This window comes from Bradyrhizobium sp. T-1 (assembly GCF_053592855.1).
This window is the reverse complement of record NZ_CM132115.1, coordinates 3,050,851-3,163,831: the sequence shown is the minus strand read 5'-3', so window position 1 is coordinate 3,163,831 and position 112,981 is coordinate 3,050,851. Positions and strand designations below refer to the sequence as shown.

Annotated in this window: 99 protein-coding genes (2 of these 99 running past the window's edge); 43 read left to right on the top strand and 56 right to left on the bottom strand. The window is 64.4% G+C overall.

The window, feature by feature from the left end; genetic code table 11:
* Positions 1 to 26, top strand: the 3' end of a protein-coding gene (locus tag ACWAT4_RS15030; protein WP_212302970.1) for a hypothetical protein. Its footprint begins 205 nt before the window's first position; 26 of the gene's 231 nt are visible here — the last part of the coding sequence; its start codon lies off the left edge, out of view; its stop codon occupies positions 24 to 26.
* A 36-nt stretch (positions 27 to 62) separates the two neighbouring features.
* Positions 63 to 461, top strand: coding sequence for a hypothetical protein (locus ACWAT4_RS15025; RefSeq protein WP_212444433.1), 399 nt, complete (start codon positions 63 to 65; stop codon positions 459 to 461).
* Positions 462 to 518: 57 nt separating this feature from the next.
* Here the strand turns inward: ACWAT4_RS15025 and ACWAT4_RS15020 are convergent, their stop codons facing one another.
* Together ACWAT4_RS15020 and ACWAT4_RS15015 are read right to left on the bottom strand one after the other, a co-directional pair.
* A complete protein-coding gene (locus ACWAT4_RS15020; protein WP_212444434.1) occupies positions 519 to 1,088 on the bottom strand; it encodes an SET domain-containing protein in 570 nt (189 codons plus the stop codon).
* Between the two features lie 190 nt (positions 1,089 to 1,278).
* On the bottom strand, positions 1,279 to 2,001 hold the full coding sequence (locus tag ACWAT4_RS15015; protein WP_212444435.1) for a TetR/AcrR family transcriptional regulator: 723 nt from the start codon (positions 1,999 to 2,001) through the stop codon (positions 1,279 to 1,281).
* A 106-nt stretch (positions 2,002 to 2,107) separates the two neighbouring features.
* On the opposite strand from ACWAT4_RS15015, the gene ACWAT4_RS15010 reads away from it, so the two are divergent.
* The 6 genes from ACWAT4_RS15010 to ACWAT4_RS14985 all read left to right on the top strand — a co-directional run bounded on the left by ACWAT4_RS15010 (position 2,108) and on the right by ACWAT4_RS14985 (position 6,772).
* Entirely contained in the window at positions 2,108 to 3,505 is a 1,398-nt protein-coding gene (locus tag ACWAT4_RS15010) for a carotenoid oxygenase family protein (RefSeq protein ID WP_212444436.1), read from the top strand.
* Between the two features lie 140 nt (positions 3,506 to 3,645).
* A complete protein-coding gene (locus ACWAT4_RS15005; RefSeq protein WP_449730847.1) occupies positions 3,646 to 4,128 on the top strand; it encodes an MAPEG family protein in 483 nt (160 codons plus the stop codon).
* A gap of 75 nt (positions 4,129 to 4,203) precedes the next feature.
* Positions 4,204 to 4,779, top strand: a complete 576-nt coding sequence (locus ACWAT4_RS15000) for a hypothetical protein (RefSeq protein ID WP_212444438.1) — start codon at positions 4,204 to 4,206, stop codon at positions 4,777 to 4,779.
* Positions 4,780 to 4,792: 13 nt separating this feature from the next.
* Positions 4,793 to 5,347 (top strand): inner membrane-spanning protein YciB, encoded by a 555-nt coding sequence (locus ACWAT4_RS14995; RefSeq protein ID WP_212302963.1) that lies wholly within the window; start codon positions 4,793 to 4,795, stop codon positions 5,345 to 5,347.
* A gap of 192 nt (positions 5,348 to 5,539) precedes the next feature.
* Complete coding sequence (locus ACWAT4_RS14990) at positions 5,540 to 5,836, top strand: hypothetical protein (protein WP_212302962.1); 297 nt, start codon at positions 5,540 to 5,542, stop codon at positions 5,834 to 5,836.
* Positions 5,837 to 5,851: 15 nt separating this feature from the next.
* Positions 5,852 to 6,772, top strand: a complete 921-nt coding sequence (locus ACWAT4_RS14985; RefSeq protein ID WP_212302961.1) for an SH3 domain-containing protein — start codon at positions 5,852 to 5,854, stop codon at positions 6,770 to 6,772.
* Positions 6,773 to 6,894: 122 nt separating this feature from the next.
* Here the strand turns inward: ACWAT4_RS14985 and ACWAT4_RS14980 are convergent, their stop codons facing one another.
* Both ACWAT4_RS14980 and ACWAT4_RS14975 read right to left on the bottom strand, forming a co-directional pair.
* Entirely contained in the window at positions 6,895 to 8,046 is a 1,152-nt protein-coding gene (locus ACWAT4_RS14980) for an IS4 family transposase (RefSeq protein ID WP_449730408.1), read from the bottom strand.
* 176 nt (positions 8,047 to 8,222) lie between these two features.
* On the bottom strand, positions 8,223 to 9,893 hold the full coding sequence (locus ACWAT4_RS14975) for a fumarate hydratase (protein ID WP_212425316.1): 1,671 nt from the start codon (positions 9,891 to 9,893) through the stop codon (positions 8,223 to 8,225).
* 243 nt (positions 9,894 to 10,136) lie between these two features.
* On the opposite strand from ACWAT4_RS14975, the gene ACWAT4_RS14970 reads away from it, so the two are divergent.
* From ACWAT4_RS14970 to ACWAT4_RS14950, 5 genes are all read left to right on the top strand, one after another.
* The gene (locus ACWAT4_RS14970) at positions 10,137 to 10,616 is read left to right on the top strand and encodes a hypothetical protein (protein ID WP_212302959.1); all 480 of its coding nucleotides are present in this window, start codon (positions 10,137 to 10,139) and stop codon (positions 10,614 to 10,616) included.
* 291 nt (positions 10,617 to 10,907) lie between these two features.
* The gene (locus tag ACWAT4_RS14965; protein ID WP_165425181.1) at positions 10,908 to 11,081 is read left to right on the top strand and encodes a hypothetical protein; all 174 of its coding nucleotides are present in this window, start codon (positions 10,908 to 10,910) and stop codon (positions 11,079 to 11,081) included.
* Between the two features lie 15 nt (positions 11,082 to 11,096).
* Positions 11,097 to 11,285 (top strand): hypothetical protein, encoded by a 189-nt coding sequence (locus ACWAT4_RS14960; protein ID WP_449730846.1) that lies wholly within the window; start codon positions 11,097 to 11,099, stop codon positions 11,283 to 11,285.
* Positions 11,286 to 11,438: 153 nt separating this feature from the next.
* Entirely contained in the window at positions 11,439 to 12,554 is a 1,116-nt protein-coding gene (locus ACWAT4_RS14955; protein WP_212447571.1) for a helix-turn-helix transcriptional regulator, read from the top strand.
* Positions 12,555 to 12,632: 78 nt separating this feature from the next.
* Positions 12,633 to 13,307 (top strand): methyltransferase family protein, encoded by a 675-nt coding sequence (locus ACWAT4_RS14950; RefSeq protein ID WP_212447572.1) that lies wholly within the window; start codon positions 12,633 to 12,635, stop codon positions 13,305 to 13,307.
* Between the two features lie 318 nt (positions 13,308 to 13,625).
* Here ACWAT4_RS14950 and ACWAT4_RS14945 read toward each other — a convergent pair whose 3' ends face one another.
* The 10 genes from ACWAT4_RS14945 to flgB all read right to left on the bottom strand — a co-directional run bounded on the left by ACWAT4_RS14945 (position 13,626) and on the right by flgB (position 22,787).
* A complete protein-coding gene (locus ACWAT4_RS14945) occupies positions 13,626 to 14,333 on the bottom strand; it encodes a glutathione S-transferase (RefSeq protein WP_212447573.1) in 708 nt (235 codons plus the stop codon).
* Positions 14,334 to 14,562: 229 nt separating this feature from the next.
* On the bottom strand, positions 14,563 to 15,243 hold the full coding sequence (locus tag ACWAT4_RS14940; RefSeq protein WP_212447574.1) for a lectin: 681 nt from the start codon (positions 15,241 to 15,243) through the stop codon (positions 14,563 to 14,565).
* 143 nt (positions 15,244 to 15,386) lie between these two features.
* A complete protein-coding gene (locus ACWAT4_RS14935; RefSeq protein WP_212302954.1) occupies positions 15,387 to 16,385 on the bottom strand; it encodes a Tim44 domain-containing protein in 999 nt (332 codons plus the stop codon).
* Positions 16,386 to 16,613: 228 nt separating this feature from the next.
* A complete protein-coding gene (gene cckA / locus ACWAT4_RS14930) occupies positions 16,614 to 19,196 on the bottom strand; it encodes a cell cycle histidine kinase CckA (protein WP_212302953.1) in 2,583 nt (860 codons plus the stop codon).
* A gap of 155 nt (positions 19,197 to 19,351) precedes the next feature.
* Positions 19,352 to 20,431, bottom strand: coding sequence for a flagellar biosynthesis protein FlhB (gene flhB / locus ACWAT4_RS14925; protein ID WP_212302952.1), 1,080 nt, complete (start codon positions 20,429 to 20,431; stop codon positions 19,352 to 19,354).
* Between the two features lie 7 nt (positions 20,432 to 20,438).
* Positions 20,439 to 21,209 carry a flagellar biosynthetic protein FliR gene (gene fliR / locus ACWAT4_RS14920; protein WP_212302951.1) on the bottom strand — a complete coding sequence of 257 codons (771 nt, stop codon included), beginning with the start codon at positions 21,207 to 21,209 and terminating at the stop codon, positions 20,439 to 20,441.
* A 17-nt stretch (positions 21,210 to 21,226) separates the two neighbouring features.
* Complete coding sequence (gene fliQ / locus ACWAT4_RS14915; protein WP_027534765.1) at positions 21,227 to 21,490, bottom strand: flagellar biosynthesis protein FliQ; 264 nt, start codon at positions 21,488 to 21,490, stop codon at positions 21,227 to 21,229.
* A gap of 109 nt (positions 21,491 to 21,599) precedes the next feature.
* Positions 21,600 to 21,914: a flagellar hook-basal body complex protein FliE gene (fliE, locus tag ACWAT4_RS14910; protein WP_212302950.1), complete on the bottom strand. Its 315-nt coding sequence runs from the start codon at positions 21,912 to 21,914 to the stop codon at positions 21,600 to 21,602.
* 16 nt (positions 21,915 to 21,930) lie between these two features.
* Complete coding sequence (gene flgC / locus ACWAT4_RS14905) at positions 21,931 to 22,356, bottom strand: flagellar basal body rod protein FlgC (RefSeq protein ID WP_212302949.1); 426 nt, start codon at positions 22,354 to 22,356, stop codon at positions 21,931 to 21,933.
* 26 nt (positions 22,357 to 22,382) lie between these two features.
* Positions 22,383 to 22,787 carry a flagellar basal body rod protein FlgB gene (gene flgB / locus ACWAT4_RS14900; RefSeq protein ID WP_212302948.1) on the bottom strand — a complete coding sequence of 135 codons (405 nt, stop codon included), beginning with the start codon at positions 22,785 to 22,787 and terminating at the stop codon, positions 22,383 to 22,385.
* A gap of 362 nt (positions 22,788 to 23,149) precedes the next feature.
* On the opposite strand from flgB, the gene ACWAT4_RS14895 reads away from it, so the two are divergent.
* Both ACWAT4_RS14895 and fliP read left to right on the top strand, forming a co-directional pair.
* A complete protein-coding gene (locus ACWAT4_RS14895; RefSeq protein WP_212447576.1) occupies positions 23,150 to 24,142 on the top strand; it encodes a flagellar biosynthetic protein FliO in 993 nt (330 codons plus the stop codon).
* Complete coding sequence (fliP, locus tag ACWAT4_RS14890) at positions 24,139 to 24,897, top strand: flagellar type III secretion system pore protein FliP (RefSeq protein ID WP_212447577.1); 759 nt, start codon at positions 24,139 to 24,141, stop codon at positions 24,895 to 24,897. The genes ACWAT4_RS14895 and fliP overlap by 4 nt, the downstream gene beginning before the upstream one ends.
* A 102-nt stretch (positions 24,898 to 24,999) precedes the next feature.
* Here fliP and ACWAT4_RS14885 read toward each other — a convergent pair whose 3' ends face one another.
* The 5 genes from ACWAT4_RS14885 to fliL all read right to left on the bottom strand — a co-directional run bounded on the left by ACWAT4_RS14885 (position 25,000) and on the right by fliL (position 31,860).
* Entirely contained in the window at positions 25,000 to 28,809 is a 3,810-nt protein-coding gene (locus tag ACWAT4_RS14885) for a tetratricopeptide repeat protein (RefSeq protein ID WP_212447578.1), read from the bottom strand.
* Between the two features lie 103 nt (positions 28,810 to 28,912).
* Positions 28,913 to 29,674, bottom strand: coding sequence for a MotE family protein (locus tag ACWAT4_RS14880; RefSeq protein ID WP_212425324.1), 762 nt, complete (start codon positions 29,672 to 29,674; stop codon positions 28,913 to 28,915).
* A 9-nt stretch (positions 29,675 to 29,683) separates the two neighbouring features.
* On the bottom strand, positions 29,684 to 30,130 hold the full coding sequence (locus tag ACWAT4_RS14875) for a DUF6468 domain-containing protein (protein WP_212302943.1): 447 nt from the start codon (positions 30,128 to 30,130) through the stop codon (positions 29,684 to 29,686).
* Positions 30,127 to 31,329 (bottom strand): flagellar motor switch protein FliM, encoded by a 1,203-nt coding sequence (fliM, locus tag ACWAT4_RS14870; RefSeq protein WP_212302942.1) that lies wholly within the window; start codon positions 31,327 to 31,329, stop codon positions 30,127 to 30,129. The genes ACWAT4_RS14875 and fliM overlap by 4 nt, the downstream gene beginning before the upstream one ends.
* A 30-nt stretch (positions 31,330 to 31,359) precedes the next feature.
* On the bottom strand, positions 31,360 to 31,860 hold the full coding sequence (gene fliL, locus ACWAT4_RS14865; RefSeq protein WP_212302941.1) for a flagellar basal body-associated protein FliL: 501 nt from the start codon (positions 31,858 to 31,860) through the stop codon (positions 31,360 to 31,362).
* 385 nt (positions 31,861 to 32,245) lie between these two features.
* On the opposite strand from fliL, the gene flgF reads away from it, so the two are divergent.
* From flgF to flgH, 4 genes are read left to right on the top strand one after another with little or no spacing between them, the layout of a single operon-like run.
* A complete protein-coding gene (flgF, locus tag ACWAT4_RS14860; protein ID WP_212302940.1) occupies positions 32,246 to 33,007 on the top strand; it encodes a flagellar basal-body rod protein FlgF in 762 nt (253 codons plus the stop codon).
* 16 nt (positions 33,008 to 33,023) lie between these two features.
* The gene (flgG, locus tag ACWAT4_RS14855) at positions 33,024 to 33,812 is read left to right on the top strand and encodes a flagellar basal-body rod protein FlgG (RefSeq protein ID WP_212302939.1); all 789 of its coding nucleotides are present in this window, start codon (positions 33,024 to 33,026) and stop codon (positions 33,810 to 33,812) included.
* Between the two features lie 9 nt (positions 33,813 to 33,821).
* Positions 33,822 to 34,955 (top strand): flagellar basal body P-ring formation chaperone FlgA, encoded by a 1,134-nt coding sequence (flgA, locus tag ACWAT4_RS14850; protein ID WP_212447579.1) that lies wholly within the window; start codon positions 33,822 to 33,824, stop codon positions 34,953 to 34,955.
* 9 nt (positions 34,956 to 34,964) lie between these two features.
* Positions 34,965 to 35,732 (top strand): flagellar basal body L-ring protein FlgH, encoded by a 768-nt coding sequence (gene flgH / locus ACWAT4_RS14845; protein ID WP_212302938.1) that lies wholly within the window; start codon positions 34,965 to 34,967, stop codon positions 35,730 to 35,732.
* A gap of 235 nt (positions 35,733 to 35,967) precedes the next feature.
* On the opposite strand, the gene ACWAT4_RS14840 is transcribed toward flgH, so the two are convergent.
* From ACWAT4_RS14840 to ACWAT4_RS14825, 4 genes are all read right to left on the bottom strand, one after another.
* Positions 35,968 to 36,747, bottom strand: a complete 780-nt coding sequence (locus tag ACWAT4_RS14840) for a 2-keto-4-pentenoate hydratase (protein WP_212447580.1) — start codon at positions 36,745 to 36,747, stop codon at positions 35,968 to 35,970.
* Positions 36,748 to 37,196: 449 nt separating this feature from the next.
* Positions 37,197 to 38,006 carry a phytanoyl-CoA dioxygenase family protein gene (locus ACWAT4_RS14835; RefSeq protein WP_212447581.1) on the bottom strand — a complete coding sequence of 270 codons (810 nt, stop codon included), beginning with the start codon at positions 38,004 to 38,006 and terminating at the stop codon, positions 37,197 to 37,199.
* Positions 38,007 to 38,268: 262 nt separating this feature from the next.
* Entirely contained in the window at positions 38,269 to 38,679 is a 411-nt protein-coding gene (gene dksA / locus ACWAT4_RS14830) for an RNA polymerase-binding protein DksA (RefSeq protein ID WP_007602124.1), read from the bottom strand.
* Positions 38,680 to 38,849: 170 nt separating this feature from the next.
* A complete protein-coding gene (locus ACWAT4_RS14825; RefSeq protein WP_212447582.1) occupies positions 38,850 to 39,464 on the bottom strand; it encodes an NAD(P)-dependent oxidoreductase in 615 nt (204 codons plus the stop codon).
* A gap of 135 nt (positions 39,465 to 39,599) precedes the next feature.
* Between ACWAT4_RS14825 and ACWAT4_RS14820 the strand changes: the two genes are divergently transcribed.
* Positions 39,600 to 39,971 carry a winged helix-turn-helix transcriptional regulator gene (locus ACWAT4_RS14820; RefSeq protein ID WP_212302932.1) on the top strand — a complete coding sequence of 124 codons (372 nt, stop codon included), beginning with the start codon at positions 39,600 to 39,602 and terminating at the stop codon, positions 39,969 to 39,971.
* 36 nt (positions 39,972 to 40,007) lie between these two features.
* On the opposite strand, the gene ACWAT4_RS14815 is transcribed toward ACWAT4_RS14820, so the two are convergent.
* Positions 40,008 to 40,421 carry a flagellar assembly protein FliX gene (locus ACWAT4_RS14815; RefSeq protein ID WP_212302930.1) on the bottom strand — a complete coding sequence of 138 codons (414 nt, stop codon included), beginning with the start codon at positions 40,419 to 40,421 and terminating at the stop codon, positions 40,008 to 40,010.
* 269 nt (positions 40,422 to 40,690) lie between these two features.
* Between ACWAT4_RS14815 and ACWAT4_RS14810 the strand changes: the two genes are divergently transcribed.
* From ACWAT4_RS14810 to ACWAT4_RS14795, 4 genes are all read left to right on the top strand, one after another.
* Entirely contained in the window at positions 40,691 to 41,827 is a 1,137-nt protein-coding gene (locus ACWAT4_RS14810; protein WP_212302928.1) for a flagellar basal body P-ring protein FlgI, read from the top strand.
* Positions 41,827 to 42,213 carry a flagellar assembly peptidoglycan hydrolase FlgJ gene (gene flgJ / locus ACWAT4_RS14805; RefSeq protein ID WP_212302926.1) on the top strand — a complete coding sequence of 129 codons (387 nt, stop codon included), beginning with the start codon at positions 41,827 to 41,829 and terminating at the stop codon, positions 42,211 to 42,213. Before ACWAT4_RS14810 ends, flgJ begins: the two co-directional genes overlap by 1 nt.
* A gap of 11 nt (positions 42,214 to 42,224) precedes the next feature.
* Complete coding sequence (locus ACWAT4_RS14800) at positions 42,225 to 42,722, top strand: hypothetical protein (RefSeq protein WP_212302924.1); 498 nt, start codon at positions 42,225 to 42,227, stop codon at positions 42,720 to 42,722.
* A gap of 160 nt (positions 42,723 to 42,882) precedes the next feature.
* The gene (locus tag ACWAT4_RS14795) at positions 42,883 to 43,245 is read left to right on the top strand and encodes a hypothetical protein (RefSeq protein WP_212302922.1); all 363 of its coding nucleotides are present in this window, start codon (positions 42,883 to 42,885) and stop codon (positions 43,243 to 43,245) included.
* A gap of 13 nt (positions 43,246 to 43,258) precedes the next feature.
* Here ACWAT4_RS14795 and ACWAT4_RS14790 read toward each other — a convergent pair whose 3' ends face one another.
* The 7 genes from ACWAT4_RS14790 to ACWAT4_RS14760 form a co-directional block, all read right to left on the bottom strand.
* Entirely contained in the window at positions 43,259 to 43,627 is a 369-nt protein-coding gene (locus tag ACWAT4_RS14790) for a hypothetical protein (protein WP_212302920.1), read from the bottom strand.
* 12 nt (positions 43,628 to 43,639) lie between these two features.
* The gene (gene flaF, locus ACWAT4_RS14785; RefSeq protein WP_212302918.1) at positions 43,640 to 44,008 is read right to left on the bottom strand and encodes a flagellar biosynthesis regulator FlaF; all 369 of its coding nucleotides are present in this window, start codon (positions 44,006 to 44,008) and stop codon (positions 43,640 to 43,642) included.
* Positions 44,009 to 44,299: 291 nt separating this feature from the next.
* The gene (locus ACWAT4_RS14780) at positions 44,300 to 46,588 is read right to left on the bottom strand and encodes a DUF1522 domain-containing protein (RefSeq protein WP_212425330.1); all 2,289 of its coding nucleotides are present in this window, start codon (positions 46,586 to 46,588) and stop codon (positions 44,300 to 44,302) included.
* Between the two features lie 218 nt (positions 46,589 to 46,806).
* A complete protein-coding gene (locus ACWAT4_RS14775; protein WP_449730845.1) occupies positions 46,807 to 49,101 on the bottom strand; it encodes a DUF1522 domain-containing protein in 2,295 nt (764 codons plus the stop codon).
* 326 nt (positions 49,102 to 49,427) lie between these two features.
* A complete protein-coding gene (locus tag ACWAT4_RS14770) occupies positions 49,428 to 51,722 on the bottom strand; it encodes a DUF1522 domain-containing protein (protein WP_449730844.1) in 2,295 nt (764 codons plus the stop codon).
* A gap of 46 nt (positions 51,723 to 51,768) precedes the next feature.
* The gene (locus tag ACWAT4_RS14765; protein ID WP_449730843.1) at positions 51,769 to 51,933 is read right to left on the bottom strand and encodes a hypothetical protein; all 165 of its coding nucleotides are present in this window, start codon (positions 51,931 to 51,933) and stop codon (positions 51,769 to 51,771) included.
* Positions 51,934 to 52,081: 148 nt separating this feature from the next.
* A complete protein-coding gene (locus tag ACWAT4_RS14760; protein WP_449730842.1) occupies positions 52,082 to 54,376 on the bottom strand; it encodes a DUF1522 domain-containing protein in 2,295 nt (764 codons plus the stop codon).
* Between the two features lie 320 nt (positions 54,377 to 54,696).
* On the opposite strand from ACWAT4_RS14760, the gene flbT reads away from it, so the two are divergent.
* Positions 54,697 to 55,149, top strand: coding sequence for a flagellar biosynthesis repressor FlbT (gene flbT, locus ACWAT4_RS14755; RefSeq protein ID WP_212301136.1), 453 nt, complete (start codon positions 54,697 to 54,699; stop codon positions 55,147 to 55,149).
* A gap of 73 nt (positions 55,150 to 55,222) precedes the next feature.
* Here flbT and ACWAT4_RS14750 read toward each other — a convergent pair whose 3' ends face one another.
* The 9 genes from ACWAT4_RS14750 to ACWAT4_RS14710 all read right to left on the bottom strand — a co-directional run bounded on the left by ACWAT4_RS14750 (position 55,223) and on the right by ACWAT4_RS14710 (position 68,828).
* Positions 55,223 to 56,719, bottom strand: coding sequence for a pyridoxal phosphate-dependent decarboxylase family protein (locus tag ACWAT4_RS14750; RefSeq protein ID WP_212446548.1), 1,497 nt, complete (start codon positions 56,717 to 56,719; stop codon positions 55,223 to 55,225).
* Entirely contained in the window at positions 56,712 to 57,974 is a 1,263-nt protein-coding gene (locus tag ACWAT4_RS14745; protein ID WP_212446549.1) for an ATP-grasp domain-containing protein, read from the bottom strand. Before ACWAT4_RS14745 ends, ACWAT4_RS14750 begins: the two co-directional genes overlap by 8 nt.
* 19 nt (positions 57,975 to 57,993) lie before the next feature.
* Entirely contained in the window at positions 57,994 to 59,598 is a 1,605-nt protein-coding gene (locus ACWAT4_RS14740) for a hypothetical protein (protein ID WP_212446550.1), read from the bottom strand.
* 10 nt (positions 59,599 to 59,608) lie between these two features.
* The gene (locus ACWAT4_RS14735) at positions 59,609 to 60,394 is read right to left on the bottom strand and encodes a hypothetical protein (RefSeq protein WP_212301140.1); all 786 of its coding nucleotides are present in this window, start codon (positions 60,392 to 60,394) and stop codon (positions 59,609 to 59,611) included.
* Between the two features lie 75 nt (positions 60,395 to 60,469).
* Positions 60,470 to 62,383: a flagellar protein gene (locus tag ACWAT4_RS14730; protein ID WP_212446551.1), complete on the bottom strand. Its 1,914-nt coding sequence runs from the start codon at positions 62,381 to 62,383 to the stop codon at positions 60,470 to 60,472.
* A gap of 20 nt (positions 62,384 to 62,403) precedes the next feature.
* Positions 62,404 to 64,284 carry a flagellar hook-associated protein FlgK gene (gene flgK / locus ACWAT4_RS14725; protein WP_212301142.1) on the bottom strand — a complete coding sequence of 627 codons (1,881 nt, stop codon included), beginning with the start codon at positions 64,282 to 64,284 and terminating at the stop codon, positions 62,404 to 62,406.
* Positions 64,285 to 64,318: 34 nt separating this feature from the next.
* Entirely contained in the window at positions 64,319 to 66,574 is a 2,256-nt protein-coding gene (locus ACWAT4_RS14720; protein WP_212301143.1) for a flagellar hook-basal body complex protein, read from the bottom strand.
* Between the two features lie 191 nt (positions 66,575 to 66,765).
* Positions 66,766 to 67,278, bottom strand: a complete 513-nt coding sequence (msrB, locus tag ACWAT4_RS14715) for a peptide-methionine (R)-S-oxide reductase MsrB (protein WP_212301144.1) — start codon at positions 67,276 to 67,278, stop codon at positions 66,766 to 66,768.
* An 86-nt stretch (positions 67,279 to 67,364) separates the two neighbouring features.
* The gene (locus tag ACWAT4_RS14710) at positions 67,365 to 68,828 is read right to left on the bottom strand and encodes an NAD(P)/FAD-dependent oxidoreductase (protein WP_212301145.1); all 1,464 of its coding nucleotides are present in this window, start codon (positions 68,826 to 68,828) and stop codon (positions 67,365 to 67,367) included.
* A gap of 196 nt (positions 68,829 to 69,024) precedes the next feature.
* On the opposite strand from ACWAT4_RS14710, the gene ACWAT4_RS14705 reads away from it, so the two are divergent.
* The 4 genes from ACWAT4_RS14705 (at position 69,025) to ACWAT4_RS14690 (ending at position 72,657) form a co-directional block, all read left to right on the top strand.
* A complete protein-coding gene (locus ACWAT4_RS14705) occupies positions 69,025 to 69,561 on the top strand; it encodes a SixA phosphatase family protein (RefSeq protein WP_212301146.1) in 537 nt (178 codons plus the stop codon).
* Positions 69,562 to 69,616: 55 nt separating this feature from the next.
* Positions 69,617 to 70,042, top strand: a complete 426-nt coding sequence (locus tag ACWAT4_RS14700) for a universal stress protein (protein WP_449730841.1) — start codon at positions 69,617 to 69,619, stop codon at positions 70,040 to 70,042.
* Positions 70,043 to 70,056: 14 nt separating this feature from the next.
* The gene (locus ACWAT4_RS14695; protein WP_449730840.1) at positions 70,057 to 70,518 is read left to right on the top strand and encodes a hypothetical protein; all 462 of its coding nucleotides are present in this window, start codon (positions 70,057 to 70,059) and stop codon (positions 70,516 to 70,518) included.
* Between the two features lie 945 nt (positions 70,519 to 71,463).
* On the top strand, positions 71,464 to 72,657 hold the full coding sequence (locus tag ACWAT4_RS14690; RefSeq protein WP_449730839.1) for an OpgC domain-containing protein: 1,194 nt from the start codon (positions 71,464 to 71,466) through the stop codon (positions 72,655 to 72,657).
* A 1,411-nt stretch (positions 72,658 to 74,068) separates the two neighbouring features.
* Here the strand turns inward: ACWAT4_RS14690 and ACWAT4_RS14685 are convergent.
* The gene (locus tag ACWAT4_RS14685; protein WP_212301151.1) at positions 74,069 to 74,305 is read right to left on the bottom strand and encodes a DUF1127 domain-containing protein; all 237 of its coding nucleotides are present in this window, start codon (positions 74,303 to 74,305) and stop codon (positions 74,069 to 74,071) included.
* 186 nt (positions 74,306 to 74,491) lie between these two features.
* On the opposite strand from ACWAT4_RS14685, the gene ACWAT4_RS14680 reads away from it, so the two are divergent.
* On the top strand, positions 74,492 to 75,835 hold the full coding sequence (locus tag ACWAT4_RS14680; RefSeq protein WP_449730838.1) for an aminotransferase-like domain-containing protein: 1,344 nt from the start codon (positions 74,492 to 74,494) through the stop codon (positions 75,833 to 75,835).
* An 11-nt stretch (positions 75,836 to 75,846) separates the two neighbouring features.
* Here ACWAT4_RS14680 and ACWAT4_RS14675 read toward each other — a convergent pair whose 3' ends face one another.
* Positions 75,847 to 76,446, bottom strand: coding sequence for a YdcF family protein (locus ACWAT4_RS14675; protein WP_212446557.1), 600 nt, complete (start codon positions 76,444 to 76,446; stop codon positions 75,847 to 75,849).
* A 65-nt stretch (positions 76,447 to 76,511) separates the two neighbouring features.
* Positions 76,512 to 77,099 (bottom strand): hypothetical protein, encoded by a 588-nt coding sequence (locus tag ACWAT4_RS14670; protein WP_212446644.1) that lies wholly within the window; start codon positions 77,097 to 77,099, stop codon positions 76,512 to 76,514.
* A gap of 65 nt (positions 77,100 to 77,164) precedes the next feature.
* Between ACWAT4_RS14670 and ACWAT4_RS14665 the strand changes: the two genes are divergently transcribed.
* Positions 77,165 to 77,599: a hypothetical protein gene (locus ACWAT4_RS14665; protein WP_212446558.1), complete on the top strand. Its 435-nt coding sequence runs from the start codon at positions 77,165 to 77,167 to the stop codon at positions 77,597 to 77,599.
* Between the two features lie 4 nt (positions 77,600 to 77,603).
* Here the strand turns inward: ACWAT4_RS14665 and ACWAT4_RS14660 are convergent, their stop codons facing one another.
* From ACWAT4_RS14660 to ACWAT4_RS14650, 3 genes are all read right to left on the bottom strand, one after another.
* Complete coding sequence (locus ACWAT4_RS14660; RefSeq protein WP_212446559.1) at positions 77,604 to 80,003, bottom strand: bifunctional diguanylate cyclase/phosphodiesterase; 2,400 nt, start codon at positions 80,001 to 80,003, stop codon at positions 77,604 to 77,606.
* A 104-nt stretch (positions 80,004 to 80,107) separates the two neighbouring features.
* Positions 80,108 to 81,523, bottom strand: coding sequence for an MFS transporter (locus ACWAT4_RS14655; protein ID WP_212446560.1), 1,416 nt, complete (start codon positions 81,521 to 81,523; stop codon positions 80,108 to 80,110).
* 139 nt (positions 81,524 to 81,662) lie between these two features.
* Complete coding sequence (locus tag ACWAT4_RS14650; protein ID WP_212301157.1) at positions 81,663 to 82,169, bottom strand: YciE/YciF ferroxidase family protein; 507 nt, start codon at positions 82,167 to 82,169, stop codon at positions 81,663 to 81,665.
* Positions 82,170 to 82,595: 426 nt separating this feature from the next.
* Here ACWAT4_RS14650 and ACWAT4_RS14645 point away from each other — a divergent pair, with 426 nt between their 5' ends.
* The 9 genes from ACWAT4_RS14645 (at position 82,596) to ACWAT4_RS14605 (ending at position 94,616) form a co-directional block, all read left to right on the top strand.
* Entirely contained in the window at positions 82,596 to 83,678 is a 1,083-nt protein-coding gene (locus ACWAT4_RS14645) for a lysylphosphatidylglycerol synthase transmembrane domain-containing protein (protein ID WP_212301158.1), read from the top strand.
* A gap of 111 nt (positions 83,679 to 83,789) precedes the next feature.
* Positions 83,790 to 85,742, top strand: a complete 1,953-nt coding sequence (locus tag ACWAT4_RS14640; RefSeq protein ID WP_212446561.1) for an SGNH/GDSL hydrolase family protein — start codon at positions 83,790 to 83,792, stop codon at positions 85,740 to 85,742.
* Positions 85,743 to 86,064: 322 nt separating this feature from the next.
* Positions 86,065 to 87,417: an MFS transporter gene (locus ACWAT4_RS14635; RefSeq protein ID WP_212446562.1), complete on the top strand. Its 1,353-nt coding sequence runs from the start codon at positions 86,065 to 86,067 to the stop codon at positions 87,415 to 87,417.
* Between the two features lie 121 nt (positions 87,418 to 87,538).
* On the top strand, positions 87,539 to 88,444 hold the full coding sequence (locus ACWAT4_RS14630) for a LysR family transcriptional regulator (protein WP_212301161.1): 906 nt from the start codon (positions 87,539 to 87,541) through the stop codon (positions 88,442 to 88,444).
* A 127-nt stretch (positions 88,445 to 88,571) separates the two neighbouring features.
* The gene (gene kdgD / locus ACWAT4_RS14625; RefSeq protein WP_212426204.1) at positions 88,572 to 89,516 is read left to right on the top strand and encodes a 5-dehydro-4-deoxyglucarate dehydratase; all 945 of its coding nucleotides are present in this window, start codon (positions 88,572 to 88,574) and stop codon (positions 89,514 to 89,516) included.
* A gap of 26 nt (positions 89,517 to 89,542) precedes the next feature.
* Positions 89,543 to 90,901 carry a glucarate dehydratase gene (gene gudD, locus ACWAT4_RS14620; RefSeq protein WP_449730837.1) on the top strand — a complete coding sequence of 453 codons (1,359 nt, stop codon included), beginning with the start codon at positions 89,543 to 89,545 and terminating at the stop codon, positions 90,899 to 90,901.
* Positions 90,902 to 90,925: 24 nt separating this feature from the next.
* Positions 90,926 to 92,374, top strand: a complete 1,449-nt coding sequence (locus tag ACWAT4_RS14615; protein WP_212446564.1) for an aldehyde dehydrogenase family protein — start codon at positions 90,926 to 90,928, stop codon at positions 92,372 to 92,374.
* Between the two features lie 127 nt (positions 92,375 to 92,501).
* On the top strand, positions 92,502 to 94,043 hold the full coding sequence (garD, locus tag ACWAT4_RS14610) for a galactarate dehydratase (RefSeq protein ID WP_449730836.1): 1,542 nt from the start codon (positions 92,502 to 92,504) through the stop codon (positions 94,041 to 94,043).
* Between the two features lie 312 nt (positions 94,044 to 94,355).
* Positions 94,356 to 94,616 (top strand): hypothetical protein, encoded by a 261-nt coding sequence (locus tag ACWAT4_RS14605; protein WP_212301166.1) that lies wholly within the window; start codon positions 94,356 to 94,358, stop codon positions 94,614 to 94,616.
* Between the two features lie 70 nt (positions 94,617 to 94,686).
* Here the strand turns inward: ACWAT4_RS14605 and ACWAT4_RS14600 are convergent, their stop codons facing one another.
* The gene (locus tag ACWAT4_RS14600; RefSeq protein WP_449730835.1) at positions 94,687 to 95,391 is read right to left on the bottom strand and encodes an outer membrane protein; all 705 of its coding nucleotides are present in this window, start codon (positions 95,389 to 95,391) and stop codon (positions 94,687 to 94,689) included.
* A gap of 23 nt (positions 95,392 to 95,414) precedes the next feature.
* On the bottom strand, positions 95,415 to 97,103 hold the full coding sequence (locus ACWAT4_RS14595) for a hypothetical protein (RefSeq protein ID WP_449730834.1): 1,689 nt from the start codon (positions 97,101 to 97,103) through the stop codon (positions 95,415 to 95,417).
* A 322-nt stretch (positions 97,104 to 97,425) separates the two neighbouring features.
* Here ACWAT4_RS14595 and ACWAT4_RS14590 point away from each other — a divergent pair, with 322 nt between their 5' ends.
* Complete coding sequence (locus ACWAT4_RS14590) at positions 97,426 to 98,331, top strand: AraC family transcriptional regulator (RefSeq protein WP_249154388.1); 906 nt, start codon at positions 97,426 to 97,428, stop codon at positions 98,329 to 98,331.
* Between the two features lie 9 nt (positions 98,332 to 98,340).
* On the opposite strand, the gene ACWAT4_RS14585 is transcribed toward ACWAT4_RS14590, so the two are convergent.
* From ACWAT4_RS14585 to ACWAT4_RS14575, 3 genes are all read right to left on the bottom strand, one after another.
* Positions 98,341 to 98,697, bottom strand: coding sequence for a hypothetical protein (locus ACWAT4_RS14585; protein WP_449730833.1), 357 nt, complete (start codon positions 98,695 to 98,697; stop codon positions 98,341 to 98,343).
* 362 nt (positions 98,698 to 99,059) lie between these two features.
* A complete protein-coding gene (locus ACWAT4_RS14580; protein WP_449730832.1) occupies positions 99,060 to 99,644 on the bottom strand; it encodes a DUF2147 domain-containing protein in 585 nt (194 codons plus the stop codon).
* 106 nt (positions 99,645 to 99,750) lie between these two features.
* Entirely contained in the window at positions 99,751 to 100,779 is a 1,029-nt protein-coding gene (locus ACWAT4_RS14575; RefSeq protein WP_212446568.1) for an NAD(P)/FAD-dependent oxidoreductase, read from the bottom strand.
* 172 nt (positions 100,780 to 100,951) lie between these two features.
* Here ACWAT4_RS14575 and ACWAT4_RS14570 point away from each other — a divergent pair, with 172 nt between their 5' ends.
* On the top strand, positions 100,952 to 101,419 hold the full coding sequence (locus ACWAT4_RS14570; RefSeq protein WP_449730831.1) for an acyl-CoA thioesterase: 468 nt from the start codon (positions 100,952 to 100,954) through the stop codon (positions 101,417 to 101,419).
* A 36-nt stretch (positions 101,420 to 101,455) separates the two neighbouring features.
* Here ACWAT4_RS14570 and ACWAT4_RS14565 read toward each other — a convergent pair whose 3' ends face one another.
* Complete coding sequence (locus tag ACWAT4_RS14565) at positions 101,456 to 101,776, bottom strand: 2Fe-2S iron-sulfur cluster-binding protein (RefSeq protein WP_007602043.1); 321 nt, start codon at positions 101,774 to 101,776, stop codon at positions 101,456 to 101,458.
* Positions 101,777 to 101,886: 110 nt separating this feature from the next.
* On the bottom strand, positions 101,887 to 102,261 hold the full coding sequence (locus tag ACWAT4_RS14560; RefSeq protein WP_212301174.1) for an Hpt domain-containing protein: 375 nt from the start codon (positions 102,259 to 102,261) through the stop codon (positions 101,887 to 101,889).
* A gap of 392 nt (positions 102,262 to 102,653) precedes the next feature.
* Between ACWAT4_RS14560 and ACWAT4_RS14555 the strand changes: the two genes are divergently transcribed.
* The gene (locus ACWAT4_RS14555; RefSeq protein WP_449730830.1) at positions 102,654 to 108,401 is read left to right on the top strand and encodes an apolipoprotein A-IV repeat region-like domain-containing protein; all 5,748 of its coding nucleotides are present in this window, start codon (positions 102,654 to 102,656) and stop codon (positions 108,399 to 108,401) included.
* Between the two features lie 76 nt (positions 108,402 to 108,477).
* On the opposite strand, the gene ACWAT4_RS14550 is transcribed toward ACWAT4_RS14555, so the two are convergent.
* From ACWAT4_RS14550 to mctP, 3 genes are all read right to left on the bottom strand, one after another.
* The gene (locus ACWAT4_RS14550; protein ID WP_212446571.1) at positions 108,478 to 109,125 is read right to left on the bottom strand and encodes a response regulator; all 648 of its coding nucleotides are present in this window, start codon (positions 109,123 to 109,125) and stop codon (positions 108,478 to 108,480) included.
* A gap of 2 nt (positions 109,126 to 109,127) precedes the next feature.
* Entirely contained in the window at positions 109,128 to 112,679 is a 3,552-nt protein-coding gene (locus ACWAT4_RS14545) for a hybrid sensor histidine kinase/response regulator (protein ID WP_449730829.1), read from the bottom strand.
* A gap of 198 nt (positions 112,680 to 112,877) precedes the next feature.
* A protein-coding gene (gene mctP / locus ACWAT4_RS14540; RefSeq protein WP_212301178.1) for a monocarboxylate uptake permease MctP crosses the window boundary here: on the bottom strand, positions 112,878 to 112,981 show its end. Its footprint extends 1,387 nt past the window's final position; 104 of the gene's 1,491 nt are visible here — the last part of the coding sequence; its start codon lies beyond the right edge, outside the window; the stop codon is at positions 112,878 to 112,880.

Genomic DNA, 112,981 nt, shown 5'->3' with positions numbered 1-112,981 from the left:
GCGCCTGGTGGCGCGGAGTTCGCTGAGTTCCCCCGCGTCCACCCCAACCACGGAGACCTCCGATGATCGATGCATCCACCTTCCTTCGCCGCGCCCTGCTCGCCGACGCTGTCTTCAGCGGCGTCTCCGCACTCGGCCTTACTTTCGGGGCCGGCGCATTCGCGACGCTGTTCAACCTTCCTGAGGCGCTGTTGCGCGAAACCGGCCTGTTCCTGATCGCCTACACCGCGCTGGTCGGCTGGCTGGCCTCGCGCACAGGGGTGCCGAAACCGCTCGTTCTGCTGGTCGTGGTCGGCAACGCCGCCTGGACGGTAGGCAGCATCGCACTGCTGTTCTCGGGCGCGGTGTCACCAAACCTTGCCGGCGAACTGATGGTCGTGGCGCAGGCGATCGCAACCGGCGTGTTCGCAGAGCTGCAATATGTGGGTTTGCGGAAGAGTGTGAGCGTGGCGACTGCGTGAGGCCACGACGCCCTGCGTCAGTAGGGCATGACAGAAGAGGTCAGAGCAACGCGCGGATTACGCCCGCGCGCGGCTCTTCTTGGCAACGGCGTGGCCGTTGAGCTTCTTCGGTTTCGCGCCCTTGTTGGAACTCTTGCCGTCCGCCTTCTGGGCTTTCTGTTCCGCGCGCGCCTTCACTTTGGCGCGTTCGACACGCGCTTCGGCGCGCTGCTTCTTGCGTTTGTTTTCGCACGAGGGGCACTTGCAGCCGATCGGCTTCAGATAGGCTTTGAAATAGTCGGTGCCGTAATCATAGTTGATCTCGTCGCCCGGCTCGATGTTCTTGATGGCGCGGATGAACACCTTGCGCTCGCGCGGGCGGACGTCGGATTCCGCATTCGGGCGGCAGGAATGGTTGATGTAGCGAGCGAGGTTCTTGCGCACCGAGCCGTCAATGGTCCAGCGGCCATTGAGCTCGAACAGATATTTGTTCTCGATCTCGTCCTGCTCAGGAATGCGGCAGTCCAGGATCGGTCCGAAATAACGGATGATCCGGGTGCCTTTCTTGATCGGCATGGTGGCGAAGAGGCCAAGTCCGGTCTTGGAACGGCCGACGCGATAGGATTTGCGGGGAGCGATGGCTGGCATGATCGAGAGGAAACGTGGACGCGAACAGGGCCGAATGCCCAAGCGAGGCCGCTCTTCTAGAACGATTCCGCGCCGCTGTCAGGTCTATCCGGCCCGCGTCTGAGCCTTGCCCACAGTGAAGATGTCGATTGATGGAGTTCCGCAAGCTGCAGACACCATCACGGCGACTGTCACATCGGCCTGCCCGGCACTAGCACGGCAGTTTCCCAGCCACAGTCGACTTCAGGATCGCTTCCAGAAGCTGTTCGGCCGTAGTGCCCGTGGGCAGCCGCTGCAAAATATCCTCGAGCCGACCGTCGAGCAGCAGCATGGTGAAGCCGTGCACCATCGACCAGGCCCGTGCGATCGCAGCTCCCTGCTCGATGGTCAGCGCGTCGCCGCTGATCGGCTCCTGCCGCATCGCGCCGATGGCATTGGCAAGTCCGGCAAAAGAGGATTCTGCGGCCTCGTGCAGCGAAGGCCTGGAATAGTCGAGCCGCTCGGTGCGGAACATCAGTCCGTACATGCCGGGATGGGCCTGGGCATAGGCGACATAGGCTTTGGGCCGCGCCAGCGCCCGCTCCAGCGGCGAGGTAGCCATATCGCAAGCCGAGGACATCGCCGCATTGAACTGGCGAAAACCGATCGCGGCGAGCTCGCTGACGAGCCCGGTGAGATCGCCGAAATGATGGGTCGGCGCGGCGTGCGAGACGCCAGCCTCGCGCGCGACTGCGCGCAGCGTCAGACCGGCGAGCCCGTCGCGCTCCAGCACGCGCTCGGCGGCCTGAAGCAGCGCCTCGCGCAAGGCGCCGTGGTGATAGGGCGTCTCGGTCTTCGCGCTCGCCGGACGGCGCGCCGGGCGAGATACCGGCAGCAGCTTCCTCGGGGGGCGTGCGAAGCGCGCCGTTTCGCTCTTGGTATCGCTCTTGGCCATTTACAAGCTATATGACGCAATATTGACAGTGTAAAGATTTCACTTGACGGATACCGTGAACAGCCCTACTCGATCTTGACGATGTAAAGATAGGGAGGGATACGCCGTGCAGCAGGATGCGACCGCCGAGCGCCGCAACAATATCGCGCCGATTCCGTTCGAGGCGGACGCGCCCTTCCTGAAGATCATCGGCGAATTGCCACGCGAGCTGAACGGCACGCTCTATCGCAACGGCCCCAATCCGCAATTCGAATCCGCCGGCGCCCACTGGTTCGTCGGCGACGGGATGCTGCACGCCTTTCATCTCGAAGAGGGCCGCGCCTCCTATCGCAATCGCTGGGTCCGCACGTCGAAATGGCTCGCCGAGCACGATGCCGGCCGCGCGCTGTTCAGTGGCTTCGGCCGCAAGCTGCCGGATGCGCCGCAAAACCTCACCGACGGCGGCGTTGCCAACACCAACATCATCTTCCATGGCGGCAAGCTGCTCGCGCTGGAAGAAGCGCATCTGCCGACTGAGATCGAGCCGGGCACGCTGGCAACGCGCGGCTACCACAATTATCAGGGCCGCGTCGCCGGCAGTTTCACCGCGCATCCGAAGATCGATCCCGTGACGGGCGAGCTCGTATTCTTTGGCTACAATGCGGCGGGACCGCTTACATCAGCCCTCTCTTACGGGTCGATCGACGCGTCCGGAAAAGCCACACGCTTCGAGCGTTTCGAAGCGCCCTATGCCAGCATGGTGCACGACTTCATCGTCACCGAAAATCACGTGCTGTTTCCAATTCTGCCCCTCACTGGCAGCATGGAGCGCGCGATGAGCGGTAAGCCGCCCTATGCCTGGGAGCCGGAGAAAGGCGCCTATGTCGGCGTGATGAAGCGCAACGGCACGGCGAGGGACATCGTCTGGTTCCGTGGCGAAGCCTGCTACGTCTTCCACATCACGAATGCGTGGGAGGACGGTGGCCGCATCGTCGCCGACGTCATGCAGTTCGAGCAGGCCCCGCTATTTCCGCATCCCGACGGGCGGCCGACGGATCCGGAGAAGTCGCGTGCCCGCTATTGCCGCTGGAGCTTCGACCTCTCGGACAATACCGACCGCTTCCAGCAGACTTATCTCGACGATCTCACCGGTGAATTCCCGCGCATCGACGATCGCCGCGCCGGGTTGAAGAGCCGTCACGGCTGGTACGCCTGCGCCAATCCACGGTTGCCGATGTTCGGCGCGCTGTCCGGCATCGTCCATGTCGACGGCGCAGGAAAGCGGCTCGGCCAGTATCTGTTGCCGGCCGGTGATACCATCTCAGAGCCCGTCTTCGTCGAGCGATCGAACGATGCGCCCGAGGGCGACGGCTGGCTGCTGGCGGTGGTCTGGCGCGCGCGGGAGAACCGTAGCGACCTCGCCGTGTTCAACGCCACCGACATCGAGGCCGGCCCCGCCGCGCTGGTGCAACTCGGCCATCGCGTGCCCGACGGCTTTCACGGCAATTGGGTAGGCGCGCAGTAGCGCCCCATTCCCGGGCACGCGAAGCGTGAACAGCGATGCGCAATTGCGCGTTTGAGAATCCATTTCGCCACAGAAGTTGCCGCCCGATGGATTCCGGGCTCGACGCGTCGCCCCGGAATGACGAATAGAGGAGGCCTCGCATGCACGTCCCCACGATCACGGCCAACTATCTCGCCGTCCTCGCTCTGATCTACGCCGCGCTCGCGCTGCAAGTCGTTCGGTTGCGGCGGAGCAGCGGCGCTCCGTTCGACGACGGCGGCGATGCGAGCCTGCGCAGCGCGATCCGCGCCCATGGCAATTTCATGGAGTACGTCCCCATTATCGCGCTGATGGTCGCAATGCTTGAAATGTCGGGCGCATCGCCCTTGCGCATTCACCTGCTGATGGGCGCGCTGGTGCTGTCGCGGCTGCTGCATCCGCTCGGCATGTATGCGGTACCCGGCTCGTTCAAATTCACGATCTGCCGCGCCGGCAGCATCTTCCTGACCGTCGGCCTTCTGGTCTACTCCGCGCTGACCATCCTGTCGCGCCTGCCCTGGGCCGCATTCGCCGACGAGATATCAGATCAAGCCATTGCAACAATTGAGTTTTTACAAGTCATTCATATCATTTTGACACTGTAAAGATTTTGCTTGACCCTGTGTCGGCCCTGAACTATCAATCTTGACATCGTAAAGATTGGTTCGACCGAGGCGACCATGACGATCTTCCTGATCCTTGCCCCCTACGGCGTCTACACCTTCCTGATGTTCATGACCTCGGCCACGATCAGCGTGTTCGCGGCCTCCGCGATCTGTCTTGCCACGATCGCAATCGACGTGGCCTGCGGCCGCTCGGTGAAGATCCTTGCCGCCGGCTCCGCGATCCTGTTCGCAGGCATTGGCGCCTACCTCGCTCTCCGCGCCCCCCCATTGAGCACGCTCGGCGTCAAGCTTGCGGTCGATATCGGCATCTTCATCATCTCCCTCGGCTCGATGCTCCTGCGCCGGCCCTTCACACTGCAATATGCCATCGAGGCCGTTCCGGCCGAGACCGCGGCGATGCCCGGCTTCCTCACCGCCAACTACATCATCACCGGCGCATGGACCGTGGCCGCTCTGCTGATGATGGCCGCCAACATCGTGCTGCTCTACTTCCCTGGCCTGCCGGTCTGGCTGGGCCTCGCGGTCGCCTTCGCCGCCCGCAACAGCGCGATCTATTTCACGAAGTGGTATCCCGAATATCGCCAGATCAAGTATTGTGCGCCGGCCGGCGCTCTGCCCGAAGCCCAGTGAGACAGGACCGACAATGAAGGACGTATTCGCCCGCCTCGCCTCCGATTTCCTGTCTGCCATCGTTTTCCTCGTGATCTATCTGGTTACCGACAACGTCATCCTCGCAACGTCGGTGGCGATTGCCGGCGCGATCGCGCAAGTGATCTACGCCCGCATCAAGCAGCGCGAGCTTGGCTACATGACCTATGCGAGCGTCGCGCTCGTCGTCGTGCTCGGTACGGTTACGCTGTTGACCAACGATCCCCGCTTCATGCTGGCCAAGCCTGCGGTCGCGCATTTTGCGATCGGCGCTATCATGCTCAAACGCGGCTGGATGCTGCGCTACATGCCGCCGATGGTGGTCGAGACCGCGCCGGAATATGTCACTGCCGCGGGCTATGCCTGGGCCGCGCTGATGTTCGTCCTCGGCGCCGGCACGATCGGGGTCGCCGCCACCGGCGATCTGAAACTGTGGGCGTTCTACATCTCGGTGGTCGCGGGCGGCGCCAAGGCGCTCGCCTTTGCCGTGCAATACCTGGTGCTTCGGCTCATCGTCACCAGCCGCCGGCGCGCCGCCGCCCGCGCCTAAAGCGCGATATGATCGCGCCTTAGGTTGTTGTTTGAGCATGATCTTATCGGAAAACCGCTGCACACTTTTCCAGATCATGCTCGTATGCCCCGATCGACGGGTTAGGCAGTGGCTTCAAGTTGCGCTATAGGCTCGGATCAGGACTGGCTGCGGATCATCGCAGCCCGCCGGGACATTGTTCGGGAGACGCGAATGGCCGTGGACGGCAACTGGAATCTGACCATGACGACGCCGATGGGCGAACGCCAGGCGACGCTGAGCGTGAAGGCCGCGGGTGGCACGCTCACGGGCACGCAGGGCGCGGAAGGTAATACCGCCGAGATTTTTGAAGGCACGGTCAGCGGCGACAACGTCTCGTGGAAGGTCTCGATCACCAACCCGATGCCGCTGACGCTGGAATTCACCGGCACCGTCGCCGGCGACAGCATCAACGGCGAGATGGGCATCGGCCCGATGGGCAGCTTCCCCTTCACCGGCGCGCGCGCATAAGGTCGCGCGGCATCCATGCGTGCGCTCCGTCTCATTGCGGCAACGATCCTGTGCGTCGCAACACAAGCGGCGCGCGCGGATGACACCGAACCGGCGTGGCGCGCAAGCGCGCTCGCCATGGTGCCGGCTGGCTACGTTGCCGGCACGGCCTACCGGACCGACGGTGCGACCGGCTATCTCGCCGTCTATCCCGCGACATCGAACGATCCGAAGACGCCCGCAAGCGTGTTCACTGCGCGTCAGGCCCTCGTCGTTGCGCTGACGCCGGATGCGACCCGTGCTGTCTCGGCCGAGTTGAGGCCGCGCACCGAGCCCGATCCGGAGGGTGATGAAACCGATTTCGCGAAACTGCACGCCGACCTCGCCGCCAAGCGTGCAACGCTGCCCGAAGGGACCGAGCCCTGCGATCTCGGCGCCTGGTCGATCGACAAGGATCCAAACGGCCTCAACGTGCGCGCCGAGCCCTCGGTCAAGGCGCGCGTGCTCGGCACGCTGCCGCCGCCCTACAAGCTCAGGCTTGGCGGCGCCGAGAACACGCCCGATGGCGGCTGGCTCACCGAATTCCGCATCATCGGCTTCAAGGACGGCTGGTTTCTGATCGAAGGTGCGAAGCCCCCGGGCAAGGACTACGAGGACGAGAAGAGATATCCGCGCGGCGCGCCAAAGCCGTATGCGGGACGCGGCTGGGTCGCCTCCAACAAGGTCGGCGCGTCTTACGCCAACGGCGCGACGCGCATGGGCGGCCTGTTTCAGGCGCCTTTCGTCGATGCCGGGTGGATGCCCGCCCAGCGCGAGCTCGGCGGCCCGATCGACACCGATGGCGGGCCGAAGCGCATCTTCGCCTGCAGCGGCGTCTGGGGCCTCGTCGAGAGTAAGGACAACGTCCGCGGCTGGTGGCGCTCGCTGTGCTCCAACCAGGTCACGAATTGCAGCTAGAAGCGGCACGGCACTTAGGGCACCAACGCCTCCCGTCTTCATGTCCGGGCTTGTCCCGGCCATCCACGTCTTTCAGTGCACCAAGAACGTGGATGCCCGGGACAAGCCCACGGCTGTCCGGTTTAGGTTTGAGGAAGACCTAGGCACATCTGCCGCTGATCTTGGACGGTCGGCGGCGGGGCGAGCAAGTTGTCGATACGGCGGCGTTGCATGAGATTAGCGCGAACCAGCCTTGCGAAGACGAGCGGACTTCGAATGGCTTGCTGCGTGGCCTGAGCGAGGCGCAGCAGCAGGAAGGCGATCAGGGCAACGGCAATCTGGATTCGCACGGCGTTTTCTGAGGTGCCAACGAAGCGAGTGATCTTGAGGGTCTGCTTGACCCAGCGGAAGAACAGCTCGATGGCCCAGCGGCGGCGGTAAAGATCGGCGATGTCCTCGGCGCTGGCATCGAGATCGTTCGACAGCAGGCGCAGCACCTTTCCTGTCTCGGTGGTGATGCGCACCTCGCGCACCGCATCCTGCATCGGGTTGCGGCGGCATCTGGCTTGGCGTGCCGGGAGGAAGCCGATGCGATCGGACAGGATGTTGCTGCCCGGGGTGACCGGCAGCTCCTTGACCACATCGATCGGGGTGTTGGATTTGAACCGGCTGACAATGCGGCAGCCGACGGCATCAAGCTCGGCCCACCAGGCATAATCGTAATATCCGAGGTCGAAGACATAGGTCGCACCCGGCGTGATCGGCATCTGATGGGCTGCAGTGATGTCGTTGACGTTAGCAGCACTGACCGCGGCATAGATCGGACGATCGGCGTCGGCATCGTAGATCACGTGCACCTTGGCGCCGCAGACCCCGGACGAGAACCGGGCCCAGCCGGAGCTGTGCTCGTTCAAACGCACACTCGTGGAATCAATTAGATAGGTCGTCTCGGCGAGCTTGCGGCGCAGCCCGCGATGGGCCTGCTTCATCATGACTTCCAGCAGTTCGCCGAACACCGCAACAGGCCGCTTGGCATTGGCATCCGACATCGTCGACCGGCGGACCGGATCCGCGCCCAGATGATAGAGCCGGGCCGCGTGGCTCGAAAGCCCGGTCACGATCTCGCGCAAGCCCGAGGCGCCCGACAGCTGGCCGTAGAGCAGTGCCACAAACTGGCCCTTGGTCGAGAGCCGGCGAACCCGCGCGTCGGCATCATGATCGTCCACAAGCGCCTCGAACCGATGCCACGGCACAAGCTTCAGCAGATCGCGAAATACTGTATTGTGGTGCGGCATGGCGCTGATCTCCATTCGTGTCCCGGAACGCTTGCAGACGTCCAGGATCGAGTAGAATCAACGCCATGCGCTTCGTCCAATAAATTTAAACCGGACAGCCGTGGGACAAGCCCGGGCATGACGATCGTTCGTAAGGCGCATTCACAATCACTCGCGCGCGAATGCGGCCGAGGCAGCTAGCCCAGATTCAACTCCTTGAAGAAGTCGTTCCCCTTGTCATCGATGATGATGAACGCCGGGAAGTCGACGACCTCGATGCGCCAGATCGCCTCCATGCCGAGCTCGGGATATTCGAGCACCTCAACCTTCTTGATGCAGTGCTCGGCGAGGTTCGCCGCAGCACCGCCGATCGACCCGAGATAGAAGCCGCCATATTTCTTGCAGGCCTCGCGCACGGCAGGGGCACGGTTGCCCTTGGCCACCATCACCATCGAGCCGCCGGCGGCCTGGAACTGGTCGACGAAGGAATCCATGCGGCCCGCAGTGGTCGGACCGAACGCGCCGGAGGCGTAGCCCTCGGGCGTCTTGGCGGGGCCGGCGTAATAGACCGGATGATTCTTGAAGTAGTCCGGCAGCGGCTCGCCCTTCTCCAGCCGCTCGCGCAGCTTGGCGTGCGCGGAGTCGCGCGCGACGATCATGGTGCCGGTCATCGACACCCGCGTCTTGATCGGGTGCTTCGAGAACGTCGCCAGAATGTCCTTCATCGGCTGGTTGAGGTCGATCTTGACGACCTCGCCGCCGAGCGACTCCTCGACCTGCGGGAGATATTGCGCCGGGTTATGCTCGAGCTCCTCGAGATAGACGCCGTCCTTGGTGATCTTGCCGAGCACCTGGCGATCGGCCGAGCACGACACGCCGAGCCCGATCGGCAGCGAAGCGCCGTGACGCGGCATGCGGATGACGCGGACGTCGTGGCAGAAATATTTTCCACCGAACTGCGCGCCGACACCGAGCGACTGCGTCATCTTGTGGATTTCCTTCTCCATCTCGACGTCGCGGAAGGCGTTGCCGTCGGGCGAGCCGTGGGTCGGCAGTGCGTCGAGATAGCGGGCGGAGGCGAGCTTCACCGTCTTCATGCAGAGCTCGGCCGAGGTGCCGCCGATCACGATGGCAAGGTGATAGGGCGGGCACGCCGCGGTGCCGAGGGTGAGAATCTTTTCCTTGAGGAAGGCGAGCAACCGGTCCTTGGTCAACACCGAGGGCGTCGCCTGGAACAGAAAGCTCTTGTTGGCGGAGCCGCCGCCCTTCGCCATGAACATGAACTTGTAGGCCGAATCCACTTCTGAAGAGCCGCCCTCGGCGTAGATCTCGCACTGCGCCGGCATGTTGTTGGCGGTGTTCTTCTCCTCGTACATCGTAAGCGGCGCGACCTGCGAGTAGCGCAGATTGCGGCGCAGATAGGCATCGCGCGCACCTTCCGACAGCGCCGCCTCATCATCACCGTCGGTGATGACGTTGCAGCCCTTCTTGCCCATGATGATCGCGGTGCCGGTGTCCTGGCACATCGGCAGCACGCCGCCGGCCGCGATGTTGGCATTCTTGAGGAAGTCCAGCGCGACGAACTTGTCGTTCGGGCTGGCCTCGCCATCCTCCAGGATCGCGCGGAGCTGCTTCAGATGACCGGGCCGCAGATAATGGTTGATGTCGCCAAAAGCCGCCTCCGACAGCGCCCGCAGCGCCTCGCGCGACACGACCAGCATGTCTTTCCCCAGAACTTTTTCGACCCGGACGCCCTCGGCCGTGATCTTCTTGTAGGGCGTCTCGTCCTTGCCCAGCGGGAACAGAGGGGTGTGCTTGTAGGGCGGAACGGGCTGGGACTTATCGGGGAAGGCGGTCGGAGCGTTCATGGGGCGATCTCGGGTTTTGGAGCCCTTGCGGGCCTCTAAGCATAGAAGCGTTCTAAGCTTTTTTGCCACAAAGGGAAGGCGTTCTGGCGCGGCCGGGGCATCCGGATTTGGCGCCGCGGCGGCCATTTTGCGGCCCCTCCTTGATCAGCGGGTGGTCGCGGCTGCGCTCATCAAGCCCGATGGCACCCCTTGCGCTTCGCGCGTCGCGACGGTTGAATGCGCGCCCTCAAGGGGCTTTTCATTATGATTTCCAGACTGCACGTCCGCGGCGCGATTGTTGTCGCCGCAGCAATCATCGGCCTTGTGACCCTCGCCGCGCCGGCGCGTGCCGACCAGTGCGACGACATCGCAAAGCAGCTCGCCGGCGGCATCGACGGGCTGAAGGTCAACTTCAAGGCCGCCAACATCATCTACCTCACCCACCCCGCGGCGAAGGAGCTGTCGCTCGGCTGCCGCGCCCAGGGACAGGCCTATTCCAACGAGCTCTATGCCAAGGGCGACCGCAAGCCGACGCCGCAGTTCTACGATCTGGTGGCGTCCGCGGCGGCGATCATCTTCACGGTGACGAAGGACGACACCACGACCGGCGCGACGCGCTGCCTGAAGCGCATGGGCCTCTTGCGCGGCGACAAGGTCACGATGCGCTACAAGCGCCTCAACATGGAATGCACGCGCACAAAGACGGACGCTGCGATCGCAATCACGCGGCCGAAGGACGAGTAGGCGCGACGCTTTCTCTACGGGCGCGGCGTGCGCGCCTCGGCACGACACTTCCTCTTTGCAAGCGAAGCGACGCAATCCAGAATCCTTCCGCTGAGGGATTCTGGATTGCTTCGTCGCAAGAGCTCCTCGCAATGGCGAGGAGACGCTATCGCCGCCCTCAACGGCGCAATGTCAGGCGAGAAGAACGCCTCCCTCACCCCACCTGATCCTTCGCATTTTAACGATTGCCTTGAAGGAAATTTCGCTCCTCGCGGCGCAGTGTCAATTGTTTCCATGTGTGAGGATTTGTGGATGAGCGTTTCTACCGTTGCGCCGCCGCCGATCGCGATCGTGGTGCCGAGCTACGACACGACCAAGCAGCAGGACGACCAGACCAAGACCAAGGATACCGACCCGACCTACAAGCCGCAGCCGCCTGCGCCGCTGCCGCCGGGCCAGGGCACGCGGATCGATCAGCTCGCCTGATCCGGCTTGCCTGCGATGAATCGCCCGGTCCGGTCGACCGGGCCTTTCGCGCGCCCGGATTTGCCGGACAGCGCGGCCAAAGCGTGCGAGGCGATCCAGCAACGCCGCGCGATCGCACGCCTGGTGTTGCATGATTCGATTGCTGCTTTTTCGAAGGGCGAGCTGCGCGCGGCTGGCCTTCGGCTCGATTGTTCCCAGCCATGACCGCCGGCGCTCCGGCACCAAGCTGACCTCTTTTGGCAGTTGAAGGCGTCGCGGGCGTGCCTTCAAGTGTGATCCGCCTCATCAAATTTCCACATCCGGCGTGCTCATCTGCGAGGCCGAACAAGCCCAACCATGCGCTGATGGGACGAGCCAATGGAACTGAGTGAAGAGCTACTCTCGCTGGTGGGGGACATCTACGATGCGGCGCTCGACGATTCCCGATGGACGTCGACGCTTGGCGGCATCGTTGACCTCGCGGGCGGACAAAGCGGTGGCCTGGTCCGAATCGGGGCCGCCGGCGAGGCCGTGATCGCGCATGCTGTCGGCGTCGACCCCACCTTTGTTCAATCCTATATCGAGACTTACGAGCCGTTCGATCCGTCGCGCGCCGTGCTCCACGCACCGGTCGGACAAATCCAGACGATCGGGGATTGGATCGACGTCGACGAATTCCGGACGACCATGTTCTATAACGAATGGACACGGCCTCAGGGTCTCGAGGATGCCGCCAACATCCTGCTCGACAAGTCCAGCGCCGGTTTGTCCCGCCTCTCGATCATGAAGGCCGGCGGTCTTGTCGATCGCAGGATGTATCGGGTGATCTCCCACATCACGCCGCACATGCAGCGCGCCATGCTGATCCGACAGAAGCTGCAGCAGCAGAACGCATTGGAGACGACGTCGACCCACACGCTCGACGCCCTGCGAGCCGCGGTGCTGCTGCTTGATGCCAACGGCCACATCACGCACTCCAATGCGAGCGCGCGGGAGATTTTGGACGAGGCCGACGTTCTCCGTTCGGTCCATGGACGGCTCGCAACATCAGACCTGAATGCGGATCGCATGCTGCGCCAGGCACTGGCGGGCGCGGCCCTTGGCGAGCGCGCGACGATGGGCATCTCGCTGCATCTGACCGCCCGCGATGGTTCGCATTACGTGGGGCATCTCGTGCCGCTGACTGCAGGGCGCCGCCAAATGTTCGGGGCCAGCTACGAGGCCTGCGCCGTCCTGTTCGTCAGCAAGGCCGCGCTCGATACGATCGTCGCTCCGGACCTTATCCGGAAGCTCTTCAAATTGACGCCGGCCGAGCTGCGCGTCTTCCTCTCCATCATCGAGATCGGCGGGGTTCCTGACGTGGCCAGAAGCATGGGCGTCGCCGAAACGACGATCAAGACCCACCTCGCCAGGATCTTCACGAAGACCGGAACCAAACGGCAGGCAGATCTGGTGCGGCTCATTGCGGCCTTCACACCTCCCATCAAGATCTGACGCAAACCCTGTCGCGCCGGCCGCATGTTGGTCGGAAGCGTGCTATCAATGCATCGGCGTGATGGAGCCGGATCGAACATGATCGCACGCCTGCTGTTGCAGAACACGATCTTCACCGCCGCGATGGGCGTGCTGCTGCTCGCCGTCGCGGGCACGCTGCATTGGCCGGGCGCGTGGGTGTTTCTCGTCACCTCAGCCTTACTTGGTCCGCTCTGCGGTTGGTGGCTCTACCAGATCGATCCGGCGCTTCTGGCCGAACGTCTGCGCCCCGTTCTTCAGAAGAACCAGCCAGCCGCCGACAAGGTCTTCATGGTCGTCTTCATCGCAGGGATGCTGGGCTGGCTGGTCGCAATGGGGCTCGACCGGCGCCATCTTGCATCCGACATGAACGTCGCCTGGCAACTGCTCGGCTTCGTGCTGTTCCTCGCCTCGACGCTGTTCACATTGTGGGTCTTTCGCGAGAATTCGTTCGCCGCGCCCGTGGTGAAGCTGCAGGCCGAGCGCGCACAGCGCGTGATCTCGACCGGCCCCTACGCCCATGTTCGCCATCCCATGTACAGCGGCATGATCCTGTTCTTCGCCAGCGTACCGCTGATCCTCGGCTCGTGGTGGGGGCTTGCGATTGCGCCGCTCTTCCTGGTCTTGCTCGCGGTCCGCATCCGCATCGAGGAACGCACGCTGATCGCGGGTCTGCCGGGCTATGCCGATTATACCGCGCGGGTGCGCTATCGCCTGCTGCCCGGATTGTGGTGAGCGCGCGTCACGTTCGTGCCTTCCGAAAAGCCTTGTGGGTCCTCCGATCGACTGACGCTACAGCCGCCGGACCTCTTTAGAGAGGAACCGCACCTGCGCGCTATTCCGATCCGGATCCACAACGCGAGTCGCGATGATGTTCTGCAAGCCACCCTGCCCCGACGAGCATGACCTCTCTTCCGTTCCCGATCATGCCGACGATCAATCTGGTCCCCGACGCGCGCAGCCTGTCGGGAGCCATGACGTCTTTGGGCGATCGATCGCGCCAGATGCGACCGGTCCGGAGCGGAGGCTGCCGCCAGTCTCCGTCCGGACCGGCTAATCATCGAGCTCCCTGTATCGCCGGAAGATGCCCTGCTCGTTGAAGGGAATGCGGCGATCGCTTGCGAGATAGGCCTTGATGTTCGGCCGCGCGGCGACGCGGTCGCGCAGGCTGACGAGACCGAGAATTTTCTTCTCAAACGCCTTCATCCGCGTGGGGAAGGCGTAGCGCAGCCCATCGACGATCTGGAACAGCGAGAGATCGACATAGGTCAGCCTGCGGCCGGTGATGTAAGCGCCACCATTCTCGGTGAAGAGCTGCTCGAAATAGCCGAGATATTTCGGCACGCGCTCGTCCCAGAACTCGGCGGTGCGCTTCTTGGCCGGCAGCTTCTGATCTTCATAGTACAGCGACGGCCCGAGCGGATGATGGGTGTCGTGGATCTCGACCACGAGATCGGTGACCGTCAATTGAAGCTGGTGCACCCAGAGTTTGCCGGCCTCAGTCTTAGGCGCGAGGCCGTGACGGGCACCGAGATAGAGCAGGATGTTGGCGGTCTGGCCGATGACGAGCTTGCCGGCTTTGAGGAACGGCGGCGCGAAGGGCGGCGTGCCTTTATGGACCTCCATCATCTTCATCATGGCGGCCGAGCCACGCGAACCGCGTGCGACATCGACATAATCTGCCCCAGCCTCTTCCAGCGCCAGCCGCACATATTCACCGCGGCCCTGGATCTCGGGCCAGTAATAGAGCTCGTATTTCATGGAAGGGGTCCGTGTGCGTGGAAGCGACGGAACCAATGTAGCACGCGACCGAATGTTCCGTCAGCGTGAGGCGGAACGGCGGCGCCGCGTCCGCCGTCATTGCGAGCGTAGCGAGGTAATCCAGACTGTCGCCGCGGCGGGCCTCTGGATTGCTTCGCGGAGCCTGTCGTCAGGCCGCGCTTCGCGCGGATCCGGTGGCTCGCAATGACGCAGGAGAGAACTCAGCCCCTCAGTTCGCCGCGAAACAATACATCAGCCCATCACCACCGGTGGTTTTCAAGTCGGCCTGCGAGCAGCCGCCGTCGGGGCCGCGCGAGGGGTGGGAGCTGTTCCAGGATCTGGACGACTCGTCGTCGCGCAGGCCCTGGCGATCGGCATGGCCGAGCATCGCCGCGCCTTGCGTGCTCGACGTCCAATTCTTGCAAGTCTTGTCGTCACCCGCTGCAAAGGCGGTGCCGTCAGGTTGCGATCCCGTCAGGATGTCGTGCCGGTTCGGCGTGTCGCCGCGGCCGTTGATGACCTCGCCCTTCTCGCTGAGCGCGGTCTGCTTGGTGAGATTGTTGGCCGCGCTATGCAGGTCGGCAACGTCCTTGGCAATCACCGCACCCTTGGCGTTTTGCCACGGTCCCTTGCCGATGCGGTCTTTTGCGTTGACGGCGGGCTTGCCGTCGGCTGCTTGCGTCGAGAGATATGCGCGCCAGGTCTTGGTGCCGGCGCCACCGGCTTGTGCCAACTTCTGGCATTGCGCATCAGCTCCCTCCAGACCGCCGAGATCGGCCCCCTTGCCCGGGCCGTTGGAGGTCACGAAGAACGTCATATCGGCCGACTGCGCTTGCGCCGATGGCGCCGCAAGCAGGGCTACAGCGAGCGCGAGGCCTGACATCGTGACTGATCGCTCGATACGGATCATCTTGTCCTCCCAGTTGGTTTTTATTTGGCCGCCTGATGTCAACCCGACGCGCGCCCGCTTATTCCGATGCCGCGATGCGAGACATCCAAAGAAAAAGGCGCCGTGCGGGAAGCACGACGCCTTGATTTCTCATATTCAGGCGATCAGTTGGTCTGCTGAATCGCCGACAATTCCCAGGGGCTGCCCGGGCGGCGGGCGAACGTCCAGACTTCGGTGACTTCACCCGGCTGCTCGCTGCCGGCGACGATTGCGCCGGTGTTGCGGTCGACCGTCTTGTCGGTGAGCGCGAAGCGCATTGCCACCGTTGCGTAGTCTGTCTCGCCTTCGCGCCAGGCTTCCGCGAGGTCGCCCTGCAACAGCTTGACGTTGGTCACCTTGTTGACGGCGTTGCGTGCGCGGTTCTCGGCGAGATCCTTCTCGAAATAAGAGACCATCTCCGGCGTCGCCAGCGTATGCAGTTTTGCAACGTCCTCGTTCGACCACGCGGCCTGGATGTCGCCAAGCAGCCGCTCAAACGCCTCGTAATCATCGGGCTTAATCTCGAGCGGCGCATTGTTGGCGCCGAAGCCGAAGCCGCCACCAAGACCTGAACCGAGGCCGCTGCGATAGCTCGCCTGCGCTCCCGGCCCGGCGCCACCATCAGCACCGGCATAGGCCGCCTGCGGCGCATTGCGGCGCTGCCACCAGGACATCGCCAGCCGCACCACGAACACAACGAGCACGATCTGGATGATCAAGCCCAGGATCGACGACAGGCCGCCGAGACCGCCGAACAGGCCGCCGCCGAACAGCATGCCCAGAAGGCCCGCGCCGAGAAATCCAGCGGCAAGACCACCCAGGAAGCCGCCACCTCGGCCGAACAGGCCGCCGCGCGCGGGCGCAGCCGTGTTCATGCCGGCGCCCGGCTGACTGTAGGTGCGGTTGAATTGCGAGGTCGAGCCCGGCGCGGTCGTGGTCGACGGTGGGGCCGAGAATGTCCGCGAACCGCGCGAACCCGAAGAGACGCCGCCGCCGACGCGAGCGTCAGCGGAGGAGATCGCGAGCGCCGTCGGCAGCGCCAGCGCCAGAACGACGGCAATCGTCTTCACGAGACTGCGGGACCATTGCGAGAACTTCATGTGCGTTTCCCAAATCCCCGGCATGGGGACGTGTCAGTAAGATGGGCAGCCTTCACCAAAAGGGAAGCCGGTTTCGGAACCCGCGGCTGCGGCCCTCAGTCGCGGGGATGTGGCAAAAGCCCATATTTGCCGGGCACTTGGCTGGATGCGGACGGGAACTGTGGTCGCCGATTACCGGCGCTATTTCGATTCAGCATGAACGGCTTTCGCGGCTGACAATGATGGCGAAATGTGGGGCCGACACGCCGGCCCTCACCCCTGCTTCGTCATCGTCTCCTTCACGGCCGCCACGAGCTGGCTCAGAGTGAACGGCTTTGGCAGGAAGTCGAACTGCTGCCCCTCGGGCAGGCTCTTCTCGAAGGCGTCCTCCGCGTAGCCGGAGACGAAGATGAAGCGGATATCCGGGTTCTTCTCCCGCATCGCCTTAAGCAGGGTCGGCCCGTCCATTTCCGGCATCACGACGTCGGAGACGACGAGATCGATCGCACCGCTCTGCTCTTCCAGCGCTTCCATGGCCTCGACGCCGTTCTCGGCCTCGACCACGGTGTAGCCGCGCGAACGCAGGCCGCGAGCGTTCAATGCGCGCAGGCCCTCTTCGTCCTCGACCAGCAGGATGGTGCCCTGCCCGGTGAGATCGGTGCGGGACTTGGTCTCCACCGCTGCAGGCGCAGCTTCCTTCGCGGCGCCATTCGTCACGCTCGCCGCTACCGGCTGCTCGACCTGGACTTCAGGCTCGGCATGATGGCGCGGCAGGAAGATGTGGAACGAGGTGCCCTGCCCCGGCTCGGAATCGACGTAGATGAAGCCGCCGGTCTGCTTGACGATGCCATACACGGTCGAAAGACCGAGGCCGGTGCCCTTGCCGACTTCCTTGGTCGAGAAGAACGGCTCGAAGATCTTGTCGCGGATGTCGGCGGGAATGCCGGTACCGGTGTCGGCGACTTCGATCCGCACATAGTCCGCCGCCGGCATGCCCTTATAGGCGAGCTTGCCGGCCTCTTCCGTGGCGACATTGGCGGTGCGGATGATCAGCTTGCCGCCATCGGGCATGGCGTCGCGCGCGTTCACCGCGAGGTTGACGATGACCTGCTCGAACTGGGAGACGTCGACCTTGACCGGCCAGAGATCGCGGCCGTGTACCAGGTCGAGCTTGACCTTCTCGCCGATCAGCCGGCGCAGCAGCATGGTGAGATCGCTCAGGGCATCGCCGAGATCGAGCACCTGCGGCCGCAGCGTCTGCCGCCGCGAGAAGGCGAGCAGCTGCCGCACCAGCGTCGCAGCACGCGTCGCGTTCTGCTTGATCTGCATGATGTCCTGGAACGACGGGTCGGTCGGCTTGTGCGCGTTCAGCAGGAAGTCGTTCGCCATCATGATGGCGGAAAGCACGTTGTTGAAGTCGTGGGCAATGCCGCCGGCGAGCTGGCCGACCGTCTCCATCTTCTGCGACTGGTTGATCTGGTTCTCCAGCGCGCGCCGCTCGGTGGTCTCGAGCATGTGCACGATCGCGGCTTCAGCGTCGTTCTCGGCCGCATCGACCGGCGTGACGAAGAACTGGCCCCAGCGTTCCTTGGGTCCCTCCAGCGCGACCTCGACTGGCGCGATGTCAGCCTGGCCTTCGGCAGCCTGGTTGATCGCCGCAATCACCAGATGGCGGTCCCGCGCGTTGATGGCGCGGAAGATCGACTTGCTGGCGCTGTCGAGCCCGAGGGCTTGCGCGAGCTTGGCGTAACGCGCATTCGCTCGCACGACGTTGCCGCCGCGATCGACGGTAGCGATCGCCATCGGTGTGTGGTCGAAGAAACGCATGAAACGCACTTCGGCGGCGCGGTCAGGGTCGCTGCGCTCGTCGCGGGCACGGCTGATGACGAGCGTGCGCGACGGGCCCGGCGCGCCATCGGCGCCGAAGGCGAGCTTGTGATAGAGCCGGACCGGCATGGTCTTGCCGGTGCGCATGCGCAAGTCGATGTCGAAGACTTCGGTCTTCACCTCGCCCGGCACGGCCACAATCGCGCTCAGCAGCGAGGCGCCGTCGCCGGAGACGATGTCGGCGAGCCTCAAGCCGCCGGAGCCGATCTCGGCGAGGTCGTAGTCGAGCCAATTCGCCAGCGTCGCATTGACGTAGGCGAGCTCGCCGGCGGGATTGACCGAGAAGAAGCCGCAGGGCGCATGATCGAGATATTCGATCGCGTGCTGGAGCTCCTGGAACACGTCCTCCTGGCGCTCGCGGTCGCGGGTGATGTCGGCGATCGACCACACCGCGTATTTGGCCTCGCGCTTTCCGGTGCCGAGCGGGCGCACCCGCATGCGCAGCCAGCGCCCGTGGCTGCCGTCCTGGCCGGAAATGCGCACCTCTTCCTGCTGCCGCTTGCCCTCGCGCGCCGCCTTGAGCAGGCGGAACACGGCCTCCGAGACATCAGGATTGCCGATGAAGACACGCTCGACCGGCCGCACATCCTGCGGGCCGGATGCGCCCGTCAACGTCAGATAGGCCGCGTTGGAATAGACCACATGGCCGCGCGGATTGGTCACCGCGAGGCCGTCGAAGGCGTGGTCGGCAATGCGCCCCATCACGGGATCGTCGAGATTGCGGTCGACGAAGCGGATGATGCCAGCGGCAAAGGCGAACAGGTTGAACAGGCCGATCATCGCCAGCACGGCGAGGATGCCAAGGATATAGGGCTGCGCCTGCGCGCGCCCGAGCGTCATCAGCCCGATGGCGACCGCGACCAGGCCGGTGGCCACCAGGAGCACCAGCGCAATGCTGCCCGAGCGTGGCGACGGCTCATGCGCCGCAACGGGCTCGCGTGACAGGTCGTGGTCGGTCTCGGCAGTCATTTCACGCAGGTGTAGCCTGTCGGCAGAGAATCAACGCGCCACGGGGCACGCGGGGGTCCTCCCTGCCTGAATCGGACCCGCAGACGCAAGGGTAGCACGGGCGAAAGGTACGCTGATTCCCAGTTTACGGCCATTTCCGGTACTTTTCGGGGGTTTTATTGCCGTGCGGCACTAAAACCGCGCTTCATCCGCATGACGTAGCCGATGACTTCGGCGACCGCATGGTAGTGCTCCATGGGGATCTCCTGGTCGATCTCGACGGTGGCGTAGAGCGCGCGGGCCAGCGGCACGTTCTCGACGATCGGGATGTCGTGCTCGCGCGCAATCTCCCGGATCTTGAAGGCGAGGTTGTCGACGCCCTTGGCAACGCAGATCGGCGCCGACATGCCGCGCTCGTAGGACAGCGCCACCGAATAGTGGGTCGGGTTGGTGATGATCACCGAGGCTTTGGGAACCGCCGCCATCATGCGCTTCTTGGAGCGCTGTTGGCGCAATTGCCGGAGCTTACCCTTGATGTGCGGGTCGCCTTCGGACTGTTTGAATTCTTCCTTGATCTCCTGGAGCGACATCTTCTGCCGCTGGAACCAACTGCGGTATTGGAAGAAATAGTCACCGATGGCGATGATCGCGAGCGCCGCAACCACCGCACCGAGCAGATGGACGGTCATGCCGGTGCTGGCGCCCAGCATGGCCATCGGATCGAGCTTGACCATCGCCTCCATGCGATGCCGCTCCGGCCAGAGGATCGTGGTCATGACCGTACCGAGCACGACGAGCTTGCCGATGCCCTTCAGGAAGTTCGCTCCCGCCTGCTTACCGAAGATGCGCTTGAAGCCGGCGGCCGGCGAGAGCTTGCTGAACTTGGGCGTGAGGGATTCGGTGGACCACACCAGCCGATGCTGAAGCATGTTGCCGGCAATGGCCGCGATCACCAGCATCAACAGCGGCACGCCGACTGCAGCTAACACCGCGACCTCGATCTGCTGCATCAGCGCGAGCAGATTCCCGGGGTCGGTTTTGATCATCCAGGAATTGGCGAGCAGATTGCGCATCGGCGTCAGCAGCCCGCTGCCGACCGAGCCGGAAAAGGTCGAGACCACGAGTGTGCCGCCCGCGATCATGAACCAGGTGTTGATCTCCTGGCTTTTGGCGACGTCGCCGCGTTCGAGCGCCTCTTCGAGACGCTTTTGCGTCGGGTCTTCTGTTTGACTTTCTGGATCGTTGTCTTCCGCCATCGATCACCTACTTGAGCGGCAGCATCTGGTGCATGACACCGATGAAGTAATCGAGATAGGTGCCCATCATCGCCGTGAGCACCACGGCGAGCACCATGAAGCCCGCGAAGATCGACAGCGGCACACCGACGAAATAGACCTGCATCTGCGGCATCAGACGCGCCAGCACGCCGAGCCCGATATTGAAGACGAGGCCGAACACCAGGAACGGCCCTGACAGTTGCAAGCCGAGCAGGAACGCGGCGGCAAAGGCCCGCGTGGCCAGCGACGCAACATCGCCGCTCGACACCGTCTCGCCCGGCGCGAAGATCGCATAGCTGTCGTTCAGCGCCGCGATCACCAGATGATGGCTATCGGTGGCGAACAGCAGGGTCACGCCCAGCATGGTCAGGAAGTTGCCGACCAGAACGCCCTGCTGCCCCTGCGTCGGATCGACCGACGTCACGAAGCCGAGCCCCATCTGCTGCGCGATCACCGCGCCCGCCACCTGGAGCGCCGACAGCGTCACGCGCGCGGTTGCGCCCAGTACGATGCCGATCACGATCTCATGCAGCATCAAGACCAGCATCGGCGCGAGCGAGCCCATGTCGACCTGGTAGGCGTTGCGATGCAGCGGCAGGATGATCAGCGTGAGCAGAAGCGCGATCGACAGCTTTACGCGCGTCGGGATATTGGTCTCGCCGAGCCCCGGCAGCAGCATCACCATCGCGCCGACCCGGGCGAAGGCAAGCATGAAGGCTGCGGCAAGCGCCGGCAGCAGCGAGACGTCGATGCGCATAGCGGGCGCATTGTGCCTCAGCCGCCGATGATTCGCGACGAGATCCGCAGCATGTGGGAATGGAGCGCGTCGGCCATGAATGGTAGCGCCAGTAGCATTGTGGCAAAGATGGCCAGGATCTTCGGCACGTAGACCAGCGTCTGTTCCTGGATCTGCGTCAGCGCCTGGAACAACGACACGATCACGCCGACCACGAGCCCGACCACCATCAGTGGCGAGGACACGATCACGATGGTCCAGATCGCATCGCGGGCGACGTCGAGGGTCTCGGGTCCGGTCATTTGAATTCTCGCTTCCAGCAATTTCCGTCATTCCGGGACTCGCAAAGCGAGAACCCGGAATCTCGAAATTCCGGGTTCGGTGCTTCGCACCGCCCCGGAATGACAACCGTCAGATCGGCATCTTCATGATGTCTTCGTACGCCGCGATCACGCGGTCGCGGACCGAGACCAGCGTGGACACCGCGACGTCGGTGTCGGCGACCGCCGTCACGACGTCCATCACATTGGCCTTGCCGTTGGCCATCGCCACGGTCTGCGCGTCGGACTTGCGGCCGGACTCCACGACGCTGCCGACGGCGTCCTTCAGCAGCGAGGCAAAGGATTGCCCGCTCGCTTCGCTGCCCTTGCCGGCACCGGCGCCGGTATTTTCCAGCACCCGGGCGAGGTTGGCATAAGCATTGGCGGCGACTGACGGTGATGCCATGGCTCAATTGTCCTGTTCAGCTCTTGAGGATGTCGAGCGTGCGCTGGATCATCCGGCGCGTCGCACTGATGATGTTGACATTGGCCTCGTAGGACCGCTGCGCGTCGCGCATATCGGTCATCTCGACCACCGAATTCACGTTGGGATATTTGACGTTGCCGGTGGCGTCGGCCGCCGGATTGTTCGGCTCGTATTTGACGCGGAAGCTGGACTGGTCGGGCTTGATCCTGCCGAGCGTGACGACCTGCGCATCGAGCGTGCGGTCGAGCGCCGAGGAGAACGTCGGCACCTTGCGCCGATAGGGATCGCCGCCTGCAGACTGCGAGGTCGAGTCCGCATTCGCGATATTTTCCGAGATCACCCGCATCCGCCCGGCCTGCGCCCGCAACCCGGAGGTCGCGATCGCCATCGAGCGGGCAAAGTCGCTGCTGTCATTCGCCATGATGAGGCTCCTCTAGCTCTGCTGCTCTAGCCCTTGCCGATCGCCGTCTTCAGAAGATGCAGGCTCTTCGAATAGAGCGAGGTCACCGCCGCATAATCCATCTGGTTGTTGGCGGACTTCATCATCTCATCTTCGAGATTGACGGCATTGCCCGCAGGGCGGGTCTCGAAACCCGCATTCTTGTTCTGGTCGAAGATCGAGGCCGCGCCGGAGGCCGTCATGTGCGAGGCGCTGGTGACCGTCATGGCCAGGGGCCCCATCGAGCTCGCGACAGTGCCGGTCTTGTCGAATTTCGGCTCGACCAGCTCCCGCGGCCGGAAATTGGGCGTGTCGGAATTGGAAACGTTCTCGGACAGGACGCGCTGGCGCTCCTGGTGCCATTGCATCTTGGTGCGAAGCGCCGACAGCACCGGGAGATCGTTGATGGACATCGTCGCGGCTCCTTCAGCCTGGCCGGGCCCAAGTGCGGACTTGGCCCGAAGCTAGGCAGAATTTGCCGCGTGTATGGTTAACAGGTGGTTAAGGCGGGGCGGATGCGTGTTTCTGATTGAAACATGCAAGGCTCCCCCCCGTGATTCTACGCATTCCAAAAGCCGTATTAACCCAACCGCTTGGCGGCGCATGCATCGGCCAAGAAGTCGTTTTGGATCGGGCGATTCATAGGTTATTAAGAGTTGAGGACGGCAAAACTTGCCGCGAGACGTTAAGAGATCACAGTTTTGGGGCATCGCACGCCCGCGGTCGGCGCATCCGACCATAGGCACGAAAGAAGCGCCATTTACCGGGGACAGGTATGAACGGTAGCCCTATCACCTTCATCGTCGCGTTCATCGTCGTTCTGGCGTTGATCGGCGTCGCGGCGTGGCTGGTCCGCCGATTCGCGACCACCCGGCTCGGCGCCAACACCCAGCGTGGCAGGATGCCCCGGCTCGCGGTGATCGACGCAGCTGCGGTCGATGGCCGCCGGCGCTTAGTGCTGGTCCGCCGTGACAATGTCGAACATCTCCTGATGATCGGCGGCCCGACCGACATCGTCGTCGAACCGAACATCGTGCGCGCCGCCGCCGGCCGCGATCAGATTCCGCAGCGTCCCAGCGCCGCCGAGCCGCCGCGCCTCGCCCCGATGCCCGATGCCGGCAGCTGGGCCGATGAAGCCCCGCGGCCCGAAGTGCTCGACCATCCCGAACCGCAGATGCCGGAGCCACCGCCTCGGCCCGCACGTCCCTCTTTCGCCGACGAGGTCCGTCGGCCGGCACCCGCCCTGGCCGAACGCCGCGGCGAGCCGCAGCTCGGCGGCTTCGCACCTGAACCGATGCCGCCGCGTCTCGAGCGTGAGCCCCGTTCCGAGCCGATGCCGCCGCGCATTGCGCGCAGCGAGCCGCCGCTGATGCCGCGGCCGCCGCGCCAAAGCGAGCCGCCGAAAATGCCGCCGGTGCGTGCCGAGCGCGCGGCCGCGCCGCCTCCTCCTCCGCCCGTACCGCAGGCTCCGCCGGGACCACAAGCTCCGCTCGTTCCGCCGCCAGCCGCTGCCGGCGCACCGTCGAGTGCCGAGCAAAATCTCGCCGAGATGGCCCAGCGTCTCGAGGCGGCGCTCCGTCGTCCGGCCGGCGAGACCATCGCCCCGCCGGTTGCGCCGGATCCGCCAGCGGCTCCGCCGCGCGCCGCACGCGCCGAACCGCCGCCCTCTGCGGCGCCGTCGGCCAAGCCGGCAGCGGAGAAGACCAGCTTTGAAAATCTCGAAGACGAGATGGCCTCGCTGCTCGGCCGTCCGAAGCCGTCTTCGTGAGGCTGCCGTCCTTCCCGCGTAGAGTATTCTTTTTTTCCATCCTGATCGCCGCGACGTCGCTCGCGATGCCTACGCATGCGCAGGACATCAGCATCAATCTCGGTGGCCAGGGCGGCGGCGGCGTCACCGAGCGCGCGATTCAGCTGATCGCACTGCTGACGGTGCTGTCGATTGCGCCGTCCATCCTGATCATGATGACGTCGTTCACGCGCATCGTGGTCGTGCTGTCGCTGTTGCGCACCGCCATGGGCACGGCGACCGCGCCGCCCAACTCGGTGATCCTGGCGCTGGCGATGTTCCTCACCTTCTTCGTGATGGGACCGGTGCTGCAGAAATCCTACGACGACGGCATCCGCCCCCTCGTCGCCAACCAGATCGGCGTCGAGGACGCGCTGCAGCGTGCCTCCGTCCCCTTGCGCGGCTTCATGCAGAAGAATGTGCGTGAGAAAGACCTGAAGCTGTTCCTGGATCTCTCCGGCGAGCCGCCGCCGGCGACGCCCGACGAACTCGCGCTGCGCATCCTCGTTCCCGCCTTCATGATCTCCGAACTGAAGCGTGCGTTCGAGATCGGCTTCCTCCTGTTCCTCCCCTTCCTGATCATCGATCTCGTCGTCGCCTCGGTGCTGATGTCGATGGGCATGATGATGCTCCCGCCTGCGACGATCTCGCTGCCGTTCAAGCTGATCTTCTTCGTGCTGGTCGATGGCTGGTCGCTGGTGGCGGGAAGTCTGGTGCAGAGTTACGGGGGTAGTTGACCTCGACGTCGCTCTTACGCCCCAAGAAGACGGGACATCCTCCACCTCAGCGATAGCCTCCGGCCCCTCCCCCGTCATTACGAGCAGGGCGAGCCCGCCTCGCTACCGCGTCATTTTGATCTGTCGCACGACCGGGATCGTCGGCAGCGAGCCGGTATGCTCGGTCTCGTCCTTGGCCTGCGGGGCGGCGGGCGCGCGCGCGGTGGCGTCGGGGAAGCGCTGCTTCATCTCACGGAGGAAACCGTCGAGCGTGTCGACGCTTGCTGCGAGTTTTGCGATCTCGGCGAACTCGGCGCTGGAGGCCGCAGCCGGCTTGCTGGCGATGTCGAAAGCCAGCCGATCGGCGCTCTCGCTCATCAGGGGGGCATATTTCTCGCGGAAGCGCGACAGCCCGATCGAGTCGTCGGCGAGCGCATAGCCGACGGCGGCGCGGATGATGTCGCTCTTCTCCACCGCATTGAGCGGCTTGAAGTCGCGGAAGCGCTCGCCGTAATAGAGCTCGATCTGCTCGGCGGACTCGCGCCAGCGCCGCGCCGCCCAGAAGATGTCGGACCGCAGCCGCAACACCTCGCGTCCCGTGACGTTGGAAACGATGTCGAGCGCGAGATCATGGCGGCCGACGTCGCTCTGCGCGCGCGCCTCCAGCAGCAGGCGCTGCTGCCGCAGCTCGCCGGAGAGGTCACTGATGCGGCTTGCCCGCAGCGCCGTGATCGCCATGTCGGGCTTGCGGTTGGCAAGATAGATCATGGCAAGGCGCGCCGCGACCTGCGCCCGCGCGGCGCCTTCGAGGCGATGGTCGACCTGGTATTGCAGAAGTTCGGCAGCCTGGTCGAGCAGGTCGATCGAGGCGAGACGATCGGCCAGCCGGCGGATCAGCTCGTCACCGCGGCGGCCGATCGGCGTCAACTCGCGAAACTCGTAGAACATCCCGAGTGCCTCGACCGGCGGCAGTTCGTCGCCCTTGGGCCCCAGGAAGATCTGCGTGAACAGATCAGACGCCAGGTCCTGCGCCTGGCGCGAGGCGTCCGCGTTCGGCTGCAGCCTGGTCGCGGTGCGCGCTGCGGTGAGCGCGTCGCGGTAGCGTCCGTTCTCGGAATAGAGCTGCGACAGCATCTGCAGCGTCTTGACCTCGATCGCATCGCCGCGCCACGTCATCGACAGCGTCTCGAGCTCGCGCAGCGCCTCGTCCTTGCCGATCTCGTCACGCTTCTGCCGCAGCGCGACCTCGAGCTGCTTGGCTTCGGCGGCCGCCAGCCGGTCGTTGGAGGCGACGGCGAATTTGTAGTCGTCGAGCGCGTCCTTGTCGTGGCCGAGCGCTTCGGCGAGCCGGCCGCGCAGCACGGCAAAGCCCGGCGCCGCCTCCGGCGAGACGCCGACGACCTCGATCTCGCTGCGGCGCTTGGAGGCGCCGGCATAGTCCTTGACCTCGAGCGAAGCGCGCATCGCATCCATCGTCACGATGCGCTGGATGTCGAGCGGCAGCGAGGCGATGGCGAATTCGACGTTCTTGAATTTTTCGCGGGCATCTGCCCATTTGCCCTGGCGCGCATAGGCGAGCGCCTTCCAGAGCTGGGAATCGTGGCTGTTGCCGATCACGGGATTGGCGAGATCCTTCAGGCCCTGTGCCGGCCGCCCGATCAGGATGCTCGCGATCGCGTGGATGATCAGCGCACTGCTCTCCTCTTTGTTGAGAGGATCGGACAGCATCAAGTCGGTCACGGACTTGGCTTCGTGATACATCGCGCGCGACATGTAGAACTGGGCGAGATCGAGCCGCGGCAGCGAGCGCTGCGCCGGCTCGACGGCCGAGATCGCAGTGATCAGTTCGCTCTGACGCGTCCAGAAATCTTCCGACTGGCCCTTGCGCCAGCCCTCGGGACTGAAGACCGGCCGCACCGCGGTCGGTGCCCGCTCGGCCGAGACGTCGACCGGCGACAGCGTCAGGCCGCCCTTCTTGCCGAGAATGACCTTGTCCGATCCGACCTCGACGCCGACCTCGTCGGAGTTCGGCCGGATCGCGATGCCGTGGGCGGATTCCAGCAGCGAGAGATCGACGAGGTCCTGCCGCTTGATGAAGCCGCGAACCGGCCGCTGCGCGGTGACGACATAGAGCATGTCGCCGGCATCGGGATCGGTGAGCTTGTGCAGCAGGCCCGGATTGGCGAAGGGGATCGCGATGTTGGCAAGCGCGGGATCGGTGATGTTGCGCGACATCATCAGCGGCAGCGGCGTCGCCTGGATCTTGTCCGCAAGCGTGAGCAGCCAGTTGGTCTCCTTGCCGACCTCCTCACTGGTCAGCGAATAAACCAGCGGACGGGTGAGACGAATGCGCACCGCCTGCCCCTTTTCGAGCGGCATGCGGCCGACCTCGCCGATCATCGCACCGCCCCGGGCGCGGATCGCTTCGACATCAATCGGCTTCGGCGAGTCGAACACCAGCCACACCGTGTCGCCGCGGCGGAACGCTGCGGCAGGCGTTGCAACTGAAAACGGGAACGTCACGCGCAAACCGTCGCTGTCGCGCCGCGCATCGACGCTGACAACAGGAGGCGGCGGGGCTTGAGCCTCTATGGGTGCAGCTTTGGCAGGCGCAGGTTTGACATCGGCCTTCATGGCCTCTTTCGGAACATCCTTGACCGGGTCCTTGGTTGCTTCCGCCACAACCTCTTTGGGCGCTTCCGCAACCGCAGGCGCCGCCGGCTTGACGGGCACGGCCGGTGCGGCCGCTTCCTTGGCGGGCGCTGCGGGCGTCGTGGCTTCCTTGGGCGCCTCCTTCGGCGCATCGGCGGCGTGCGGCGCTTCAGTCGCGGGGCCCGCCGGCGCCGGCTTCGGCGCCTCGGTGAGCGGCATCGTGGCTGGCGCTTCAGGCTTCGCCTCCGACTTGACCTCGGGCTTGACGTCGATCTTGGCTTCGTGCGCGATCGTCTCAGACGTCGGCTGCGTGATCTCGCGATGGGCGTCTTTCGGTTTCGCAGCCGCCGGCTTTTCCGCGGCCGGTCCGTGACCGCCAGCACCGGCTTGCGCAATCGCGGCCTCAGGCGTTGCTGCCGCCTTGTTCCTGTCGGGCTGGAAGGCGACGTCGACGACATAATTCTTGTCGTCGCGGAAGGAATGCACGTCGGAATCGCCAATCAGCGCGATCTCGATGCTGGTCTGGTCGATGTCAGCCTTCTGCTTGATCGAGGCAACGTTCGGCGGTGCCGCGACGACGGCGTCCGCAAGATCGAAATTGAGGTTGGCGTTGAAGGCGAGCGTCAGTTTCTGCTCGTTGAGCACCGAGGAGACGCCGACGCCGTCGGGCATCTCGAACACGAAGCGTACGAAGGTCGGCTGCACCGAGGCACGCACGCGAATCGGCGGACGTTTCTTGCTCTCGGCCGCGGCACGCTGGGCGCGTAGCGCGCGCTCGGCCGCGCGGGCGCGCTCGGCGAGTTCCTTCACCACGTCCATCGGCAGGCTCGGCGGCGGGCCCTTCCAGCCCTCCGGCAGCAAGTCGATGAAGGTGCGCTCGCCGGCATTCATGGTGTTGACGGTGACGCGGCGGGCCAGCGACAGCCTGATCGCGCTGCCGTCGGGGTCGCGACGGGCGGAGTTGACGTAATCGGGCGCGCCCTCCGGCACGCGATCGACGGGAACGTCGACGGGGCGGTCGAAACGAATGATGAGGATCGAGCCGGCGGTCGTCACCTCGGAGGGAACATCCTCGCCGAGCTTGATCACGAGGCGGGCAAAGCCGCCGCCGGCCGAAAAGCTTGCCTCGCCCCTGACTGCATCGGCCGCGTGGGCAACAATGGTGTTTAAGCCGACCAGAGCGCAGGCCGACAACAAGACGGCCCGGCGGACATGACGCGACAACCCGTGCGCCAAAGCGCGGGCTCGCGACACAAATCCAGCGGCAGCCTCTCGCGCCATTGGCGGCATTTCTTCCGGTTCGGCGGGTCCACGCCGGCACTGGTGCCGGCCCATGCCCTCGAATGTAGGTTTTGCCAATTAAGGACTTCTTAAGTATGAACCCTCAATTCGGCTTTTGCGTCGGCTTGCCGTCGATCTTCGGCAGGTCGCCGGCGGCAGCGGACTGTTCCCCGCCCCCGTTGGCGCGGCGTGCCATCTCGACGGTCAGGCGCTCGGCGGCCTCGGGCGACATCAGCCCCATGATGTCGGACATCTTGCGCGGAGCGATCGCCGAGGCGATCTCGATCAGCACGCCCATCTCCAGCCGGTCGAACACCCGTGCGGCGTCTTTGGGCTTCATGCCTTCATACATGGTGACGAGGCCCTTCATGCGCGCGGCCTCGGCGGCCTTCTGCTCGGCCTGGGTCGCGGAGATGCGGGATTCCACCGCTTTCATCTCCTCGACCTTGTTCTCGATGCGCTTCTCGGCCGACTTCAAGAGGCTCTCGCGGATATCGATCTCGCGCTGGCGGGATTCGATCTCCTGGCGGCGCGACTGCAGGCGTTCCAGGATCGCGCGCTCCGAGGCCGAGACCTGCGGCTGCGCCTCCTCCATCTTGACCGGGGTGCCCTCGGGCTTGCTCTCGGGCGCGGCCGGCTTCGGCGCTTCCTTCGGCTCGCCATGCGTCGAGCCGGTGATGTCAGGATCCTCTCGCCCGGTCGGGAAGTTCAGATTTTCCTGCGCCCAGGACTTCTTCACGCTGTTCGGCTTGTAGTCGAAGACATAGCCGCCATTGATCACGAGCCCCGCCACCTTCAACGTGGCGAGACCTGCGACCGCAACTAGGACGACCGGAATGACGCGGATGTTACGAAAGGACTTCATACCCTGACTTTATGCGGCGAGACCGTTGGACCTTCGGCGCTCGGAGAAGGCTTCGGCAGCCGCCGCCACCGCCTTCGCAGGCGACGGCTTGGCCACCGGCGCGGCGGCGACTTCCGGATTCGTCACGGGGCGCGCGGCGATCGCAATCTTGGAGAGACGACGCACCACGTTGTCGGCTTCGCCGAGCTGCTTGTAGAGCTGGTCGGACATCTGCGTCGCGGCAGCGAGCTGACTGCCGAGATTCTCGTTGACGTCGCGCACGGCGAGCTTCAGCCCGCCGATCGCGCGCTCGGCGATCTCGGTCGCGGTGATCAGCTCGCCGATGACGGCCTTCAGCGAATGCTCATCCGCCTTCAGCCGCGTCAGCCGCTTGTTCAGCAGGATGCAGTAGCCGATCGTGAGCATCAGCAGGATAGCCACCAGCGTCTCGATCGCCATTCCTAGGGAGTGGTTCATGGGGCCTCCATCAGCTTGTTCTGTTCGTCCACCTTCTCGAACATCGCAAGTGTCGTACTTGGCTTGCGCAAGGGTTTCGTCACGCGGATCGCAACGCGCTCCCCGACCCGACCCATCCGTCCTTCGGTGATGGTGACGTCGCCGCAGCGCACGGTGACGTTGGCATCCGCGCGCATGTCGAGCGGCAGCGTGTCACCGACCTTCAGCCGCATCAGCTGCTTGAGCGGAATGTCGGCCTCATAGAGCACGGCATCGACGGAAATCTCGGCCTGCACGATCTCGGTGGCGAAATGGCCTTCCCAGATCGGGTCGCGGCCGAACTTTTCGCCCATGAACATCTGGAGCAGAACTGCCCGGATCGGTTCGATGGTCGCGTAGGGAAGCAGGAGCTCGATGTTGCCGCCGCGATCCTCCATGTCGATGCGCAGGCGCACCAGGATCGCGGCGTTGGCGGGACGGCTGATCGCGGCGAAACGCGGATTGGTCTCGAGCCGGTCGATCGTGAATGTCACCGGCGACAGCGGCCGGAACGCCTGCTCGGCATCGGCCAGCACCACCTCGACCAGGCGCTTGACGAGCTCGGTCTCGATCGTGGTGTAGGGCCGACCCTCGATGCGCAGCTGGCTCGAGCCGCGGCGGCCACCGAGCAGCACGTCGATCATCGAGTAGATCAGGTTGGAATCGACCGTCGCCATGCCGAAATTGTCCCACTCCTCGGCCTTGAACACCGAGAGCACGGCGGGCAGCGGGATCGAGTTCATGTAGTCGCCGAAGCGCACCGAGGTGATGCGGTCGAGCGAGACTTCGACGTTGTCGGAGGTGAAATTGCGCAACGAGGTCGTCAGCAACCGCACCAGGCGGTCGAAGACGATTTCGAGCATCGGCAGACGCTCGTAGGAGACCATCGCCGAATCGATGATCGCGCGGATGCCGGAATGGTCGTCGAGCGTGACGTCGCCGACGGTGAAGCCGAGGAGATTGTCGATCTCCTCCTGCGACAGCACCCGCTCGCCGGAATTCTTGCCGTTACCGAGATCACGGCTGCCGTCCTCGACCATGGCCGCCCATTGCAGGGCCATGGTCTCCGATAGTTCGTTTTCGGCAGCAGCCTTCGCGGCCTCCGCGGGATCCTCGGAATCGAGCGACGCCTCCCATTGGGCGGCAATCGCATCCTGGTCCATCTGCTCGTTGCCGGCCATGGCGCTAGCCCGTACCCTTCCGCAGCATCCTCACTGGAGCACGACTTCCTTGAACAGCACCGCACTGACCTGGACCGGTGCGACCGCGGCGTTGACGCGCTTGGTCAGCTCTTCCCTGAGGCGGAAGATGCCGGCGGAGCCGTTGAGGTCCGAAGAACGGAGCTCACGCACGTAGGTCTGGAAGATGTCGGTGACCCGCGGCATCGACGGCTTGATCGCCTCGATCTGCTTCTCTTCCTTCAGCTCGAGCACGATCTTGAGCTTGAGATATTGCACGCGCTCGCCGGGCGCACCGGCGAGGTTGACCATCATGTCGGGCACGTCCACGAAGGCCGGCGGCTTCGGCGGCGGCGCGGTCTCGGCATGATGCTCCTCATCGCCATGACGGAAGAAAAAGAACCAGGTCGCAGCACCGCCGCCGAGGACGGCAAGCAGGCCGACGGCCATGATGATGAGCTTGAGCTTGTTCTTCGGCGGAGCCGCTTCTGCGCCTTCGGCGGCTGCGCCGCCTTCCGCTTCATTCTCTGCCATGGTCGTCCGGGCTCGCTCATCTCAAACGGAATAGAAAGAGCGAAGCCTCCTGGCAGACAGTGACGCGATACAAATGTCCCAGCGCGATGCGCTCCTCTTAAGCGCAAACGCTACGGTAATAATGGTTAACGGAACCTTTCGATTGGGCCTCCGCTAGGAAAAATCTGCCGGGCAAACATGGCTAACAGAACCTTTCTGCCGCCCGCTGCGAACGCCGAAGATTAGCCAACCGACTGTATTTACACATATTTCTGAGTTGGCACGGCTTTCGCTGAGAGAGGGCCGAGATCGAACGGTTTGGGAGAACCCGACGGCCTCGTTCACGGGATCGGCCAAAGCGCTTGGGAGAGCGAAATGGCGGATCTCACGCAGGGGAGATTGACCGATGCAGAATGCGCTTCTGATCGGCTTGTCACGGCAGATGACGTTGGAACGGCAGATGGATGTCATCGCCAACAACGTCGCCAACGTCAACACCAACGGCTTCAAGGCCGACCATTCGCTGTTCGAGGAGTATCTCAACTCGAACGCGCATGAGGACAATTTCGTCGGCTCCGACCGCCGGGTCTCCTATGTGCAGGACCGCGGCACCTATCGCGACGTCGGCCAGGGGCCGATGGAGGCGACCAACAACCCGCTCGACATGGCGATCAGCGGCAACGCCTTTTTCGCCGTGCAGGCCAATGGTGCCGAGCGTTACACCCGCGACGGCAAGTTCGCGCTCAGCAGCACTGGCCAGCTCATGACGTCGGACGGCAACCTCGTGCTCGGCACCGGCGGTCCGATCGTGTTCCAGCCGACCGACCACGACATCAACGTCGCCCCCGACGGCACCGTGACGGTGCTGGAAGGCACGGCCAAGACCGACTCCATCCGCGGCAAGATCCGCATGGTGACGTTCGACGATCCCGCCAAGCTGATCAAGCTCGGCGCCAATCTCTACGACACCGGCTCCGCCACCCAGCAGACCGACACCAAGTCCACGCTGCAGCAGGGCTACGTCGAGAAGTCGAACGTGAACTCGGTCGGCGAAATGAGCCGCATGGTCGAGGTGATGCGCAGCTACACCGCCATCGCCAACCTGCTCCAGCAGCAGAGCGACCTCCACAAATCGGCGATCGAAAAGCTCGCCGACGTTCCGGCCTGATTGAGGGAGAACTGACATGCAGGCGCTTCACACTGCAGCGACCGGAATGGCGGCACAGGAACTGAACGTTCAGGTGATCTCCAACAACATCGCCAACCTCCGCACCACCGGCTTCAAGAAGCAGACCGCGGCGTTCCAGGACCTGATCTACGAGCACATCCGCCGCGTCGGCGCCCAGGCTTCGGACCAGGGCACCATCCTGCCGGTCGGCGTCGACATCGGCGGCGGCGTCAAGACCGTCGGCACGCCGCGCAGCATGACCCAGGGCACGCTGTCGCAGACCGGCAACGACCTCGACCTTGCGATCTCGGGCGAAGGCTTCTTCAAGATCCTGATGCCTGACGGCACCTACCAGTACACCCGCGACGGCACGTTCCAGATGGACAACCAGGGTCGCGTCGTCACCGCGCAGGGCAACCCGGTGCAGCCGACCATCACGATCCCGAACAACGCCTCGGGCATCACCGTCAACGAGCAGGGCCAGGTGACCGTGACGCTGCCGGGCTCGTCGAGCAACACCGTCCTCGGCCAGATCGGCGTGACCCGCTTCATCAACAAGGCGGGCCTGCAGCCGGTCGGCAGCAACCAGTTCACCGAGACGACGTCGTCAGGCGCACCGCAGGACGGCACCGCCAACTCCGAAGGCTACGGCAAGATCACCCAGGGCAGCCTCGAGCAGGCCAATGTCGATGTCGTCTCGGAGATGAGCGACCTGATCGCCGCGCAGCGCGCCTATGAGATGAACGCCAAGGTGATCAGCGCCGCCGACCAGATGATGCAATCGACCACGGCGCTGTTCCGCTGAGTGATGACCATGATCCGCACCACGCTCGCCACCCTCTCGGTCGTCCTCGCGCTGGCGCTGCCGGCGCAGGCCGCCGACGACGGCATCGCCACGCCGACGCTGCGCGCCAACGTCACCGTCTCCTCGGATGTGGTGCGGGTCGGCGACCTCATCGATAATGCCGGCTCGGCCGCGCTGATCCCGGTCTATCGCTCGCCCGATCTCGGCACCACCGGCGCGCTGCCGGTCGCCCAGGTCCTGAGCGTGCTCCGCGCCAAGCAGGTGATCGGCGTGATGACCGGCGACATCAAGGAAGTCCAGGTCACCCGCCTTGCCCGCACGATCGCCAACAAGGATCTCGAAAACGCGGTCGCCTCCGCGCTCGAGCGTCGCTTCGGCCTTGGCGATGCCGCCAACATCACCGTCACCTTCGACCGCGGCGTCTCCGACATGCGCCTCGATGCCTCCAATACCGGCGCGCTGCAGGCGGTCGCGACCCGTTACGATGCCCGCGGCGGCCGATTCGACATCGCCTTCGAAATCAACAACGACAGCAATCCGGTTCCGACCAAGCTGCGCTTGACCGGTACTGCGATCGAGACCGTCGAAGTCGCCGTCCTGACCCGCGACATCGACCGCAGCGAGATGCTGAAGTCCTCCGACGTCGCGCAGGAGCGCCGGCCGAAGGCGGAAGTGACCGGCGAGCCCGCTCTGCGCGAGCGCGCGGTCGGCATGCAGCTGCGCCGGCCGATGCGCGCCGGCACACCGATCCGCGTCGCCGACATTGCCAAGCCCGAATTCGTCTCGCGCGACCAGAGCGTCACGGTCATCTACCAGGTCCCCGGGATCTATCTCACCACCCGCGGCAAGGCGATCGAGAGCGGCGCCGAAGGTGACACCGTGAGCGTCCTCAATCTGCAGACCAAGCGCACGCTGACCGGCGTCGTTACCGGCCGCGGCCAGGTGACGGTGCAGGGCGCCAGCCAGTCCGCGCCGATGGCCCCTGCGGTCGAGCAGACCTCCTCGCTCAAGCGCGACGAAGCGCCCGCCCCCGTCGACACCGCAGCCCTACTCCGGAACCTGGTCCAGGCTCCGGCGTCGCCGGCCCAGATCGCAGAAGCCCAGATCCCGCAAGCTCGCGTCTCGCAAGCTCAAGCAAAGTAAGAGTTAGTCATGTCCGCTTTCAGTTCGGCTTCCCGTCTCCGTCGCGTCGTGCTCTCCGGCCTGCTGCTCGCAACCTGCGCGCTCGCAAGCGGCTGCTCGTCGATCGACCGCCTGTCGCAGATCGGCGAGCAACCCAAACTGTCCGCGATCGAAAATCCGACGGCGCAGCCCGGCTACAAGCCGGTGCAGATGCCGATGCCGAAGCCGGAAGTCGCCTCCTACAATCCAAACTCGCTGTGGCGCAACGGCAGCCGCGCCTTCTTCAAGGACCAGCGCGCCACGCATGTCGGCGACCTCCTAACGGTGACCGTGAACATCACCGACAAGGCGAACCTCTCCAACGAGACCCAGCGCAGCCGCACCAACTCGGAAGATTCGGGTATCACCGATTTCATCGGCTCGAAGACGCTCGGCGTCCAGGCGCAGAAGGTGCTGCCCGGCCGCATCCTCACCGCCGACTCCACCGCCTCCAGCGACGGCAAGGGCAGCGTGCAGCGCACGGAAGCGTTGCAGACCAACGTCGCGGCAGTCGTGACCCAGGTACTGCCGAACGGCAACCTCGTGGTCGAAGGCAAGCAGGAGATCCGCGTCAACTACGAGATCCGCGAGCTCGTGGTCGCCGGCATCGTCCGCCCCGAAGACATCCAGAGCGACAACACCATCGATTCCAGCAAGATCGCGCAGGCCCGCATCGCCTATGGCGGCCGCGGCCAGATCACGGACGTGCAGCAGCCGCGCTACGGCCAGCAAGTCATGGACGTGCTGCTGCCCTTCTAACTCTCTCCCGAGCTCCCACATCGTGTTCGCGAACCTAGGCGCGAACGACGATGTACTACGCGGCCCTCGCTAGCTCCCCTGGCGAGGGCCGCATGTATTTTTGGCGATTCAGCTGTCATCGCCCGCGAAGGCGGACGATCCGGTAGTCCGAGGCCTTCGTTGCTGAACCGATGCAGCGCGGCGTACTGGATTCCCCACCTTCGCGGGGAATGACGGCGGAGCAAGCCGCACCGTGTTACTTAAACTCGGCCTCCACCGTCCCCAGCCCGTCCAGTTCCATCCGCACCTTGTCACCGGCTTTCAGCCACAGTGTCTTCACCAGGCTGCCCGTCAGCACGAGCTGCCCTGCATGAAGGCCCTTGCCTTCAGCGGCGAGATGATTGGCGAGCCAGGCGAGGGCGTTGTGGGGGTGGCCGAGCACGTCGGCGCCGGTGCCGTGGCTGACCTCCTCGTCATTGACGATGGCGCGGCCCTTGATTGCCTTCAGGTCCGGCACGGACGAGCGCGGCACCGCTTCGCCCAGCACACAGCCGGCGGCGAAGAAATCGTCGGCGATCAGTGTCGGCGCGCCCATCGTCTCCCACTTCACGTAGCGGTCGTCGACGATCTCGATGGCGGGATGGTAGGCCTCGACGGCCTCGCCGACCCATTCGGCCGTGAACGGCGCCTCGCCGGCGGCAAGGTTGCGCTTCAGCCGCACCGCGATCTCGCATTCGACGCCGACACGGACATAGCCGGAGGCCGCGAGTTTCACGCCGCTGTCGTGCACGCCCTTCTGGAACACGCCGCCACCGCAGGGATGGGGGATACCGATATAGTCTTGCATCACCTGGCTGGTGCAGCCGATCTTGTAGCCGACCAGTGGCCCGACGTGTGGCAGCAAGAGATCATGCAGCGCGCGCTGGGCCTGATAACCCTCGGCCTCGTCGGCGGGAGGGTGTTCCAGGGGCGCGAGCGGCGCGTGGTTGCGGCGCGCCAGCGCGATCGCCTTTGCGGCTTCGAGAATTTTGTCCATCAGCGCCGCCTCCCACGCTACGCGATCGCAATCAAGAGCAGCACTTCAGCATCCCCGCCCGGGCCTGACAAGCTCTGCTCACCCCCTTGACCGGGACGAATACGGGACGCCGCCGACGTTTAAGGAAATATTGAGTTGGTCTGGGCCTTATGGAGAAGCGCGCCCTGCCGTCCCACCGGCGCCCCGCTAGGCCCAATTGCAGCGAAACATGATGCTGCTTGATCAGCCTCTCAGCATCCGAGCAGATCTCGTTGATGCGACTCGCAAAACTTCCCGCATCTGAAGTGAAGGCTGTTTCTCATGTGAACTCACGTGAGCTTGCAGGAATTGACTCTACCTCATTGATCTCGATTCATTTTTTGCGATCACCAACATGAGCGCCATGTCGCGGCGCCTGAGTTGGCGCCTGCGACATGACCTACGACGTTGCGAGATCCCAGCTGTTCGCCTCAGGCGCCGCCGAGCGCCAACCGGATTGCGATCTCGACCGGCGAGTAGGCGCCGTCCTCGCGTTCGAGCCGATACGGCTCGGCCGGAGGGAGATCCGGCTGTGCCATGAAGCGCGGTGTCTTTCCGCGGTGCTTTTGCGCCGCATGCACCAGGAAAGGATGGCAGAGATAGACGGTGCCCGCCTCGCCGGTTGCGAGCGCAACCTCGCAATCAGCACCCATGTCATCAAGCACCATGCGCGCCCGGCCCGCTTCGCCCGCCGGCGCCAGATAGCGCGCCATCGGCATATGCGAGCCGACCCTGATCCGCGTCGGCGCGTCATTCTCGCCGACATCGGAGAACAGGAACAGCATCAGCAGCGCGCGGCCACGCGAGACGATGTTGGCTCGCCACGCCGAATGACCGTGCCGCTCGTTGGGGTCGCCGTCTTCACCGGGGAAGCTGAGATCGATATGCCAGCCGGCATCGCCGGGATCGTCCGGATGCGGAAAGCGCATCGGAAAAGTGCCACCGATGTCCTTGCGCGCCCGCCAGCGACCGACGCCGACCAGTTGATCGAAAGCGCGATGCAGCACCGGCGTGTTGGCGATCTCGCGAAATAGCGGACCACCATAGCCGGACAGCCGGATCACCGGGCGCGTCCAAGTCGACGGATCGTGCTCGCTACAGGGCAGATCGCGCCACAAGATGGCGCGGCCCAGCTCGGCAAGTTCGCGCGGAAAGGCGTTGTCGATGCGGACAAAGCCCTGTTCGATGAATTGCTGAATTTGCGCGGGCTCAAGCGCACGCGCGTCGTCTCGGTCGGTCATGATGATCTCTCAAATGCTCGCCAGCCCTTGTCGTCCGCTCGCTGCGGAACCGGCTGGCTCAATCGGCTTGGGATTCCGCAAGTCAAGCTCGCGGGACGCAATGCCTCCGCGGCGGAGGCGCCTGCGCTCAGCCCAGGAAGAAAACCGAAGCGATGTTGAGAGTGCAAATCATCATGGCGGCGCGAATCTACGCGCCGCGCCGGCGGCGTTCAAGCGGCGCCGCGAGCCAAAAACAAAGAGCCGCATCTCTGCGGCTCGGGCTTTATTCGTCGCGATAGACCTTCTCGCGTTTCTCGTGGCGCTCCTGCGCTTCCACCGAGAGTGTCGCGATGGGCCGGGCTTCGAGCCGCTTCAAAGAGATCGGCTCGCCGGTGTCCTCGCAATACCCGTAGGTGTTGTCCTCGATACGCTGGAGCGCGGCGTCGATCTTGGCGATCAACTTACGCTGGCGGTCGCGGGCGCGGAGTTCGATGGCGCGGTCGGTTTCGGACGATGCCCGATCGGCAAGATCGGGGTGGTTCACATTCTCCTCCTGCAGGGCTTGCAGGGTGAGCTTGGACTCTTTGAGGATCTCATCCTTCCAGGCGAGGAGCTTCAAACGGAAGTACTCCTTCTGCCGGTCGTTCATGAAAGGCTCTTTTTCGGTCGGTCGGTAGTTTTTCAACTTTTCCAAGGGCGGCCTATCTTCTTAAGCAACGACTCGCGAACGGAACGGGGTCCGTTGAGCCGGGGCTTATATAGCTACCCCTTGTGACAGACAATATTTCCTTAAGGGCGCAGCTACCGCCCCCAAGCCCTTGCACAGGAAGGTTTATCCTGCAGGGCCCGGGGGCAGCCAAAAGCCTAGTAACCGACCGTAAAGCGCTGCCGCAAGTGGGCCGGCTTCTCGATCTCATCGGCAAGGGCGATGGCGTAGTCGGCGAAGCTGATCCAGCTCTTGCCGTTCGCATCTGCGAGAAGCTGGTCGGTCCCCAGCCGGAACTTGCCCGTCCGCGCCTCCTCGACGAACAGCGCCGACGGCGAGATGAAGGTCCAGTTCAGCTCCTTTTCCTGCCGCAACAGGTCGAGGAAGACCCCGCCCGCCTCCGCCTCGGCCTTGTACTGGGCTGGAAAACCGGGGGTTGTGACCAATTTGACGCCGGGAGCGACCTCCAGACTTCCGGCGCCCCCGACCACCAGATAGCGACCAACCTTCGAATCCTTGGCCGCGCCGATCAGCTTGTGCGGGTCGCTCGCCAGGAAATGCACGGAACTGACGGCAACGTCATGCCCGGCCCAGAGCTTGGCCAGACCGGCCTGATCGAGCACATCTCCCTTGGTCGGCGTGACGTTTGGCAGTGCGGCAATCTTCTTCTCGGGGTTCCGGGCAATGGCGGTAACCGCGTGGCCGCGGCGGGACAGTTCCTTGGTGATCTCCGAACCGGCCCGGCCCGAGGCTCCGGCAATTGCGATTTTCATGGAAGGCTCCTTTGCTTCTATAGTAACCAATGGTGACTAGATATCGCAAAGAATGCTGGTGTTAAGAGAGCACTTTGTGCTTACCTGATTACATAGGAGTAACCCGGTGAGCGCAAGCAAGCGCGAGGAATTGAGATGAAACCCAACGTCTATGCAGCCGAATGCCCGACGCGACAAATCCTCGATCGCGTCGGCGACAAATGGGCCGTGCTGATCCTGTTGCTGCTGCGCGAGGAGGCGATGCGCTTCAATCAGTTGCGTCGCACGATTGAAGGCATTTCGCAGAAGATGTTGAGCCAAGTTCTCAAGTCGCTCGAACGCGACGGCCTGCTCAAGCGCCGCGCCATCGCGACCGTGCCGGTGACGGTTGAATATTCGATCACGCAGCTCGGCGTGACGCTCGCAGCCGCGGTCGATCCGTTGCGCGATTGGGCCGAGGAGAATCTGAAAGACGTGCTCGCCGCCCAGCGCCGCTACGACGCGCAACAGAAGGAGGAAGCGGCGTAAGGCCATTCCCAAGCACTTAAGATCGCGGGTGGTGGTTCAGCCCTGCCCGGCCTTCGCCAGCTCGACCTCGACGCGCAGCTCGATCTCAGACAGCACGGAATCCAGGCCGGGATCGCCGGAGGACGATTTCAGGTTCGCCGCCGCATCGCGCAGCCGCATCACGGTCGATGCGTCGAGATTACCGGAGAGCAGTCCCATCTTCAGATCATCGAGCACATCGAGCGCGGTCTTGCCGCGTGCGACCGAGCGCTTGCGGCGTTCGACCGGATCTTCCTCGATGCCTTGCAGCGCGAGCAATCCGTCGATGTTGGCGGTGGCTTTCGGTGCGGCAGCGCTCCGCGTCTCCTGCGTCGACGAGGTGTCCGGCAGCACGAAGGTGCCGGAGCTCGTTCGCCTGGCCTGGCTGGCCGGCGTTCCAAGCGTGGTGCCATTCGGTCCGTAGATGCGCATCGGAGCAATCCGGGTGATCGATGCGCCACATTCGCCGCTTTATGGTTAACGCGGCGTAAACGGCCCGGCAAAAACTGCCGGGAGGCGGCAGTTTCGCTCCTCAAGGCGAACGCCGGTTAGCGCCGATCGAAAGAGATTTATTCAACCTATTCAATCGCCTACCCCCGCCGCCCCACGTTGGCACAGCCCTCGCAAGGAAAGCGTCGGACCAGCTCGTCATGGGAGTGTCGCAGACGGTCCGAGATGTGAGGAGCCTCGGGGAGCAGAGGATGCCAGGCGTTCGTTGGGTGAGGATTCTTAGCGGGGCTTTTGGAGTGGCCTGTGCCGCGCTGTCAGCGCTGGCGCTCTCGGTCGCGCCCGCAAGCGCGACCTCGCGCATCAAGGATCTCGCCAATATCGAAGGCGTGCGGCAGAACCAGCTCATCGGCTATGGCCTCGTCGTCGGTCTCAACGGCACCGGCGACACCCTCAACAACATCCCCTTCACCAAGCAGTCGCTGCAAGCGATGCTCGAGCGCATGGGCGTCAACATCCGCGGCGCCACCATCCGTACCGGCAACGTCGCCGCCGTGATGGTGACCGGCAATCTGCCGGCCTTCGCCACCCAAGGTACGCGCATGGACGTGACCGTCTCCGCTCTTGGCGATGCCAAGGATCTGCGCGGCGGCACCCTGCTCGTCACCCCCCTCCTCGGCGCCGACGGCAACGTCTATGCCGTGGCGCAGGGCTCGCTCGCGATCTCGGGCTTCCAGGCCGAGGGCGAAGCGGCGAAAATCGTGCGCGGCGTTCCGACCGTGGGCCGCATCGCCAACGGCGCCATCATCGAGCGCGAGATCGAGTTCGCGTTGAACCGCCTGCCGAACGTGCGGCTCGCCCTGCGCAATGCCGACTTCACCACCGCCAAGCGCATTGCGGCCGCCATCAACGACTATCTTGGCGTCAAGAGCGCCGAACCGATCGATCCTTCGACGGTACAGCTGACGATCCCGCCGGAGTTCAAGGGCAACGTCGTCGCGTTCCTGACCGAGATCGAGCAGCTTCAGGTCGATCCGGATCTCGCCGCCAAGATCATCATCGACGAACGTTCCGGCATCATCGTGATGGGCCGCGACGTCCGCGTCGCGACGGTTGCGGTCGCGCAGGGCAATCTCACGGTCACGATCTCCGAGAGCCCGCAGGTGAGCCAGCCCAACCCCCTGTCGCGGGGCCGCACCGTGGTCACACCGCGCTCCAGCGTCGGTGTCACCGAGGACGGCAAGAAATTCGCAGTCGTCAAGGACGGCGTCTCGCTCCAGCAGCTTGTCGACGGCCTCAACGGCCTCGGCATCGGCCCGCGCGATCTGATCAGCATCCTTCAGGCGATCAAGGCGGCGGGTGCGATCGAAGCCGACATCGAGGTGATGTGATGCAGACCGGGATGCTCAACACCGCGCGCGTCGTCTCCGCGGCCCTCTCCTCAAATCCTGCTTTCTCCGTGGAAAGCCGCAACGGCCGGCCCGACTTTGAGCTCGCCGCGGCACTTCAGAAGGTCTCGCCGCAGCAACAAGCCAAGGCGCAGAAGACCGCCACCGACTTCGAGGGCATGTTCCTCAACAGCATGTTCGCGCAGATGACCTCGGGCCTGAAGGGCGAAGGCCCGTTCGGCGATACGCCGGGCACCGGCGTGTGGCGCTCGATGCTGACCGAGCAATATTCCAAGAATTTCGCCAGCGCCGGCGGCGTCGGTGTCGCCCGCGACGTCTACCGTACCCTGATCATGCAGCAGGCCAAAACCACTCTCCGGACGGCATAAGGTCAAACGAGATGAACCACTTCAACGCGTCACGTCAGCCGATGCCTGCGCAACGCACGAACAACACGCCGGCCAGCGCCGAGGCGCGCAAGCTTGCCGAAGACCTGATGGACGCGATGAGCGCTCTGCTCGGCCTGATCGAGCGCGAGACCGAGCTGGTCCGCGCCGGCAAGGTCCGCGAGGCGATGACGCTCGAGAGCCAGAAGCAGGAGCTATCGCGGCGCTATGTCGCCGCCGTCAGCCAGTTGAAGGCAAACCAGGACAAGCTCGCGAAATCCGCACCCGAGCTGCTCTCGACGCTGCATCGCCATCACGACGCCTTTCGCGCCATGCTCCAGGTCAATCTCACCGTGCTCGCGACCGCGCATGCGGTCTCCGAAAGCGTCGTGCGCGGCGTCAATGCCGAGATCCAAAAGCGCAACGTGCCGAACACCTACACCGCGGCGGGACGCCGTGCGACTCCCGGCCCGCGCCACATTACCCCGCTCGCGGTCAGCCGTTCGCTCTGAGCGCTTAACGAATACTGCCTCCAATTTTACGAAAAACCGCGCGGCGAAAGCGTCGCGCGGTTAGGCACGTTTCCTTACCGGGTGTTCAATCCTGGTGTTCCATGGTTGCGTATTGAGAGGGGTTGGGATTTGACTCACGTAAGGCAACCAGGAGGCTGCCATGAGTACAGATTTCAGCATCAGGCCGGTGGGGATACCGGCCCCCGTACAGATCGTCACGACGTCGAATTCGGCGGCGAACGATGCGGTGCAAACCGATTTGCCGGTGAGCCAGACGGTCGCCGCCAGCGATACGGCTGCGCCCGTGCGCAACGATCTGCAGAGCAGCAACGAGAGCATCTCGCGCCAAGTCGTGTTCGACCAGGCGGCTGCATCCATGGTCTTCCAGGTCGTCAACGACAAGACCGACGCGGTCGTCAATCAGTTCCCGGACGAAGCGATGCTGCGCCGGCGAGCCTATTTCCACGCACTGGATTTGAAGTCGGAGCCCTCGCGGCCGCTCAACACGGACCTCAGCGCTTAAAGACGCCAGCCGATCAGCTGTCGAGCGTGGCTTGGGCGGTGTCGAGATAGCTCGAGCCGGTCGCGGGATCCGTGACGACGTTCTTGACCTGCGCCTTGCCGGTATCGGTCAACGTGAACTTCGTGTTGCCGAAGCGGAACGACGAATCCTTGATCAGCACCTGTTGGTACTGCGACGTCCCGCCGCTCTGATAGTGGATCTGCGCGCGGAAGCCGCTGACCTGCGAGATGTTGAGCGAGAACGTCTTGCCGTCGGCGTAGGTGCCGCTCCAGTTGCCCTGGTACAGCGACGAGTCCACCGCAACATATTTGGATGAGCCCGACGTGCTCGAGAGGACGTTGGACTTATAAGCGGTGGACAGGATGCTCATGATGTCGGACATCACGAGTCTCCGTCACGGCCGGCCGGACAGACCAGCGGCAATGTTGCGGTTGATCTCGATCAGCGGACGGAAGTGATCGAACTGCGGGCTCATCTGCAGCGCCGCCGTCTGGCTCAGCACGAACACGCTGATGTTGGCAATCTTCTGCCGGACGTCGATCGGCTGCGGGTTGTTTTCGCGCATCGCTTCGCTGAGGAAGATGGTCCAGAGCTTGCGATTGAACATCAGCGCCTGCGTGGTCTGCTCGCTGAATGGGTCAGCGTTGTTGACCGCGTCCTGGAGCTTGTTGGCGGCCTTCAGCAGAGTCTGCGCCTCGATGTCGCGAGGAGATGCGGTGGTCGTTGCAACACGCGCGTAGGCCGAGGCAGCAGAATTCGACATCAATCACACCTTGGAAGCTTCCTAGCCCGTTGAACGGACTTAAGGATTTCTTTCCCAACCCTATGCATCACCGCTTAAGATTTGCTTACGTGTGCGCTTGGAAGCACTCCGCATTATTACGGGTCGGAGTCTTCATGAGCGCGAGGCTAAATGCGCGGACGCAAGCTGTAAACTTGCACTGCATCATGCGCATCGATCTCAGCTAATCTTGTCTTAGCGAACTCCCTCAAAAGAACGGCGGAGCATTAGCCCCGCCACTCCGACTCAAGATTTGGTTCTGCGCTTTCCGAATTAGCGGAGCAGCTGCAACACGCTCTGCTGCGACTGGTTGGCCAGCGACAGCGCGGAGACCGCGATCGACTGGCGGGTCGACAGCGCCTGGCTGTTGGCCGCTTCCTCGTTGGTATCGGCAAGTGTCAGGTTGGACGAGCCCGTCTGCAGCACGTTGATCAGGTTCTTCGAGAAGTCCTGGCGCACCTGCACGATCGAGAGGTTCGAACCGAGCGAAGAGCCTTCCGAGCGCAGCGTGCTCGAAGCAGCGTTCAGGCTCTGGAGGACCTTGTTGGTCGCGCCATTGTCGATGAAGTCCGTGCCGGGCACGAGATTGCTGAGCCCGAGACCCGCCGCATTGAACACCACACCGTTGATGCCGAGCGTGGAGCTGCCGGTCTCGTTGAAGACCAGCTTCAGCGTGTCGCCGTTCAGCAGATTGACGCCGTTGAACGAGGAGTCCTGCGAGGTCGTGTCGATCTGCGCCAGGATGTTGTTGAACTGGCTGACCAGGCTCGAACGCGCGGTCTGCGCGACGGGATCCTGAACCGGCGGCTGCGCGGTGGTGAAGGCGAGCACGCTGGTGAGCGTGCCGCCGACCGCGCCGCCTGCAGTGGACGAGCCGAGCGTCGAGGACGCGTATTCGTTGACGGTGGTGACCGTCAGCACGCCGTTGGCATCGATCGTCGCGGTCAGGTGGTTGGCCTGAAGCTGGACGTTGAGCTGGTCGAGGGTCTTGACCGTACCGTTGGTACCGTCGCCGAAGGTGACGTTGACCGGCGTGCCGCCGTTGAAGGAGGTGAAGGTCAGGGTCTTGCCGCTGACGCCGCCGACGCCCGAGGTGCGCGCCGCGCTGAACGCCGTCGCCGTTCCGGTGTTGCCGCTGAGACCGAATGCGCTGAGCGCGTTGCCGGTGCCGGTGATCGAGAGGTCGGCGTTGATGCCGGTCGAGATCGAGAGCTGGCCGCTCGAATTCACCGACGACGGGATCTGGCCCGACGTGGTGGAGAGCGTGGCGGCGCCGTTGAAGAGGCTGGCGGTCTTGACGCCGGTGGCCAGGTCGATCGAATTGAGCAGGTCGGTCAGGTTCGCGCTCTGCAGGTAGACCGTCGAGTTGCCGTTGCCGTCGGTGACGACGTTGCCGCTGACACCATAGCCGGTGGCTACGCTGGATGCCGACTGCGGGGTCTGCGCGTTCTTGAAGGTGATGGTATGGCCGTCGACGTTCAGGGTCGAGCCATCCTGGACGAGGGTGCCCAGCGAGCCGGCGGTCGTCGACCGGTTCGCGGTGACACTGGCATTGCCCGCGCCGGTCGCGTTGGTCAAGCCGAGCTTGTTGAGGAAGTCGGCCTTGCCCGTCACGCTCAGATCGGCGCCGGTCGAGCTCTTCAGCGTGATTGCGCCGCCTGCACCGATGGAAGATGGCGTCTGGACCGTACCGACTGTCGCGCCGCTGGTCGCGATCGTGGCAGCACCGGCGCTGATCGTCGCAGTCTTGACGCCGCTGGCAAGGTCGATCGCGCTGAGCACGTCGTTGACGGTTGCCTTTGGCGCAGCCGCCGTTCCTTCATAAACGATCGAGTTGCCGTTGCCGTCGGTGGCAATGCTTCCGCTGGCATTGAGGCCCCAACCGGTCGGCTGTGTCGTCGGAGCGGGACCGGTACGGAAGGTGATGGTCTTGCCGTTCACGGTTATGGTGTCCCCATCCGCGGGCGGCGCGCTGAACGTGCTGGACGTGGTGGTGCCGAGCAGCGTGGCCGTGCCGCTGAGCGCGGTGCTGCCGTCGGCAGCAGTCGTGGTGCCACCGACCAGCGTACCGGCGGTCGAACCCAGCGAGGCGCCAAGCGCCGCCGCCGCCGTCACCGGTGTGACACCGCCGGCCGCGCCGGTATAGAGCACGTTGCTGTTGGCGGTCGCGCTCGCATAAGAGGTCGTGCCGCGCAGATCCGCCGGTGTCGCACCTGGGATCGTGGTCGAGACGTTGGACTTGGTGGAGTAGCCGACCGTGGTCTGGAGCGCCTGGTTGGCAATCGATTTCGCGGAGTCGATCAGCTTCTGGAGCGAGGTGATGCCGGTATTGGCCGCCTGCAGCACCTGCACACCGTTGTTGATGCCGTCCAGGAGGTTGCTGATGTCGCTCGCCCGGTTGTCCAGCCCCTGCGCCGTGAAGAAGTTGGTGGGATTGTCGAGCGCCGTGTTGACCTTCTTGCCGGTCGACAGCCTCTCCTGCGTCGTGGCCAGCAAGTCGGCCGTCGACTGCAGCGACAACAGGTTCTGGCGAACGGACGCCGAGAGAACGATGTTGGACATTGGCGAGTCTTCCTCTTGAACCGGATACGAATCGGCCGCGCGGGTCTGGAAGCGGGCTTTGGTCCAGTTTTAGGGGCTGTCCTTTAAAGTATGGTTAACGCCGGTTTAAGGGATACGGTTAATGGCTGGTGTACGCCCTTCCCTGCCTCCGAACGCAAAAAAGAGCGGCGGGGCAAAAGCCCCGCCACCCGGTTTTATTGAGGTATTTCAGTGTATTATTAGCGGAGCAGCTGGAGCACGCTCTGCTGCGAGGTGTTGGCCAGTGACAGCGCGGAGACCGCGATCGACTGGCGGGTCGACAGCGCCTGGCTGTTGGCCGCCTCGACGTTGGTGTCGGCCAAGGTCAGGTTCGACGAGCCGGTCTGCAGCACGTTGATCAGGTTCTTGTTGAAGTCCTGGCGGATCTGCACGACCGAGAGGTTCGAACCGAGGCTCGAAGCCTCCGAGCGCAGCGTGCTCGACGCGGCGTTCAGGTTGGTCAGCACCTTGTTGGACGCGGCGTTGTCGATGAAGTCGACACCGACGGTCAGCGCGGCAAGGCCCAGACCCTTGGAGTTGTAGGTCACGCCGGTGATGTTCAGGCTCGACTTGCCGGTCTCGTCGAACACCAGCTTGAGCTGATCGCCGTTCAGCAGGTTGACGCCGTTGAACGAGGAGTCCTGCGAGGTCGTGTCGATCTGGTTCAGGATGTTGTTGTACTGAGACACCAGGTTGGCACGGGCCGTCTGCGCAACAGCATCCTGGACGGGAGTGGAAGCCGTCGAGAACGTCAGCGCCGTGGTGAGCGTGCCGCCGATCGCACCGCCCGCAGCGGTCGAGCCGATCGTCGAGGACGCGTAGTCGTTGGAGGCGGTGATGGTCAGCAAGCCGTTGGCATCGATCGTCGCCGCCAGGTTGTTGGCCTGAAGCTGCGTGTTGAGCTGATCGAGCGTCTTGACCGTACCGTTGGTGCCGTCGCCGAAGGTGACGTTGACCGCCGTGCCGCCGTTGAAGGAGGTGAAGGTCAAGGTCTTGCCGGCAATGCCGCCGATGCCGGAGGTGCGCGCCGCAGTGAAGGCGGTCGCGTTGCCGGTGTTGCCGGCCAGGCCGAGCGCGGACAAGGCATTGCCCGTGCCGGTGATCGACAGGTCGGCGTTGATGCCGGTGGACAGCTTGAGCTGGCCGGAGGTGTTGATCGTCGACGGAGCCTGGCCGACCGCGGTCGCGAGCGTGCCACCGCCACTGCCGTTCAGCGTGAAGGTCTGCACGCCCGTCGCGAAGTCGATCGCCTTCAGCACGTCGGCGACCGTACCGGCCTGCAGATAGACCGTCGAGTTGCCGTTGCCGTCGGTGAGGACGTTACCGGTGGCACCGAAGCCGCTCGGAACCGCCGGCGCATTGGTCGAGCCCGGGATCGGCGCGTTCTTGAACGTGATCACGTGACCGTCGACGTTGAGGGACGAGCCGTCCTGGATCAGCGAACCCAGCGAGCCGGACGTCGTTGTGCGCGTCACCGTGAAGACCGCATTGCCGCCACCCGTCGCACTGGTGAGACCCAGCGACTTCAGGAAGTCGGCCTTGCCGGTGATGCTGAGGTCAGCACCCGTCGAGCTCTTGATCGTCGCGACACCGGCAGCGATGGACGACGGGGTCGCGGTGCCGGAAGCCACGCCGATAGTGGCAACGCCGGTGCTGCTGATCGAGGCGGTCTGCACGCCGCTGGCGAGGTCGATCGCACTCAAGAGGTCGTTGACGGTTGCGACCGGCGCACCCGTGGTGCCGAGATAGACGGTCGAGTTGCCGTTGCCGTCGGTGAGGATGCTGCTGTCGCCGGCCGAGTTGACACCCGAGCCGGTCGGGATCGAGGTGCCGGTCGGCGCGCTGCCGGCACGGAACGTGATGGTGTGGCCGTTGACGGTGAGCACATCGCCGTCCGCCGGCGAGGAGCCGATCACGGTCGCAGCACCGCCGGTGCCGATCAGGGTCGCCGTACCCGACAGGTTGGTCGAGCCGTCGGCGGCCTTCACCGCCGCAGCAGCCGTGAAGCTGCCCTGCGCGGCGCTGCCCAGCGTGGAGCCGGAGGTGGCAGCGGTCGTACCGCCCGCCGCACCCGTGTAGAGCACGTTGCTGGCTGCGGTGGCGCTGGCATAGGAGGTCGTGCCGCGCAAATCAGCCGCCGTCGCACCGGAGATCGTGGTGGAGACGTTGGACTTGGTGGAGTAACCGACGGTGGTCTGCAGCGCCTGGTTGGCGATCGACTTCGCGCTGTCGATCAGCTTCTGCAGCGAGGTCAGGCCGGTGTTGGCAGCCTGCAGCACCTGCACGCCGTTGGCGATGCCATCGAGGAGGTTGTTGATGTCGCTGGCGCGGTTGTCGAGCGACTGGGCGGTGAAGAAGTTGGTCGGATTGTCCAGGGCCGAGTTGACGCTCTTGCCGGTCGACAGACGGTTCTGTGTGGTGGCGAGAAGATCGGCGGTGGACTGGAGAGAGAGGAGGTTCTGACGAACCGACGCAGAGAGAACAATACCGGACATGACTCTTACCCTTCTGGCTTACGCGTCTTCGTTCGATCGCTTCTGGATCGAGTGACGGCCACAGGGTGCGCGGACATGGCTAACAAAGGGTGAAACGAACGTCACTCTCATAAGCGCCGGTTCACCATAAAGCATTGCGGCGCGCTAGACGGTGTCGCAATCAGTCTGAAATCATTGGCGATTCCGCGCGCTTACGCTCCATTAACCATAACCGCTGGTTACTTTTTCGATCGCTCTCCGCCTCCTCGAATACCGATTGGCGAACAAAACAAAGCGGCGGGGCCGAAGCCCCGCCGCCAGATCTTGCTTGCGATGTCTGCCGCTTGTTAGCGGAGCAGCTGGAGCACGCTCTGCTGCGACTGGTTGGCCAGCGACAGCGCGGAGACCGCGATCGACTGGCGGGTCGACAGCGCCTGGCTGTTGGCCGCCTCGACGTTGGTGTCGGCCAAGGTCAGGTTCGACGAGCCGGTCTGCAGCACGTTGATCAGGTTCTTGTTGAAGTCCTGACGCACCTGCACGATCGTCAGGTTCGAACCCAGAGCCGAAGCTTCCGAGCGCAGCGTGCTCGACGCCGCGTTCAGGTTGGTCAGCACCTTGTTGGTCGCGGAGTTGTCGATGAAGTCGACACCGCTGGTCAACGAGGCAAGGCCCAGACCCTTGGAATTGTAGGTCACGCCGGTGATGCTGAGGCTCGACTTGCCGGTCTCGTCGAACACCAGCTTGAGCTGGTCGCCGTTCAGCAGGTTGACGCCGTTGAACGAGGAGTCCTGCGCAGTCGAGTCGATCTGCTGGAGGATGTTGTTGTACTGGTTGACCAGGTTGGCGCGGGCCGTCTGGGCAACCGTGTCCTGGACGGGGCTGGAAGCCGTCGAGAACGTCAGTGCCGTGGTGAGCGTGCCGCCGATCGAACCACCTGCGCTGCTCGAACCGATGGTCGAGGACGCATAGTCGTTCGTCGTCGAGACCGTCAGCAGGCCGTTGGCGTCGATCGTCGCCGTCAGGTTGTTGGCCTGGAGCGAGCTATTGAGCTGATCGAGCGTCTTGACCGTGCCGTTGGTGCCGTCGCCGAAGGTGACGTTGACCGCCGTGCCGCCGTTGAAGGAGGAGAAGGTCAAGGTCTTGCCGCTGATGCCGCCGACGCCGGAGGTGCGGGCCGCGGTGAACGCGGTCGCGCTGCCGGTGTTGCCGGCCAGGCCGAGCGCGGACAGGGCGTTGCCCGTGCCGGTGACCGACAGGTCGGCGTTGACGCCGGTGGACAGCTTGAGCTGGCCGGAGGCGTTGATCGACGAGGCGATCTGGCCCGAGGCGGTCGCGAGCGTACCACCGCCGCTGCCGTTCAGCGTGAAGGTCTGCACGCCCGTCGCGAAGTCAATCGCCTTCAGCACGTCGGCGACCGAGCCGGCCTGCAGATAGACCGTCGAGTTGCCGTTGCCGTCGGTGAGGACGTTGCCGCTGGCACCGAAGCCGCTCGGGACCGCCGGCGCATTGGTCGAGCCCGGGATCGGCGCGTTCTTGAACGTGATCACGTGACCGTCGACGTTGAGGGTCGAACCGTCCTGGACCAGCGAACCCAGCGAGCCGGACGTCGTCGTGCGCGTCACCGTGAAGACGGCGTTGCCGCTGCCCGTCGCACTGGAGAGGCCCAGCGACTTCAGGAAGTCGGCCTTGCCGGTGATGCTGAGGTCAGCACCCGTCGAGCTCTTGATCGTCGCGACACCGGCAGCGATGGACGACGCGGTCGCGGTGCCGGAAGCTACGCCGATAGTGGCAACACCGGTGCTGCTGATCGAGGCGGTCTGCACCCCGCTGGCGAGGTCGATCGCACTCAAGAGGTCGTTGACGGTTGCGACCGGAGCACCCGTGGTGCCGAGATAGACGGTCGAGTTGCCGTTGCCGTCGGTGAGGATGCTGCTGTCGCCGGCCGAGTTGACACCCGAGCCGGTCGGGATCGAGGTGCCGGTCGGCGCGCTGCCGGCACGGAACGTGATGGTGTGGCCGTTGACGGTGAGCACATCGCCGTCCGCCGGCGAGGAGCCGATCACGGTCGCAGCACCGCCGGTGCCGATCAGGGTCGCCGTACCCGACAGGTTGGTCGAGCCGTCGGCGGCCTTCACCGCCGCAGCAGCCGTGAAGCTGCCCTGCGCGGCGCTGCCCAGCGTGGAGCTCGAGGTCGCAGCGGTCGTACCGCCGGCCGCACCGCTGTACAGCACGTTGCTGAGCGCGGTCGCGCTGGCAAAGGACGTGGTGCCGCGCAAGTCAGCCGCCGTCGCACCTGAGATCGTGGTGGAGACGTTGGACTTGGTGGAGTAACCGACGGTGGTCTGCAGCGCCTGGTTGGCGATCGACTTCGCGCTGTCGATCAGCTTCTGGAGCGAGGTGATGCCGGTGTTGGCAGCCTGCAGCACCTGCACGCCGTTGGCGATGCCATCGAGCAGGTTGTTGATGTCGCTGGCGCGGTTGTCGAGCGACTGGGCGGTGAAGAAGTTGGTCGGATTGTCCAGGGCCGAGTTGACGCTCTTGCCGGTCGACAAGCGGCTCTGTGTGGTGGCGAGAAGATCAGCGGTGGACTGGAGAGACAACAGGTTCTGACGAACCGAAGACGAAAGAACGATACCGGACATTGAGTGTTACCCTTCTGGTACGCAACGCAACAAACTTCGATTAGGATTAATCGATGCCGGGACGGTGAACGTAGACGGCTAACAAAGCATGAAGCGTGTCGCGCGGGTCCTTGCGCGGATTCACCATGTGAGCGATCGCCGCGGGATCGAGCCCATTTGTATCGTCATGATCGGATGATGCTTTTTGGTACAGCGGCAAGGCGTTTGCCACTTGTCAACCATAACTCACAGTGGGCAATTCGAAGCATTTGAAAGCCATCTTCCCCATCAGGGCGAGTGGCACTCCGATGCCGACGCAAAAAGAAAGCGGCGGGGCCGAAGCCCCGCCGCCAGATCTTGCTTGCGATGTCTGCCGCTTGTTAGCGGAGCAGCTGGAGCACGCTCTGCTGCGACTGGTTGGCCAGCGACAGCGCGGAGACCGCGATCGACTGGCGGGTCGACAGCGCCTGGCTGTTGGCCGCCTCGACGTTGGTGTCGGCCAAGGTCAGGTTCGACGAGCCGGTCTGCAGCACGTTGATCAGGTTCTTGTTGAAGTCCTGACGCACCTGCACGACCGAGAGGTTCGAACCGAGGGTCGAAGCTTCCGAGCGCAGCGTGCTCGACGCGGCGTTCAGGTTGGACAGCACCTTGTTGGTCGCGGAGTTGTCGATGAAGTCGACACCGCTGGTCAACGAGGCAAGGCCCAGACCCTTGGAGTTGTAGGTCACGCCGGTGATGTTCAGGCTCGACTTGCCGGTCTCGTCGAACGTCAGCTTGAGCTGGTCGCCGTTCAGCAGGTTGACGCCGTTGAACGAGGAGTCCTGCGAGGTCGAGTCGATCTGGCTCAGGATGTTGTTGTACTGAGACACCAGGTTGGCGCGGGCCGTCTGGGCAACCGTGTCCTGGACGGGGCTGGAAGCCGTCGAGAACGTCAGCGCCGTTGTGAGCGTGCCGCCGATCGAACCACCTGCGCTGCTCGAACCGATGGTCGAGGACGCATAGTCGTTCGTCGTCGAGACCGTCAGCAGGCCGTTGGCGTCGATCGTCGCCGTCAGGTTGTTGGCCTGGAGCGAGCTATTGAGCTGATCGAGCGTCTTGACCGTACCGTTGGTGCCGTCGCCGAAGGTGACGTTGACCGCCGTGCCGCCGTTGAAGGAGGAGAAGGTCAAGGTCTTGCCGCTGATGCCGCCGACGCCGGAGGTGCGGGCCGCGGTGAACGCGGTCGCGCTGCCGGTGTTGCCGGCCAGGCCGAGCGCGGACAGGGCGTTGCCCGTGCCGGTGACCGACAGGTCGGCGTTGACGCCGGTGGACAGCTTGAGCTGGCCGGAGGCGTTGATCGACGAGGCGATCTGGCCCGAGGCGGTCGCGAGCGTACCACCGCCGCTGCCGTTCAGCGTGAAGGTCTGCACGCCCGTCGCGAAGTCAATCGCCTTCAGCACGTCGGCGACCGAGCCGGCCTGCAGATAGACCGTCGAGTTGCCGTTGCCGTCGGTGAGGACGTTGCCGCTGGCACCGAAGCCGCTCGGGACCGCCGGCGCATTGGTCGAGCCCGGGATCGGCGCGTTCTTGAACGTGATCACGTGACCGTCGACGTTGAGGGTCGAACCGTCCTGGACCAGCGAACCCAGCGAGCCGGACGTCGTCGTGCGCGTCACCGTGAAGACGGCGTTGCCGCTGCCCGTCGCACTGGAGAGGCCCAGCGACTTCAGGAAGTCGGCCTTGCCGGTGATGCTGAGGTCAGCACCCGTCGAGCTCTTGATCGTCGCGACACCGGCAGCGATGGACGACGCGGTCGCGGTGCCGGAAGCTACGCCGATAGTGGCAACACCGGTGCTGCTGATCGAGGCGGTCTGCACCCCGCTGGCGAGGTCGATCGCACTCAAGAGGTCGTTGACGGTTGCGACCGGAGCACCCGTGGTGCCGAGATAGACGGTCGAGTTGCCGTTGCCGTCGGTGAGGATGCTGCTGTCGCCGGCCGAGTTGACACCCGAGCCGGTCGGGATCGAGGTGCCGGTCGGCGCGCTGCCGGCACGGAACGTGATGGTGTGGCCGTTGACGGTGAGCACATCGCCGTCCGCCGGCGAGGAGCCGATCACGGTCGCAGCACCGCCGGTGCCGATCAGGGTCGCCGTACCCGACAGGTTGGTCGAGCCGTCGGCGGCCTTCACCGCCGCAGCAGCCGTGAAGCTGCCCTGCGCAGCGCTGCCCAGCGTGGAGCTCGAGGTCGCAGCGGTCGTACCGCCGGCCGCACCGCTGTACAGCACGTTGCTGAGCGCGGTCGCGCTGGCAAAGGACGTGGTGCCGCGCAAGTCAGCCGCCGTCGCACCTGAGATCGTGGTGGAGACGTTGGACTTGGTGGAGTAACCGACGGTGGTCTGCAGCGCCTGGTTGGCGATCGACTTGGCGCTGTCGACGAGCTTCTGCAGCGAGGTGATGCCAGTGTTGGCAGCCTGCAGCACCTGAACGCCGTTGCCGATGTTGTCGAGCAGGTTGTTGATGTCGCTGGCGCGGTTGTCGAGCGACTGGGCGGTGAAGAAGTTGGTCGGATTGTCCAGGGCCGAGTTGACGCTCTTGCCGGTCGACAGACGGTTCTGCGTGGTGGCGAGAAGATCAGCGGTGGACTGGAGGGAGAGGAGGTTCTGACGAACCGACGCGGAGAGAACGATACCGGACATTGGGTGTTACCTTTCTGGTAAACGACGCTACTGTTACGCGTCCTGGGATCTTGATTGACCCAGCGACCGGCGGACCGTGGCTCCGAGAATCTAACGAAGCATGAAATGAAACCGGCGCTTTCGCTGAGTCGCAGCGTGATTCGGCTCAGCGACGCAGCGGCGGCGATGCCCCGCGGGGCAACTTCGAGATTGAAAAGATTGAGTTTTTCTCTGGCGGGGGCCTGGATTTAGAACTCGTTAACTAATGTTGAGGGAGTATTGCGCCCTGATCCGCCACAACTCACGCTCGGTTACGAAAGCGTTGATGGAGAACAGGCAAAATGGCCCTCAAGGTCGAGCTCAGGCCGCACGAACGCATCATTGTCGGGAACTGCGTCATCACCAACACCGACCAGCGCGCCCGTCTTCTGATCGACGGCGACAACGTGCCGATCCTGCGTGAGCGCGACATCCTCACGCCCGAGACCGCCGATACGCCGGCCAAGCTCGTCTATCTGGCCGTCCAGCTGATGTACATCTCGCCGGATCCGCAGAGCCAGCACGGCACCTATTTCAACCTGGTGCGCGACATCATCACTGCCGTGCCCAGCGCCTGGCCGATCATCGAAAGCATCAACAACAACATCATGAGCGGCGATCTCTACCGGGCCCTGAAGGACGCCCGCAAGCTGATTGCCTACGAGGACAAGCTGCGTGAGCAGTTCGAGTCCACTCATCCCAAGAATGATGCCAAGACTGAGCCGGGCAAGACCGACGTCAGCACCGCGGCCTGATCGAAGCGCTTTCGCCTGAACGACGACGGCCCCGGATCATCTCCGGGGCCGTCGTTGTTTCAGCCGATGACGATCACTGCGTCGCGAGCGGCGGCGCCTCGACCTCGATCACTCCGCCGGTTCGCTTCGCACCGAACTTGATCACCGCCGACACCAGCGCGTCGATGTCCGTCTCCGCGGTGCGATGATTGACAATCGCGGCGCGGATCGCGAACTTGCCATCCAGCGTCGTACCCGACGGCGCGGCGATGCCGGACTCCTGGACATCGGCGACAACTTCCCGATTCACCGCATCGCCAGCGCGATAGCGGAAGCAGACGATGTTGAGATTGACCGGCGCGAGCAGCTCGAGCCGCGGCTCGGCGAGCACGCGCGTCTCCAGGTATTTTGCCAGCGCGCAGCTCCGCGCGATAACCGCCCCCAGCCGATCGGTGCCGAATGTCTTCAGCGTGAACCACGTCTTCAGCGCGCGGAAACCGCGCGACAGATCCGGACCGAGATCGCATGGCCATACGGCGCCGGCTGCAAGCCCCCTCGCCTCGCGGCTCAGATAGGCCGCCGGCTGCGCAAAGGCCTGCCGATGACGTTCGCCGTCGCGCACCAGCAGGAACCCGGCGTCATAAGGTACCTGCCCCCACTTGTGAAAGTCGAGCGCGATCGAATCCGCAAGCTCAATGCCGTCGAGCAGCGGCGCAAGCTCGGGCGAGAGGATCGCGAGCGCGCCGAAGGCGCCGTCAACGTGAAACCAGATCCCCTCCTCGCGGCACAAATCGGCGATTGCCTTGAGATGATCGATTGCACCAATGTCGACGGTACCGGCAGACGCTGTGACGAGGAACGGCCTGAAGCCGACCTCGCGATCGATCGCAATCTGCGCTCGCAGCGCGGCGACGTCGATGCGATGATCGGAATCGACATCGATCTTGCGCAGCGCATCGGTGCCGAACCCGGCGATGTCCATCGCGCGGGAGATGCAGCCGTGCGCGGCTTTCGACGCGTAGGCCGTAAGCAGCGTGCCGTCGTTGCCGATGCCGTGTTGACGCGCCAACGCGCCGAGCGCGCTCGTACGCGCCACCAGCACCGCCATCAGATTGGCCATCGACGTGCCGGTGACGAAGATGCCGCTTGCGCCCTGTGGAAAGCCGAACAGGCCGCGCATCCACTCGACGATCTGGCGCTCGACCTCGATCGGCATGTGATCACGTCCGCCGAGATTGGCATTGAGACCCGCCGCAAGCATCTCTGCGATCATGCCGACCGCTGTGCCACCGCCATGCACCCAGCCCATGAAGCCGGGATGAACATTGCCGGTCGCGTAAGGCGCAATATGCTCGGAAAATTCACGATAGACCTCGGCGAGATCGGCTGCCTCGCGCGGCACGCCGGTTCGAACCGCCGCGCGAACCTCATCGGGGATCGGCTGCCACACCGGACGCCCGCGAACATTAGCGATGCCGTCGATCGCCTCGTCCAGCATGCGATGGGCAAGCGTACGAAACTCGCTCCAGTCCTGCGGATCGAGCGATCCGTTCGTGGCGGAGGTCTGCGTATTACGGACGATCTCATTCATGCTGCACTCCCCACGCCCGCCTGTCGGCCGTCTTGTCAGTCGTCTTGGCATGCCGTGATAGCATCGCGGTGAACGCGGCAAAGATCTTGCGCATCTGCGGCGGCTTGTATGGAAACACGACCGGCGAATCCATGTTGTGCACGACTGCGGTGTTGTCCGCCTCGAACACCAGAAGATCGCCATTCTGGTTCTCGGCGCAATCGACGATGAAATAATCGAGACCGACGCGCCGGCTCATTTCGTCGAGCGCGTGTCTATGGCGCGCGGCAAAGGCACGATCGAAGTCCTGCATGAAAACAGCTTCTTCAGCGCGCTTCTCTTCGCTGAACGCCATGTAGGCGTTGAGATACCAGATGTCCCAGCGATCGGCGATCGCCATGTGGCAGGCATACGGCTTGCCGTCGACCATGGTGAGCCGGAACTTGCGATAGAGTCCGTCCGGGCTCGCGTAGTCGACGAAACGCGCGACGAAAAAATCCTGCTCCTGGCGTTCGGCGAGATAGGCCGCGAGCGCGGGAGCATCGTCGAGTTTAGCAAGTCCGACACCGGCATGCGTACCGCGTGGCCGCGCGATCATCGGAAAATGCAGTTCGCCCGTGATCTCGGCGCAGGCAATCCGTCCTTCCGCGAGAGCCGACAATTGCGCGCGCGTCGCGTGAGCGGTCACGGGAATGTCGAGGCCGGGGATACCGGCCAACAATCGGAACAATTTGTCGCGATCGAGATTGCCGATCAGCTCGGGGCGATTGAGAAGCCGCCGCGGCCAGCGCGGCGCGGCCTTTTCGATCAACGCGAGCGCTTCGCGGCATTCCTCGGAATCGGATGCGACCACGATGGCAACGTCGTGCTCGGGCAGCGTTTCCGGCAGACCTTTGTCCTTGGTCACATAGAGTGTCAGGAGCTCGATGTCGGAGCCCTCGAGCAGGAATTCGATCGGCGTGTTGCCGCCCATGTCGATGTCGGCCGCAAGTGCAAGCACGCGCAAGCCAGGCTTTGGTCCTGCGGCGGGTGTGCGAAACAGTTGATGGAAGGAGAGCACTTCGGACTGAATCACGAGCCCGGCTTCCTTCTCGCCCATCAGCTGGGCAATCAACGACAGATCCAGCCCCTCGCCCGCTTGCGCCGTTCCATCCGCAATCCGCGCCAGCAGCTGATCGCGCAACGGATGCAGATCGACGCCTTCGAACGCCTGGCGCGTCAACTGCGCAAAGCCGATACGGTCGGCATAATTCGGCGCGGCAAGCGGATGCAACATCTCACACCTCGAATACGGGCTACGCCGGCGCGGCGGCGGTACGGTCAACCAGCAGCTCGATCTTCACCAGGACATGGGCGATGCGATCGAGGATGTGCTGTATATTAGCTTGCGCTTGCACGCTGTCGACCGACCAGGCGTCGGTGACGAGCCGCGCGCCGACGCACAGCCGCAATGCGGCTTGCGGCGCACCGTCCGGCTGCATCAGCCGGACCGGTTGGCCGACGAGACAGCGCTGCGCGGCAACCTGGCGGTCCGCGGCACCGCCAACAATGGCATCGTTCATGTCGCGCGCAAGCGCGCGGTGCACGGCGCTGGTGTCGGCGACGGACACTGGCTTGCCGTTGCGCAGCAGCGTGAACGGAAAGATCGAAGGCTGCACAAATTCTTCATCATCGGCATCAGTAGCGTCGACGGGCGCCGGTACGGCACGCAGCGACGGCGACAATGTGATCATGCTGTCGATGCCCGATGCAAGCTCGGCAAGCGCCCTGGCGCGGAACGCGCCGGGCACGGCGTAGTAGCTGCCGATTTCGGCCAACGCGGCTTCCCAGCGCAGCCATTGACCGAAATTCGGCCGGCGCTCGAAACGCGAGCGCAGCGCCGTCCACGCCATCGGCCAATCGCAGCGGCCGGCATAGTCGAAGAAGCCCGGTGCGATCCCTTCGATCCGGTCGAGCGCCCGCGACAGACCCTTCGGAACCAGCAGCGCGCCGCTGAAGGCAGGCCCGCCGAAGAACTTCGAACCCGTCATCAGCACCATGTAGCCGCGATCGAGATACGAGCGCAGCCGCCGGCGGCCGAGCCGCGCCTGGCAGGCATCGACGACGACCTGAACCTTGCGCGGCCAGCGCCGCGCGATCTCATCGAGACAGGCGGCACTCGGCGCGCGCCAGCCGAGCTTTGACGAATCCATGATGTGCAACAGAACGCGCCGGCCTTGCGCGAGGCTGTCCTCGATTGCGCGCATGACCGCCGCATCTGCGTCAGTACGCATCCCAAGGCCGGATGTGGCGTCCAGCAGAGGCACCGCGAGACTGTCACCGGCGAGGCCCGCGATCGCGGCGTCCTTGCGCACGGCAATGCCGCTCGCCGTCATCGAGCTGAAATGGTGCCCGCGCGCGGACTGCACCGTACCGCTGCCGGTCTGGTCGGCGCCGACCACGATCGTCACCGGCGGCGCGCCGAGTACGGCGCGGGCCAGGAACAAGGCATGAAGCTGGGAGTCTGTACCCGATGGCGAGAACACGATTTCGACGCGCGGCGGCAGCTGGAAGTGACTGCGCAGCTCATCGCGCATGTCCTCGCAGCGCCGGTCGAAGGCGATCTCGACCTCATCAAACAGCGATTTGTGGACCAGTTCCTCGCGCGCCAGCGCAGCGCGCTCATAGGCGGCTTGCGAGATCGTCGATGCGGTCGAGGAGGCGAAATTCCAGATCTCCGGCTCGGGCGACGGCGCGCAGCCATAGGCGTTGACGCGTTCTTCCGGGTCGAGCGCGAGGCGCTGATCTCCGCCGGAGGCGAGCAGCGTATCCAACGGCGTGAAGAGATCGCGCAGGCGATAGCGCGCCCCCCCTTCGGACGCTCGCTCGATGTCCGACAGACGGGATGCGCCGATGCTCATCCCGACTGGCTCACGCCGCGTCAGCTGCCGCAGCCGCGGGCACGGCTGCGAATTGCGAGGCAATGTCGCCGTGGAAGACCGACGGGCCGACATGGTCGAGCGAGCTCTGGATATCGGCCCAGATCTCGCCGCCGATATCAGTCCAGCGCTTGCAGAAGGCGAAGTCTTCGGAGAGATAGGTCCCGGTTGCGGGATCGATCATGCATTCGAACAAGGCGAAGCGGTTCGGGCTCGTGACGAGCGAGTCATGCGAATGCTCGCGGAAGAACTGCAGATTGGCATAGTCCGGATGGCGGCACATCGCCTCCAGCGCCTGGCGGCGGATCATCAGGAAACCGGTGCCGGCATAGCGCACGCGGGTGAAGCCGTTGACCACCACGATGCGATCGGGATCCTCGATCTCGAGCACGTAGTCGAGCGAAGCCGCCGTCACATCGGTCCGCCCCGCCTTGATCGCGCGCGTCGCCTTGTCCCAGTTCACCCGCTTGATCGGATAGCAGCCGGCGACAACGTCGGCGCCGCACTCGATCAGCCGGAACACCTGCTCCGGCTTGAAGCCGATGTCGGCATCGATGAACAGGAAATGCGTCGCATCGGGATCATCCAGGAACATCGCGACCAGATTGGCCCGGGCGCGCGTGATCAGCGCATCGCCGTCCCGCAACAGCACCTTGAGCCCGAGGTTGGACATGCCGTGCACCGCGCGCTGGAGCGCGAAGATGGAGCTCGCGTAAATGCTCGACACCTGCCCGCCGAAGCAGGGCGTCGCCACCACCAATTGCATCTTGTCCGACATCGACGGCTCCGCGTGCCCCGCTCAAATCCTCACCAAGAGGTAAAGAGGCATGGTTAACGACGCCTTAATGCGTCCTTACAGGAACTTGACCAGCGAGAGCTGCGCGAGATTGGCGGTAGTCTGGTAGGACGCCTGCAGCGCGTTCTGGAGCGAGAGGATTTCGCTGGCGACCTGGTCGGGCGATGCCGACTCCGCCTGGTCGACGATGGTCTGGAGCTGCGCCTTGGCCTGGGTCTGGCGCGTGGTCGCATCCTTCATCGTGTTCTGCGCCATCGCGATGTCGGTCTGGATGTCCTCGATCTTCTGCTGCCCGGGCTGCGGCGTCAGCGCCTGCGTCGTGCGCAGGCTCAGCGCCGCAACCTGCCCGCCCGCATACTGCCCGGTCGGCGAGGTCGAGAACGTGCCGAATACGGCGATCGCCTGCAACTGCTTGCGGATCGCGTCCTCGTCGGCCTGCGCGCCGTATTGCACCGTAACGGAATCATCCACCCGCGCCACCGCGGTCGAGCGCGCCGAGCCCGGCCCGTCATTGCCGGTGTACCATTTCACGGTCGTGGCCGTGCCGTTCACCAGGCTCGTCGCCGAGCTTGCCGGCGAGCTGCTGGTGTCGACGCGCAGCGGCGGCTGCGTGGCCGTAATCGGCGTAGAGGCGAAGCCGAGCGCGCCGAGCGCGGCGGTGGCGCCTGCAGTCCCGCCCGAAATGTTCAGGCTTGCGGCGTCGTCGGTATTGATCGTGATCGAGCCGCCATGGATGGTCGACGGCTTCGAGGTGCCCGTGATGGCGTCGATCTTGCTCATCAGGGTCTGGATACTGTCGGTGACGTTGAGCTGGTTACCGGTCGCGCCCGAGGCTACGAAACTCAGCGTCGTGCCGTTGACGGTGATGGTATCGCCCGGCGAGAAGCCGGGCGCAATCGAGTCCGAGGGCGAGGTGCCTGACAGCGCGGTGGTTCCGCCGATCGGCGTGGACGCTTGACTGGTCTTGGCAGCGCCGATCGCCGAGCTGTCCGTATTGAAGAAATTATCGCCGGCCTCGACCGCGGACGCCGCCACCAGCGAGGTGCCGGCGAGCTTCTTGATCGCGGTGTTCAGCGCGGTGTTGAGGTTCGCCGATGTGATGGCCGGGTTCGGGGGAACCGCCGGAATGATATTGGGATTGCCGGGATCTATCGCAAAGCTGCCGACCGGCGTCGGCGTCGCGCTGGACGCCGTCAGATCGATCTGCTCGGTCGAACCGTCAGGCAGCGTGAACTGCACGCTGAGCTTGTCGCCGTTGTTCGGATTGACGCCGTTGAGATTGACCGAGAACGACACCGGTGAACCGCTCGGACCGGTGATGGTCGCGCCCGTCAGCGTCGAGGAGACGGCCGCGATCTTGAGCCCGAACGGCGACGTCGCCGAATCCTCCTGCACCTGGATCGCGCCTGACGGCAGCGTCGACTGCACCAGCCGCCCCATGCCGTTGGCGCCGAGATCGGCGGCCTGACGCTCCGCCATGACGGTCTTCAGGCCCGCCTGCGTCGTGGTGCCGTTGATGATGTCGCCGGCGTTGGCGACCGACTGCGTGTTGAACGCGGTCCCTGAGAACAGGTAGCGATTGCCCGACTGCGTGTTGAGCACGCCGACCATCGAGCCGAACTGCGCGGCGGCGGTGTTCTGCGCCACCGTCTGGCCGTTGACGTTGAGATCCTGCGCCGTGGTGGCCGAGCCCGTCTGCACCGTATTGCGGATCGTCGTCAGGGACTGCAGCGCGGTATTGGCGAGATTGATGTTGACGTTGACGTTGGTGATCGTGTCGGTATAGGCGGCGATGTTCGAAAGCTGCGCGCGCGAGGCGATCGCAAAGCCTTCGTTGGTTCCCATGCCGGAATAGTTCTGCGACAGCTTGCCGGTCGAGAGCTGCGTCGACAAGTCGGTGAGCTGCTGGTTGATGTTACGGATCTGCGCGCCGAGGACTGACGAGCCGTAGTTGATGCTGCTGATCGACATGTTTCAGAGCCCTGTACTGATTACCCTTGAGCCTGGATCAATGTATTCATCATGCTCTGCACCACCGACATGACATGGGCGTTGGCGGCGTAGGCATTCTGGAGCTGGATCAGGTTCGACATCTCCGAGTCCAGATTGACGCTGGAGGTCGAGTTGAACTTGGCCTGCAGCGTCGAGACCACGACGCTCTGGCCCTGCTGCAGCTGGGTCGCCTGAGTCGAGGCGTTGGCCTGCACGCTCAGGAACTGCTGGAGATAGTTCGAGACGCTGCCGGTGAACGGCTGGCTCGCCGAACCGAGACCGGTCTGCGGCGAATAGGAATACACAGCCGTGGTGAGCTGCGAGTAGAGATAGTCCGAGCGCGTGGTGTCGCCGGCGGGCGTCACCGGCGACGTGCTGTAAACCGACAACCTGGTCGGATCGGTGCTGAGCTGCGTGTTCACGGCGATGCGGCCGGCAAGGCCGGTCATCTGCGAGCCCGATGCCGTGATCGCGCCGGTATAGAGCGCCTGGCCGCCGTCGGTGAACAGCGGCAGCTGCGGACCGCCCGAGGTCAGCGACGAGACCGTCTTGGTGCTCGACGCCGAAGTGATCTTGGCGAGGCCGCTGTTGTCGTCGGTGACGCGCAGCGTCGTTGCGGTCGCCGGCGACGGGGCGGCGGAGAACGTCAGGTGCGAACCCGACAGCGCGGTGTTGAGCGCGGAGGCAATCGCGCCCATGCCGCCGGAAAAATTGACGCCGACCTGCATCGGATTGGCGTTGGTGGCGTTCGGCAGCGGCAGCGCCGCGGGATCGGTCACGTTCACCAGCGTGACCTGGCGCTGCGTGTTGGTGGAGTCGGTATAGGTGATGTTGACGGTATTGCCCGGCTGCGCGCCGGCAAGATCGATGTCGAAGCCGGCGGGCGGGCCGGAGACAGCGGTGCCCGCCGTGGTCTTGTCCGACAGCGCGCTCGACATCGTCGCGGCGAGCTGGTCGACCTGGTTCTGCGCCTGCACCAGCGTCTGGTCGCGCAGCTTGAGATCGGCCGCGATCTGGCCGGAGGAGACAACGTTGTTGCCGGCGACGTCGATCGACGAGCCGTTCGGCAGCTTGATGGTGAGCGCACCGACCCCGGACTTGGCCGGATCGACGTTGTAGAGCGACGTCGCCCCCAGCGTCCCGGCTGACGTGAAGGAGAATTGCGAGGCGAGCCCCGCGCCGACCAGCTGGATGCCGGTGGTGGTGTAGATGTTGGCCTGGTTCGACCCGTCGGTGGTGACGCGGACGTCGACATATTTGGACAGCGAGTTGATGGCCTGGTCGCGCTGGTCCATCAGCGTCGCCGCGGACGGATCGGTCGGTGCCAAGCCCTGGAGCTTGGTGTTGATGTCGGCGATCTGGTTCAGCGCCGCGTTGGCGGCTTGCGACGAGGTGCCGAGATCCTGCTCGACATTGGAGCGCAGCGACTGGATGCCCTTGGTGGTGACGTTGAGCTGCGTCGCCAGCGCCTGCGCCGCACCGAGCGCAACCGTCTGCGCCGACGACGAGCCCGCGCTGGTCGAGAGCGCCTGGAGCGAAGAGGTGAAATTGTTCAGCGCGGTTTCGAGCGTGCCGCTGTTGCCGGGCGTGCCATAGACACTCTGAAGCTGCTTCAGAATGTTGGCCATCTGGTCGGCATAGCCGCTGCCGCCGGTCTCGGTGCGCAGCTGGTTCTGCACGTAGCTGTCGATATCGCGGCTGACGCCGGTCGTCTTCGCCGTCGAGCCGAAATCACCGGTGGTGACTTCGATCTGGTTCGGCGTCTGGGCAACGTAACCCGGCGTCTGCGAGTTTGCGACGTTCGAGGAGACGATCGAGAGCGCGGCCTGGTTGGCCCGCAGACCGCTCATCGCACTGGCAAGGGCTGAACTCAAACCCATCTTACTTGCCGCCTTTGGTTACGTTACGCGCCAATCAGCGCAACACGTTGAGGAGGTCCTGAACCATCGAGTTCGCCGTCGTGATGACCTTGGTGTTGGCCGAATAGGCCTGCTGGGTCACGATCAGCTTGGTGAACTCGTCGGCGATGTCGGTGTTGGATCCCTCCAGCGACGAACCGCTGATAGTGCCCGAGGCACCGGCGATCGCAGGACCCGACTGGTCGGTCACGGCATAGGCGCCGCCGTCCATCGCCTTGAGATAGTTGGTGCCGTTGAAGTGCGACAGCGTCACCTGCGCGAGGTCGAGGTTCTGGCCGTTGGAGAAGGTGCCGACCACCAGACCGTTGTTGCTGACGGCGACCGAACGGAGCTGACCGGCCGCGTAGCCGTTCTGCGTGATGGTGTTGATGGTCACCGCGCCGCTGGTGCTCGCGTATTGCGTCAGGCCGCCCGAGGAAATGTTGAGAGCAACCGAGCCGAGCGATTGCCCGCTGACGGTGACGTTGCTGAGGGTGATGCCCGAGCCGGCCGGCGAGGAAAGCGATCCGTCGGCGGCAAAGGTGAAGGACTGCCCCGCGTTCACCCAGCCGACCGTCGTGCCGGTCGCATTCGGATCGGTCTGGTAGAACAAATTCCAGGTGTCGGTATGACCCGTGCCCAGCGACGCGCTGTCGGTCTTGGCCCAGCGCAATTGCAGGTTCACCGGGGTGCCGGCCGCATTGTAGGCGGTCACCGCGCCGCCGCTGATCGATTCCTTGGTGAAGGTGGCAATGTCGTTGCCGATCACGGTGCCCGTACCGGAGGTGCCGCCGCCGCCGCGCGCCTTGGTGACGGTTGACGTGAAGCCCAGCGCGGCAAACGCGCTGCTGTTGCTGCTGGTCACCGTCAGCGTGGGGTTGGCAATACCGGTTTGCAGTGTGATCACGCCGTTGGAGATCGAAGAGCCAGTCGCGCCGCTCAGACCGTCGATCTTGCCAAGCAGCGTCGTGATGTCATCGGTGATGTTGATCTGGTTCGCGCCGGACGCACCCGAAGCCATGAAGGTCAGCGTCTGACCGTTCACAGTGATGGTATTGTTGACGGCGAAGCCCGATGAGAGGACTTCCGCACCGCCAGCCGTCGCAGAGCCGCCCAACACGGTCGAGCCGGTGATCGCCGGTGTCGACAGCACGTTGCCGCCGCGCGTCACACTGCTGATGCCGAGCAGGCCAGCCGCTGCGCCGGAAACCGTGATATCGCTCGTGGTGTTGGTTGTGATCTGGATGTTGCCGCTGGATGTCATCGACGCGGCAGCGGGAGCGCCGCCGGCGCCTGTCACGATCGCATTCAGGATGTCGGACATCTTTGAGGTGGTGCCGCCCAGCAGACCGATCGTGGTCACGTTGCTGGCTGTCGAGGTGCCGGAAACGGTGGCGTCAAACTTGATCGTCTGGGTGCCGACAATCATCTGCGTGCCAGCGAGGCTGGTCAGCAGCGTGTTGTTCAGATGCGGGCTCGTGCCGGAATCAAGCGACGTGCCGCTGGTGACCGCGGCTGAAGAGCTGTCCAGCAGCGCCACCGAGCCCGTTGCGGTTGTCGCCGTATAGGCCGAGCGCAGATTGCCCGTGGCCGCCGCGCCGGAGACCCCTGCACTGACATAGGGCGGGGGCGGCGTGCCAATGATCAGCGGATTGGATGCGAAATCGGACGGGTTGAGGCCGCCGGCTGCGAGTAGCGTGCCGCTGACTGCCGTCGAGCTTGCCACCGTATTCGGCTGGGACGGCAGGTTCGCTGCATATTGGATCGAGGTCGTCGCCTGCGCCGGGACGAAGTTGTTCTGGAATTGCAGCACGGTCGGCACGCTGCCGGTCGGATTGCCGGTCTTCGGGTCAACCGCGACGCCCATCAGGTAATAGCCGGCGCCGTTGACGAGGTTGCCGTTGGCGTTGACCTGGAAGTCGCCGCGGCGGGTGTAATAGGAGACGCCGTCGAACACCGGCACGTTGTCGACGACGCCGCTCGCCTTCTGAACCGAGAAGAAGCCGTCGCCGGTGATCGCCATGTTGGTGGCGACGCTGGAGGACGAGATCGTGCCCTGGGTGGTGATGGTTGCCTGTGCGTGCGCAGTGACGCCGCCGGCGACCTGCTTGCTCGGCACGGACGCGTCCGGGATGAGATCCTCGAAGCTGGTCCCGATGCCCTTGTAACCGGTGGTGGACGAGTTCGCGATGTTGCCCGAGATGTTCTGAAGCGCGTAGGACTGCGCCTGCAGGCCACCCACCGAGGTGTTCATTGCATCGAAGATACCCATAACTTTGTCTCCAAATCCGATCTCGGCGGCCGGCAGACCCGTGGCCGCAGTCGGAGGAGACGTCGCAAGGCCTATGCCAATGCGGGTATTTTCATGAAATCAATGACTTAAATGGAGATGCCCCGGTCGGACGACCGGGGCATAATTGCCGGACCGGCAACAATTGCCGGGAAAACACGTCAAATGGCGCCTTAGGTCGCCGACGGCGTCGCCGGGTGGAACACCAGCCCGAAACCGTCGATGCAGTAGCGCAATCCGGTCGGCTTCGGACCGTCATCGAAGACGTGACCGAGATGGCCGCCGCAGCGCCGGCAATGCACCTCGGTGCGCACCATGCCGAAGGTGCGGTCCTCGGTCTTGCCGACATTGCCCTCGATCGGCTGGTAGAAGCTCGGCCAACCCGTGCCGCTCTCGAACTTGGTCTCGGACGCGAACAGCGGCAGGTCGCAGCCGGCGCAGGCGAAGACGCCCTTGCGGTGCTCCTTCAGCAGCGGGCTGGAGCCCGGCCGCTCGGTGCCTTCCTTGCGAAGAATCTCATATTGCTGCGGGGTGAGCTGGGCCCGCCACTCCGCATCGGTCTTCTCGATCTCGAACTTTTGCGCGGCTTTCTCTCCAGCCTGGGCCGGCGTTGCTCTCAGCCAGCGGAAGGCCGAAAGGCCAAACAGGCCGGCGACAGTCGATAGCAGGATGCGGCGGTCAAACATCTCATTCTCCGTGCGCGGGGACCACGCCCTGAGATACGGGCTCTAACGGCTGATGTTACACTTCCAGGCGAAGTTTTTCTTCCCGCTTAATGCGGGACGCCCTGCTCCTGGGAGGCGGGTTCCGCCTCCTCCGTCACAGCCGGCTGCGGCCGCGCCGGGGCCACCCGCGGCCGAACCCCGGGCGGCTGATGACGCGGACCGGTGCCGGCGGCCCGGTTGGCCTCGGCCAGCCGCGCCTCGCGCTCCCTGTCCTTCATCCGCACCCGCTCGCGATAGCGCGCGAGAGACCCCGCGGCAGCGGAACTCGCCCTGGCCCAGATGCCGACCAATTGGCCCGCGACGCGTCCGGTGGTGCCGCCCGCCCAGACCAGCTCAAACGGCGAGAACAGCTTCCAGCGCTCGTCACCCCACAGGATGCTGCGCGCGATCAGCTGTCCGGCCATGGCGGAGGTGTTCATGCCCTGGCGGCCGAGGCCGCTCGCCACCCACAGGCCTTTGCGCAACTGGCCGATCTGCGGCATGCCGTGCACGGTCTGGCCGGTGGCTCCGCCGAACGTCTCGGAGATCTCGACATTGCCAAGCTCAGGGAAGATCGACCGGATCCGCCGCTTGATGCTACCTGCAAAGCGCTGCGGCCGCGCCGCCCAGGTGGTCTCCGGGCTCTCCCACATCAGGCGGTCGCCGTCGACGATGCGGAAATGATCGACGCCATCGGAATCCATCACTGATCCCTTGAAGCTGATGATCTCGTGCAGGCGCTCGCCAAGCGGCGCTGTGATCCCTGCGTATCTCCAGACCGGCAGCAGCGTCTCCGACAGGCGCCGCAAGGGTGCGCCGAGATGGATGTTGCCGGCGAGCACGATGTGGGAGGCGCGCAGCCGCGCCGAGGGCGTCACGATGCGCTTGCGGATGCCGGAATGATCGATGCTGACGACCGGCGTATCCTCGAAGATGCGGGCGCCCGCGCGCCGCGCCAGCGCCGCAAGGCCATGCACATATTTGCGGCCATCGACCTGGAACGCTTTGGGATAATAAACGCCGTGGAAGTAACGATCAGTCTTGAGCGCCTCGCGCACCCGATCAACCTGCCAGCCTTCGGCCTCGGTATCGAAATCCTCGTTCAGCATCTGGAGCCGGCTGATCAGCCGGTCGCCGGCATCGACATTGGAGACCTCCAGCACGCCACCGGTGAGGCCTATGCCCGGCATATTCTCTTCGGTCGCGTTGGCGCGGACGAACTCGGCGCCCTCCTTCGAGAGCGTCCACAATTCACGGGCGTCCTCGAAACCGATGCGCTCGATCAGTTCGGTGAGCGGCAGCGCAAAACCCGGCGTCACCGTACCGAGTTGGTTGCCCGAGGCATTCCAGCCGATATGGCGCCCCTCGAGCACCGCGACGCTGGCCCCGAGCCGGGCCGCCTCCAGCGCAATGGAGAGTCCCGCCAATCCGGCTCCTATCACGCAGATATCGGCGTCGAGGTCGAACGACAGCCGCGTACGTTCACGAAAGCCGGCTTCGTCCTGGGACACGCTTGTGAAAGTCTCGCTCATGTCGTTTTCTTAGAGCATGATCCGGAAAAGTGTGCAGCGGTTTTCCGAAAAGATCATGCTCAAAACAACAATTTAAAGCGTGATGACGCTTTGTCCTGATCTCATCGCGCTTTAAAGGACCCATCGGGCGCTTGTGACCTTGTCCCTCAACGCCCGCCTGTAGATTATTCTGGACGTGGAACGATTCGAGAATGCCATGCGCCGTTTGATGCTGCTGCGTCACGCCAAGACCGAGACCGACGCGCCGAGCGGCCGCGACCAGGACCGCCGGCTCGACGCGCGCGGCCAGCGGGACGCCGCGGAGATGGGCGACTGGATCGCCACCCATGCGCCTGCCCCCGAGGCCGTGCTGGTGTCGCACGCCGTCCGTGCCCGGCAGACCTGGGACATCGCCTGGCAGGCGATGAAGGACCGCGTCGCAGCGCCGCAGGTCGAGATCCTGCCGGAACTCTACGGCGCCGATCCCGCGCAGATTCTCGAAACCATTCGCACTGCAACGATACCGGCCAACCCCAAGCAGCTGTTGTTGGTCGGGCACAATCCCGGCATGCACGAGGCCGGCTTGATGCTGATGGGCAGCGGCGATCCGGCCAGCGCCAAGGCGCTCGCTGACAATCTACCCACGGCGGGGCTTGCGATCCTGGACTTTGACGTCAAGGATTGGGGTGACGTGGCCTACCGCCGCGGCAAACTGGTGCTGTTCGTCAGCCCCAAGTTGCTTCGACTGGGGTGAGACGCGCGGGCGCCGTCTCGACCGGTTGATCCAGCTTGGTCAATAGGAGGCGCAGATGTTCAAGTCCATTCTCGTGCCCATCGACCTCGCCGACACCGATCTGGCGAAGCCTGCGATTGAAACCGCTGCAACGCTGTCGCAGAACTGGAGCGGATCGATCCGGCTGCTCAACGTACTGCCGATGACGCCGGTGATGCTGGCCGAATACGTGCCGGCCGATTTCGACGAGCAGCAGCGACAAACCTCTGAAGAGGCACTCGCCATCGTCGCCCGTGAATCCGGGATCGACGCCGCCCACATCTCCGGCGTGGTGCGGCAGGGCGGCATCTATCACGAGATCCTCGAAGAAGCCGCGCACATGAAGGCCGATCTGATCGTCATGACCTCGCACCGGCCCGCGATGCGCACCTACTTTCTCGGCTCGAATGCCGGACACGTGGTGCGCTATGCGAAGTGTTCGGTTCTGGTCGTGCGGCACTAACTCGGAGCAATGACGTGAAGCAATGGTGGCGGAGATGGACCTACGAGGTCCCGCTCGCGATCGGCGATGCGCTGTGGGACGTGCTGGTCGTGCAGCTGGCCGCGCTGCTGGACAGGCTGACGGTACGGAAGGTCATCGCCTTCATTCCCGTCGTTATCCTGATAGGCGCCTACTATCACAGCATCCCGATTCCGCCGGAGCTGATGCTGATCGGCGATTTCCTTGCCTATATCGACATCTTCTCGGCGCTGTTCCTGCTCGGCGTGCTGAGCCGCATCACGACGATCCTGTTCGTCGTCAAACAGGCGGCTGCCCGCATCGCATCGCTCGGCGGCGACGTCGTTGCGCGGATGCAGCGTTTCGATGTCCGGCATCGGCGCCAGCGCGGCGCTCCGGTGCGGCCTCGCCGCAAGTCTGAGAGTTCCGAGGACGATCGAGCCTGTGGCGGTGTGTGGGGCCAGGTCGCGTTGGCTTGATCCGACCTCAGTTGGTGGCCCGGATTACGCTTCGCTCCATCCGGGCGACAAGGCCCAACACCTTGCGTTGCCCAGCGGACAAAACACGCTAGTCCTGGGGCAATACCCGCCACCGAAGATATTCCACTTTACCGAAATTCGGAAATGACGCATGGGTTGCGCAACCCGGCCCAAGGAAGAGGGACGTATCGCGATCGTCACGAACGCGGGCCGGACTGCGGTGGGCGTGGGTCACATCGGGCGAAGGGTTTTGCAGGGCGGGCAATCGTGAGCGAGGCCGTCGCCCACACGACGGTGTGACCCGCGTACGGCAAAATCGTGTGGTCCTGGCGCCCGGAGTCTGTGCGCCAAGGCTCGTGGTGATGCGTGTGGTTCAACCGGGCTCACGCATCAGTCATCTGCGAGACGACGGGGGCAATAGTGCATCGCTCCCCGGGGAGAGCGCGACATAAACCGTAAAGCCACTGCGCAGGAAGAGTTCACCCGCAAAAATTCACGATATATCAATATGATGCGATTTTTGTATCCCCATTTGTGTCGCGATCCGCTAACGGGCTCCTCAGTTGTGCATATCTGCGATGTTCCCCTCGATGCTGACATTACGTGCATTCTGTCTGGGCCCGTCGCAGTGCTTGCATTTCGCTCGCCTCTCGTCGCGGGGACGTGCGCTGGTGCGTTCGCGGGGTGGGGCATGAACTGACGGGGGATGGCTCAAACGCCCGCCTGGGCGTCTCTGGCGGGGTTTGCCGACACGTCTCATTCAATCGATGAGGTGACGCGACACGCTCCAGCAACCGCTAGCCTTGGCCAGTCGCCGCTGGGTTCTCTGAGAGACGTAGAAACGATGCCTGCGGTCGGACTGCTTTGCCATCTTGAGATGGATCAACCGCGTCCATTGCCCGAAACCGCAGTTTGTATCCTGAGCCATTCTTCGGAGGGTCAGGCATGGATGCAAGTACGGAGCCTCGCAACATCCCCCTCTTGCAGCCACCCAAACGCGACCTGCGGCTCGATTTCCTGCGTGGCATCGGGCAGTGGATAATCTTCCTCGACCATATCCCGAATAACTTCCTCAACTGGTTCACGCCTCGCAACTACGGCTTCAGCGACGCAGCGGAATTCTTCGTCTACATTTCCGGCTATTCGATCGGATTTGCTTACGGACCAGCCGTTCAGAACGGACAGCTTTTGGCCGCAGCGAAGCGGCTTTGGGCGCGAGCGTCGCAGCTTTATGTCGCGCACATCTTTCTGTTTCTATTTTTTGTCGCCCAGATCGCCCGGACCGCGGCCCGCTTTGACAACCCAATGTACAAGGACGCGTTCAACGTGGCGCAATTTCTAGACCGTCCCGACATCATGATCGGGCAGGCACTCATGCTCAAATATAAGCCGGTCAACCTCGATGTCCTTCCTCTGTACATCGTGCTGGTTCTCGCCGCGCCAGCACTATTGTGGTGCCTGCTGCGCCGACCGAACGTGACCTTGCTCGGCTCTGCAATCCTCTATTTTTCTGCCCGATATTTCGATTGGAATTTGCCCTCGTTCCCGGGAGGCAAATGGTATTTCAACCCGTTCGCATGGCAGTTCTTGTTTGTATTTGGCGTCTGGTGCGGCTTTGGCGGTGGGCCGAGGATAAGGTCAACGGCGCTCTCTCGCCCGATCACCATTATCGCGGGGGCGTGGCTCGCCTTCTCGTTCCTGATCGTCATGACATGGCATGTGCCGAGCTTGGAGCGATTTGTACCAGAGGCTCTACGTCGCGCGATTTATCCAATCGACAAGTCCAATCTCGATCCCTTGCGTCTCACCCATTTCGTGGCCGCGCTGATCGTGTTGCTGCACTTCCTCCCACAGGGTACGCCGTGGCTCGGCTCCAGACGACTGCGTCCGCTGATCCTGTGTGGTCAGCGCTCGCTTCCTGTGTTCTGCTTTGGCGTCTTCCTTTCCTTTGCTGCTCACTGGATCCTTGTGCAGGTCAGTGGCGGCGTCTTCGCCCAGATGCTCGTCAGCATCATAGGCATCTCCCTGTTGGTGGGCACAGCATGGCTCGCGACTTGGTATCGTAGCCTTCCGACCCTATTCGCGGCCCCAGAGCACTACGCGCCAGTCGGAAACGCTGAAACCGATCAGCCTCCGTAGTCGAGGCCAAGTTACTTTGGGAGGGGCAGGTAAAGGGGGGTACGGGCGACGGCAGCCTTTCAAGCTAATTTCTGCGCGCTGCGCGGTACTGGACGGTGTAGCGGCGGAGCTACGGCGGATCATCGTTCAGCCGGGTGACTACCGTGACTAAAGGAAGATTTGCGGCTCACGGCCTAGTCGCCGCAAATCCCCAAACTTTATGAATTTTGAACCAGCGCTCACCCAAAAAGTGGGACGGACGGCCATCTTCTGACGGGCCTCCGCATTCAATCGTCGAGAATTGTCAGATTGTCGCAGACAATTCTCGATTTCAAAGAAATTCAAGGCCTGAAGCCGGCCTTTCTTGCGCATTCCATGTACATGGCCCTCCGCCGTTCCGAGAGGCCGTTTCCCTGTGACGGGGTTCCGGGCAACGCCTCGAGTGTTTGGGAGACGCACTTTTCCATCGCGTTGTAGTGGGCTTCGCTTATCGATGGCTGATGCTTCGATGCCGCATAAGTTGTTGTTGTCAGCAGCGTCGAGAGAAGGGCGGTCAGCACGAGGGCGGAACGTGAGTGCTTCATTGCTGTCTCCAAGAGGTTTGAAACTTCACGACAGCCAACGTGGTTGGCTCCGAAGTTCGCTTGCTTGAGCTAGATCAAGGTGCGCTGCGCCAATTTGAAGTGAGTGATGCTGCGCCTGCGAAACGACCTGTCTGCGCCCGATGACGGGAGCAACGAGAAAGCCGATGCTGCACTGGAGTAACTCCGAGGGCAAATTCCTAGCGCATGCTCAAAGCGGCATACTCGAAAAAGACCAAGCAAATTGGAATGTACAGAGACGACTGGTTGGAAGATGCATCGTTGCACGCAGATCAATTTGATAAGTCGGACGTGACGTCAATTTTGAAATAGCTTGCCGTGCAACAGCGATGGTCGCGGATGCGCGAATTGTGCATGTCGTCGAGCCATCTACGAAACGTCACCCTGAGCGCCAGATACCATCCTTAATTAACTTTGGCGTGGCGTCCGCGCCGTTGCATTCGGCGCGCGCATCCCGCCGCCGATCCCAGGGCGATTGGAGGCAAATTTGGGGACCGACAGCGAGACTGCGCAGCGCTATCCAAGGATGCAAGTCCTACAAGTGATCGGGATTGATTTGATCAACGGGTCGATGGGTAGCCCGCCGGGAAGTCATCTTCCCTGCGCCCTTTTAGATGAGGGTGAGGCGACGGGCAAAGCTCGGGCGATATGAGCCGCGAGAGGGAAAAGGTGTGTCTGTTTGCTCAGTCATTGCCCGAAGCTGTTGCGACGAAGCAATCCAGAGTCTTCAGCCGTGCGCTGCAGAGCCGGGGCCCATGTATCAGCGCACCGTGTAGTCTCCTGTGTCCCGGCTCCGCGCAACAGCGCGTCCGGGACACAGGCGAGCAAGCTCACAGATACCGTGTCAGTTCGGCCTTGAACTGCCCGTAGACGGCGTCCTCGATCTGGCTGCGCGTGATCCCGATATCGCGCAAGGCGCGGTCGTCAAGCTCGTTCAGCGTCTTGACGGCGGTGCGGCGCTCCAGGCGGTCGAACAGGGCATAGGCGGCGTTGACGAGCGTGGCAAAAAATCCGCTCGACGAGGATGGGCGTAAACTCCGCCCGGCAGTTTGCGAGATCGTGGTCATGTTTCTTCTCCGGCCTTACGTCCCGCACGGCGAAGCAGGTGCCGTTGGCGCAAACGCTGGCAGCGCCTGCACCTCATTTGCCATCGGATTGCTCTCGCTCACCTCGGCTCAATCGCGGAACTTGATGGAACTTAAATGCTCCAGTACACTGCTCGGAGCAAGGAAAACATTGCTCTCGGTGCAATAATGTCAAAGTTCGAGTACGTGAAGCTTGCGGATGCCATTGCCGCAGATATCTCTAAAGGCACGTTAAGGCCCGGCGACCGGCTGCCGCCGCAACGGAATTTTGCCTATGACCGCGGCATTGCGGTCTCGACCGCGAGCCGTGTTTATACGGAGCTTTTGCGCCGCGGCCTCGTGGTCGGCGAAGTCGGCCGCGGCACTTTCATTTCCGGCGACATCAGGCGCGAGGTCGAGAGCATCGCCGAGCCGCGCGACGCGCGCATCGATTTCGAGGTCAATTATCCGCTGCTGCCGCAGCAATGGGCGATGATCGCCAAGAGTCTTGCCGGGCTCGAACGCGTCGATGCGCTCGAATCCGCGCTGCGCGTCTCGACCAGCACCGGCACCAAGAGCGCGCGCAACGCCGCCGCGGCCTATCTCGCGCGCAAGGATTTTGCGCCACAGGCCGAGCAGATCGTCTTCACCGCCAACGGCAAGCAATCGCTCGCGGCCGCGCTCGCTGCGCTCGTGCCGACCGGCGGCCGCTGCGGCGTCGAGGCCCTCACCTATCCTTACGTCAAGAGCATCGCCGCGCGGCTCGGCATCACGCTGGTGCCGATCCCGATGGACGAATATGGCGCGCGGCCCGACGCGATCCAGAAGGCGCATCGCGAAGCGCATCTGTCGGCGCTGTATCTCCAGCCCATCATCCAGAATCCGCTCGGCGTCACCATGAACGCGACGCGACGCGCCGACATCATGCGCGTTGCCGAGAAGCTTGATCTCACCATCATCGAGGACGCGGTCTACGGCTTCCTCGCCGACGACACGCCGCTCGCGGCACTCGGGCCGGATCGCTGCATCGTGCTCGACAGCCTCTCCAAGAAGGTCGCGCCGGGTCTTGCGCTCGGCATCCTCGTCGCGCCGCCTCATTTGCGCGAGAGCGTGATGAGCGCAGTCCGCACCGGCGGCTGGATCGCCTCGGGCCACGCGCTCGCATCCGGACAGCGATTGATGGCCGACGGCACTGTCGCCGAGTTGACGCGGCTGAAACGCATCGACGCCGGGCGGCGCCAGCAGACCGCGTCACGGCTGCTCGCCGGTCACCAGCTCTCGGCCGATCCGCGCTCCTATCATCTCTGGCTGACACTGCCGCCGCACTGGCGCTCGCAGACCTTCGTTGCCGCAGCCGCCCGGCGCGGCATCGCGCTGACGCCGTCCTCGACCTTCGCGGTCGCGCATGGCCATGCCCCGAATGCCGTGCGGCTCGCGCTCGCTCCACCCTCGTTCGAACAGCTCGATTCCGGCCTGCGCACGATCGTATCGCTGCTCGGCACCAAGGAGGAGGATTTCGACTCGACGGAGTAATCCCCTGGCCGTCAGCGCACCGGCCATTCGGCGATGAACCCCCTCGCCTTGTAGGGCTCGATCTTGTCCCATTCGTGCAGCACACGACGACGAAATTCCGGGTCGGTGTACCAAAGCGCGCGCGGCGTCGCAAAACTGTCGACGGTGAGCAGCAGCTTGGTCACCTCGGGCCAATGCCGATGCAGCGTCATCGGATAGCGTCGCGCGGTCCAGGTGTTGCCAAGACAGATCACGCTGCGGATGTTGTGCAGTCCCAGCGCCGCATCGATCACAGGCAGCGAGAGGATCACGTTCTCGCCGGTGTTCATCGCGCGATGCTCCTCGAGGATTCGATCTGCCGGAATGCCCGCGGCGACCATTGCCGCCTTGATGATCATGCACTCGGATTGCTCCGAGCCCGGCGTCACGCCGCCGCTGACAATCGACCAGCGGAAAAGACCCTCGCGCCACAGATGCGCGGCGGTCTCGGCACGGAGGACAACGTCCTCGCGGGTGCCGAACAGAAACAGCAGGTCGGCCGGCCGGAGCGGCGTATCGATCAGATGGGTGCGATTGATCTCGGCGATCTCGTCCGCCGTCGGCAGGCGCGTGCTGCGGTGGGTGACTGTCATCGGAGCAAGATGCGCGACCCGTGCGCGGCTGCGAAGTCACGTTTGATTGCGTCCGGTTGCAAGCGCTACGGCAGCAAGGACCGAGGCAGTTGGTCGAAACTGTAGCTGCGCGGCTGATTGCGCCGGACGAAGCCGCCGACCTGCCAGGCGAACAGCACGGCAAAGCCGAGGATAAACAACACGCCGGCGAATTCGCCAATCATCAGCGCGCGAATCAACAGTCCCGCCATCGCCACGGCCAGCAGCGCCAGGAACGCCAGCACCGCCGCATAGGTCTTGCGGCCGAGGCCGGCGGTCAGCTCGGCGCGGCTACCGGCCTTCGCCATCCGCGCATGCAGCTCGACGAGAAAATCGCGAAAGCCGCTGTCCTGCGGCGCCATCAGCGCGGCGGTCTGCCAGCTCGTCGACAGGATCGCGATGCGGCCGCCACTGGCGCGGCTGATATCGGCGCGAAAGCGGTGCTGCTGCATCGAGACCGGGCGGAACGACAGCCTGACAGCACTGATCTCGTCATAGCGCCAGACGCCGGAGCGACCGGCGATGTGCCAGGACAATCCCGCCTCGGTCAGCTCAAAGCGATGCGCCGAGCCGATCAGCGACGCCTTGTAGGCATAGTTCGTGGCTGGGGCGCCTTGCGCATCCGAAACCTGCATCTCGATCATCAATCCCGTCTGCGATCCGCTTGCGCAATCGCCCTCCCCCATCCTACAAGCGAGACATGGCTGAGACGATCTATTTTCCGCGCCGCCTGATTCTCGGGGCTGCCATGATCGCGGGCGTGCTGCTCGCACTCGCGGTGCACATGCTCGGCGCGCGCTACGGGCTCGACCTCGGCGGTCTCTGGCGCGCCGACACGCATGAGTTCATGCCGACCGGCGCGGCGATCGCCTGGTGGCTGATCGCAACCGTCGGATTCTCCGGCGGCTATTTCACCGCGACGTTGATGCAAAGCGCCGTCTCCGGCCAGATCCCGCAAAGGATGCGGCAATTCCTGATCGCGCTCGGCGTGCTCCTGCTCGCGGGCGCCGGACAGGCGGCCTCGGCGCCGAGCCCGATCCCGACCATTTCCGGCGTGCTCGCGGGTCTCGCAGCGCTGTGTCTCGGCGCCGTGATGGCATTTTGCGGCGCGCATTTCGCGCTGCGCCGCGCCTAGCCGATCAGGCCGAAGCGCGCAGCCGCGGCCGGTCAAGCATCATCGCGACATCGGAGGCCGGCCGCGGCTGGCTGAACAGATAGCCCTGCGCCTGCGTGCAGCCCTCGCGCCTTAGCAACTCGAGCTGCGCGTCGTTCTCGACGCCCTCCGCCGTGGTGACGATGCCGAGGCTGCGGCCAAGACCGGTCACGGCGCGGATGATCGCCACCGAATCCTCGCGCGTGGCGAGCTCGGACACGAAGGAACGGTCGATCTTGATCTTGTCGAACGGGAAGCTGCGCAGATAGCTCAGCGACGAATAGCCTGTGCCGAAATCGTCGAGCGAAATCCGCACGCCCATCGCGCGCAGGTCGTGCAGCGTGGTTAGCGTCGCCTCGCTGTTCTGGAGCAGCACGGATTCGGTGATCTCGAGCTCGAGGCGCCGCGCCGCGAGGCCCGATTTCTCCAGCGCCTCGGTCACGGATGCGATCAGGTTCGGATTCTTGAACTGTACCGGCGAGAGGTTGACGGCGACGCCGATATCGTTCGGCCATGTCGCGGCATCCATGCACGCGCTCTGCAGCACGAGCTCTCCAAGCTGGACGATGAGTCCGGTCTCCTCGGCAAGCGGAATAAAGTTGAGGGGCGCGATCAGGCCGCGCTGCGGGTGATTCCAGCGCAGCAGCGCCTCGAAGGCGACGACGCGATCGCTGACGACGTCGCGGATCGGTTGATAGTACGGCTGAAACTCATTGCGCTGGAGTGCCGCCCGCAGATCCATTTCCAAGAGGCGCCGCGCCTGCGCGCGCGCATCCATGCCGGTCTCGAAGAAACGATAGGTGCCGCGACCATCGGCCTTGGCGCGGTACAGCGCCAGGTCTGCGTTCTTCAACAGCTCGTCGGGATTGCTGCCATCCTGCGGCGACAGCGAGATGCCGATCGAGACGCCGATCACGATCTGATGGTCGTCGATCTCGTAAGGCGCGGAGATCACCTCGACGAGACGGCCGGCGAGCGCCCGCGCGGCAGCCTCCTCCGAGCGGCCAATCTGGACCACGGCGAACTCGTCGCCGCCGAGACGGGCCACGGTGTCGTGCTCGCCGACAGTGGTCTTCAGCCTGCGGCCGACTTCCTTCAGCAGCGCATCGCCGATGGGATGACCGAGCGAGTCGTTGATGTCCTTGAAATGGTCAAGGTCGAGACAGAGCACCGCGAGCTGGTCGTTCGCCCCTGCACGGCGCAATCCCTGTTCCAGCTGCTCGTGAAACAGCACGCGGTTCGGCAAATTTGTCAGCGCGTCATGGCGCGCCATGTGCGAGATCTTGGCCTGCGCCTCTAGCCACTCGGTGATGTCCTCGAAGGTCGCGACCCAGCCGCCGCCGTCCATCGGTTGATTGACGACGCGGATCGATCGGTCGAACCTGGTCACGACGTCGGTCGTGGTGCGGCCTTCGCGGGCGTCGGCCACGAGACGCGCGAAGAATTCGTCCGCATCGCCCTTCCACTGGCCCCTGGCCTGCTCCTCCCTGAGCACGTCGACCAGCAGGCGACCGTTGAGCGGCATGTCGGTGCGACGGAGCATGGCCGCATAGCGTTCGTTGAACAGGATGATTTTTCCCTCTGCATCGAACATGCACAGCCCCTGCGACATGTTCTCCAGCGCGGTGTCCAGCACGATCTGCTGACGCCCCAGTTCACCCTTGGCGCGGCGGTCGAGCAGCGCCGCGACCAGCGCGATTGCGATGATCGCCGCCGCGGCGCTGGCGGTGAGAAAGGACATCGAGGCTGGTGGGATCGACAGCCCGCTGATTGCGAGCGAAGGATCGGGAGTCAACTCCAGTGCGCCCATCGCTGTGAAATGGTGTGAGACGATGGCGACCGTCAGCAGGATCGTCGCGGCAAGGGCATTGGACAGACTATCGCCTCGTCCTGCGACGAACAGGGCGCAAGATCCAAAGACGATTCCAAGCAAGATCGATACCGCCACGGTTGCAGTGGTCCAACCGACATGGGCCGGAATCTCGAACGCCATCATGCCGGTGTAATGCATCGCAGCCACACCGCCGCCAACAACACCCCCACCAAGCGCGACCAGAGCTCCGCGCCTCGTCGAAACCGAAATGCTGAGACCGATGAAGGTGACCGCGATCGCAAAGATCAGCGACAGGATCGTTACCGGGATATTGTAGGCGCCACCAGCCCCCGGCCCGTAGGCCTGCATCGCAATGAAATGGGTTGCCCAGATGCCGGAGCCGGCCACGATGGCATCCAGCGTGATCCACACCAGGCGGGCACCGCCGAGCGCTGCTCGCGCGCGGTGAAACAGGCTGATTGCCGCAGCGCTCGCCAGCAGGCATACGGCGCCGCCGAGTGCGACCAGGCGCCAGTCATGCTGCTCCGTGAGACAAAACAGAACTTGATACATCGCCGGCCCCTCTTCCAATCGCACTAGAGCCGGCAGAGATGGACAGTCGGTAACTGGCTATGCGCCGGCTCCCGGAATGGTGAACAGAGAATGTGTGCAGCTGCTCACATTGCACGCGTTGTCGCTCTCGCACCTAGGCCGATCACGGCAGCCGCGATCAGCAGGACGGCTGCCGATATGATGAGTGCCTGGTGAAGGCCGGTCATGAAGGTACGGTCGGAAGCGATCAGCGAGCCGAACAGCGCGACGCCAAGGACACTGCCCGTCTGCCGCGTTGCATTGAGGACGCCCGCAGCGACCCCTGAGCGCGCCTTCTCGACACTGCCAAGCAAGGTCGAGGTCAGCGGCGGCACCAGCAGGCCAAGTCCGCCACTGATGGCGATCATCTGGGCAAAGATGGCCCAATAGCTGGTCCCGGCCTCGATCCGGACCAAGCCGAGACAGCCGAACGCCGAGATACAAGCGCCGGCCGCGATGGTCGGGCACGGTCCGATACGCTCGGCAAGTCGCGGGGCCAGCAGATTGACCGGCAATACCGCACCCATCATCGGCACGAAGGCAAGCCCGGTCCACCACGCCGATAGCCCGTTGATCCGCTGGAAGTAGAGGCTCAGCACAAAGATCAGGCCGTAGATCGCGATGTTGACGAGAAGGCCGACGATCGTGGTCAAGGTAAACAGCCGGTGGCTAAACAGAGACAGCGGCAGCATCGGCTGCGCCGTGCGGCTCTCGCGCCAGACGAACAGCGCCGCGAGGACGGCCGAGGCCGCAAATGCCGCGATCACCGCTGGATGGTTCCATCCGAGCGCGCCGGCTTCGATGATCGCGCCGGCGAGCAACCCCAGCGCGCCGATCGCGGCAAGCTGGCCGGGCAGATCGATCTCTCGCGAGCGTGCTCGTGTGGTCTCGCTGGCATGGCGCCAACTCAACCAAAGACCGGCGAGGCCGATCGGAAGGTTGACCAGGAAGATCGCGCGCCAGCCCACCAGCGTGATCAACGCACCGCCGACAAAGGGACCGGCGGTCAGCGCCAGGCTCGCGCCTGCGGCCCAGACGGCGACGGCGCGGCCACGCGCGCGATCTTCGGCATAAGCGTGGTTCAGCAGCGCAAGCGAATTCGGCACCAGGATCGCCGCCGCGAGCCCCTGCACCAGCCGCGCGCCGATCAGCACGGTAGCATTGGGAGACAGCGCACAGGCCAGCGAAGCCGCCGTGAAGATCGCAAATCCCGCCATGAAGATGCGCTTGGCGCCGATACGGTCGCCGAGCGCCCCGGCCGTCAGGATGAAGGCGGCGAAGGCGATGGTGTATGCGCTCACCACCCATTGCAGCTCGGCAACGCCACCACCGAGAGTCCGGCCCATGGTGTCGAGCGCGGTGTTGACGATGGTGACGTCGAGCTGCACCACGCCGTAGCCGAGGCTCATCGCGGTCAGCGTCAGCGAGGTTGCGAGGCGCGATCCGATGCGTGAGGAACCGTTCGCCTCGAAGGTTTCGTATCTGATGGTATTGGCGCGCATGATGCCACCTCGATTGCAGCCGCACACGACATATACGCCGTCGGCCTACCTCATGCTTCGACAATGACCGAATGATGGATATCCGATATGAGAGCGCCGCGCGGGATGGCCGCGCGGCGCTCCTTGATATCAGCCTGACCTAGCTCGCCGCTCGCAAGTTCACCTTGCTCTCGGCAAGCGTCGTCAGCTTCTTGTCCGTCGCTTTCTCTTCCTCAAGCGTCTTGGCGAGCACGGCGGCGCAGTCGCTGCGGCCGAGCTGCTTGGCCCAGGCAATCAGGCTACCGTAGCGGACGATCTCGTAATGCTCGGCGGCCTGCGCCGCGTTGATCAGCGCCGCATCGAGCACCGCCTTGTCCGCGACCTCGCCTGCAGTTTCCTCGGCCTCCTCGATGATGCCGTCGATCGCCGGGCAGTCGACCGCCTTCACCTTGGCGCCGTGCATCTTGAAAACCTCCTCGAGCCGCGCGACGTGCTGCTTGGTTTCTTCAAGGTGCGTCAAAAAGCCCTGCTTCAGCTGCGGATCGGTCGCCTTATCTGCCATTTTCGGCAGCGCCTTGGTCAGCTGCTGCTCTGCGTAATAGATGTCCTGTAGCTGATGCACAAACAGGTCGTTCATAGTCTTGATGTCTTTCGTGAACAGTCCCATCGTTCCGGTCCTCGGAGGTTTCGGGAACACAGCAGTACCGGCTTGTACGAAAAGCCTGTCGTTTCGCCGTGTTCGATTGCTGATGGGGCGCTAACCTGCGCGCAGCACCGTCGTTCCAAAAAAGCCTCATGTGGTTTGCGCCGGAACAAGGCTTGCCGCGCCAAGATTTGAGACCATGTCAATCTTGGGACGCGCGATCCGGGCTGCCCCCCCGACTCACATGCTTAACGCGCGTGTCATGTGAACCACGTATGACAAAACGGCCGGTCCGGCCCAGAACCTGTTCTTGTCAAGGGCTGCACAAGTCGCTGTTTTTGCCTTAATGATCTAGAAGATGCCTAGCGATCGACGCCTATTTTTGACAACGATCGCACCCGACCGGCCCATGGCCCGATCGGGTTGGTCTTGCCCCCGCCGGGAGGATGAATGCACGGACTGCTGCCCGCGCTAAAACGCGGCTTCAAGAGATGGATCGGCTGGCGACGGCTGGGTGTTGCTGCGAGTGTGATGATCATCGCCTTCGCGGTTACCACGCTGCTGCGAACCCTCAAGGGCATCGATACCGGCGTCATTCTGACCGCGTTAACCGAGATTCCCCGCGGGCATATCGGGCTTGCCGCGGTTTGCGTGTTCTTCGCGTTCTGTACGCTGACCTTCTACGATTTTTTTGCACTGCGAACGATCGGCAAGAAGCACGTGCCCTATCGCATCGCGGCGCTCTCGAGCTTCACATCCTATTCGATCGGCCACAACATCGGCGCCACGGTCTTCACCGGGGGAGCGATCCGCTTCCGGATCTACTCGGATTATGGGCTGAACGCGATCGACGTCGCCAAGATCTGCTTCCTCTCCGGGCTCACTTTCTGGCTCGGTAACATCTTCGTGCTGTCGATCGGCATGGCGATCCATCCGGATGCGGCCTCCTATATGGACCAGCTGCCGTCGTCGATTAACCGGTTGATCGCATTCGGCGGCCTCGCCTCCATTGCCGCCTATCTGGTCTGGCTCAGCATGGGAGAGAAGCGCCGCGAGCTCGGCCAGAAGGGCTGGAAGGTGGTGCTGCCGTCGGCGCCGCTGACGCTGGTGCAGATCCTGATCGGAGTGGTCGATCTCGGCTTCTGCGCCTTCGCGATGTACCTGCTGATACCAGCCGATCCGCCGATGGATTTCCTGTCGCTTGCGGTGGTGTTCATCCTGGCGACGCTATTGGGTTTCGCCAGCCACGCCCCCGGCTCGATTGGCGTGTTCGACGCCGCCATGCTGGTCGCGCTGCCAGAATTCGGCCGCGAGCAGCTGCTGGCGACCCTGCTCGTCTTTCGCATCCTCTATTTCGTGATCCCGTTCGGCCTCGCCATCTCCATCATGGGGACCCGCGAGCTCTGGATGAACGTGGTCCGTCCGTGGCAGGAGCGGCGGCGGCTGGCGGAAGCCTGCGCGCAGGCCAACCTGCCCAGGCAGGTGACTGCGATTGAGCACGAGCGGTCACTGCGCCAAGCCAACAAACGTTGAGGCCGGCCAGCGATCACGCCTGCAGCCCGCAAAAGCGGCAGACGAAGGTTGCAGGCAAGGGCGCGATGCCCTCTTATTTCCGCCTCAACTTTGCCGTTGAAGACGCGGGCCATGATCGCCGTTTCCCTTCACCGATTTCTCGCGGGCGCCCTGCTGCTGGCCGGGCTCCTCACCGTCTTGCCGCTTCAGCCCGCCGCCGCGCAGGATGCCGGCGCAATGCAAATCAACTGGGAAGTCCGCAACCGCTTTCGCCTGTTCCGCGAGGAGCGCGACTTCCAGCTGCATGTCGAGAATGCGCGTAACCGCAGCATCCTCGCCGCCGAGCAGTCGCTGGAGCTCCAGAGCGAGGGCCGCGGCTGGGCCCGCAACATGGTCAACCGGCTCTGTATCGACCTCCAGGGCCGGGTCAACCAGCCCTGCACGCGCGACAACGTCAAAGAGAACTACATCACCCCGATCGACCACCCCATCACCGTGCGCCTGACCGGCGCAGTGCCGGTCGGCGCCACCTGCGCATGGTCGTTCGACGACGGCGACGGACCGCAGACCTCGACCTTCGACTGCGCCGAGCCCATCAATCTGCGGGTCCGCTACGGCAAGCAGACGGTAGCTAGCGTCGACGTCTCCTCCGGCTCCGATCCGAGCCAGCGCGTTCAAACCGAGATCCAGGTCCGCGACATCTTCGTCGCCGGCCTTGGCGATAGCATCGCCTCCGGCGAAGGCAATCCGGACCGACCGCTGGCGCTATCGGACGAGGGCTTTTGCTTCCGCTCCTATCTCGGCACCTCCGGCGGACAGTATTACCGGCCGAGCCGCGCCGGCTTCAAGGGTGGCCGCGCCTGCGAGGCGCCGGATACGCTCGCCAACTGGCAGCGTTACGGCGCGCTCTGGTTCAATTCACCCTGCCACCGTTCGCTCTACAGCTACCAGGCTCGCACCGCACTCGCGCTCGCGGTGCGCTACACCCATATCGCCGTCACCTATCTGCCGCTCGCCTGCACCGGCGCCAGCATCAGCGACGGGTTGCTCGGTTCGCAGCGCGCCCGCGAATGCCCGCCCGGCAAATCCGGCGTCTGCAACACCAGCGTGAACGCACAGGTCGCCGAGCTGCGCGAAGCGGTCGCCGCGGCAAAGAAGCGCCAGCCGGATCGCAACCTCGATCTCGTGCTGCTCTCGATCGGGGCCAACGACGTCTACTTCTCCGGCCTCGTCGCCGACGTCATCGTCGAAACCGCGACCGAACGCGCACTGTTCCGGCGCTCCGGCGTGATGGCGAGCGTCGACGAATCCCGCGATGCGCTCCAGCGCGAGCTGCCGCAGAATTTCGTCAAGCTGCGCGAGGCGCTGAAGCCGCTGGTCGGCGGCGACCTCTCGCACGTGGTCTACGTCTCCTACGCCAATCCGGCGCTGGCCGACGGCGGCGTACCCTGCCGCGGCGGCCGCGCCGGCTTCGACGTCCATCCCGCCTTCAACGCCGATCCGCAGCGCCTCGCCCGCGTCTCGACCTTCGTCGACACCGAGTTCCTGCCGCAGCTGAAAGGGCTCGCGACCTGCACGCACGGCGCGCTGTGCCGCGATCCCGAGGCTGACCGCATGACCTTCGTCGACACGCATCAGGCGGCTTTCGCCGATCACGGCTTCTGCGCTCATTCCGGCAATGATCCGGAATTCGATCGCACCTGCTTTGCCGAGAACGGCCAGAGCTTCAATCCCGATATCGTGAGCGGGGCGAGCCAACCGATGCTGTGCGGCCGCGGCGCCTCGGAATATCGCGCGTACCTGCCGCGCGCACGCTGGATCCGCGATGCCAATGACAGCTATTTCGCGGCGATGACCTATCCGCAAGGCCTGCCGGCGGCGAGCCAGCCGACCGACATCCACGACGCGACCTGGGGTGTGCTCTCGGCCGTCTATGGCGGCGCCGTGCATCCGAGCGCCGAAGGCCACGCCGCGATGGCGGATGCGACGCTGCCCGCCGCGAGCGCAGTGCTCGGCCTCGATGCGGTGCCGCCGGGCGTTACCCGCGGACTCCTGGCGCCGCTCCTGCCGGGCGTGCGGCAGTAGTGAGGACGCTGCTTCCACACGGTCGGTGTCATCGCCCGACTTGATCGGGCGATCCGGTACGCCGTAACGGCAGTGATTGAATCGCGAGGCCGCGGCGTGCTGGATTCCCCGCCTTCGCGGGGAATGACAGCGGAGTGCGCGGCATAACCTCGCGCATCAACAATGCTCGCATTTTCTCGTCACCTCACAATCCGTTCCAACGACCTGCCGTTCCATCAATTCAAAAACGGCATCAATCGATACTGCCTTGAACTTGGACACTTTCCGGCGTGCGCCTCTAGGAGTCGCCTTGAGGAAACATTCGAGTTCTAAGGAGGCGCCCATGAGCGCAGTGGTGTCCGCAACGGACGTGAGGAGGTCTCGCGTCAGGCTGTTCATCGTGACCATGCTGTTCCTGGTCACCACCGTCAATTATGCCGATCGCGCCACGCTGTCGATCGCCGGCCCCGCGCTCTCCAAGGAACTCCATCTCGACCCCGTCGCAATGGGCTGGATCTTCTCGGCCTTCGGCTGGTCCTATGTCGTGGCCCAAGTGCCGGGCGGCTGGCTGCTCGACCGTTACGGCTCGCGCCTCGTCTATGCGTTCAGCATCATCGTCTGGTCGCTGTTCACGGTGATGCAGGGCTGGGTCGGCTTCTTCAGCGCCGGCGCCGCGGTTACCGTACTGTTCGCGCTCCGCCTGCTGGTCGGCGTCGCGGAGGCACCGTCCTTCCCCGCCAACGCTCGCATCGTCGCGGCCTGGTTTCCCGGCAATGAGCGCGGCACGGCATCGGCCTTCTTCAATTCGGGACAGTATTTCGCCACGGTGATCTTCGCGCCCCTGATGGGCTGGATCGCCCATGATTACGGCTGGCGCTACGTGTTCTTCGTGATGGGCGGGCTCGGAATCATCATGGGCCTCGTCTGGATCAAGACCGTCTACGGGCCGAAGGAGCACCCCTCGATCAACGAGGCCGAGTTCGACTACATCAAGGACGGCGGCGCGCTGGTTGATCTCGACGCACCCAAGAACGATCTGAAGGACGAACGCGCGCCGGATTCGGGGCCGAAGTGGGACCATATCCGCCAGTTGCTCTCCAACCGCATGATGCTCGGCGTCTATCTCGGCCAGTACTGCATCAACACGCTGACCTATTTCTTCCTGACCTGGTTCCCGGTGTACCTGGTCAAGGAACGAGGCCTCTCGATCCTGCAAGCCGGCTTCGTCGCAACGCTGCCAGCGCTCTGCGGCTTCATCGGCGGCGTGCTGGGCGGCGTCATTTCCGATGCCATCCTGCGCAAGACCGGCTCGCTCACCATGGCGCGCAAAATCCCGATCGTCGGCGGCATGCTGCTGTCGATGTCGATCATCGCCTGCAACTATGTCGATGGCCAGGCGCTGGTGGTCGGCTTCATGGCGCTCGCCTTCTTCGGCAAGGGCATCGGCGCGCTCGGCTGGGCGGTCGTCTCCGACACCTCGCCCAAGGAAGCCGGCGGCGTCTCCGGCGGCCTGTTCAATTCCTTCGGTAACCTTTCCTCGATCACCACGCCGATCGTGATCGGCTACATCGTGGCCGCGACGGGCTCCTTCAACGGCGCGTTGGTGTTCGTCGGCATCAACGCATTGGTGGCGGCGTTCGCCTATCTGGTGGTGGTCGGCAAGATCGAGCGCGTGGCGCTCAAACGTTCCTCCTGAGGGCTCCTATCGGAGCTGACCAGGCAACTCAACGGCGGCTTCACGGCCGCCGTCTTTGTTTTGGGAGAGATCGATGCTAGAAGTGCCGGGGAAACGCCTTATTCATCTAAGGCATGTATCGATGTTCGACCTCAACCAGCTCCGCTGTTTCGTCACGGTGGCGGAGGAACTGCATTTCGGCCGCGCCGCCGCGCGACTGAACATGACTCAGCCGCCGCTATCCCGGCAGATCCAGGTGCTCGAGCACATCATCGACGCGCCGCTGCTGGAGCGCACCAGCCGCTCTGTGCGCCTGACCCCGGCCGGGCGCAGCTTCCTGCCCGAGGCCCGGCGCATCCTCAAACTCGCGGAGAGCGCCTCGCAGGTGGCCCGCCGCATCGCGCTCGGCAAGACCGGCTCGCTGAAGATCGGCTTTACGGCTGCGGCGGCCTACGGCTTCCTGCCCGAGCTGGTCGCGGCCTGCCGCGCCAAATTGCCGGAGGTCGACTTCTCGCTGAAAGAGATGGTCTCCGGCGACCAGTTCGAGGCGCTAACCTCGGGCCAGATCGATGCCGGACTGCTGCGGCCGCCGATCGCACGACCGGAGCTGACCAGCCGCCGCGTCGTCGCCGAGCCCCTGCTCGCCGCGATCCCGAAAAAGCATCCGCTCGCGAATGCCGACAGCATCACAATCAAGGACTTCGACGACCAGCCCTTCGTGATGTATTCGCCCTACGAGAGCCGCTACTTCCATGACCTCCTGGTGGCATTGTTCACCCGCGCTGACATCCTGCCGCGCTATGTCCAGCACCTCAGCCAGATCCACTCGATCCTCGCGATGGTCCGCGCGGGCCTTGGCCTCGCCATCGTGCCGGCTGCGGCGGCCGGCCTGAAAATCTCCGACGTCCGCCTGCGTCCCCTGAAGCTGCGCACGCGGGTTCCCGTCGAACTCTTCATGGTGTGGCGCCGGGACGACGAGAATCCTCTGCTGTCCGCCCTGGTCAAAATCGCCAGCGAATTGTCCTCGGCCGAGCTGGTGGAAGATTGATGCTCAATCCGCATCGGTCGATATAGGCTTTGGCTTGGACGCGCATCGAACGGTTGCCTAAACAACGGCGCATGGACGCGCGACCGCGTTGCGTCCCCGACAAACACGAGAGCAGGGAGCAGCGCCCATGAGCAAGATGACCCCGCAGGAAATGGCCCAGAAGATTGGATCCGGCCTCCTGTCCTTCCCCGTTACGCCGTTCAAGGCGGATTACTCCTTCGACGAGGCGACCTACCGCGCCAACATGGATTGGCTGTGCGGCTATGACGTCGCCGGCCTGTTCGCCGCCGGTGGCACCGGCGAGTTCTTCTCGCTGACCCCGACCGAGGTTCCGAAGGTGGTCAAGGCTGCCGTCGACGAGACCAAGGGCCGCGTGCCCGTGCTCGCCGGCACCGGCTATGGCACCGCAATCGCCCGCGAGATCGCAATCGGCGCAGAAAAGGCGGGCGCGGACGGCCTGCTGCTGCTGCCGCCCTACCTCACCCATTCCGAGCAGGAAGGCCTTGCCGCCCACGTCGAGGCCGTCTGCGCCGCCGTGAAGATCGGCGTCATCGTTTACAACCGCGACAACGCCATTCTCCAGCCCGATACGCTCGCCCGCCTCGCCGAGCGCTGCCCGAACCTCGTCGGCTACAAGGACGGCATCGGTGACATCGAGCTGATGACCCGCGTCTACACCAAGCTCGGCGACCGCCTCACCTATGTCGGCGGCCTGCCGACCGCCGAGACCTTCGCACTGCCCTATCTCGACATGGGCGTGACGACCTACTCTTCGGCCGTGTTCAACTTCGTCCCGGAATTCGCCACCAATTTCTACGCCGCCGTGCGCAAGCGCGACCATGCGACGATCCACGCCGGCCTGAAGGATTTCATCCTGCCGCTGATTGCGATCCGCAACCGCAAGAAGGGCTATGCGGTCTCGATCATCAAGGCCGGCATGAAGGTGATCGGCCGCGATTCCGGACCGGTCCGCCCGCCGCTGACCGATCTCACCGAGCAGGAGATTGCGGAACTGACTGCGCTGGTGAAGAATCTGCCCGCCGCAGGATCGACACAACAGGCGGCAGAATAAAGCAAGACAACAGGGAGGAGCATGCGATGGCCCAGGCTGATATCTCCGGCGCGCCAGTCGCTGGCGCACCGGTCGTCACGGCGATGCAGGTGATCCCGGTCGCGGGCCGCGACAGCATGCTCCTCAATTTGAGCGGCGCGCACGCGCCGTTCTTCACCCGCAACATCGTCATCCTCACCGACAATGCCGGTCACACCGGCATCGGCGAGGTGCCGGGCGGGCAAAAGATCTGGCAGACGTTGCAGGACGCCCGCGACCTCGTGATCGGCAAGACGGTCGGCGCGATGAACAACATCCTCGCGGACGTTCGCACCGCCTTCGCCGACCGCGACGCCGGCGGCCGCGGCAAGCAGACCTTCGACCTGCGCGTGATGATCCACGCGGTCACCGCAATCGAATCCGCCCTGCTCGACCTGCTCGGCCAGCATCTCAATCTGCCGGTCGCGGCGCTGCTCGGCGAAGGCCAGCAGCGCAAGAGCGTCGAGACGCTCGGCTATCTCTTCTTCGTCGGCGATCGTCGCAAATCGAAGCTCGACTATGTTAGCGGCGAGACCGGCAAGCCGGACTGGTTCAACCTCCGCCATCAGGAAGCGATGACGCCGGAGACGGTGGTGCGGCTCGCGGAAGCCACTCACGATCATTACGGCTTCGCCGATTTCAAGCTCAAGGGCGGCGTGCTCCGCGGCGAGCAGGAGATCGAGGCTGTCACGGCGATCGCCAAGCGCTTTCCCAATGCCCGGGTCACGCTGGACCCGAACGGCGCCTGGTCGCTCGATGAGGCCATCAGTCTCTGCAAGGACATGCACGGCATCCTCGCCTATGCCGAGGACCCCTGCGGCGCCGAGGCTGGCTTCTCCGGCCGCGAGATCATGGCCGAGTTCCGCCGAGCCACGGGCCTGCCGACCGCAACCAACATGATCGCCACCGACTGGCGGCAGCTCTCCCATGCGCTGCGCTTGGGTGCGGTGGACATTCCGCTGGCCGATCCCCATTTCTGGACCATGCAAGGCTCGGTGCGTGTGGCCCAGACCTGCCGTGACAACGGCCTGACCTGGGGCTCGCACTCCAACAACCACTTTGACATTTCGCTCGCGATGTTCACCCATGTCGGCGCTGCGGCCCCCGGCAAGGTCACCGCGATCGACACCCACTGGATCTGGCAGGACGGCCAGGCGCTCACCAGGGAGCCGCTCCAGATCAAGGGCGGCAAGATCGCGGTCCCGGATCGTCCGGGCCTCGGCATCGAGATCGACCGTGCGGCCATCGAGGCCGCGCATGAGCTGTACAAGAAGCATGGACTTGGCGCCCGCGATGACGCTACAGCCATGCAGGACCTGATCCCCGGCTGGACCTTCGACGACAAGCGTCCCTGCCTCGTGCGTTGAGAACACTTCCCCTGGAGGAATGAGATGACTGCGATCCTGAAGAACTTCATCGGCGGCGAATGGGTCGACGGCTCCGGCGTCACCAAGAACATCAACCCCTCCAACACCAACGATCTCGTCGGTGAATACGCCAAGGCCGACAAGGCGCAGACCGAGAAGGCCATTGCCGCCGCCAAGGCCGCCTTCCCCGCCTGGGCGCAGTCGACGCCGCAGGTGCGCTACGACGCGCTGAACAAGATCTCCACTGAGATCCTCGCCCGCAAGGAAGAGCTCGGCCGCCTGCTCGCCCGCGAGGAAGGCAAGACGCTCCCGGAGGGTATCGGCGAGGTCGCCCGCGCCGGCCAGATCTTTGCGTTCTTTGCCGGCGAAGCGCTGCGGCTGATCGGCGAGAAGGGCGCCTCGGTGCGTCCTGGCCTTGACGTCGAGCTCACCCGCGAGCCGGTCGGCGTCGTCGGCATGATCACGCCCTGGAATTTCCCGATCGCGATCCCGGCCTGGAAGATCGCGCCTGCCCTCTGCTACGGCAACACGGTGGTGTTCAAGCCGGCCGAGCTTGTGCCGGGCTCGGGGCATGCGCTGTCCGAAATCATCACCCGTTCCGGCATTCCGGCTGGCGTGTTCAACCTCGTGGTCGGCTCCGGCTCGGTGGTCGGCCAGACGCTCCTCGATCACCCGGATGTCGCCGCGATCTCCTTCACCGGTTCGGTGCAAACCGGCCGCAAGATCGCGCAGGCCTGCGTGCTGTCGAACCCGATGAAGAAGTTCCAGCTCGAGATGGGCGGCAAGAACCCGCTGGTCGTGCTGGACGATGCCGACCTCAAGACCGCCGTCGAGGTCGCCGTCAACGGCGCCTATTTCTCGACCGGTCAGCGCTGCACCGCCTCGTCCCGCCTGATCGTCACCGAAGGCATCCATGACCGCTTCGTCGCGGCGGTGGCCGAACGCCTAAACGGCCTGTCGGTGGACGACGCGCTCAAGGCCGGCGTGCATATCGGCCCGGTCGTCGACCAGAGCCAGCTCGACCAGGACCTCCGCTACATCAAGATCGGCCAAGACGAGGGCGCCAAGCTCGCCTTCGGCGGCGAGCTGCTCAAGCGCGAGAACCCCGGCCACTACCTCCAGCCGGCGCTGTTCACCGAGGCCAACAACAACATGCGCATCGCGCGTGAGGAGATCTTCGGACCCGTTGCCGCCGTCATCCGCGCCAAGAACTACGAGGAAGCGCTGGCGATCTCCAACGACACCGAGTTCGGCCTCGCCTCCGGCATCTGCACCACCAGCCTGAAATACGCCTCGCACTACAAGCGCAACAGCGAGTCCGGCATGGTGATGGTCAATCTGCCGACCGCCGGCGTCGATTATCATGTTCCGTTCGGCGGCCGGAAGGGCTCGAGCTACGGCGCCCGCGAGCAGGGCTCCTATGCGCGCGAGTTCTACACGACCGTGAAGACGGCCTATACCTATCCGGGTTGATAGGCCGATATCGTAGGCATCGTAGGGTGGGTTAGCGCAGCGTAACCCACCTCTTTCTGCTTCCGCGGACAGAGACATTGGTGGGTTACGCTGCGCTAACCCACCCACAAATCCCCGGAGTCCTCCCATGGACCAGGACGTCGCAGCGAAAGAACAGCCCCGCTATATCAAGCTCAACGCGCGCGACAATGTCGCGATCGTGGTCAATGATTTCGGGCTTCCGCCTGGCTCCCGCTTTGCCTGCGGACTGACGCTGCGCGCCTTCGTGCCACAAGGGCACAAGACGGCGCTGGTCGACATCGCGCAAAATGAGCCGATCGTGCGTTATGGCGAGGTGATCGGCTACGCGCTCTCGCCGATCCTGGCCGGCGAATGGGTCGACGAGGCGCGCATCCGCATGCCGGAGGCCCCTGCCCTCGACAAGCTCGAAATCTCCACCGCCGTGCCCGCACCGCTGCCGCCGCTCGAAGGCTTCAGCTTCGAAGGCTATCGCAATCCAGACGGATCGGTCGGCACCAAGAACATCCTCGGCATCTCCTCCTCCGTACAATGCGTCAAGGGGACGATGGAATATGCGGTGAAGCGCATTCGCACCGAGCTGCTGCCGAAATACCCGAACGTCGACGACGTCGTTCCCCTCACGCACGCCTATGGTTGCGGCGTCGCCATCACAGCGCCCGATGCCGTCGTGCCGATCCGCACGCTGCAGAATCTCGCACTCAACCCGAATTTCGGCGGCGAGATCCTCGTCGTCGGCCTCGGCTGCGAAAAGCTCGCGCCTGAGCGGCTGGTGCCGGAAGGCGTCAGCGATGCCATCGTGCGCATGCAAGATGAAGCCTTCGACGGCTTTGGCGCGATCGTCGATGCGATCATGACCCAGGCCGAGGCGCGGCTGAAGGTGCTCAACCAGCGTACCCGCGAGACCTGCCCGGCCTCCGATCTCGTCATCGGCCTGCAATGCGGTGGCAGCGATGCCTTTTCGGGCGTCACCGCCAACCCGGCCGTCGGCTTCGCCGCCGACCTGCTGGTGCGCGCCGGCGCCACCGTGATGTTCTCCGAAGTCACGGAAGTGCGCGACGCGATCCAGCTGCTCACCCGCCGCGCCATCAACGAGGACGTCGGCCGCGCGCTGGTGCGCGAGATGGCCTGGTACGATTCTTATCTGGCTCGCGGCGGTGCTGATCGCAGCGCCAACACCACGCCGGGCAACAAGAAGGGCGGCCTCGCCAATATCGTCGAGAAGTCTCTCGGCTCAATCGTCAAGTCCGGCTCATCAGCCATCACCGGCGTGCTCTCGCCCGGCGAGAAGGCGACGCAAAAGGGCATGCTGTTCGCGGCAACGCCGGCGAGCGACTTCATCTGCGGTACGCTCCAGCTGGCCTCCGGCATGACCCTGCAGGTGTTCACCACCGGCCGCGGCACGCCTTACGGCCTTGCGGCAGCGCCCGTGATCAAGGTCGCGACCCGCACCGAGCTGGCCCGTCGCTGGAAGGATTTGATCGATTTCGACGCAGGCGGCATCGCCACCGGCGCCAAGACCATCGAGGAAACCGGCTGGGATCTGTTCCGCCTGATCCTCGACGTCGCCTCCGGCCGCACCAAGCCGTGGTCGGATCGCTGGGGCATCCACAACGACCTCACGCTGTTCAATCCGGCGCCGGTGACCTGAGGCCAGCCAGATCGTCTTCATGCGCGATGCCGGGGGGCTCGCCGGTCCTCAATTCGGATCTGCCGCGGCGCGCGGATGCGGTGGCACGAAAGTCCGGGCTCGGCGCTTGAGGCACGCTCGGCGGCGTATCGCGACCATCAAATGAAACCGTCCTGAAACAAAGGCTCGAGAAGTTTCCTCTTCGTTTCATCGCGGTCGCGTCACGCAACCAAATATTCCCCCGTTGCGAGCCGAATGTTCGCACACAAGCGAACCTGTCACGGCAGTGCCGCGACCAAACCTCCGATTGATATCTTCAACGGAGATTTTGAAATGCGTATTCTCTCGATGATTGCCGTCGCCGGCGCATTGATTTCAGGCACGGCCGGTGCATTTGCCGGCGAGCTCCCCTCTTACGAAGTGAAGTCGTTTCCGGTTTCGGCGGTGCAGGTGCAGGTGCTCGGTGCCACCGGCGTCGAGCAGCAATCGACGGCGCCCGCGATGATCGTCGCCGGCATGCCGGCCTCGCCTGCCCAGATGTCGGTGCTGTCGCCGCGCGTGAAGCGGCTCGCCAGCGCGAGCTCCGAGCACTGACATCACTCGGTCAAGATAAATGCCGGAAGCAGAGCCCTGCTTCCGGCATTCGTTCGTACGTGCTCGCTGATCAATATCGCGCCGTCACGGGCGTATCCCCGAAATGGTAGTTCACGCCGAACCGCGCCAGGCTGACATTGCGTTCGGTCAGCTTGCCGAACATGTCGCTCGGTGTCGCCGTCCCGAACGAAGGGATGAAGAGATACTCCGCCTTCGCCGACCATTGCGGCAAGAACATCCATTCCAGTCCGCCGCCGATGACCCCGCCCCACATACCGTTCGGCTGGGAATTCTCTGTGTTGAAGTTCGTGGCCTTGAGCCCGGCGAATGCGACGCCGCCGGTGATGTAGGGCATGAATTGGCCGAACGCGACACCCACGCGGCCGCGGCCGGTATGGAGCCAGGTGATCTTCGTCCGGCAGGGAACGGGGCCGGCGCAGCCGCCATTCGAAGTATTGCCGTCGATATCGGCGGCCGAGAGGTCCCCCTCGACACCGACGGTGAACATGCCGAACTGCCAGTCGTAACCGACCGTCGCGCCGGCGATCCATCCAGTCTGGGGGAAATCCCCAGAATCACCTACGCCGAACGTGGTGCCGGTCTGATCCTGGCGCGAGATTCCGCGCCCCCAGCCGCCGGCAACGCCGAGATGGAATCCGGTCCATGGAGCTGCGCTCGTCACCTGCGCATAGGGCACCGCCGCAAGATCCGCCGCCAAGGTCTGGCCTGCGACAAGCCCCAACAGCGAAGCGAGGGCAATTGCATGCTTGATCATTGGTCTCATCCTTCGCGTGTCGCTCAATTGCCGGGGAGCTGATAGCGCAGCTCGGTGAAGAACAGGTGCGTGTGCGCATCAGGCGGCGCGCCAGCGGCCACGAACCAAGGTTCACGCCGCAGATATGAGTATTGTGCGAGGCCCGCGATGGCGCCGTATTGTGGGTCGGCCCAGAACGTATGCTTGAGGTCGACCGTCCACTGCTCGATCTGCTTGTTCGCCGCGTTCGACGAATTCGGATAGCCGAAGCCGGCATACCGGTTCGGAACCGGATTGGTCGGATCCAGCGCGTAGTTGCTGTCGAAGAACGCCTGACCGTAATAGGCCGCCAGGATCGTCGGCTGGAGCACGCGCCACTCGAAGCCGGCAAGATAGCCGTGCGAGCGAACCGTCGAGAGCGCGATGTCATACGCGCCCGCACTGCCAGTCACCCTAGGCACGACATCGGGCCCGAGTGCTCCGAGATAGCGGCCGCCGCCGTCGCTCCAGAACGCATTGCCGACGAGGGTGAACGTGTTGAAGAATTCGAGGTTCGCTCCAACCGTCGTCGCCCAGCCATTCGCATCATGCCAGACGAAGTTGGCCCCGATGACCTGGGGCAAATCGGTGGAGCGGAAATGCCGCCACATGCCGGCTGCCTCGAGGTGCAGCCGTGTCCCGGACCACACGTCGCTGTCGTAGGCGGCTTTGGCGACCACGTCAGGCATCCGGTTCGGCGTGCCGGGGACCGATCCTGTGTCGAACTGCGAGGCGAGTTGCGCATTGAAGGCGAACGGATACGTCACCTCGCCGGTACCGACATATTGCTGCGGGTTTTCGATGCCGGCGCCGACGGTGAAATTCGGCGTCGCATGCCAGGCGAAATGCGCGGCCGCCTGGCGCGCCCAGGGCAAACCGACCTGGAAGCTCTGGTCGATGTTGTTCGTCAGGAAAATGTCGGAGGGGTCGGGGCCCATGCCATGGCGGTTCGGCGTCAACCAGCTATAGGTCTGGCCAAAGCTCGTCTCGAACTGGCCAGCCTTCACGTCGGCATAGGCGAGACGCATGCGAAAGGTGTGGCTGTTCGAATTGACGTAGGCGTTGGCGGGATCGTTGCCGTTGAAGTCGCCTTCGAAATAGCCGGTGAGATCGACGCCCCTGATGTTGCCGTGCGCGCGCAGGCCGAGCACCGAATTCTGCGCCGACAAGCGCGTCTCGGTCATCTGGCCCTGGACGGTATTGGAGAACGGGATCGCGCCAAAATTGGTCGTGGTCGCATTCCCGGTGTTGGTGTTTCGGCTCACGCCCGTCAGCGCAAGATAGCCGACTGGCGCAATCTCGAAGCCGCCGATCTCGACGGAAGCCGCCTTGCGCGGCATCGGCAAGGGGCCGGCAGACGCGGCCGCCGCGGGCACCACGACGGACGCCGGGGCTGGACGGGCGTCCGTCGTGGCCACGCTCGCCGGCCGCGACTTCGATTTCAGCGCCTGCATGTCACCGTCGGCAAGCACCCCCTTCTTGCGCAGAATCGCGACCAGACGATCGCCCTGCTCGGCCGGCGGCACTGACGTGACCGCACGGGCTTCGCTGGACGAGATCACGCCCTTGCTGGCAAGCAGCGAAAGCAGAGCCTCGGTATCTCCGGCCAAGACGGATGTGCCGCCACAAGCGGCCAACGCGACGACCGCCGTCGTCGTGAGCAGCACCTGTCGAATCCCGAGCCCCAACTTCATTCCAACTCCTCCAGGAATCATCTTCGGTCGCGCCAAGACCGGCGCGAGAGCGAACACCTATCCGCGCGAGGCCGGGCTGCGCTCGGACTGGAAAGAACCGGATGGGACTGACGCGAACTCGCCGGACGCTTTGCCGGCAGGCGATGTATCGCGGCCACACCGGACCAACGCGATTGAAATCTCGCCGGAATGCGCTATCAACGGCCAAGCCATCGAACTGCCGGACGGTGGATCACGACCATGCAGCATGATTACACCTCCACCGCCATTCTCTCCCGCTCAAGCATCGACTGACGCATTTCCGGCTCGCCAGCGCCTCGCAATGTGGCGCGAGCTCTACGGGCGCAACATCGCCAACGTCGACATCGATCCGATCGGCGATGAGCCGTTCCATGCCAGCGTGACCTTCCAGGGACTGCCCGGCGTCGGGCTGGTCTCGGGATCGCGATCGCCCGCGCACTATCACTCCACGCGACAACATCTTGCCCGCGCGAGGGACCGCTTCGGGTTGTCGATGCTGATGAGCGGAGCCGCCACCACGCGACAGCTCGGCCGTGAAATCATCTGCCGGCCCGGCGCTGCCTCGGTGATATCGGGGACCGATCCCTCGGTGAGCACGATGCACAGCTTTGGCAGCTTCATCACCATCGTGCTGCCGCGACCGGAAGTCTCGGCGCTCGTCCCGGATCTCGGTGCTGCCTATGCGCGGCAAATCCCTGCCGAGAACAGCGCGTTGCGACTGCTGATCCGTTATGTGCAGACCTTGCACGAGAACGGCCCGCTCGAAGCACTACCGGCAAAGTCCGCTGCAAACCATATCGTGGATCTCGCGGCACTTGCGATCGGCGCCACCGCCGAAGTGGCGCACGAGGCGCAGCGACGCGGCGTTGCCGCCGCACGGCTGCAATCGATCAAGGCGGAGATCCGCGAGCGCGCCGGCGACGGCGAGCTCTCTGCCGCGACGATTGCCTTGCGGCACGGCGTGACACCGCGCTACGTCCAGAAGCTGTTCGAGCGTGACGGCACGACCTTCTCCGAGTTCGTCCTCGCCCGCCGGCTCGAACGTGCCTTGCAAATGCTGCGCGATCCGGATTTTGCAACGCTGACGATCAGCGCAATCGCATTCGAGTGCGGTTTCAGCGAGCTTTCCTATTTCAACCGCACGTTCCGACGCGCCTATAACGCCACGCCGTCGGACATCCGGCATGCGGCCTTGCGCCTGCGCTGATTTCGCGCCTTACGTCATGCTGCCCGGCATGAAGCACCGCACACGCGGGTGGCCGTCGATGTAGTGCTTCCACACCATGGTGCGACCGATCTTGTTCGGCTCGGTGATGACAGCTCCGTCGGGAACGACGACCCACTCCTGGTCGAGATGCACGCGGTAGTGTCCTTTGTCGGATTCCCAGTCGACATCGGCGACGATGTAGCCGTCGGCGTCCGAGCAGCACTGCCCGTACTCGCTGCGCAGGCTCTCGAACCAGGGTTTGAGCGGCGAGTTGGCATAGCGCCCGTCATCACGCGCCAGCGCCGATGTCGCCAACGGCAGCGTCAGCCCCAGCAATATTGCTGCACATGGCCCTGCAAATCTCATCGTTGTCTCACGAAATCAAATCGGTGCCATGAGGAACAAGGAGGGTCCCTCACGCCCTGAAATGGCGCGAAAGCAACGACTCGCTCCTCCAGCAGCTTTGCCGAATGCTACGCAAATCCGGCGCCAATGCGCATTCCGGGCAACTACTGGCGCAGGCGTTGCCGGCATTCGCCTTTCGACGAATGCGTCGTCGGGCAGGACAGGCCACGCAACAGCCATCCACGTCATCGAAATGACGAGAGCAACAAAGCGTTCCAGAGGTGATGCAGGAGTAAGAAGAAATATTGCTTACAAAATTCCCCGCCCTTGCGGGGAGTGACAGCGGCGTGTGTGGCAGAAGCCGTGACGGCTCAGCAGTGCGCCTACTTCTTCGCTGCCGGCGCCATCATTGCGCCGCCCTTCTTGGCCGCGGGCGCTGCCTTCGGCGCGGCCGCCTGCGCGGGGAGATATTTGGCGATGATCGCGGGATCGACTTCGGCCATGCTGGAATCCGGCAGGCGTTGCCAGGTCTCGTCCTTGCCGAACAGGGAAATGCCGAGGAAGCCGCGCATGGTCAGGACCTGCCCGTCCGGGCTTACACTCATCTTGGCCTTCCAGATGTTGCCGTCGCGCGGATTGACCACGTTGCCGCCCTCGTACTTCAACCCGTCACGCTTCATGTCGCGGATGAAGGAGAGCCCGAGCACCGGCTGATTTTTGCGATCGTCCGTGCACTTCGCGCAGACCTCGTTTGGATCGTCGCCGGGACGCGGGAAGGTCTTGGCAATGACGCCTTCGAAGATGCCGTTGTGGTCGATGAAGAGGAACCAGCCCACCGGCTTGCCATCCTCAACCTTCCGCCAGAGGCCCGCAGCGGTCGGCTGCTGCGCTTGCGCCGCAGCCGAGCCGAGCGTCAGCACGAGCGCCAGGAACGGGAGCAGCCGGAAGCTGCAAAAGAGATTCCGCATTATGATCACCTTGCTAAGCCACCACTGCAATGGCCGCAGACTACGGCGATTTCGCGAACGGTTCCAGCACCAGAAACATGGGATGTCGGAGCTAGTGGCGCCGTGGTCAGTTGACACCCAGTTTCTTTTGCAGGCTGGAGGATGACGTCGTGTACTGGAACACGAGCCGCTTCTCCGGATAGACGTAACGATGGGCTTTTTGCGACATCAGTGCACCCTCATGGAAGCCGCACAGGATCAGCTTGATCTTGCCGGGATAGGTGTTGATGTCGCCGATGGCGAAGATACCTGATATGTTGGTCTCGAACGCTGATGTCTCGACCGGCACCAGATTGTTTTCCAGTGCAATGCCCCAGTTCGCAACCGGACCGAGCTTCATGGTCAGTCCGAAGAACGGCAGCATGGTGTCGCAGGCAATTTCGCCGACATTGTTGTCGTTGCCCTTGACGGTGGCACCGGTCAGCTGGCCGTCGGCGCCGGAGAGCGCGGTGACTTGGCCGAGCCGCAGATCCATCTTGCCGTCGGCGACCAGCGCGCGCATCTGCTCGACGCTGTGGGGCGCGGCACGAAAATCGTCGCGACGGTGCAACAGCGTGATGCGCTTGGCGAGCGGATGCAGATTGAGCGTCCAGTCGAGTGCGGAATCGCCGCCGCCGACGATCAGCACGTTCTTGTCGCGGAACGTCTCCATCTTGCGCACGGCGTAGTGCACCGAGGTGCCTTCATAGGCTTCGATCCCCGGCACCGGCGGACGCTTGGGCTGGAACGAGCCGCCTCCGGCCGCGATCACCACGACCTTGCATTCGAACACCTTGCCGGCATCGGTGGTGCAGCGGAAGGCGGGATCGCCGATCTTCTCCACGGTCTCGACCATCTCGCCGAGATGGAAGGTCGGGTGAAACGGCTTGATCTGCTCCATCAGCGCCTCGGTGAGGCCCTGCCCCGAAACCTGCGGGATGCCGGGAATGTCGTAGATCGGCTTTTCCGGATAGAGCTCGGCGCACTGACCGCCGACCTTGTCGAGGATGTCGACGAAATGCGCCTTCATGTCGAGAAGGCCAAGCTCGAAGGCGGCGAACAGACCGCAAGGGCCAGCGCCAATAATCAGCACATCGGTTTTGATCACGTCGCTCATGTCGTCTCTTTATCGGTTGGACGGCGCCCGGCGGGCAGAGGTGACCCTGCCTGTCTAGCCAACGGGGATGGATCAGGGAAGGCATAAAAGCAGGAGCGCCCCGCAGCCGCGCCCACTTGCCGGGTCAAAATAACTGAGCTGTAACGAGGTTGGATATGACGGAGATCAATCGGTGAACGCACCAAGCCGCCTCGATACGACGCCGCGCCTGGAGGACTTCCCCTTTCGCCTCAGCGACAACGTCCGCTTCGGTGATCTCGACCCGAACCAGCACGTCAACAACGCGGTCTACGCCACCTATTTCGAGACGGGACGCGTCACTCTGATGAAGAGCCCGGAATATGGGCTGACGCCCCCGGGCCTCGCGTGGATCATGGTGCGGCTCGACATCCATTTCCGCGCGGAGCTGCACTGGCCGAACACGATCGAGCTCGGCCTCGGCGTCGTGAAGCTCGGGCGCACGTCCGTGACCTTCGAGCAGGTCGTGTTCTCGAACGGGAAATGCATCGCATCGGCGAGGTCAGTCGGTGTCTTGCTCGACGAGGCGACGCGCCGGCCGGCCCCGCTGACTGCAGAGGTGGTCGAAAAATTCAAGCCCTGGCACAAGCGCGGGATCGAGGTCGCGCCGCCGAGCACATAGCAAAGAGATCACGCCTGGAAGACCAGGCCTTGAGGATCAGGCCTGACGTTCCGGCGTCGCCACCACGAGACCGTCGAGATCGTCGCTCACCTTGATCTGGCAGGACAGGCGCGAGTTCGGGCGCACGTCGAAGCCGAAGTCGAGCATGTCTTCTTCCATCGGCGTCGGGCTGCCGACCTTCTCGCGCCAGGCTTCGTCGACATAGACATGGCAGGTCGCGCAGGCGCAGGCCCCGCCGCACTCGGCCTCGATGCCGGGAATGCTGTTGCGGATGGCGGCTTCCATCACGGTCGCGCCGTTCTCGACATCCACCGTGCGGGTTTCGCCCTTGTGGTCGACAAAGTGAATTTTGGCCATGGGTGCTCGTGCTGCCGCGATCTGGGGAAAAAGGAGGGTCCGGGCTGTCCTATAACGGGTCGGTCAGGGCAGCGCTAGTGCGCAGTCCACCCGCATCTGTGGGCGCCGGCCTAGTGCTTGAGAATCACCGCAATGGCGGCGCGAGCCTCGGCGACCGCCTCTTTCAGCGCTGCAAAAGCGTGGGGCTGGTTATGCCCGATCCGGATCGCAGTCTCCAGGCTGGCAGCGGCATCCGCGACCGCGAAGGCGCCGATTCCACGCGCCGAACCCTTGAGCTTGTGCGCGAGGGCACCGGTCTCGGCGGGCCGCGCCGTCATGGCCGCCAGCAGCCGGACCGCCTGCTCGGCAAACATCGCAAGCACTTCCTGCTCCAGCTCGGCATCGCCGAGCGTCATGCGGGAGAGGTGGTCAAGGTCGAGCGGGCTGTCGATGGGCGCAAGCGGGGGCGAGGGCATCCAGTCCATCCGTTGCAGTTCAGGTGTCATGGCGCAGGCCCCGGCATCGCGCGATGGTCCGCCGGTCCGGCGGTTCCTTCCACCGAAGCATGGAAATGGTTAACGAAGTGTTCGGGTCTCTTTACGCAAAGCCGCCCGATTATTGACGAAAAGTTGCCGCAATCGGCCGAGTCCGGTGGAGAATTTCATTTGGGCCTAAGGTGTTAGGGCGCGATCCTGTTAACGATGATTAAGATTGTCTTAATCGCGGGCATTTCATTCGCGACGCTCTGCCAATAGGATGTTGCGGAAATTGGCGGACAAGCCGTCCGGGTGGGGATGGCTCGGAGATCCGCGCAAGCGGCATGATCCGGACTGTGGGCTTGCGTAGCGCGCAGGGCTCGCGGGGGGACGCGTACAAGTAACGAGGGCTCGGACTGAACATGGCCAATACTCCCAAGAAGGTCAAAGACCCCACAGAAGTTGCGCTTTCTGCGATCCAGGAAGCCCTCAACATCAGCGATACGGCGGCAGATACCAGCCGCAACGCATCGATGCGCAACGAAACGGCGCCCCCGGTCGCGCCGCCGGCACCTCCCGTGTTCGACGAGCCCGGGTTCGAGCCGCGCCCAGCCGCCAACGAGCGCGCCGTGTTCGATCCGATCGAGGAACCACGTTCGTCGCGCCGCGCCGCCAACGACGACCGCGCCACCATCGGGCAATTGCTTCAGGCGCTGCAGACCGGCCGCCCTGCCCGCAACATCTATACGGGCGCGACCATCTTCACCGTCGTCTGGCTTGCAGCCTGCGCCGCGCTGACGGTCGGTTTCCTGCCTTCGATCCGGGCCGCCATGGGCGAGAGCGGCGGCGTGCTGGCCATCGCCGGCCTCGCCACGATGTTCTTCGCGCCCATCATGCTGTTCTACTTCCTCGCCAGCTTGGTCTGGCGCGGCCAGCAGATGAGCCAGGTCGCGCAGGCGATGGCACAGGTCGCGATCCGCTTCTCCGAGCCGGAAGGCTCGGCGTCCGATTCCATGGTCACCGTCGGCCAGGCCATCCGTCGCGAGGTTGCGGCGATGGGCGATGGCATCGAGCGTGCGATCGCGCGCGCAGGCGAGCTCGAGACGCTGGTCGCCAACGAGGTCGCAGCGCTGGAGCGCGCCTATTCCGACAACGAAGTCCGCATCCGCGCCCTGCTCCAGGACATCGCACATCAGCGCGACAACCTGGTCGGCCAGGCCGAGCAGGTCCGCAGCGCCATTTCCGGCGTGCAGATCGACCTTCGCCACGACATCGCGCTGATCTCGGACGCGATCGCCTCGCGCGTCGACGAGGTCGCGAAATCCATCACCGGCGCGCTGGAAGAGCGTGGCGCCCACATCACGGGCGCACTGAGCCATGCCGGCGACAACATGATCCTGGCGCTCGGCGAGCGCGGTGGCGATCTGCTCGACCGCCTCGAGGAGGCCAGCGCCGAGACCACCCGCGCGGTGCTCGACGCCAGCGAGCGGCTGACCACCAGCCTCAACTTCAAGACCGGCCACGTCCACGACGAGTTCGTCGATCTCGCCGACCGCGTCCACGAGATGCTGAATGAACGCATCGACCGCATCACCGGCGAGTTCGAGCAGCGTTCCGCCGCGATCGTCGACGGCATCTCCGAGCGCACCGAGCAGGTGCACGATAGCCTGAAGAACTCGTCGGACTCGCTGCTGCTCGAGCTCGAGCTGCGCTCCAACGACCTCTCTGCCAAGATCGACGACGCCGGCAACCGCCTCGCCGGCCAGATCATGACCTCCGGCGACAAGGCCAGCGAAGCGCTCGACGCCACCGTCAACACCCTCGTCGCCAAGGTCGTCAGCCAGACCGAGACCGCGCACGACTCGCTGTCGCTGCAGATGAGCGCGTTCGACGAGCTGGTGAAGAACCAGGGTTCCGAGCTGGTCGAGAAATTCGCCCGCGATTCCGGCACGCTGGGCGCCCTGATCACACGCCACATCTCCGAGTTCGACCGCACCGTGAAGACCTTCGGCGGTGAGATCGTCGAGCGCATGGGCCAGCGAACCCACGATATCCATGAGTCGCTGAAAACCTATGTCGACAATTTCGACACTCGCTTCACCTCCAACGGCGGCGAGATCACGGCCATTCTTGACCAGCGCCTGCTGCAGTTCGAGACCACGATCGGCGAACGCGTTTCCCACTTCGACGCCTCGTTGAACGGCAAGATCGCCAGCCTCGATGGCACGATCGAAGGCCACATCAAGACCTTCGACGAGCAGCTCGGCGGCCGCGTCGGCGCGCTCGAGCAGTCGTTCGACGCCCGTGCGAAATCCGTCACCGAGACCATCGACGGGCGCCTCAATGCGCTCAGCACGACGCTGACCGATGGTGCGGCGCAGGCTATCCAGTCGATCGATACGCGGTTGACGCACCTCACGACGACGCTCACCGGCGGCGCGGCGCAGGCGCTCGAATCCGTCGACTCCCGCCTGACCAACCTGACGATGACGCTGACCGACGGCGCCTCGCAGACGATCCAGTCGATCGATACCCGCCTGACCCACCTCACCACCACCCTGACCGGCGGTGCGACGCAGGCGCTCGAATCCATCGACTCCCGCCTGACCTATCTGACAAGTGCGCTGACCAACGGCGCCTCGCAGGCCGTGCAGTCGATCGACACCCGCCTCACCCTCCTGACCTCGACGCTCACGGACGGCACGGCGCAGGCGATCGAGGCGGTCGACCGCCGTATCACCAGCGTCGGCGAACTGATCGACGGTCGCAGCATGCTCCTGACCGACACGGTCACGGCGCGCTTCCAGGACATCCACCAGACGCTCGAGACCAAGGTCGGATCGGTGGCCAACGACATCGATGTCCGCGTGGCTCAGTTCGAAGACCTGCTCGGCTCCCGTGTCGAGGCCGTCGCTGGCCGCATCGAGAGCAGCGGCCGCCAGGCCAGCGAGGACATGATGTCGCGCGCCGAGATGATCTCGACCGCGATCCGCTCGCATGTCGAGGACGCCGAGCGCTCGCTGACCAACCTCGTGGTCAACACCAGCGAGACGATCCAGACCGGTGCGCGCACGGCGCAGCAGTCGCTGATGACGGTTTCCTCGGACGTCAACGCTCAGCTCAAGACGACTGCCTCCGATGTCAACGCCCAGCTCAAGATGACCTCCTCCGAGGTCGAGCGTGCGCTGACTGCGGTCGGCACCGGTGCTGCGAACTCGATCCTGACCAGCGCCCGCGAGGCGCAGTCGTCCCTGGTCGCGGCCTCAGGCGATGCTTCCAATCAGATCAAGGGGCTCGCGGCCGACGTCGAGCGCACGCTGTCCGCAGCCGGCTCGGCCACCGCGGCCTCAATCCTGGCCGGCGCCCGCGAGGTGCAGACCACGCTCGTGACCGCCTCTTCGGACGCAGCCAACCACGTCAAGACGCTCACCGCCGACGTGCAGCGCTCGCTGTCGCTGGCCGGCACCTCCACGGCGGAATCGATCACCGCCGGCGCCCGGGATGCGCAGGGCACGCTGATCGCGGCCTCGACCGAGACCGCCAACCAGATCAAGGCGCTGTCCTCCGACGTGCAGCGTTCGCTCTCGATGGCGGGCACCTCGACGGCCGAGACCATCATGACCGGCGCGCGCGAGGCCCAGAGCACACTGGTCAACGCGTCCTCGGATGCGGCGAGCCAGGTCAAGTCGCTCGCGGCCGAAGTGCATCGCTCGCTGTCGCAGGTCGGGCAGACCACCGCCGAGACGATCACGGCGAGTGCCCGCGACGCCCAGAGCACCCTGCTCGCGGTTTCGGCCGAGCAGACCGGCCAGGTCCGTTCGCTCGCAGCCGAGATGCAGCGCGCGCTGGCGACCGCCGGCGGCGCCACCATCGAGGCGCTCACCAGCGGCGTGCGCGAGGCGCAGGGCACGTTGATCACCGCGTCGACCGATGCGGCGAGCCAGATCAAGTCGCTGACGACGGACATCGAGCGCACGCTGACCGCGGTCGGCGCCGACACCGCCTCGACCATCCTCAACAGCGCCCGCGAGGCCCAGACCTCGCTGACCTCCACCTCGGCGGACGCCGCGAGCCAGATCCGCACGATCTCGACCGAGATCGAGCGCGCGCTGAGCACGGCCACGTCGAACGCGACCAACGACATCCAGACCAGCGCGCTCAACGCCCAGAACGCGCTGATCTCCGCCTCCAACGAGGCGAGCTCGCGGGTCAAGTCGAGCTCCGCCGATGTCGAGCGTTCGGTGCTCGCCGCCAGCTCGAGCTTCGGCCAGGCCATGACCGGCAAGACCGACGAGATCGTCACCTACGTGCAGCAGCAGGCCGACCGTCTCTCGAACATGATCGACGCCAAGCGCGGCTCGCTCGTGGATGCGATCGGCTCGAAGACCAGCCAGCTCACGCTCGACATCGACCGCGTCACCTCCGACGCGCTGAAGTCGATCGAGACGCGCGGCACGGCCTTCTCGCAGACCATGATGGGCAACGGGAACGAGGTCGCCCGCACCATCAACGCGGCGAGCGAGGTCGCGACCAGCGCGGTCGGCAGATCGCTCAAGGACCTCGAGCAGGCCTCGCGCGCGGCGATCGACCAGTCTCGTCAGGTCTCGATCGCGGCCGTCACCGAGATGCAGGAAACCAGCAAGATCCTGCGCACCGACACGGTCGCCCTGTTCGAGCGCCTGCGCGAAGGCAACATCCTCCTCCAGGAGGTGCTGACCGGTGCGCACGACAACCTCAACTCGCTCGAGCGGGCGCTGGTGACGCGCGTCGCCGACTTCGTCTCGGCGATGAACGATGTCACCTCGCGCAACGGCGCTGCGACGCAGAACCTGGAAGACCAGCTCAACGTGTTCAATTCCAAGACCACGAAGGCGCTGCAGGATCTCGGCGAGCTGTCGACCCAGTTCGATGCGCACGGCAAGGCGCTGGTCGATGCCGCACAGGTGGTCGAGCAGAGCAACAAGAACACCACCGCCTCGCTTGCCGAACGCAAGGCGGCGCTGGAATCGCTCGTCACCACCATCGATCTGCGCACCACCGATCTCGATCAGCGCCTGTCGCGCTTCACCGGGTTGCTCGATGAGTCGCTCGCTGCGGCCGAAGAGCGTGCCCGCGACATCGCTCGCGTGGTCGCGGAGACCGCCGGCGCAGGTTCTGCCGCCATCACCCGCCAGTTCGAGGCGGTGCGGTCGGCCTCCGAAGAGGAGCACCGTCAGACCATCGAGGCCATGCACGACATCTACCGCCAGACGACCGACGAGGCGGATGCGATGTTCAAGCAATCGACTGAGAAGTTCGGTAACCTCGTCTCCAGCATGAAGCAGATGGCGTTCGAGATGCACAACGAGCTCGAGGCCACCCGCAACGAGCTGCGCCGCGGCGTGCTCGAGATGCCGCAGGAGGCCGCCGAAAGCACCGCGCAAATGCGCAAGGTGATCGTCGACCAGATCGAGGCGCTCGCCGAGCTCAACCGCATCGTGGCCCAGCACGGCCGCGGCCTCGACGTCACCACGACGGGCCGCGCTTCTGTCGCCGTCCAGCGCCAGGAAGAGCCGATGATGGCGACCGCGGGCAGTCGTGGCACCGAGACCCGCATGCGCGACACCGGCAGCGCCTCGACGCTGCCGCCGCCGGACCTCGGCATGCCCGCCTCCTCGCGCCGCACCGAGGCTCCGCCAGTCGCACCCGGCGGCAACGACCAGGGCCGTGACGGCTGGCTGTCGGATCTGTTGAACCGCACCGACGCCAACCAGGCTGCTCCGGCCGGACGTGAGGCCCCGCGCGGCCGCCAGGCGGCACCCGCTCCGCAGCCACAGACCCCACAGGCTGGCAGCAATCCGCTGGAATCGCTGTCGCTCGACATCGGCCGGCTGATGGACCGCAACCTCGCCGCCGAGATGTGGGACCGCTACCAGCGCGGCGAGAACAAGGCCTTCACCAAGCGCCTGTACACACCCGCCGGCCAGAAGGCCTTCGACGAGGTCGCCCGCAAGTATCGCGCCGACCGCAACTTCAAGGGCACGGTCGACCGTTACATCGGCGAGTTCGAGCGCCTGCTCGACGAAGTCGCCCGCGACGGCCGCGGCCCGCAGGAGCTGCGCAGCCACCTGACCTCGGAGACGGGTCTGGTCTACACCCTGCTCGCTCATGCGGCGGGACGGCTGGGATAAGACAGGGCTCGCGAATAGCGACTGCAAATGAAAGCGGAGGCCTCACGGCCTCCGCTTTGTTTTTGACGGTGCGACCTCAGGTCCCGCCGGGCTGTCCGAACGACAGCCGCTCGGCCAGGACGGCGGCCTGGGTGCGTGAGCCGACGCCGAGCTTGCGCAGGATGGTCGAGACATGCCCCTTCACTGTCTGCTCGGCGATGTCGAGTTCACCCGCGATCTGCTTGTTGAGCTTGCCCTCGACGATCATCGCGAGAATGCGCAGCTGCTGCGCCGACAGCGAGGCCATGCGTGCGGCGAGCTCGACATCGGCACTGTGGATCGAGCCGCGGCCGCCGACATTGGGCGGCATCCAGATCTCGCCGGCGAGGATCTTGGTGATCGCATCCGCCATCTCGGGCAGGCTGAGCGATTTCGGGATGTAGCCGGATGCGCCATAGGCGATGGCGCGGCGGATCGTGGCGGCGTCCTGCCGCGCCGAGATGATCGCAACCGGCACCGTCGGGAATTGCGCCGACAGAATGAACAGCGCGGCAAACCCCTGGATGCCCGGCATCGTCAGGTCCCACAGGATGAGGTCGATCTCGTCCGACTGGGCCGAGAGCACGCTCACGGCCTCGTCGAGGGACTGACAGGCGACGATGTCGAGATCGGGCAGCACGCTCGACAGCGCACTGCGCAAGGCGGCCTGCACCAGCGGATGATCGTCGCCGATAAGGATGCGCATGGTTACGCCGAAGAGGCTCCCTGTTTCGTCCCGTACTGCCGGGTCAAGGCTTCGCCGCCGAGGAAACGCCGCAGCGCTGCCGGCTTGACCGGCTTCGACAGGACCTCGCAACCGCGCGCCCGCGCCTCCGTGCGTACCGGCTCGCTGCGATCTCCGGTGACGACGAGTGCGCGGACGCTGCGTCCCGACTTCTGCCTGAGATCGTCGAGGAAGTCCAAGCCGGTGCCTTCCCCAACGAGATGGTAGTCGAGCAGCACGACGTCGGGCGGGTCCGCCGCAGCCACAGCCATCGCGCTGGCGGCCTCCGTTGCTGCCAGCACGCGATGGCCCCAGGTGCCGAGCAGCGCCGTCAGGCCGTCCAGGATCGTCGCATCATTGTCCAGGCACAGGATCGTCAGGGGCTGCTCCGTCGCGGCCGGAGCCGCTACCGCCGCCTTGCGCTGGAGCGGCGTTCCGGGTCCATGCGCGAGCGGCACCGTGACGGCAAAGCATGAGCCGTGTCCCGGGCGCGAACGGACATCGACGGGATGCCCCAGCAGCCGCGAGACGCGATCGACGATCGCGAGCCCGAGACCCAGCCCCTTTTCGGATCCGGGCGCCAGGCGCTGGAACTCCTCGAAGATCCGCTTCTGGTCTGCCGCGGCGATGCCGATACCGGTATCCCGAACCTCGATCCGCAGATCGCCTCCGCGCCGCCGGCAGCCGAGCAGAATGCGTCCCTTGGGCGTGTAGCGGAGTGCATTCGACAGCAGGTTCTGCAGAATGCGGCGCAACAGATGCGGGTCGCTGTGCACCGCGAGTCGGCAATCGACGACGCGGAGCACGAGCCCCCGCTCACGCGCCATCGCGGAGAATTCCACGTTCAACTGCACGAGAAGATCCGCAATCGGAAAATCGAACGGCTCGGCACGAACCGCGCCGGCATCATAGGAGGAGATATCGAGCAGTCTGTCGAGCACATGCTCGGTCGAGCGCAGAGCGGTGATGGCGCTGCCCGCCAGGGTCCGCTCCTTCTCCGCCGCGCCGGCTTGCGGCAACGCATGCAAGCTCTCGTCGAGCGCCGACAGGAACAAGCGCGCCGCGTTCAGCGGTTGCAGCAGATCGTGGCTCGCTGCCGCCAGGAAGCGGGTCTTGCCGAGATTGGCCTGCTCGGCCTCTGCCTTGGCCTGCTCGAGCGCCTCGGTCCGCTCGCGGACACGCAGCTCCAGATCCTCGTTGGCGCGCCGCAAGGCTTCCGCGGCGCGGTGACGCTCGGTCACGTCGGTGTAGGTCGAGACATAGCCGCCTTCGGCGACGCGATCGTAGACGATCTCGAGCACCGTGCCGTCCGGCCGCTTGCGCTCGTACAGATAGGGCCAGCTTTGGGCTGCGACATCGCGATTGACCAGGAGCGCCGCGAATTCGGACGCGGCGTATTCGCCGCGCTCGACGTTGAAAGCAATGAGCTCCGCGAGCGGAAGGCCGACGCGTACGAAATCCGGCGGCAGGTCGAGCAGCGCGATGAACCGCCCGTTCCATGCCGTGATGTTGAAATCGGCATCAAAAGCGCAGATGCCCTGCGGCACGCTCTCGAGCGTGCTTTGCAGCAGGCTGCGATTGAAGCGCAGGGCTTCCGAAGCCTCGTCCAGCATCGCCATCGCCGCCCGCCGCGACAGCGAGTGCCCTTCCAGCGACGACGCGATCACCACGCGCGCCGATGCTGCGCCGATCGCGCCGGCGAGAAGATTTTCGGTGAAGCGGATCGAGTCGAGATCGACCAGGCCCGATGGGTCGAGGCGCGGCCCGGTGCCCGACATGCGCGCTGCAAGATAGCCGTCGAAGGCCGCCTCCCCGCGCTCCGCGCCGACAAAGCGCCGGGCAAGCGCGCGGAGATCGTCGAGCCGGACGACCACGCGAGAGGATAGTTTCGGCACGGTGTCGCGGACGACGCCATCGGCAAATGCCGCAGCCTGATTGCGCTCGACGGTGGTTTGCCGTCCCAGCACCGAGAGCGCGAGGAAGCAGACGAGGTTGGCGCCAAGGCTCCACAGCGTCGCATGCGAGATCGGATCGAGTCCTTCGAGCCCGAACAGCGCGTTTGGCTTGAGGAGAGCGAGCTGCCACGGGCCGTGGCGAACGATCTCCTCGAAGGCCGGCCATAGCGGTGCGGCCGAAGGCAGCAGCAGCGTATAGGCCCAGATGAAGAATCCGGCCGCGATCCCGACCGAGGCGCCGATCTTGTTGGCGCGCTGCCAGAACAGGCCTCCGACGAACGCCGGTCCGAATTGCGCGACTGCGACGAACGACAACAGGCCGATCACGGTGAGCGGATAGGCCTGGTTGACCAGGCGGTGCATCAGATAGGCCAGCAGCAGGATGCCGAGGATCGAGAGCCTGCGCACCGTCATCAGCACCGAGGTCACCGGCCGGCTATGCGCACGCAGACCGAAAAAGCGCGAACGTAGCAGCAGCGGCATGATGACGTCGTTGCAGAGCATGGTGCTCAGCGCGACCGAGGTCATGATCACCATGCCGGTGGCGGCCGACAGCCCGCCCAGGAAGGCGATCAGGCTGATGGTCCCCGCATTGGCCGCAATCGGCAGCGAGATGACGTAGGTGTCGGGGTCCATCATCGCACCGAACCTCGAAAGTCCGGCGGCCGCGATCGGCAGGATCAGCAGGCTGAACAGCGCAAGATAGGTCGGGTAGAGCCACGCCGCGGCGCGCGTGTGACCGGGGCTCTCGTTCTCGACGACCGCGACATGGAACGCCTGCGGCAGGCACAGGAAAGCGATCGCCGAGATGATGATCGTCGAGGGCCAGACCGGCTGCGTGGGGTCGAAGGTCAGGATCCCGGCCAATTGCGGATCCGAATGAAACTGCGACAGCAGAGTGGCCGGACCGCCGGACAGGCCGAACAGCACGAACAGCGCCACGATCAGGAATGCGACCAGCTTGACCACGCTCTCGAAGGCGATCGCCAGCATCAAGCCGCGATGATGCTCGCTGGCGTGGACATGGCGGACGCCGAATACGATCGCAAACAGCGCCATCGACGCGGCGACGCCGAATGCCGAGTCCTGCCAGAACCGCAATGCCTCGCCGCCGGCGCGCTCAGGCTGAAGGATCAGATAGTCAAAACTCTTGCCGACGGCCTTGAGCTGAAGCGCGATATAGGGAAGCACGCCAAGCAGCGAGGCCAGCGTGACGAAGGCCGCAAGCACCTGGCTCTTGCCATAACGCGCGGCGATGAAATCGGCGATCGAGGTGACGTTCTGGGCTTTCGCGATCGCGATCACCTTGGACAGCAGCGGCTGGCCGAACAGCAGCACCAGCGTCGGGCCGATATAGATCGTGGCGAAGTCCAGCCCGCTCGTGGCGGCGCGGCCAACCGATCCGTAGAAGCTCCACGAGGTGTTGTAGACCGCCAGCGTCAGGCAGTAGCTGACCGCCGCCGCCCAGGATTTCGGCGAGACCAGCGGTCCATCCACGCTCCGCCGATCGCCCCACCAGGCAATCAGGAACAGCATGGTCACATAGCCGGCTGCGACCGCGAGAACGAACCACGCCTGCAAGACATCCTCACTCGAGATCGATCCGCCCGCCCATCAACAGGTCCGGAACGCGGGCGAATAGTAGAGCGTTTTCCAGCGAAGTGGAGACCGGTTCGCGTAAAGAAAACGCGTCAGAACAAGAATCTAGAGCTTTCGATCGCGCGGAAGGCAAGTTCGGGATCGGCGGCCAGATGTCCGGCCGCCGATCGATGCTTGACGTCAGGCCGCCTCGCGCGACAGGCGGGCCTGCGGCAGGCCCTTGAGCACGAGGTTGACCACAACGGCGACCACGATGTTGAGCGCGAGCGCCAGCAAGCCGGTGT

What these genes read in the sequence shown, in the direction of transcription:
- cckA (WP_212302953.1), bottom strand. Translation starts at nt 19,196, where the DNA reads ATGACTGCCGAGACCGACCACGACCTGTCACGCGAGCCCGTTGCGGCG.
- ACWAT4_RS14935 (WP_212302954.1), bottom strand. Translation starts at nt 16,385, where the DNA reads ATGCCGGGGATTTGGGAAACGCACATGAAGTTCTCGCAATGGTCCCGC.
- ACWAT4_RS14745 (WP_212446549.1), bottom strand. Translation starts at nt 57,974, where the DNA reads ATGTTGCATCCGCTTGCCGCGCCGAATTATGCCGACCGTATCGGCTTT.
- ACWAT4_RS14640 (WP_212446561.1), top strand. Translation starts at nt 83,790, where the DNA reads ATGATCGCCGTTTCCCTTCACCGATTTCTCGCGGGCGCCCTGCTGCTG.
- flgG (WP_212302939.1), top strand. Translation starts at nt 33,024, where the DNA reads ATGCAGGCGCTTCACACTGCAGCGACCGGAATGGCGGCACAGGAACTG.
- ACWAT4_RS14955 (WP_212447571.1), top strand. Translation starts at nt 11,439, where the DNA reads ATGGAACTGAGTGAAGAGCTACTCTCGCTGGTGGGGGACATCTACGAT.
- ACWAT4_RS14605 (WP_212301166.1), top strand. Translation starts at nt 94,356, where the DNA reads ATGCGTATTCTCTCGATGATTGCCGTCGCCGGCGCATTGATTTCAGGC.
- flhB (WP_212302952.1), bottom strand. Translation starts at nt 20,431, where the DNA reads ATGGCGGAAGACAACGATCCAGAAAGTCAAACAGAAGACCCGACGCAA.
- ACWAT4_RS14740 (WP_212446550.1), bottom strand. Translation starts at nt 59,598, where the DNA reads ATGAGCATCGGCGCATCCCGTCTGTCGGACATCGAGCGAGCGTCCGAA.
- ACWAT4_RS14580 (WP_449730832.1), bottom strand. Translation starts at nt 99,644, where the DNA reads ATGCGGAATCTCTTTTGCAGCTTCCGGCTGCTCCCGTTCCTGGCGCTC.
- ACWAT4_RS14560 (WP_212301174.1), bottom strand. Translation starts at nt 102,261, where the DNA reads ATGACACCTGAACTGCAACGGATGGACTGGATGCCCTCGCCCCCGCTT.
- ACWAT4_RS14975 (WP_212425316.1), bottom strand. Translation starts at nt 9,893, where the DNA reads ATGAACGCTCCGACCGCCTTCCCCGATAAGTCCCAGCCCGTTCCGCCC.
- ACWAT4_RS14670 (WP_212446644.1), bottom strand. Translation starts at nt 77,099, where the DNA reads ATGCAGGTTTCGGATGCGCAAGGCGCCCCAGCCACGAACTATGCCTAC.
- ACWAT4_RS14810 (WP_212302928.1), top strand. Translation starts at nt 40,691, where the DNA reads ATGCCAGGCGTTCGTTGGGTGAGGATTCTTAGCGGGGCTTTTGGAGTG.
- ACWAT4_RS14705 (WP_212301146.1), top strand. Translation starts at nt 69,025, where the DNA reads ATGCGCCGTTTGATGCTGCTGCGTCACGCCAAGACCGAGACCGACGCG.
- flgK (WP_212301142.1), bottom strand. Translation starts at nt 64,284, where the DNA reads ATGGGTTTGAGTTCAGCCCTTGCCAGTGCGATGAGCGGTCTGCGGGCC.
- flgH (WP_212302938.1), top strand. Translation starts at nt 34,965, where the DNA reads ATGTCCGCTTTCAGTTCGGCTTCCCGTCTCCGTCGCGTCGTGCTCTCC.
- ACWAT4_RS14820 (WP_212302932.1), top strand. Translation starts at nt 39,600, where the DNA reads ATGAAACCCAACGTCTATGCAGCCGAATGCCCGACGCGACAAATCCTC.
- fliR (WP_212302951.1), bottom strand. Translation starts at nt 21,209, where the DNA reads ATGCGCATCGACGTCTCGCTGCTGCCGGCGCTTGCCGCAGCCTTCATG.
- ACWAT4_RS14645 (WP_212301158.1), top strand. Translation starts at nt 82,596, where the DNA reads ATGCACGGACTGCTGCCCGCGCTAAAACGCGGCTTCAAGAGATGGATC.
- ACWAT4_RS14720 (WP_212301143.1), bottom strand. Translation starts at nt 66,574, where the DNA reads ATGGGTATCTTCGATGCAATGAACACCTCGGTGGGTGGCCTGCAGGCG.
- ACWAT4_RS14985 (WP_212302961.1), top strand. Translation starts at nt 5,852, where the DNA reads ATGCGTGCGCTCCGTCTCATTGCGGCAACGATCCTGTGCGTCGCAACA.
- ACWAT4_RS14960 (WP_449730846.1), top strand. Translation starts at nt 11,097, where the DNA reads ATGAATCGCCCGGTCCGGTCGACCGGGCCTTTCGCGCGCCCGGATTTG.
- ACWAT4_RS14875 (WP_212302943.1), bottom strand. Translation starts at nt 30,130, where the DNA reads ATGAACCACTCCCTAGGAATGGCGATCGAGACGCTGGTGGCTATCCTG.
- ACWAT4_RS14630 (WP_212301161.1), top strand. Translation starts at nt 87,539, where the DNA reads ATGTTCGACCTCAACCAGCTCCGCTGTTTCGTCACGGTGGCGGAGGAA.
- flgF (WP_212302940.1), top strand. Translation starts at nt 32,246, where the DNA reads ATGCAGAATGCGCTTCTGATCGGCTTGTCACGGCAGATGACGTTGGAA.
- ACWAT4_RS14950 (WP_212447572.1), top strand. Translation starts at nt 12,633, where the DNA reads ATGATCGCACGCCTGCTGTTGCAGAACACGATCTTCACCGCCGCGATG.
- flbT (WP_212301136.1), top strand. Translation starts at nt 54,697, where the DNA reads ATGGCCCTCAAGGTCGAGCTCAGGCCGCACGAACGCATCATTGTCGGG.
- fliM (WP_212302942.1), bottom strand. Translation starts at nt 31,329, where the DNA reads ATGGCCGGCAACGAGCAGATGGACCAGGATGCGATTGCCGCCCAATGG.
- garD (WP_449730836.1), top strand. Translation starts at nt 92,502, where the DNA reads ATGGACCAGGACGTCGCAGCGAAAGAACAGCCCCGCTATATCAAGCTC.
- ACWAT4_RS14750 (WP_212446548.1), bottom strand. Translation starts at nt 56,719, where the DNA reads ATGAATGAGATCGTCCGTAATACGCAGACCTCCGCCACGAACGGATCG.
- ACWAT4_RS14835 (WP_212447581.1), bottom strand. Translation starts at nt 38,006, where the DNA reads ATGACCGACCGAGACGACGCGCGTGCGCTTGAGCCCGCGCAAATTCAG.
- ACWAT4_RS14965 (WP_165425181.1), top strand. Translation starts at nt 10,908, where the DNA reads ATGAGCGTTTCTACCGTTGCGCCGCCGCCGATCGCGATCGTGGTGCCG.
- ACWAT4_RS14700 (WP_449730841.1), top strand. Translation starts at nt 69,617, where the DNA reads ATGTTCAAGTCCATTCTCGTGCCCATCGACCTCGCCGACACCGATCTG.
- flgJ (WP_212302926.1), top strand. Translation starts at nt 41,827, where the DNA reads ATGCAGACCGGGATGCTCAACACCGCGCGCGTCGTCTCCGCGGCCCTC.
- ACWAT4_RS14790 (WP_212302920.1), bottom strand. Translation starts at nt 43,627, where the DNA reads ATGTCCGACATCATGAGCATCCTGTCCACCGCTTATAAGTCCAACGTC.
- ACWAT4_RS14615 (WP_212446564.1), top strand. Translation starts at nt 90,926, where the DNA reads ATGACTGCGATCCTGAAGAACTTCATCGGCGGCGAATGGGTCGACGGC.
- ACWAT4_RS14795 (WP_212302922.1), top strand. Translation starts at nt 42,883, where the DNA reads ATGAGTACAGATTTCAGCATCAGGCCGGTGGGGATACCGGCCCCCGTA.
- ACWAT4_RS15025 (WP_212444433.1), top strand. Translation starts at nt 63, where the DNA reads ATGATCGATGCATCCACCTTCCTTCGCCGCGCCCTGCTCGCCGACGCT.
- ACWAT4_RS14840 (WP_212447580.1), bottom strand. Translation starts at nt 36,747, where the DNA reads ATGGACAAAATTCTCGAAGCCGCAAAGGCGATCGCGCTGGCGCGCCGC.
- flaF (WP_212302918.1), bottom strand. Translation starts at nt 44,008, where the DNA reads ATGTCGAATTCTGCTGCCTCGGCCTACGCGCGTGTTGCAACGACCACC.
- ACWAT4_RS14800 (WP_212302924.1), top strand. Translation starts at nt 42,225, where the DNA reads ATGAACCACTTCAACGCGTCACGTCAGCCGATGCCTGCGCAACGCACG.
- ACWAT4_RS14730 (WP_212446551.1), bottom strand. Translation starts at nt 62,383, where the DNA reads ATGTCGATCAGCAGCATCAACTACGGCTCGTCAGTCCTCGGCGCGCAG.
- ACWAT4_RS14880 (WP_212425324.1), bottom strand. Translation starts at nt 29,674, where the DNA reads ATGAAGTCCTTTCGTAACATCCGCGTCATTCCGGTCGTCCTAGTTGCG.
- flgB (WP_212302948.1), bottom strand. Translation starts at nt 22,787, where the DNA reads ATGTCCATCAACGATCTCCCGGTGCTGTCGGCGCTTCGCACCAAGATG.
- ACWAT4_RS14970 (WP_212302959.1), top strand. Translation starts at nt 10,137, where the DNA reads ATGATTTCCAGACTGCACGTCCGCGGCGCGATTGTTGTCGCCGCAGCA.
- fliL (WP_212302941.1), bottom strand. Translation starts at nt 31,860, where the DNA reads ATGGCAGAGAATGAAGCGGAAGGCGGCGCAGCCGCCGAAGGCGCAGAA.
- ACWAT4_RS15015 (WP_212444435.1), bottom strand. Translation starts at nt 2,001, where the DNA reads ATGGCCAAGAGCGATACCAAGAGCGAAACGGCGCGCTTCGCACGCCCC.
- ACWAT4_RS14945 (WP_212447573.1), bottom strand. Translation starts at nt 14,333, where the DNA reads ATGAAATACGAGCTCTATTACTGGCCCGAGATCCAGGGCCGCGGTGAA.
- ACWAT4_RS14980 (WP_449730408.1), bottom strand. Translation starts at nt 8,046, where the DNA reads ATGCCGCACCACAATACAGTATTTCGCGATCTGCTGAAGCTTGTGCCG.
- ACWAT4_RS14895 (WP_212447576.1), top strand. Translation starts at nt 23,150, where the DNA reads ATGAACGGTAGCCCTATCACCTTCATCGTCGCGTTCATCGTCGTTCTG.
- msrB (WP_212301144.1), bottom strand. Translation starts at nt 67,278, where the DNA reads ATGTTTGACCGCCGCATCCTGCTATCGACTGTCGCCGGCCTGTTTGGC.
- ACWAT4_RS14735 (WP_212301140.1), bottom strand. Translation starts at nt 60,394, where the DNA reads ATGTCGGACAAGATGCAATTGGTGGTGGCGACGCCCTGCTTCGGCGGG.
- ACWAT4_RS14650 (WP_212301157.1), bottom strand. Translation starts at nt 82,169, where the DNA reads ATGGGACTGTTCACGAAAGACATCAAGACTATGAACGACCTGTTTGTG.
- ACWAT4_RS14780 (WP_212425330.1), bottom strand. Translation starts at nt 46,588, where the DNA reads ATGTCCAACATCGTTCTCTCGGCGTCCGTTCGCCAGAACCTGTTGTCG.
- ACWAT4_RS14815 (WP_212302930.1), bottom strand. Translation starts at nt 40,421, where the DNA reads ATGCGCATCTACGGACCGAATGGCACCACGCTTGGAACGCCGGCCAGC.
- ACWAT4_RS14665 (WP_212446558.1), top strand. Translation starts at nt 77,165, where the DNA reads ATGGCTGAGACGATCTATTTTCCGCGCCGCCTGATTCTCGGGGCTGCC.
- ACWAT4_RS14885 (WP_212447578.1), bottom strand. Translation starts at nt 28,809, where the DNA reads ATGGCGCGAGAGGCTGCCGCTGGATTTGTGTCGCGAGCCCGCGCTTTG.
- ACWAT4_RS14680 (WP_449730838.1), top strand. Translation starts at nt 74,492, where the DNA reads ATGTCAAAGTTCGAGTACGTGAAGCTTGCGGATGCCATTGCCGCAGAT.
- flgA (WP_212447579.1), top strand. Translation starts at nt 33,822, where the DNA reads ATGATCCGCACCACGCTCGCCACCCTCTCGGTCGTCCTCGCGCTGGCG.
- fliQ (WP_027534765.1), bottom strand. Translation starts at nt 21,490, where the DNA reads ATGACCGGACCCGAGACCCTCGACGTCGCCCGCGATGCGATCTGGACC.
- flgC (WP_212302949.1), bottom strand. Translation starts at nt 22,356, where the DNA reads ATGGCGAATGACAGCAGCGACTTTGCCCGCTCGATGGCGATCGCGACC.
- kdgD (WP_212426204.1), top strand. Translation starts at nt 88,572, where the DNA reads ATGAGCAAGATGACCCCGCAGGAAATGGCCCAGAAGATTGGATCCGGC.
- ACWAT4_RS15020 (WP_212444434.1), bottom strand. Translation starts at nt 1,088, where the DNA reads ATGCCAGCCATCGCTCCCCGCAAATCCTATCGCGTCGGCCGTTCCAAG.
- ACWAT4_RS14995 (WP_212302963.1), top strand. Translation starts at nt 4,793, where the DNA reads ATGAAGGACGTATTCGCCCGCCTCGCCTCCGATTTCCTGTCTGCCATC.
- ACWAT4_RS14590 (WP_249154388.1), top strand. Translation starts at nt 97,426, where the DNA reads ATGTGGCGCGAGCTCTACGGGCGCAACATCGCCAACGTCGACATCGAT.
- ACWAT4_RS14685 (WP_212301151.1), bottom strand. Translation starts at nt 74,305, where the DNA reads ATGACCACGATCTCGCAAACTGCCGGGCGGAGTTTACGCCCATCCTCG.
- ACWAT4_RS14585 (WP_449730833.1), bottom strand. Translation starts at nt 98,697, where the DNA reads ATGAGATTTGCAGGGCCATGTGCAGCAATATTGCTGGGGCTGACGCTG.
- ACWAT4_RS14775 (WP_449730845.1), bottom strand. Translation starts at nt 49,101, where the DNA reads ATGTCCGGTATTGTTCTCTCTGCGTCGGTTCGTCAGAACCTCCTCTCT.
- ACWAT4_RS14940 (WP_212447574.1), bottom strand. Translation starts at nt 15,243, where the DNA reads ATGATCCGTATCGAGCGATCAGTCACGATGTCAGGCCTCGCGCTCGCT.
- ACWAT4_RS14990 (WP_212302962.1), top strand. Translation starts at nt 5,540, where the DNA reads ATGGCCGTGGACGGCAACTGGAATCTGACCATGACGACGCCGATGGGC.
- ACWAT4_RS14660 (WP_212446559.1), bottom strand. Translation starts at nt 80,003, where the DNA reads ATGTATCAAGTTCTGTTTTGTCTCACGGAGCAGCATGACTGGCGCCTG.
- ACWAT4_RS14565 (WP_007602043.1), bottom strand. Translation starts at nt 101,776, where the DNA reads ATGGCCAAAATTCACTTTGTCGACCACAAGGGCGAAACCCGCACGGTG.
- ACWAT4_RS14710 (WP_212301145.1), bottom strand. Translation starts at nt 68,828, where the DNA reads ATGAGCGAGACTTTCACAAGCGTGTCCCAGGACGAAGCCGGCTTTCGT.
- ACWAT4_RS14595 (WP_449730834.1), bottom strand. Translation starts at nt 97,103, where the DNA reads ATGAAGTTGGGGCTCGGGATTCGACAGGTGCTGCTCACGACGACGGCG.
- ACWAT4_RS15005 (WP_449730847.1), top strand. Translation starts at nt 3,646, where the DNA reads ATGCACGTCCCCACGATCACGGCCAACTATCTCGCCGTCCTCGCTCTG.
- ACWAT4_RS14575 (WP_212446568.1), bottom strand. Translation starts at nt 100,779, where the DNA reads ATGAGCGACGTGATCAAAACCGATGTGCTGATTATTGGCGCTGGCCCT.
- ACWAT4_RS14555 (WP_449730830.1), top strand. Translation starts at nt 102,654, where the DNA reads ATGGCCAATACTCCCAAGAAGGTCAAAGACCCCACAGAAGTTGCGCTT.
- ACWAT4_RS14655 (WP_212446560.1), bottom strand. Translation starts at nt 81,523, where the DNA reads ATGCGCGCCAATACCATCAGATACGAAACCTTCGAGGCGAACGGTTCC.
- ACWAT4_RS14770 (WP_449730844.1), bottom strand. Translation starts at nt 51,722, where the DNA reads ATGTCCGGTATCGTTCTTTCGTCTTCGGTTCGTCAGAACCTGTTGTCT.
- ACWAT4_RS14600 (WP_449730835.1), bottom strand. Translation starts at nt 95,391, where the DNA reads ATGATCAAGCATGCAATTGCCCTCGCTTCGCTGTTGGGGCTTGTCGCA.
- ACWAT4_RS14825 (WP_212447582.1), bottom strand. Translation starts at nt 39,464, where the DNA reads ATGAAAATCGCAATTGCCGGAGCCTCGGGCCGGGCCGGTTCGGAGATC.
- fliE (WP_212302950.1), bottom strand. Translation starts at nt 21,914, where the DNA reads ATGGCATCACCGTCAGTCGCCGCCAATGCTTATGCCAACCTCGCCCGG.
- ACWAT4_RS14760 (WP_449730842.1), bottom strand. Translation starts at nt 54,376, where the DNA reads ATGTCCGGTATCGTTCTCTCCGCGTCGGTTCGTCAGAACCTCCTCTCC.
- ACWAT4_RS14635 (WP_212446562.1), top strand. Translation starts at nt 86,065, where the DNA reads ATGAGCGCAGTGGTGTCCGCAACGGACGTGAGGAGGTCTCGCGTCAGG.
- gudD (WP_449730837.1), top strand. Translation starts at nt 89,543, where the DNA reads ATGGCCCAGGCTGATATCTCCGGCGCGCCAGTCGCTGGCGCACCGGTC.
- ACWAT4_RS14690 (WP_449730839.1), top strand. Translation starts at nt 71,464, where the DNA reads ATGGATGCAAGTACGGAGCCTCGCAACATCCCCCTCTTGCAGCCACCC.
- ACWAT4_RS14550 (WP_212446571.1), bottom strand. Translation starts at nt 109,125, where the DNA reads ATGCGCATCCTTATCGGCGACGATCATCCGCTGGTGCAGGCCGCCTTG.
- ACWAT4_RS15000 (WP_212444438.1), top strand. Translation starts at nt 4,204, where the DNA reads ATGACGATCTTCCTGATCCTTGCCCCCTACGGCGTCTACACCTTCCTG.
- ACWAT4_RS14675 (WP_212446557.1), bottom strand. Translation starts at nt 76,446, where the DNA reads ATGACAGTCACCCACCGCAGCACGCGCCTGCCGACGGCGGACGAGATC.